This is a genomic window from Synechococcus sp. BMK-MC-1, from assembly GCF_014279955.1.
GTDB lineage: Bacteria > Cyanobacteriota > Cyanobacteriia > PCC-6307 > Cyanobiaceae > Synechococcus_C.
Genome location: NZ_CP047939.1, coordinates 2260059 through 2370245 on the forward strand (window position 1 = coordinate 2260059; position 110187 = coordinate 2370245).

The 110187-nt window shown below is 60.2% G+C and carries 115 protein-coding genes, 3 tRNA genes and 3 rRNA genes (2 of these 121 running past the window's edge); 59 read left to right on the forward strand and 62 right to left on the reverse strand.

Features of this window, described 5'->3' with window-relative positions:
- Positions 1 to 503, reverse strand: partial view of a trypsin-like peptidase domain-containing protein gene (locus tag SynBMKMC1_RS12750; protein WP_186472006.1) — the 5' end (the start) only. The gene continues 685 nt to the left of window position 1, outside the view; the window shows 503 of its 1188 coding nt (coding positions 1-503); its start codon is at positions 501 to 503; the stop codon falls past the left edge of the window.
- 181 nt (positions 504 to 684) lie between these two features.
- On the opposite strand from SynBMKMC1_RS12750, the gene SynBMKMC1_RS12755 reads away from it, so the two are divergent.
- The 8 genes from SynBMKMC1_RS12755 to SynBMKMC1_RS12790 all read left to right on the forward strand — a co-directional run bounded on the left by SynBMKMC1_RS12755 (position 685) and on the right by SynBMKMC1_RS12790 (position 6473).
- Complete coding sequence (locus SynBMKMC1_RS12755) at positions 685 to 945, forward strand: DUF2973 domain-containing protein (RefSeq protein ID WP_186472007.1); 261 nt, start codon at positions 685 to 687, stop codon at positions 943 to 945.
- Between the two features lie 56 nt (positions 946 to 1001).
- Complete coding sequence (locus SynBMKMC1_RS12760; protein ID WP_041428686.1) at positions 1002 to 1385, forward strand: hypothetical protein; 384 nt, start codon at positions 1002 to 1004, stop codon at positions 1383 to 1385.
- A gap of 230 nt (positions 1386 to 1615) precedes the next feature.
- The gene (gene hrpB / locus SynBMKMC1_RS12765; RefSeq protein ID WP_255486405.1) at positions 1616 to 4138 is read left to right on the forward strand and encodes an ATP-dependent helicase HrpB; all 2523 of its coding nucleotides are present in this window, start codon (positions 1616 to 1618) and stop codon (positions 4136 to 4138) included.
- A gap of 68 nt (positions 4139 to 4206) precedes the next feature.
- On the forward strand, positions 4207 to 4353 hold the full coding sequence (locus tag SynBMKMC1_RS12770) for a high light inducible protein (protein ID WP_011934079.1): 147 nt from the start codon (positions 4207 to 4209) through the stop codon (positions 4351 to 4353).
- Positions 4354 to 4449: 96 nt separating this feature from the next.
- On the forward strand, positions 4450 to 4635 hold the full coding sequence (locus tag SynBMKMC1_RS12775; protein WP_186473503.1) for a hypothetical protein: 186 nt from the start codon (positions 4450 to 4452) through the stop codon (positions 4633 to 4635).
- Entirely contained in the window at positions 4625 to 5776 is a 1152-nt protein-coding gene (gene xseA, locus SynBMKMC1_RS12780) for an exodeoxyribonuclease VII large subunit (protein ID WP_186472008.1), read from the forward strand. Before SynBMKMC1_RS12775 ends, xseA begins: the two co-directional genes overlap by 11 nt.
- A 45-nt stretch (positions 5777 to 5821) precedes the next feature.
- Positions 5822 to 6103: an exodeoxyribonuclease VII small subunit gene (gene xseB, locus SynBMKMC1_RS12785; protein WP_011934082.1), complete on the forward strand. Its 282-nt coding sequence runs from the start codon at positions 5822 to 5824 to the stop codon at positions 6101 to 6103.
- Entirely contained in the window at positions 6096 to 6473 is a 378-nt protein-coding gene (locus tag SynBMKMC1_RS12790; RefSeq protein ID WP_186472009.1) for a DUF2834 domain-containing protein, read from the forward strand. Before xseB ends, SynBMKMC1_RS12790 begins: the two co-directional genes overlap by 8 nt.
- Before the next feature lie 16 nt (positions 6474 to 6489).
- Here SynBMKMC1_RS12790 and SynBMKMC1_RS12795 read toward each other — a convergent pair whose 3' ends face one another.
- From SynBMKMC1_RS12795 to SynBMKMC1_RS12845, 11 genes are all read right to left on the reverse strand, one after another.
- Positions 6490 to 6837 (reverse strand): hypothetical protein, encoded by a 348-nt coding sequence (locus SynBMKMC1_RS12795; RefSeq protein WP_186472010.1) that lies wholly within the window; start codon positions 6835 to 6837, stop codon positions 6490 to 6492.
- Positions 6838 to 6887: 50 nt separating this feature from the next.
- The gene (locus SynBMKMC1_RS12800) at positions 6888 to 7820 is read right to left on the reverse strand and encodes a YihY/virulence factor BrkB family protein (protein ID WP_186472011.1); all 933 of its coding nucleotides are present in this window, start codon (positions 7818 to 7820) and stop codon (positions 6888 to 6890) included.
- Between the two features lie 112 nt (positions 7821 to 7932).
- Positions 7933 to 8049, reverse strand: a 5S ribosomal RNA gene (gene rrf / locus SynBMKMC1_RS12805).
- Positions 8050 to 8164: 115 nt separating this feature from the next.
- Positions 8165 to 11030: ribosomal RNA gene (locus SynBMKMC1_RS12810) — 23S ribosomal RNA — on the reverse strand.
- Between the two features lie 440 nt (positions 11031 to 11470).
- Positions 11471 to 11543: transfer RNA gene (locus SynBMKMC1_RS12815), tRNA-Ala, on the reverse strand.
- A gap of 9 nt (positions 11544 to 11552) precedes the next feature.
- Positions 11553 to 11626 (reverse strand) — tRNA-Ile (locus SynBMKMC1_RS12820).
- Between the two features lie 185 nt (positions 11627 to 11811).
- Positions 11812 to 13295 (reverse strand): 16S ribosomal RNA (locus tag SynBMKMC1_RS12825).
- Together the 16S, 23S and 5S rRNA genes with 2 tRNA genes alongside form the textbook arrangement of a ribosomal RNA operon.
- Positions 13296 to 13892: 597 nt before the next feature.
- Positions 13893 to 14696, reverse strand: a complete 804-nt coding sequence (locus SynBMKMC1_RS12830; RefSeq protein WP_186472012.1) for an inositol monophosphatase family protein — start codon at positions 14694 to 14696, stop codon at positions 13893 to 13895.
- Positions 14697 to 14710: 14 nt separating this feature from the next.
- A complete protein-coding gene (locus SynBMKMC1_RS12835; RefSeq protein ID WP_255486204.1) occupies positions 14711 to 16345 on the reverse strand; it encodes a TolC family protein in 1635 nt (544 codons plus the stop codon).
- Positions 16346 to 16450: 105 nt separating this feature from the next.
- Positions 16451 to 17848 carry a TIGR03279 family radical SAM protein gene (locus SynBMKMC1_RS12840; RefSeq protein WP_186472013.1) on the reverse strand — a complete coding sequence of 466 codons (1398 nt, stop codon included), beginning with the start codon at positions 17846 to 17848 and terminating at the stop codon, positions 16451 to 16453.
- 19 nt (positions 17849 to 17867) lie between these two features.
- Complete coding sequence (locus tag SynBMKMC1_RS12845) at positions 17868 to 18728, reverse strand: undecaprenyl-diphosphate phosphatase (RefSeq protein ID WP_186472014.1); 861 nt, start codon at positions 18726 to 18728, stop codon at positions 17868 to 17870.
- 147 nt (positions 18729 to 18875) lie between these two features.
- Between SynBMKMC1_RS12845 and SynBMKMC1_RS12850 the strand changes: the two genes are divergently transcribed.
- From SynBMKMC1_RS12850 to nadB, 3 genes are all read left to right on the forward strand, one after another.
- Positions 18876 to 19595, forward strand: a complete 720-nt coding sequence (locus SynBMKMC1_RS12850) for a DUF3120 domain-containing protein (protein WP_186472015.1) — start codon at positions 18876 to 18878, stop codon at positions 19593 to 19595.
- Between the two features lie 114 nt (positions 19596 to 19709).
- Entirely contained in the window at positions 19710 to 20087 is a 378-nt protein-coding gene (psbU, locus tag SynBMKMC1_RS12855) for a photosystem II complex extrinsic protein PsbU (RefSeq protein ID WP_011934091.1), read from the forward strand.
- A gap of 53 nt (positions 20088 to 20140) precedes the next feature.
- The gene (gene nadB, locus SynBMKMC1_RS12860) at positions 20141 to 21823 is read left to right on the forward strand and encodes an L-aspartate oxidase (protein ID WP_186472016.1); all 1683 of its coding nucleotides are present in this window, start codon (positions 20141 to 20143) and stop codon (positions 21821 to 21823) included.
- A gap of 21 nt (positions 21824 to 21844) precedes the next feature.
- Here the strand turns inward: nadB and SynBMKMC1_RS12865 are convergent, their stop codons facing one another.
- Positions 21845 to 22786, reverse strand: a complete 942-nt coding sequence (locus tag SynBMKMC1_RS12865) for a vitamin K epoxide reductase family protein (protein WP_186472017.1) — start codon at positions 22784 to 22786, stop codon at positions 21845 to 21847.
- 70 nt (positions 22787 to 22856) lie between these two features.
- Here SynBMKMC1_RS12865 and rimO point away from each other — a divergent pair, with 70 nt between their 5' ends.
- A complete protein-coding gene (rimO, locus tag SynBMKMC1_RS12870) occupies positions 22857 to 24263 on the forward strand; it encodes a 30S ribosomal protein S12 methylthiotransferase RimO (RefSeq protein ID WP_186472018.1) in 1407 nt (468 codons plus the stop codon).
- Entirely contained in the window at positions 24260 to 25486 is a 1227-nt protein-coding gene (locus tag SynBMKMC1_RS12875; protein ID WP_186472019.1) for an MFS transporter, read from the forward strand. Before rimO ends, SynBMKMC1_RS12875 begins: the two co-directional genes overlap by 4 nt.
- On the opposite strand, the gene SynBMKMC1_RS14765 is transcribed toward SynBMKMC1_RS12875, so the two are convergent.
- Complete coding sequence (locus SynBMKMC1_RS14765) at positions 25473 to 25673, reverse strand: hypothetical protein (RefSeq protein WP_255486205.1); 201 nt, start codon at positions 25671 to 25673, stop codon at positions 25473 to 25475. The two genes, SynBMKMC1_RS12875 and SynBMKMC1_RS14765, sit on opposite strands and share 14 nt — an antisense overlap.
- Before the next feature lie 48 nt (positions 25674 to 25721).
- Between SynBMKMC1_RS14765 and SynBMKMC1_RS12885 the strand changes: the two genes are divergently transcribed.
- On the forward strand, positions 25722 to 27296 hold the full coding sequence (locus tag SynBMKMC1_RS12885) for a B12-binding domain-containing radical SAM protein (RefSeq protein WP_186472020.1): 1575 nt from the start codon (positions 25722 to 25724) through the stop codon (positions 27294 to 27296).
- A gap of 25 nt (positions 27297 to 27321) precedes the next feature.
- On the opposite strand, the gene SynBMKMC1_RS12890 is transcribed toward SynBMKMC1_RS12885, so the two are convergent.
- Both SynBMKMC1_RS12890 and SynBMKMC1_RS12895 read right to left on the reverse strand, forming a co-directional pair.
- Positions 27322 to 27696: a DUF4346 domain-containing protein gene (locus tag SynBMKMC1_RS12890; protein WP_186472021.1), complete on the reverse strand. Its 375-nt coding sequence runs from the start codon at positions 27694 to 27696 to the stop codon at positions 27322 to 27324.
- 24 nt (positions 27697 to 27720) lie between these two features.
- Complete coding sequence (locus SynBMKMC1_RS12895) at positions 27721 to 28902, reverse strand: GNAT family N-acetyltransferase (RefSeq protein ID WP_186472022.1); 1182 nt, start codon at positions 28900 to 28902, stop codon at positions 27721 to 27723.
- A gap of 83 nt (positions 28903 to 28985) precedes the next feature.
- Here SynBMKMC1_RS12895 and SynBMKMC1_RS12900 point away from each other — a divergent pair, with 83 nt between their 5' ends.
- Positions 28986 to 29447 (forward strand): hypothetical protein, encoded by a 462-nt coding sequence (locus SynBMKMC1_RS12900; RefSeq protein ID WP_255486206.1) that lies wholly within the window; start codon positions 28986 to 28988, stop codon positions 29445 to 29447.
- Here the strand turns inward: SynBMKMC1_RS12900 and SynBMKMC1_RS12905 are convergent.
- A complete protein-coding gene (locus SynBMKMC1_RS12905) occupies positions 29402 to 30088 on the reverse strand; it encodes a dihydrofolate reductase family protein (RefSeq protein WP_186472023.1) in 687 nt (228 codons plus the stop codon). The genes SynBMKMC1_RS12900 and SynBMKMC1_RS12905 overlap by 46 nt on opposite strands.
- 12 nt (positions 30089 to 30100) lie before the next feature.
- Positions 30101 to 31021, reverse strand: coding sequence for a 6-carboxytetrahydropterin synthase (locus SynBMKMC1_RS12910; protein ID WP_186472024.1), 921 nt, complete (start codon positions 31019 to 31021; stop codon positions 30101 to 30103).
- A gap of 51 nt (positions 31022 to 31072) precedes the next feature.
- Here SynBMKMC1_RS12910 and SynBMKMC1_RS12915 point away from each other — a divergent pair, with 51 nt between their 5' ends.
- Positions 31073 to 31648 (forward strand): shikimate kinase, encoded by a 576-nt coding sequence (locus SynBMKMC1_RS12915; RefSeq protein WP_186472025.1) that lies wholly within the window; start codon positions 31073 to 31075, stop codon positions 31646 to 31648.
- 3 nt (positions 31649 to 31651) lie between these two features.
- On the opposite strand, the gene SynBMKMC1_RS12920 is transcribed toward SynBMKMC1_RS12915, so the two are convergent.
- Complete coding sequence (locus SynBMKMC1_RS12920; RefSeq protein ID WP_011934102.1) at positions 31652 to 31915, reverse strand: chlororespiratory reduction protein 7; 264 nt, start codon at positions 31913 to 31915, stop codon at positions 31652 to 31654.
- Here SynBMKMC1_RS12920 and SynBMKMC1_RS12925 point away from each other — a divergent pair.
- Entirely contained in the window at positions 31914 to 32636 is a 723-nt protein-coding gene (locus SynBMKMC1_RS12925; RefSeq protein ID WP_255486207.1) for a DUF6816 family protein, read from the forward strand. The two genes, SynBMKMC1_RS12920 and SynBMKMC1_RS12925, sit on opposite strands and share 2 nt — an antisense overlap.
- Here SynBMKMC1_RS12925 and SynBMKMC1_RS12930 read toward each other — a convergent pair.
- Positions 32605 to 33333 (reverse strand): glutathione S-transferase family protein, encoded by a 729-nt coding sequence (locus SynBMKMC1_RS12930; protein WP_186472026.1) that lies wholly within the window; start codon positions 33331 to 33333, stop codon positions 32605 to 32607. The genes SynBMKMC1_RS12925 and SynBMKMC1_RS12930 overlap by 32 nt on opposite strands.
- A gap of 59 nt (positions 33334 to 33392) precedes the next feature.
- Here SynBMKMC1_RS12930 and SynBMKMC1_RS12935 point away from each other — a divergent pair, with 59 nt between their 5' ends.
- The 5 genes from SynBMKMC1_RS12935 to SynBMKMC1_RS12955 are packed head-to-tail and all read left to right on the forward strand — an operon-like array spanning position 33393 to position 37683.
- On the forward strand, positions 33393 to 33599 hold the full coding sequence (locus SynBMKMC1_RS12935) for a DUF751 family protein (RefSeq protein WP_011934105.1): 207 nt from the start codon (positions 33393 to 33395) through the stop codon (positions 33597 to 33599).
- A 1-nt stretch (position 33600) separates the two neighbouring features.
- Positions 33601 to 34023, forward strand: a complete 423-nt coding sequence (gene rbfA, locus SynBMKMC1_RS12940) for a 30S ribosome-binding factor RbfA (RefSeq protein ID WP_011934106.1) — start codon at positions 33601 to 33603, stop codon at positions 34021 to 34023.
- Entirely contained in the window at positions 34010 to 35623 is a 1614-nt protein-coding gene (locus tag SynBMKMC1_RS12945) for a glycoside hydrolase family 3 N-terminal domain-containing protein (protein ID WP_186472027.1), read from the forward strand. Before rbfA ends, SynBMKMC1_RS12945 begins: the two co-directional genes overlap by 14 nt.
- A 36-nt stretch (positions 35624 to 35659) precedes the next feature.
- On the forward strand, positions 35660 to 36868 hold the full coding sequence (locus SynBMKMC1_RS12950; protein WP_186472028.1) for a glycosyltransferase: 1209 nt from the start codon (positions 35660 to 35662) through the stop codon (positions 36866 to 36868).
- Positions 36865 to 37683: a uroporphyrinogen-III synthase gene (locus tag SynBMKMC1_RS12955; protein WP_186472029.1), complete on the forward strand. Its 819-nt coding sequence runs from the start codon at positions 36865 to 36867 to the stop codon at positions 37681 to 37683. The genes SynBMKMC1_RS12950 and SynBMKMC1_RS12955 overlap by 4 nt, the downstream gene beginning before the upstream one ends.
- Here the strand turns inward: SynBMKMC1_RS12955 and SynBMKMC1_RS12960 are convergent.
- The 3 genes from SynBMKMC1_RS12960 to zds form a co-directional block, all read right to left on the reverse strand.
- The gene (locus SynBMKMC1_RS12960) at positions 37653 to 38015 is read right to left on the reverse strand and encodes a hypothetical protein (protein ID WP_186472030.1); all 363 of its coding nucleotides are present in this window, start codon (positions 38013 to 38015) and stop codon (positions 37653 to 37655) included. The genes SynBMKMC1_RS12955 and SynBMKMC1_RS12960 overlap by 31 nt on opposite strands.
- A 229-nt stretch (positions 38016 to 38244) precedes the next feature.
- A complete protein-coding gene (locus SynBMKMC1_RS12965; protein ID WP_011934111.1) occupies positions 38245 to 38694 on the reverse strand; it encodes an SRPBCC family protein in 450 nt (149 codons plus the stop codon).
- Positions 38695 to 38698: 4 nt separating this feature from the next.
- Positions 38699 to 40165 carry a 9,9'-di-cis-zeta-carotene desaturase gene (gene zds, locus SynBMKMC1_RS12970; RefSeq protein ID WP_186472031.1) on the reverse strand — a complete coding sequence of 489 codons (1467 nt, stop codon included), beginning with the start codon at positions 40163 to 40165 and terminating at the stop codon, positions 38699 to 38701.
- Between the two features lie 70 nt (positions 40166 to 40235).
- Between zds and SynBMKMC1_RS12975 the strand changes: the two genes are divergently transcribed.
- From SynBMKMC1_RS12975 to SynBMKMC1_RS12990, 4 genes are all read left to right on the forward strand, one after another.
- Entirely contained in the window at positions 40236 to 40628 is a 393-nt protein-coding gene (locus SynBMKMC1_RS12975; protein WP_011934113.1) for an iron-sulfur cluster assembly accessory protein, read from the forward strand.
- A gap of 63 nt (positions 40629 to 40691) precedes the next feature.
- Entirely contained in the window at positions 40692 to 41111 is a 420-nt protein-coding gene (locus SynBMKMC1_RS12980; protein WP_011934114.1) for a hypothetical protein, read from the forward strand.
- A 1-nt stretch (position 41112) separates the two neighbouring features.
- Positions 41113 to 42318, forward strand: coding sequence for a lipid-A-disaccharide synthase-related protein (locus SynBMKMC1_RS12985; protein ID WP_186472032.1), 1206 nt, complete (start codon positions 41113 to 41115; stop codon positions 42316 to 42318).
- A complete protein-coding gene (locus SynBMKMC1_RS12990; RefSeq protein WP_186472033.1) occupies positions 42315 to 42590 on the forward strand; it encodes a hypothetical protein in 276 nt (91 codons plus the stop codon). Before SynBMKMC1_RS12985 ends, SynBMKMC1_RS12990 begins: the two co-directional genes overlap by 4 nt.
- Here SynBMKMC1_RS12990 and SynBMKMC1_RS12995 read toward each other — a convergent pair.
- Together SynBMKMC1_RS12995 and SynBMKMC1_RS13000 are read right to left on the reverse strand one after the other, a co-directional pair.
- Positions 42526 to 43473, reverse strand: a complete 948-nt coding sequence (locus SynBMKMC1_RS12995) for a TIGR01777 family oxidoreductase (RefSeq protein ID WP_186472034.1) — start codon at positions 43471 to 43473, stop codon at positions 42526 to 42528. The genes SynBMKMC1_RS12990 and SynBMKMC1_RS12995 overlap by 65 nt on opposite strands.
- Positions 43474 to 43505: 32 nt before the next feature.
- Positions 43506 to 44783 (reverse strand): cation:proton antiporter, encoded by a 1278-nt coding sequence (locus tag SynBMKMC1_RS13000; protein WP_370593922.1) that lies wholly within the window; start codon positions 44781 to 44783, stop codon positions 43506 to 43508.
- Positions 44784 to 44817: 34 nt separating this feature from the next.
- Between SynBMKMC1_RS13000 and SynBMKMC1_RS13005 the strand changes: the two genes are divergently transcribed.
- Entirely contained in the window at positions 44818 to 45075 is a 258-nt protein-coding gene (locus SynBMKMC1_RS13005; RefSeq protein ID WP_186472035.1) for an NAD(P)H-quinone oxidoreductase subunit O, read from the forward strand.
- Here the strand turns inward: SynBMKMC1_RS13005 and SynBMKMC1_RS13010 are convergent.
- The 5 genes from SynBMKMC1_RS13010 to SynBMKMC1_RS13030 form a co-directional block, all read right to left on the reverse strand.
- A complete protein-coding gene (locus SynBMKMC1_RS13010) occupies positions 45054 to 47150 on the reverse strand; it encodes a phospholipid carrier-dependent glycosyltransferase (RefSeq protein ID WP_186472036.1) in 2097 nt (698 codons plus the stop codon). The genes SynBMKMC1_RS13005 and SynBMKMC1_RS13010 overlap by 22 nt on opposite strands.
- On the reverse strand, positions 47150 to 47851 hold the full coding sequence (locus SynBMKMC1_RS13015; RefSeq protein ID WP_186472037.1) for a J domain-containing protein: 702 nt from the start codon (positions 47849 to 47851) through the stop codon (positions 47150 to 47152). The genes SynBMKMC1_RS13010 and SynBMKMC1_RS13015 overlap by 1 nt, the downstream gene beginning before the upstream one ends.
- Before the next feature lie 5 nt (positions 47852 to 47856).
- Positions 47857 to 48825 (reverse strand): cysteine synthase A, encoded by a 969-nt coding sequence (cysK, locus tag SynBMKMC1_RS13020; protein ID WP_186472038.1) that lies wholly within the window; start codon positions 48823 to 48825, stop codon positions 47857 to 47859.
- Between the two features lie 200 nt (positions 48826 to 49025).
- Complete coding sequence (locus SynBMKMC1_RS13025; protein ID WP_186472039.1) at positions 49026 to 50894, reverse strand: iron uptake porin; 1869 nt, start codon at positions 50892 to 50894, stop codon at positions 49026 to 49028.
- Between the two features lie 190 nt (positions 50895 to 51084).
- Positions 51085 to 52902, reverse strand: a complete 1818-nt coding sequence (locus SynBMKMC1_RS13030; protein WP_186472040.1) for an iron uptake porin — start codon at positions 52900 to 52902, stop codon at positions 51085 to 51087.
- Between the two features lie 279 nt (positions 52903 to 53181).
- Between SynBMKMC1_RS13030 and SynBMKMC1_RS13035 the strand changes: the two genes are divergently transcribed.
- From SynBMKMC1_RS13035 to SynBMKMC1_RS13045, 3 genes are all read left to right on the forward strand, one after another.
- Entirely contained in the window at positions 53182 to 54786 is a 1605-nt protein-coding gene (locus SynBMKMC1_RS13035) for a DUF2079 domain-containing protein (RefSeq protein ID WP_186473470.1), read from the forward strand.
- Positions 54787 to 54866: 80 nt separating this feature from the next.
- A complete protein-coding gene (locus SynBMKMC1_RS13040; protein WP_186473504.1) occupies positions 54867 to 55028 on the forward strand; it encodes a hypothetical protein in 162 nt (53 codons plus the stop codon).
- 4 nt (positions 55029 to 55032) lie between these two features.
- Complete coding sequence (locus SynBMKMC1_RS13045; RefSeq protein WP_255486208.1) at positions 55033 to 56631, forward strand: glycosyltransferase family 39 protein; 1599 nt, start codon at positions 55033 to 55035, stop codon at positions 56629 to 56631.
- 113 nt (positions 56632 to 56744) lie between these two features.
- Here the strand turns inward: SynBMKMC1_RS13045 and psbD are convergent, their stop codons facing one another.
- The gene (gene psbD, locus SynBMKMC1_RS13050; RefSeq protein ID WP_006041823.1) at positions 56745 to 57800 is read right to left on the reverse strand and encodes a photosystem II D2 protein (photosystem q(a) protein); all 1056 of its coding nucleotides are present in this window, start codon (positions 57798 to 57800) and stop codon (positions 56745 to 56747) included.
- 155 nt (positions 57801 to 57955) lie between these two features.
- Here psbD and SynBMKMC1_RS13055 point away from each other — a divergent pair, with 155 nt between their 5' ends.
- The 4 genes from SynBMKMC1_RS13055 to SynBMKMC1_RS13070 all read left to right on the forward strand — a co-directional run bounded on the left by SynBMKMC1_RS13055 (position 57956) and on the right by SynBMKMC1_RS13070 (position 60136).
- On the forward strand, positions 57956 to 58219 hold the full coding sequence (locus SynBMKMC1_RS13055) for a hypothetical protein (RefSeq protein ID WP_011934127.1): 264 nt from the start codon (positions 57956 to 57958) through the stop codon (positions 58217 to 58219).
- A gap of 5 nt (positions 58220 to 58224) precedes the next feature.
- Positions 58225 to 58929 (forward strand): ABC transporter ATP-binding protein, encoded by a 705-nt coding sequence (locus SynBMKMC1_RS13060; protein ID WP_011934128.1) that lies wholly within the window; start codon positions 58225 to 58227, stop codon positions 58927 to 58929.
- 23 nt (positions 58930 to 58952) lie between these two features.
- Positions 58953 to 59024 (forward strand) — tRNA-Asn (locus SynBMKMC1_RS13065).
- Positions 59025 to 59338: 314 nt separating this feature from the next.
- On the forward strand, positions 59339 to 60136 hold the full coding sequence (locus SynBMKMC1_RS13070; protein ID WP_186472042.1) for a response regulator transcription factor: 798 nt from the start codon (positions 59339 to 59341) through the stop codon (positions 60134 to 60136).
- A 1-nt stretch (position 60137) separates the two neighbouring features.
- On the opposite strand, the gene SynBMKMC1_RS13075 is transcribed toward SynBMKMC1_RS13070, so the two are convergent.
- From SynBMKMC1_RS13075 to SynBMKMC1_RS13085, 3 genes are read right to left on the reverse strand one after another with little or no spacing between them, the layout of a single operon-like run.
- Positions 60138 to 61112 carry a DNA polymerase III subunit delta' gene (locus tag SynBMKMC1_RS13075; protein WP_186472043.1) on the reverse strand — a complete coding sequence of 325 codons (975 nt, stop codon included), beginning with the start codon at positions 61110 to 61112 and terminating at the stop codon, positions 60138 to 60140.
- A gap of 3 nt (positions 61113 to 61115) precedes the next feature.
- A complete protein-coding gene (gene tmk, locus SynBMKMC1_RS13080) occupies positions 61116 to 61757 on the reverse strand; it encodes a dTMP kinase (RefSeq protein ID WP_186472044.1) in 642 nt (213 codons plus the stop codon).
- Positions 61758 to 61759: 2 nt separating this feature from the next.
- Complete coding sequence (locus SynBMKMC1_RS13085) at positions 61760 to 64126, reverse strand: cation-translocating P-type ATPase (RefSeq protein WP_255486209.1); 2367 nt, start codon at positions 64124 to 64126, stop codon at positions 61760 to 61762.
- 58 nt (positions 64127 to 64184) lie between these two features.
- Here SynBMKMC1_RS13085 and SynBMKMC1_RS13090 point away from each other — a divergent pair, with 58 nt between their 5' ends.
- A complete protein-coding gene (locus tag SynBMKMC1_RS13090) occupies positions 64185 to 64706 on the forward strand; it encodes a photosystem I assembly protein Ycf3 (protein WP_011934133.1) in 522 nt (173 codons plus the stop codon).
- Positions 64707 to 64718: 12 nt separating this feature from the next.
- Here the strand turns inward: SynBMKMC1_RS13090 and radA are convergent, their stop codons facing one another.
- The gene (gene radA / locus SynBMKMC1_RS13095) at positions 64719 to 66113 is read right to left on the reverse strand and encodes a DNA repair protein RadA (RefSeq protein ID WP_186472045.1); all 1395 of its coding nucleotides are present in this window, start codon (positions 66111 to 66113) and stop codon (positions 64719 to 64721) included.
- Between the two features lie 90 nt (positions 66114 to 66203).
- On the opposite strand from radA, the gene rpaB reads away from it, so the two are divergent.
- Genes rpaB through SynBMKMC1_RS13120 form a run of 5 tightly spaced genes read left to right on the forward strand, consistent with a single transcriptional unit; the run spans position 66204 to position 70896 of the window.
- Positions 66204 to 66950 (forward strand): response regulator transcription factor RpaB, encoded by a 747-nt coding sequence (gene rpaB / locus SynBMKMC1_RS13100; protein WP_186472046.1) that lies wholly within the window; start codon positions 66204 to 66206, stop codon positions 66948 to 66950.
- Positions 66931 to 68238, forward strand: a complete 1308-nt coding sequence (gene plsX, locus SynBMKMC1_RS13105; RefSeq protein WP_186472047.1) for a phosphate acyltransferase PlsX — start codon at positions 66931 to 66933, stop codon at positions 68236 to 68238. Before rpaB ends, plsX begins: the two co-directional genes overlap by 20 nt.
- 52 nt (positions 68239 to 68290) lie before the next feature.
- Positions 68291 to 69304: a beta-ketoacyl-ACP synthase III gene (locus tag SynBMKMC1_RS13110; RefSeq protein ID WP_186472048.1), complete on the forward strand. Its 1014-nt coding sequence runs from the start codon at positions 68291 to 68293 to the stop codon at positions 69302 to 69304.
- Positions 69305 to 69331: 27 nt separating this feature from the next.
- A complete protein-coding gene (gene fabD, locus SynBMKMC1_RS13115) occupies positions 69332 to 70228 on the forward strand; it encodes an ACP S-malonyltransferase (RefSeq protein WP_186472049.1) in 897 nt (298 codons plus the stop codon).
- Positions 70229 to 70230: 2 nt separating this feature from the next.
- Positions 70231 to 70896, forward strand: coding sequence for a 1-acyl-sn-glycerol-3-phosphate acyltransferase (locus SynBMKMC1_RS13120; RefSeq protein ID WP_011934139.1), 666 nt, complete (start codon positions 70231 to 70233; stop codon positions 70894 to 70896).
- Here the strand turns inward: SynBMKMC1_RS13120 and SynBMKMC1_RS13125 are convergent.
- The 3 genes from SynBMKMC1_RS13125 to SynBMKMC1_RS13135 are packed head-to-tail and all read right to left on the reverse strand — an operon-like array spanning position 70887 to position 72372.
- A complete protein-coding gene (locus tag SynBMKMC1_RS13125) occupies positions 70887 to 71474 on the reverse strand; it encodes a YdcF family protein (protein WP_011934140.1) in 588 nt (195 codons plus the stop codon). The genes SynBMKMC1_RS13120 and SynBMKMC1_RS13125 overlap by 10 nt on opposite strands.
- A complete protein-coding gene (gene tsaB / locus SynBMKMC1_RS13130) occupies positions 71474 to 72124 on the reverse strand; it encodes a tRNA (adenosine(37)-N6)-threonylcarbamoyltransferase complex dimerization subunit type 1 TsaB (protein WP_186472050.1) in 651 nt (216 codons plus the stop codon). The genes SynBMKMC1_RS13125 and tsaB overlap by 1 nt, the downstream gene beginning before the upstream one ends.
- Positions 72121 to 72372: a Ycf34 family protein gene (locus tag SynBMKMC1_RS13135; RefSeq protein WP_011934142.1), complete on the reverse strand. Its 252-nt coding sequence runs from the start codon at positions 72370 to 72372 to the stop codon at positions 72121 to 72123. The genes tsaB and SynBMKMC1_RS13135 overlap by 4 nt, the downstream gene beginning before the upstream one ends.
- On the opposite strand from SynBMKMC1_RS13135, the gene SynBMKMC1_RS13140 reads away from it, so the two are divergent.
- Both SynBMKMC1_RS13140 and SynBMKMC1_RS13145 read left to right on the forward strand, forming a co-directional pair.
- Entirely contained in the window at positions 72371 to 73636 is a 1266-nt protein-coding gene (locus SynBMKMC1_RS13140; protein WP_186473473.1) for a CCA tRNA nucleotidyltransferase, read from the forward strand. The genes SynBMKMC1_RS13135 and SynBMKMC1_RS13140 overlap by 2 nt on opposite strands.
- 64 nt (positions 73637 to 73700) lie before the next feature.
- A complete protein-coding gene (locus SynBMKMC1_RS13145; protein ID WP_186472051.1) occupies positions 73701 to 74138 on the forward strand; it encodes an RNA-binding protein in 438 nt (145 codons plus the stop codon).
- 72 nt (positions 74139 to 74210) lie between these two features.
- Here the strand turns inward: SynBMKMC1_RS13145 and SynBMKMC1_RS13150 are convergent, their stop codons facing one another.
- Positions 74211 to 75119, reverse strand: coding sequence for a phytoene synthase (locus tag SynBMKMC1_RS13150; protein ID WP_186472052.1), 909 nt, complete (start codon positions 75117 to 75119; stop codon positions 74211 to 74213).
- 3 nt (positions 75120 to 75122) lie between these two features.
- Positions 75123 to 76541 (reverse strand): 15-cis-phytoene desaturase, encoded by a 1419-nt coding sequence (gene pds, locus SynBMKMC1_RS13155; RefSeq protein WP_186472053.1) that lies wholly within the window; start codon positions 76539 to 76541, stop codon positions 75123 to 75125.
- A gap of 108 nt (positions 76542 to 76649) precedes the next feature.
- On the opposite strand from pds, the gene SynBMKMC1_RS13160 reads away from it, so the two are divergent.
- Together SynBMKMC1_RS13160 and SynBMKMC1_RS13165 are read left to right on the forward strand one after the other, a co-directional pair.
- Positions 76650 to 76997, forward strand: a complete 348-nt coding sequence (locus SynBMKMC1_RS13160) for an NAD(P)H-quinone oxidoreductase subunit M (RefSeq protein ID WP_186472054.1) — start codon at positions 76650 to 76652, stop codon at positions 76995 to 76997.
- Positions 76994 to 77626, forward strand: a complete 633-nt coding sequence (locus tag SynBMKMC1_RS13165) for a DUF3172 domain-containing protein (protein WP_186472055.1) — start codon at positions 76994 to 76996, stop codon at positions 77624 to 77626. The genes SynBMKMC1_RS13160 and SynBMKMC1_RS13165 overlap by 4 nt, the downstream gene beginning before the upstream one ends.
- Here the strand turns inward: SynBMKMC1_RS13165 and SynBMKMC1_RS13170 are convergent.
- Positions 77617 to 78630: a LysR family transcriptional regulator gene (locus tag SynBMKMC1_RS13170; protein ID WP_186472056.1), complete on the reverse strand. Its 1014-nt coding sequence runs from the start codon at positions 78628 to 78630 to the stop codon at positions 77617 to 77619. The two genes, SynBMKMC1_RS13165 and SynBMKMC1_RS13170, sit on opposite strands and share 10 nt — an antisense overlap.
- A gap of 131 nt (positions 78631 to 78761) precedes the next feature.
- Between SynBMKMC1_RS13170 and SynBMKMC1_RS13175 the strand changes: the two genes are divergently transcribed.
- From SynBMKMC1_RS13175 to SynBMKMC1_RS13195, 5 genes are all read left to right on the forward strand, one after another.
- A complete protein-coding gene (locus SynBMKMC1_RS13175; protein WP_186473474.1) occupies positions 78762 to 79463 on the forward strand; it encodes an NnrU family protein in 702 nt (233 codons plus the stop codon).
- Between the two features lie 34 nt (positions 79464 to 79497).
- Positions 79498 to 81510 (forward strand): NAD(P)H-quinone oxidoreductase subunit 5, encoded by a 2013-nt coding sequence (locus SynBMKMC1_RS13180; protein ID WP_186472057.1) that lies wholly within the window; start codon positions 79498 to 79500, stop codon positions 81508 to 81510.
- Positions 81511 to 81614: 104 nt separating this feature from the next.
- Positions 81615 to 83270 carry an NAD(P)H-quinone oxidoreductase subunit 4 gene (locus tag SynBMKMC1_RS13185; RefSeq protein WP_186472058.1) on the forward strand — a complete coding sequence of 552 codons (1656 nt, stop codon included), beginning with the start codon at positions 81615 to 81617 and terminating at the stop codon, positions 83268 to 83270.
- A 53-nt stretch (positions 83271 to 83323) separates the two neighbouring features.
- Positions 83324 to 84226 carry a segregation/condensation protein A gene (locus tag SynBMKMC1_RS13190; protein ID WP_186472059.1) on the forward strand — a complete coding sequence of 301 codons (903 nt, stop codon included), beginning with the start codon at positions 83324 to 83326 and terminating at the stop codon, positions 84224 to 84226.
- A 46-nt stretch (positions 84227 to 84272) separates the two neighbouring features.
- Positions 84273 to 85451, forward strand: a complete 1179-nt coding sequence (locus tag SynBMKMC1_RS13195) for an NDP-sugar synthase (RefSeq protein ID WP_186472060.1) — start codon at positions 84273 to 84275, stop codon at positions 85449 to 85451.
- Here the strand turns inward: SynBMKMC1_RS13195 and SynBMKMC1_RS13200 are convergent.
- A complete protein-coding gene (locus tag SynBMKMC1_RS13200) occupies positions 85432 to 86325 on the reverse strand; it encodes a methylenetetrahydrofolate reductase (RefSeq protein ID WP_186472061.1) in 894 nt (297 codons plus the stop codon). The two genes, SynBMKMC1_RS13195 and SynBMKMC1_RS13200, sit on opposite strands and share 20 nt — an antisense overlap.
- Before the next feature lie 88 nt (positions 86326 to 86413).
- Here SynBMKMC1_RS13200 and SynBMKMC1_RS13205 point away from each other — a divergent pair, with 88 nt between their 5' ends.
- Positions 86414 to 86692, forward strand: a complete 279-nt coding sequence (locus tag SynBMKMC1_RS13205) for a helix-turn-helix transcriptional regulator (protein WP_186473475.1) — start codon at positions 86414 to 86416, stop codon at positions 86690 to 86692.
- Here SynBMKMC1_RS13205 and SynBMKMC1_RS13210 read toward each other — a convergent pair.
- The 10 genes from SynBMKMC1_RS13210 to SynBMKMC1_RS13255 all read right to left on the reverse strand — a co-directional run bounded on the left by SynBMKMC1_RS13210 (position 86649) and on the right by SynBMKMC1_RS13255 (position 94645).
- Positions 86649 to 86834: a hypothetical protein gene (locus SynBMKMC1_RS13210; RefSeq protein WP_186472062.1), complete on the reverse strand. Its 186-nt coding sequence runs from the start codon at positions 86832 to 86834 to the stop codon at positions 86649 to 86651. The two genes, SynBMKMC1_RS13205 and SynBMKMC1_RS13210, sit on opposite strands and share 44 nt — an antisense overlap.
- 66 nt (positions 86835 to 86900) lie before the next feature.
- Complete coding sequence (locus tag SynBMKMC1_RS13215) at positions 86901 to 87410, reverse strand: CYTH domain-containing protein (RefSeq protein WP_186472063.1); 510 nt, start codon at positions 87408 to 87410, stop codon at positions 86901 to 86903.
- 7 nt (positions 87411 to 87417) lie between these two features.
- Positions 87418 to 88359 carry an NAD(+) kinase gene (locus tag SynBMKMC1_RS13220; RefSeq protein ID WP_186472064.1) on the reverse strand — a complete coding sequence of 314 codons (942 nt, stop codon included), beginning with the start codon at positions 88357 to 88359 and terminating at the stop codon, positions 87418 to 87420.
- 15 nt (positions 88360 to 88374) lie between these two features.
- Positions 88375 to 88707, reverse strand: a complete 333-nt coding sequence (gene nuoK, locus SynBMKMC1_RS13225; RefSeq protein ID WP_011934175.1) for an NADH-quinone oxidoreductase subunit NuoK — start codon at positions 88705 to 88707, stop codon at positions 88375 to 88377.
- Between the two features lie 21 nt (positions 88708 to 88728).
- Positions 88729 to 89328: an NADH-quinone oxidoreductase subunit J gene (locus SynBMKMC1_RS13230; protein ID WP_011934176.1), complete on the reverse strand. Its 600-nt coding sequence runs from the start codon at positions 89326 to 89328 to the stop codon at positions 88729 to 88731.
- The gene (gene ndhI, locus SynBMKMC1_RS13235) at positions 89325 to 89981 is read right to left on the reverse strand and encodes an NAD(P)H-quinone oxidoreductase subunit I (RefSeq protein ID WP_011934177.1); all 657 of its coding nucleotides are present in this window, start codon (positions 89979 to 89981) and stop codon (positions 89325 to 89327) included. The genes SynBMKMC1_RS13230 and ndhI overlap by 4 nt, the downstream gene beginning before the upstream one ends.
- Positions 89982 to 90062: 81 nt before the next feature.
- Positions 90063 to 91181: an NADH-quinone oxidoreductase subunit NuoH gene (gene nuoH, locus SynBMKMC1_RS13240; protein ID WP_186473476.1), complete on the reverse strand. Its 1119-nt coding sequence runs from the start codon at positions 91179 to 91181 to the stop codon at positions 90063 to 90065.
- A 60-nt stretch (positions 91182 to 91241) separates the two neighbouring features.
- Entirely contained in the window at positions 91242 to 92432 is a 1191-nt protein-coding gene (locus SynBMKMC1_RS13245) for a citrate synthase (RefSeq protein WP_011934179.1), read from the reverse strand.
- Positions 92433 to 92457: 25 nt separating this feature from the next.
- Positions 92458 to 92958, reverse strand: coding sequence for a phosphohistidine phosphatase SixA (sixA, locus tag SynBMKMC1_RS13250; RefSeq protein WP_186472065.1), 501 nt, complete (start codon positions 92956 to 92958; stop codon positions 92458 to 92460).
- Positions 92936 to 94645: a DUF3352 domain-containing protein gene (locus SynBMKMC1_RS13255; RefSeq protein ID WP_255486210.1), complete on the reverse strand. Its 1710-nt coding sequence runs from the start codon at positions 94643 to 94645 to the stop codon at positions 92936 to 92938. The genes sixA and SynBMKMC1_RS13255 overlap by 23 nt, the downstream gene beginning before the upstream one ends.
- Between SynBMKMC1_RS13255 and SynBMKMC1_RS13260 the strand changes: the two genes are divergently transcribed.
- Together SynBMKMC1_RS13260 and hrcA are read left to right on the forward strand one after the other, a co-directional pair.
- Positions 94644 to 94994 carry a rhodanese-like domain-containing protein gene (locus SynBMKMC1_RS13260; RefSeq protein WP_011934182.1) on the forward strand — a complete coding sequence of 117 codons (351 nt, stop codon included), beginning with the start codon at positions 94644 to 94646 and terminating at the stop codon, positions 94992 to 94994. The two genes, SynBMKMC1_RS13255 and SynBMKMC1_RS13260, sit on opposite strands and share 2 nt — an antisense overlap.
- Before the next feature lie 94 nt (positions 94995 to 95088).
- A complete protein-coding gene (gene hrcA / locus SynBMKMC1_RS13265) occupies positions 95089 to 96084 on the forward strand; it encodes a heat-inducible transcriptional repressor HrcA (RefSeq protein ID WP_011934183.1) in 996 nt (331 codons plus the stop codon).
- Here the strand turns inward: hrcA and SynBMKMC1_RS13270 are convergent.
- The 3 genes from SynBMKMC1_RS13270 to SynBMKMC1_RS13280 are packed head-to-tail and all read right to left on the reverse strand — an operon-like array spanning position 96065 to position 99148.
- Entirely contained in the window at positions 96065 to 96892 is an 828-nt protein-coding gene (locus tag SynBMKMC1_RS13270) for a YeeE/YedE thiosulfate transporter family protein (protein WP_186472066.1), read from the reverse strand. The two genes, hrcA and SynBMKMC1_RS13270, sit on opposite strands and share 20 nt — an antisense overlap.
- A gap of 7 nt (positions 96893 to 96899) precedes the next feature.
- The gene (trpB, locus tag SynBMKMC1_RS13275) at positions 96900 to 98150 is read right to left on the reverse strand and encodes a tryptophan synthase subunit beta (protein ID WP_186472067.1); all 1251 of its coding nucleotides are present in this window, start codon (positions 98148 to 98150) and stop codon (positions 96900 to 96902) included.
- Positions 98151 to 98188: 38 nt separating this feature from the next.
- The gene (locus tag SynBMKMC1_RS13280; RefSeq protein ID WP_186472068.1) at positions 98189 to 99148 is read right to left on the reverse strand and encodes a class I SAM-dependent methyltransferase; all 960 of its coding nucleotides are present in this window, start codon (positions 99146 to 99148) and stop codon (positions 98189 to 98191) included.
- A gap of 38 nt (positions 99149 to 99186) precedes the next feature.
- Here SynBMKMC1_RS13280 and SynBMKMC1_RS13285 point away from each other — a divergent pair, with 38 nt between their 5' ends.
- Together SynBMKMC1_RS13285 and cysC are read left to right on the forward strand one after the other, a co-directional pair.
- A complete protein-coding gene (locus SynBMKMC1_RS13285; RefSeq protein ID WP_011934188.1) occupies positions 99187 to 99513 on the forward strand; it encodes a translation initiation factor in 327 nt (108 codons plus the stop codon).
- Between the two features lie 37 nt (positions 99514 to 99550).
- Entirely contained in the window at positions 99551 to 100174 is a 624-nt protein-coding gene (cysC, locus tag SynBMKMC1_RS13290; protein WP_186472069.1) for an adenylyl-sulfate kinase, read from the forward strand.
- Here the strand turns inward: cysC and SynBMKMC1_RS13295 are convergent.
- Together SynBMKMC1_RS13295 and purE are read right to left on the reverse strand one after the other, a co-directional pair.
- On the reverse strand, positions 100155 to 101234 hold the full coding sequence (locus SynBMKMC1_RS13295) for an AI-2E family transporter (RefSeq protein ID WP_186472070.1): 1080 nt from the start codon (positions 101232 to 101234) through the stop codon (positions 100155 to 100157). The genes cysC and SynBMKMC1_RS13295 overlap by 20 nt on opposite strands.
- Positions 101231 to 101752 carry a 5-(carboxyamino)imidazole ribonucleotide mutase gene (gene purE / locus SynBMKMC1_RS13300; protein WP_186472071.1) on the reverse strand — a complete coding sequence of 174 codons (522 nt, stop codon included), beginning with the start codon at positions 101750 to 101752 and terminating at the stop codon, positions 101231 to 101233. Before purE ends, SynBMKMC1_RS13295 begins: the two co-directional genes overlap by 4 nt.
- 115 nt (positions 101753 to 101867) lie before the next feature.
- Here purE and SynBMKMC1_RS13305 point away from each other — a divergent pair, with 115 nt between their 5' ends.
- A complete protein-coding gene (locus SynBMKMC1_RS13305) occupies positions 101868 to 103022 on the forward strand; it encodes an N-acetylglucosamine-6-phosphate deacetylase (protein WP_186473478.1) in 1155 nt (384 codons plus the stop codon).
- A 26-nt stretch (positions 103023 to 103048) separates the two neighbouring features.
- Positions 103049 to 103765, forward strand: a complete 717-nt coding sequence (gene bchM, locus SynBMKMC1_RS13310; RefSeq protein ID WP_186472072.1) for a magnesium protoporphyrin IX methyltransferase — start codon at positions 103049 to 103051, stop codon at positions 103763 to 103765.
- Here bchM and SynBMKMC1_RS13315 read toward each other — a convergent pair whose 3' ends face one another.
- Genes SynBMKMC1_RS13315 through SynBMKMC1_RS13330 form a run of 4 tightly spaced genes read right to left on the reverse strand, consistent with a single transcriptional unit; the run spans position 103766 to position 106583 of the window.
- Positions 103766 to 104338, reverse strand: coding sequence for a hypothetical protein (locus SynBMKMC1_RS13315; protein ID WP_186472073.1), 573 nt, complete (start codon positions 104336 to 104338; stop codon positions 103766 to 103768).
- A 41-nt stretch (positions 104339 to 104379) separates the two neighbouring features.
- On the reverse strand, positions 104380 to 105324 hold the full coding sequence (locus tag SynBMKMC1_RS13320; RefSeq protein WP_011934195.1) for a pseudouridine synthase: 945 nt from the start codon (positions 105322 to 105324) through the stop codon (positions 104380 to 104382).
- Entirely contained in the window at positions 105321 to 106034 is a 714-nt protein-coding gene (locus SynBMKMC1_RS13325) for a response regulator transcription factor (protein WP_011934196.1), read from the reverse strand. Before SynBMKMC1_RS13325 ends, SynBMKMC1_RS13320 begins: the two co-directional genes overlap by 4 nt.
- Positions 106035 to 106067: 33 nt before the next feature.
- A complete protein-coding gene (locus SynBMKMC1_RS13330; RefSeq protein ID WP_011934197.1) occupies positions 106068 to 106583 on the reverse strand; it encodes a hypothetical protein in 516 nt (171 codons plus the stop codon).
- Positions 106584 to 106606: 23 nt separating this feature from the next.
- Between SynBMKMC1_RS13330 and SynBMKMC1_RS13335 the strand changes: the two genes are divergently transcribed.
- Both SynBMKMC1_RS13335 and SynBMKMC1_RS13340 read left to right on the forward strand, forming a co-directional pair.
- Entirely contained in the window at positions 106607 to 107785 is a 1179-nt protein-coding gene (locus SynBMKMC1_RS13335) for a cysteine desulfurase family protein (RefSeq protein WP_186472075.1), read from the forward strand.
- An 88-nt stretch (positions 107786 to 107873) separates the two neighbouring features.
- A complete protein-coding gene (locus SynBMKMC1_RS13340) occupies positions 107874 to 108632 on the forward strand; it encodes a hypothetical protein (RefSeq protein ID WP_186472076.1) in 759 nt (252 codons plus the stop codon).
- Here the strand turns inward: SynBMKMC1_RS13340 and rsmH are convergent.
- Positions 108618 to 109556: a 16S rRNA (cytosine(1402)-N(4))-methyltransferase RsmH gene (gene rsmH, locus SynBMKMC1_RS13345; protein ID WP_186472077.1), complete on the reverse strand. Its 939-nt coding sequence runs from the start codon at positions 109554 to 109556 to the stop codon at positions 108618 to 108620. The genes SynBMKMC1_RS13340 and rsmH overlap by 15 nt on opposite strands.
- A gap of 44 nt (positions 109557 to 109600) precedes the next feature.
- Here rsmH and SynBMKMC1_RS13350 point away from each other — a divergent pair, with 44 nt between their 5' ends.
- Positions 109601 to 110187: the 5' end (the start) of an NAD(P)H-quinone oxidoreductase subunit H gene (locus SynBMKMC1_RS13350; RefSeq protein WP_186472078.1), read on the forward strand. It continues 598 nt past the right edge of the window; the window shows 587 of its 1185 coding nt (coding positions 1-587); it begins with the start codon at positions 109601 to 109603; the stop codon falls past the right edge of the window.

Below are 110187 nucleotides of genomic sequence, written 5' to 3' on the forward strand. Positions count from 1 at the left end.
GTCACGGAATCCTGTCCCACCACCTGCCCAGACACACGACGACCATCTGGAAGACCCACCGTTACTTGGTCGGTGTTTTCCACGACGTGAGCATTGGTGAGGACGAGGCCCTGAGCATCAAAAATCACACCACTGCCCTGGCCGCGCTCCACCCGAGAGCGAGGAGAAGGTTGACCCTGCAACCCGAAAAAGCGTTGAAAGAAGGGGTCCATCAGAAGCCCCTGGGGCAGGCCATTGCCTGCTGATGCCCGCACCGTGCGTTGCGTCTCGAGTGTGACGACAGCAGGACCGCTTCGCGCCACTGCACCGGCAACAAAAGACTGCGAAGACAGCTGCGAAGACAACACGGATGCTGGCGCTGGGGCAGCCTTCACAGGCCTGATCTCCCACGGGGCCACCAAAGGGCCGAACAGGGACGCGGTCAGCATCAGAGACATCAGACCACGGCTGTCGCTGAGGCGTCGTGCCGAAATCCGAAGAGCGGAGGGAACAGCCACAGCCATGGCAAGAAGGGCATTGAATCTTGCACCCGACCGTAGGGAGCAATCCTGATATGAGGCAGAGGGACAACCGCCCGTTTCATGACCGGATGCGACCGGTGCGGTGGAAATGATGCCGGTATCTACCCCCTGAAGCGATGATGGAGACGGAGGAATGCGCCCGAATGCCGTTCAGATTTCCGCCATGCTGAGTACCGTTTTTCCACTGATTTACGGCCTGATCTTCATGGCCCTGCTCTGGCAGGCGTTCAAGGTGATGGGCCGGGGCTTCAGCGCAGCAGGCAAACCCTTTAATGCGTCAGATAGTCGCAGGGATCGAACCGGAAAGGTGACCATCCACCCCGAGCTTCTGGATGGCGAAGGCCGCCTCACCGAAGAGGACCTGCTGACAGTTCGCTTCAGCGACGACGACGAAGACAAACCTGCCGATCGCTCCAGTGAATAAGTTGGAGGAATGAGCTGCAAGACGGCTCGTTTCGGACTCGTAGGGGGAACTTCCTGGTGGACCAAAGAACGCGGATCGTTGCTGCAGTGATCAAATCCGTGAAGTTGCCGCCCCGTTTCCGGCTTCGTCTTCTCAAAGAAGATCCCGTTCGCCTGGAGCTGAGCCTGACTCCGGCCTACGGCAAAGACCCCGTGCAGGTTGGCCTGGTTGAGTCGCTCGACCTCGTGGCCCGCAGGGATCGTGAAGGACGCATTCCCAGAGACCTTCAGGGGACATGGGACTGGACGGTGCGGCACGGCAAGGTGAGCACCGGTGGTTGGAACCCATACCTCAAGGAAGCACTGCAGACCATGTTCGAAACCGGGCTTCCAGCCATCGTGTACGAGGAGCTCACCGGCGAGGAGTACCACCCGGTTGATGGCGCCAGACACGTGCGCTGATCTGGCACGGATCTGTGAAGCCCTGCAAACCGGGACTAGCCCTCAAGGACGCGCCGGACTAGAACAGAATCACTTCGGCCTTTAAGGTTTTCTTCATGGCCACACTCCGCTTCCGATTCGCGCCTCTTGTGCGCCTGCTCGCTGCCATGGGGGCCCTCAGCAGTCTTCTTCTGCTCGGAGTGCTCGAACTCCTCAGCTAACGGGAGCTGCCCCTGACGGGTTCCTTTCCCATCGATCCCCTGCTGCCGGAGCTGCAGTCCCTGCTCTGTCCAGGGGCCACCGTGATCCTGCAGGCTCCTCCAGGAGCTGGAAAAACCACCCGGGTTCCGCTGGCGCTGATCGGCGAGCTTGCTGGTGGTGCATCCATCGAAGGCAAGATCCTCCTGATCGAACCCAGGCGACTGGCAGCACGAGCAGCAGCAGCGCGTCTTGCTGACTCTCTCGGCGAACCCATCGGCGAACGGGTGGGTTACTCAGTACGCAACGAACAGAGGCGATCCTCAAGAACCTGCATTGAAGCCATCACCGATGGCCTATTCCTGCGCAGGCTGCAGGCCCATCCCGATCTCACCGGGGTGTCCTGCGTGATCTTCGATGAGTTTCATGAACGCCGTCGCGACAGCGACGTCGCCCTTGCACTGCTGAGGGAAGCCAGAGAGCTGCTCAGGCCCGATCTCCGACTGCTTTTGATGTCGGCCACACTCCAGCTGGGCGACCTCAGCCGACAGTTGGACGGCGCGAGGACACTGTGCAGCGAGGGACGGGCCTTCCCCGTCGAGACCCTTCACTGTGCACCGCGCAACCAGGAGTCCCTTGATCAGCATGTGCTCCGCGCGCTTGAGGCGGAACTGCCCTATCTGGACAGCGAAGGGCTGTCCAACGCCCATCCTCCAGTTGTCCTGGTCTTTCTCCCAGGTCTCAAGGAAATTGAACGCTGCCTGCGGCGAATCAAAAGCTCAAACCAGCTCAAGGCCTGGGAGAGCGTGCCCCTTCACGGACAGCTGTCGCTGAAGCAACAGGCCTACGCCCTTCAACCCTGCAATCGCGAATGGGACGGCCGCGTGGTGCTCGCCACATCCATCGCTGAAAGCTCACTCACCCTGAACGGCGTCCGACTCGTGATCGACGCCGGCCTGAGCCGTCACACGCGGTTTGACCCGGGCACGGGCATGGAGGGGCTGGAGACAGTGCCCGCCAGTCAAGCCAGCGCTGATCAACGACGGGGCCGTGCCGGACGCCAGGCGCCTGGGCGCTGCGTTCGCCTTTGGTCTCCAGCCGAACAACAGCGTCGTCCTCTGCAAGATCTGCCAGAACTCCAACGAGCTGACCCGCAACCCACCCTGCTCGATCTCGCCCGCTGGGGAGCAGGGCTAGGACAGGAGCTTGCCTGGCTGGAGCCACCTCCTCAAGCTCTCTTTCTTGAAGGGCGTCAGCAGCTGCAGCAGCTCGGCCTCATTGATCGCGAAGGGCAAATCACCCAGGAAGGGCGCCATGTGGCGACCTTCGGCGTTCATCCAAGGTTGGGACTGATGATGGTGCAAGCCCGTCGCTGGGGAGTCGAGCCGCTTGGCTGCGATCTCGCGGCGCTGCTGAGCGAAAGAAACTCTCCGGCCCTGCGTGCCGAAGGGAGCGACCTCCTTCGCGGCCTTCAGACGCTGCAGCAATCGAAAGGGCGCCATGCAACCACAGGTGCTGGGGCCATCCTTCAACAAAGCAGGCAATGGCAACGAGAGCTGGACAGGCTCAAGGACATTCCCCGCGGCACTCCCCCGCATGAGACCTGGGACTTAATGGCTGGAGTGCTGGTGGCGAAGGCCTTTCCCGAATGGCTGGCTCGCGCACGCGACCAACGCCCTGGGCAGTTCCTGCTGAGGCAAGGACGAGGAGCAACCCTCCCAGACCACGATCCCTTGCACCATGCCGAAGCGCTCGCTGTGGCCCAACTCGATCTCAGTGGTCGTGACGCCCGGATCCGCCTGGCCGTGCCCATGTCAAGAAGCTGGCTTGAAAACCTTGCTGAATCCGAGGGACGGTGGCGGGAAGACGTCGATTGGGACGACCGGCAACAGAAAATCCGCGCAGAACGGATCCTGTCGCTCGGCGCTCTCGAGCTGAAACGTCAGCAGTGGCCCAAACCCTCAGCCGAGGCCATCAGCGCAGTCTTACTCGAACGACTCCGGCGCGAAGGCTTAGCGCTGTTGCCCTGGAGTAAGCGCAATGAACAACTACGCCGACGGCTGCAGCTGGCCCATCTGCGCATTGGCACACCATGGCCATGCCGTGAAACGTCCTTTCTCCAAGACCATCCTGAGCGCTGGCTGATGGATGCAAGCCTGGAGTGCCGCAGCTGGGGGGAGCTGGATGAAGCGATCCTGACGCAGTCGCTCTGGGGAGATGTTGCCTGGGGCGATCGGCGTGAACTTGACGCATTGCTACCCACGACCATTCGCATTCCCAGCGGGCGCGACGCGGCACTCACCTACGAAGAGGAGGGGGTCGTTCTCGCCGTGAAGCTTCAAGAGATGTTTGGCTGCACAACCAGTCCTCACCTCCTGAACGGAGCCCTCCCGATCACGCTGGAACTGCTCTCTCCAGCAGGCCGCCCCCTGCAACGCACACGGGATTTACAAGGTTTCTGGAACGGCAGCTATCACGACGTTCGTAAGGAAATGCGCGGCCGATACCCCAAGCATCCATGGCCCGAGCGCCCAGCCGAGGCGGTGGCAACGCGCAAAACCAAAAAGGCCTCCTGATGTCGCCGTTGCGACAGTCAATAAAAGTCAATCCTTTGTTACATTGGATCTGTTACAGGCCTTCCACCATGTCTGATTCCGCACAACCCCGCTTCGGCTTCGTCAACTTCGCTGAAACCTGGAACGGCCGTCTGGCCATGCTCGGTTTCGTGATCGGTCTTGGCACCGAGCTGCTCACCGGCCAGGGCATCCTGACCCAAATCGGCCTCGGCTGATTCAGCCTCAAGCTCCAATTGCTTTTGAAAGCCCACTGGTCTCCAGTGGGCTTTTTCATTGTGAGAACAGCTCTACGAGAGAGTGAAGGTCGCGTTGTGAGTCGATTGCTTCCATTTTTTGCCAAGAACCGCCGCGATGGTGCGCGGTTGCTCAGCAGTGCGCTGGTGATTCTTGCGGTTGCCCTGACGCAACTGACCCAACCTTGGGGGCAGGTCGTCAGTGTGATCGCCAGTGCCCTCTGCCTCTATTGGTGGTTCGCGTACCGCCGCCTTGAACGCTGACTCCATTCCCAGCTACTCCGTCCAGGAGTTGAACGCTTCCGTCGGGGCCCTGCTCGAACGAGGCTTTGCCCCCAGATTTCTGGTGCACGGCAGTGCTTTGCGTCCACAAATCAAAAAGGGGCATCTCTGGCTCACGCTCAGCGATGGAGACGCCAGTATCACCGTTGTGTGCTGGGCTTCAAGACTGCAGCAACTGAACTTTGTCCCCGCTGAGGGCGAAGGCGTCACGGTGGTGGGCAAGCTGAATTTCTGGTCTGCTCGGGCCAGCCTTGCCGTTCAGGCGGTCGACCTGCGTCCCAGCAGAAGCACGATCGAGCGCCGCTTCGAAGCGGTGAAAGGGCTCCTAAGCAAAGAGGGATTGATCGATCCTTCGCGCAGGAGGTTCCTTCCTCCAATACCCAAACGGATTGCCCTGCTCACAAGCGTTCCGAGCTCAGCTCTCGCCGACATGTTGCGCACAGCCCAGGAACGCTGGCCCTTGACCGAGCTGCTCGTGATCCCCATCCCCGTGCAGGGTGATGTGGCACCAAAGATCTGCTCTGTGCTGGAGCGCTTGGCAGAGCATGTGGAGTCCTTGCATGTGAATGCAGTCGTTTTGGCGCGTGGGGGTGGAAGCCGAGAGGACCTGATGGTTTTCGACGATGAATCGCTCTGTCGAAGGTTGGCGCACTTCCCAGTACCGGTGGTGACAGGCCTAGGCCATGAAGACGATCGAACCGTTGCTGATCTCGTCGCCGATTTCAGAGCCGCCACACCAACGGCTGCAATTGTGAGCCTCCTGCCCACCCGAACCTCAGCACTGCAGTTCCTCAGTCAATGCCGACAACAACTCCAACAGTCGCAACGTTGGAGGCTACGCCGAGAGAAGGAGCGATTGCTCCAAAGACGAGACACCCTGCGTCGCTCCAATCCAGCTGCGGGTGTCGCACGACGACGTGATCGCCTGGAACAACGGCGGCAGCTGCTGCAGGCCCTGTCTCCCCAACGATGGTTAGCCCGTGGTTTCGCCACTGTGAGCAACGGCGACGGAGGCCTGCTTCAATCCGTCGCTGATGCCCGTCCATCTCAGCCACTGATCATCCACCTCAGCGACGGAGAGATCGATGTGAACACAGTGGCCATCAGGAGCTGCAGATCCTGACATCCATCCATCAGACGCCAACAAGCCCACACGGTCACGAGTGCAATGCCCCGCCAATCGAAGTCCAAAAAAGACAATGCCCAGGCCCAGTGGAAAGAGGATGCCGCCACGCTGAGCTACGAGGAGTCTCTCCAGGCCTTGGATTTGCTTCTGACCAAACTTCAGGATGATTCGATCCCATTGTCTGAATTGCAAGGAGGACATCAGCGGGCCGAGATCTATCTGAACCGCTGCGAAGATCTCCTTCAAGAGGTTGAACAGAGCGTTGCCGTACTCAACCCCGATACGCTGGAACCCGAAACAACGGATCATCCACCTGGTGTCTAAAGCATTGCCCTGGATCTATCTCGTTCTTGCGGCGCTCGGCGCCTTTTTGCCATGGCAAGCCAATCTTGAATTCATGCAAGCAAGTGCCACAGGTGGGTTTGACCTCGCTGGTTTTATTGCAGATGCCAACATCACAGCGGCTTCGCGCTCTCTCAGCCGTGACCTTCTGATCGCCGCAAGCGCTTTCTCCATTTGGATCGTCTTCGAAGGACGTCGGCTTCAAGTCAAAGGCTGGCGATTAACACTTCTTGCATGTGTCACCGTTTCTTTTGCCTGCGGAGGTCCCTTGTTCCTCTATCTACGCGAGCGACGTTTGAACGAATTGAATACAAACGCATCTGAAATGTCTCCTGAAAACTCCTCGGCATAATTCGCCTGTATCGAGTTCAACGATCGACATCCTCTGCCGTGATATCAATCGTGGCCGAACTGGCTGGTGTTGCATCGGCATCAAATGAACTGGCCCCTGGTGGCTGGGGATCACTTTCCAAAACAGAGCCACAGGCAGCGCAAACCGTCGCTGAACCGATGTTGGTCGTCCCACAACGTCCGCAGACCTTGAACTGACTTTGCATTCGCTTCCAGCCCAACCAGCCAAGCCCCCCCAACACAAGCGACAGGCTCAGCAGAACAAGAGCTGCTCCGCCGAAAATACCAACCAGAGCACGTCCAGCCGTCGTTGGCAGCAACAACAGCAGTGCGATCAACCAAACGAGGGGTGGAACACGACCCATTCACGACCTCAGATGAAACGAACAGAATCCATAATGACCTGAATCCCTGATCAATGGATCCGAGAAGTAAGCGGATCTCCACACTGCTTCTTCCTCAACAACGCAAGCTCAACGCTCCAACACTGACCAAAATAAATCACAACGCCCACCATATACACCCACAATGTGAGCACCAAAACGCCCCCAATCACGCCATAGGCTTGAAAGCGTGCTCCCAAAGAGAGGATGCTTCGACTCACCGCAAGATTTAAGACTGTGAGCAAAAATCCAATCAGCAATGACCCGGGAATCAGAGGAAGGAAAGGCACTTTGCGGCTTGGCAAGAGAGCCTGCAACAACAATGCCATGGCAGAAAATCCTGCAAAAGAAAACAACACACGCCCAACCTGGATCAGCGGGAACACATCCATAAAATCTGCAAGCCAAGGAAGAGTTTGCTGTAAATCTTGCATGACGCCAGAAGGAATCATTCGCAAATTGGCACTGATCTGATCTGCAACAATCAAAAGCCCAATGAGAATAACGATAAAGAACGCTTCAATCCGCACCCGTACAAACTGAAAGGCCTGCGCTCCAAATGGGATGCTTTCCGGCAATGGTCGAAGGGCATCTTTCCAAAGGCGATCTGCCCCTCGCTGCAACGTCAAATAAACATTGGCTGCTGTGACAAGCAACACTGCCGCACCAAGAAGTCCTGCACCAAAGCCCTGCCGCACCAGCTGAATCAACGTCTGTCGCACAATTGCAACAGCAGGAGGCGGCAACATAGCACTCGCGTAACTAATAATTTCCTGATCAAAATTGTCCTGCCTACCCAACAAAAACGAAGCAAGAGACAGAGAAATCAGAAGGATCGGGAAAATCGACTGCAATGTGTAATACGCAAATGCAGCACTGAGATCCACACAGTCTGTTCCCGCCCAACGTTGATAGGCCAACCACAGGGAACGCACGATTCGGCGCAGAAGTAGCCGTTTGGCCATCAGATCAAGATTGCACCGTACGTCTAAACTAGCGCGCAAAGAAGAAGCCACAAAAAAAGCCACCCCTATCGGGATGGCTTTCTTTGGATCACGTCCGTGATCTGAATGTTTTACCTGGCATCGAGCTATTTTCTCAGGGGGCTACCCCCCAAATATCGTCGCCGCTGCTGCGTTTCACAACCGAGTTCGAGATGGATCGGAGTGGTTCCACAGCGCCATGGACACCAGGATAGAAACATTCCCAAGGGTTGAACCCTGAGAACTGCATAGGTCATCATCTTCAACAATCGCTGATGATGATGGTCTAGATCGAATAAAACTTGCCTCAGACAAGAGCCAAATCAATGGTCAAGCCCTCGGTCTATTAGTACTCCTCCGCTGCATCCATTACTGGACTTCGACGTAGAGCCTATCAACGGGTGTTCTTCCCGTGACCTTACTGGGTTACCCCATGGGAATACTCATCTTGAGGTGGGCTTCCCACTTAGATGCTTTCAGCGGTTATCCACTCCGCACATGGCTACCCAGCGTTTACCGTTGGCACGATAACTGGTACACCAGAGGTGCGTTCCTCCCGGTCCTCTCGTACTAGGGAGAAATCCTCTCAATATTCCTACGCATACACCGGATATGGACCGAACTGTCTCACGACGTTCTGAACCCAGCTCGCGTACCGCTTTAATGGGCGAACAGCCCAACCCTTGGGACCGACTTCAGCCCCAGGTTGCGATGAGCCGACATCGAGGTGCCAAACCTCCCCGTCGATGTGAACTCTTGGGGGAGATCAGCCTGTTATCCCTAGAGTAACTTTTATCCGTTGAGCGACGGCCCTTCCACTCAGAACCGTCGGATCACTAAAGCCGACTTTCGTCCCTGTTCGACTTGTAGGTCTCACAGTCAAGCTTCCTTCTGCTTTTGCACTCGTCGGCTGATTTCCAACCAGCCTGAGGAAACCTTTGCGCGCCTCCGTTACCTTTTAGGAGGCGACCGCCCCAGTCAAACTGCCCACCTGATACTGTCCGCTCCCCGGATAACGGGTGAACGTTAGAACCCTAGCTCTGAAAGAGTGGTATCTCACCATTGACTCACCAGCACCCGCAAGCACTGCTTCAACGTCTCCCACCTATCCTGCGCATTCAGAGCCCGGGCACAATACCAAGCTACAGTAAAGCTTCATAGGGTCTTTCTGTCCGGGTGTATGTAGTCCGCATCTTCACAGACAATTCTATTTCGCCGAGCCTCTCTCCGAGACAGCGCCCTGATCGTTACGCCTTTCGTGCGGGTCGGAACTTACCCGACAAGGAATTTCGCTACCTTAGGACCGTTATAGTTACGGCCGCCGTTCACCGGGGCTTCAGTCGCCAGCTTCGCTTACGCTGACCGGCTTCCTTAACCTTCCGGCACTGGGCAGGCGTCAGCCCCCATACATCGTCTTGCGACTTAGCGGAGACCTGTGTTTTTGGTAAACAGTCGCCAGGGCCTCTTCACTGCGACCACCTTGCGGTGGCACCCCTTCTCCCGAAGTTACGGGGCCATTTTGCCGAGTTCCTTAGAGAGAGTTACCTCGCGCACCTCGGTATTCTCTACCACCCCACCTGTGTCGGTTTCGGGTACTGGCAGTTATGCCTTAACGGGTATAGAGCTTTTCTTGGAAGCATGACATCACCAACTTCGCTGCCGTAGCAGCTCGTACTCACGCCTCAGCTCGGAACGTTTTCGCCGCTCCTCAACGCCTCGAACGCTTGAACCAGTAACCAACATCTGGCTTGGCTAGCCTTCTCCGTCCCTCTTCCCAAAACATAACCGGTACAGGAATGTTGACCTGTTATCCATCGACTACGCCTTTCGGCCTCGCCTTAGGTCCAGACTAACCCTCCGCGGACGAGCCTGCCGGAGGAACCCTTAGGGTTTCGGTGCATGGGATTCTCACCCATGTTTTCGCTACTCAAGCCGACATTCTCACTTCTATGCAGTCCACGCCCGCTCACGCTAACGCTTCGCCCCACATAGAACGCTCCCCTACCATAAATCCGCAGCTTCGGTACAACACTTAGCCCCGTTCATTTTCGGCGCAGGATCGCTCGACCAGTGAGCTATTACGCACTCCTTTGAGGATGGCTGCTTCTAGGCAAACCTCCTGGTTGTCTGGGCAATCCCACCTCCTTTATCACTTAGTGTTGATTTGGGGACCTTAACTGGCGGTCTGGGCTGTTTCCCTCTCGACCATGGAGCTTATCCCCCACAGTCTGACTGCCTCGCTACACACAGGGTATTCAGAGTTCATCTCGATTTGGTACCGCTCTCGCAGCCCGCACCGAAATGGTGGCTTTACCCCCCTGCTGGAGCACGAGACGCTACGCCTCAACGTATTTCGGGGAGAACCAGCTAGCTCCGGGTTCGATTGGCATTTCACCCCTAACCACAGCTCATCCGCTGATTTTTCAACATCAGTCGGTTCGGACCTCCACTTGGTATCACCCAAGCTTCATCCTGGCCATGGTTAGATCACCCGGGTTCGGGTCTATAAACACTGACAAACGCCCTATTCAGACTCGCTTTCGCTATGGCTCCACCATTTCCGGTTTAACCCGCCAGTGCCTATAAGTCGCCGGCTCATTCTTCAACAGGCACACGGTCACCCTATGAGTAGGGCTCCCATTGCTTGTAAGCTCACGGTTTCATGTTCTATTTCACTCCCCTCCCGGGGTTCTTTTCACCTTTCCCTCGCGGTACTGTTTCGCTATCGGTCACACAGGAGTACTTAGCCTTACGAGGTGGTCCTCGCGGATTCACACGGAATTTCACGTGCTCCGTGCTACTCGGGATACAGCTAGGTCAGTTCAGTTTTCGTGTACGGGGCTTTCACCCTCTGTGGCGTGTCTTTCAAACACTTCCACTAACATTCCTGATCCACGTTGCTGTCCCACAACCCCGACAGTCGAAACTATCGGTTTAGGCTCTTCCCCGTTCGCTCGCCGCTACTTAGGGAGTCGTTTTTACTTTCCTTTCCTCCAGCTACTAAGATGTTTCAGTTCGCTGGGTTGGCTCGCGCCAGCCTATGGATTCAGCTGGCCGTACTAGGGGTTGCCCCATTCGGAAATTCCCGGATCAAAGCGTGTTTCCAGCTCCCCGAGACTTATCGCAGGTAACCACGTCCTTCATCGCCTCTGTGTGCCAAGGTATCCGCCGTGAGCTCTTTGTAGCTTGACCATATAATCTCCAACACGCTTGCTGTCGTTGAAACAGATTCTCCCTGATTCATTGCTGAATCAAGAATCAAACTCGCAATTGCTCGACACAATTGAAAGAACGTGATGGAGTCTCGGCTCTTGCTCGATAGAATTTGCAACTCTCCTTCTCCATCATCCTTTCGGATCACAGAAAAGAATCATCGCATCATCCATGAGATGCTTTATTCTTTCCAGACTTACCTATGCAGTTGTCAAGGTTCTGCTAGAACTTCAAATCAATTGATCAATTGCTTGATCAACTCATTTGAGCCCAGCATCTTATCAACCAAAGTCAACAAGTAAACTTTTTACTTGTCTTTGGAATGACAGGAAGCTGGGGTCTTCCAGCGGACACATCTAAATCACACTCCAATCGAGCTCAACTCCAACATCTTGGAGATGGGGATACAGTTCGGTCAGTGGAGGTTAGGAGACTCGAACTCCTGACATCCTGCTTGCAAAGCAGGCGCTCTACCAACTGAGCTAAACCCCCAACACCGAATGGGCCATCCTGGACTTGAACCAGGGACCTCACCCTTATCAGGGGTGCGCTCTAACCACCTGAGCTAATGGCCCAGGAGTCTCATCCCTTGTGGGGTGTGACCTAGACAAAGTTTAGGAACTAAGAATTTCCACCATCCTCACCTGCATCGCTGCAAATTTGATGGCTTCAAAGCTGAGGTACCGATCGACCTAAGGTGACAGGATTTCGGCCTAAGAATAAAAGTACTCAGGCATCAAAATCGTTGTTTGTCTCCCTGTTAGGAGGTGATCCAGCCGCACCTTCCGGTACGGCTACCTTGTTACGACTTCACCCCAGTCATCAGCCCCACCTTCGACGTCCTCCTCCCGAGGGTTGGAGTAACGGCTTCGGGCGTGGCCAACTTCCATGGTGTGACGGGCGGTGTGTACAAGGCCCGGGAACGTATTCACCGCAGTATGCTGACCTGCGATTACTAGCGATTCCTCCTTCACGTAGGCGAGTTGCAGCCTACGATCTGAACTGAGCCACGGTTTATGAGATTTGCTTGTCCTCGCGAACTTGCTGCTCTTTGTCCGTAGCATTGTAGTACGTGTGTAGCCCAGGATGTAAGGGGCATGATGACTTGACGTCATCCACACCTTCCTCCGGTTTATCACCGGCGGTCTCTCTAGAGTGCCCAACTAAATGCTGGCAACTAAAGACGTGGGTTGCGCTCGTTGCGGGACTTAACCCAACATCTCACGACACGAGCTGACGACAGCCATGCACCACCTGTCACTGCGTTCCCGAAGGCACCCTCTCGTTTCCAAGAGGTTCGCAGGATGTCAAACCCTGGTAAGGTTCTTCGCGTTGCATCGAATTAAACCACATACTCCACCGCTTGTGCGGGCCCCCGTCAATTCCTTTGAGTTTCACACTTGCGTGCGTACTCCCCAGGCGGAACACTTAACGCGTTGGCTACGACACCGAGGGGGTCGATTCCCCCGACACCTAGTGTTCATCGTTTACGGCCAGGACTACAGGGGTATCTAATCCCTTTCGCTCCCCTGGCTTTCGTCCATGAGCGTCAGTTATGGCCCAGCAGAGCGCCTTCGCCACTGGTGTTCTTCCCGATATCTACGCATTTCACCGCTACACCGGGAATTCCCTCTGCCCCTACCACACTCAAGCCCAACAGTTTCCACTGCCATGATGGAGTTAAGCTCCACTTTTTAACAGCAGACTTGAAGGGCCGCCTGCGGACGCTTTACGCCCAATAATTCCGGATAACGCTTGCCACTCCCGTATTACCGCGGCTGCTGGCACGGAATTAGCCGTGGCTTATTCCTCAAGTACCGTCAGATCTTCTTCCTTGAGAAAAGAGGTTTACAGCCCAGAGGCCTTCATCCCTCACGCGGCGTTGCTCCGTCAGGCTTTCGCCCATTGCGGAAAATTCCCCACTGCTGCCTCCCGTAGGAGTCTGGGCCGTGTCTCAGTCCCAGTGTGGCTGATCATCCTCTCAGACCAGCTACTGATCGATGCCTTGGTGAGCTCTTACCTCACCAACTAGCTAATCAGACGCGGGCTCATCCTCAGGCGAAATTCATTTCACCTCTCGGCATATGGGGTATTAGCGGCCGTTTCCAGCCGTTATCCCCCTCCTGAGGGCAGATTCCCACGCGTTACTCACCCGTCCGCCACTAACCCGAAGGTTCGTTCGACTTGCATGTGTTAAGCACGCCGCCAGCGTTCATCCTGAGCCAGGATCAAACTCTCCGTTGTAGATCATTTCCTCTTAGACGCTCTCACGTCCTCAAAATGATTTGCGTCACCCATTGCTCAGATAACCTCGCAATAGTTGAGGCCTCCTTCCGCTGACACAGAAAGGGTTCTTAAGAGTGCACTTCTAGATTTCTCTATCAATGACTTTCCAGGATCTCAGATCCGGTTGTTGCTCCACACTGCGCACACCGACAACTCAAAAGCTCGTGAAAACTCTCAAGTTGCAAGCGCAATGCTTCTCTGCAACGAATAATTGTTGACGGGACCTCACACCTTCATCGCTCTTTCATTCATCACTAACAACTCAACTTCTCAGTTGATTCATCAGCAACAAACGCGATGAAAGCGTCAGTTCCTAAACTTTTCAGTTGTCCAGGTTCTGCCGTCGCGCCCCCTTCAGGAGCGGTTGGCGGTGCGGCCTCGCGACCGCTTGAGAAACTTACAACACCGTGGGATCGCTCCCTCTTGGCTTGTAAGCACTCCTGAACACATCAAGCTCTCGCTTTCCTTGTTCAGAAGCTGCGCTTCGGGCCTCAGCCCCCCGCGCAGTCCATAACCATAACACCACACACCCCCCTTCACGCAACTACCAAACTCTCAGGGCAACAACAGCGACTCACCCCAAGGTCTGAGCCGCGTCAGCTGCTCCTCGGAACTGGCCGCAAGCACTGGAAAGCCCACATCAGAGAGGTCCCGTCCTGGAACCAGCGCCGTTGGATCTTCCCGCAACCAGAGCACAGGGCAACCAAGCTCAGACAGCACCAACCAGGCAGCAGCGAGATCCCAGATCTTTGGGGTGGCCTCCAGAGCCGCCACGGTCTGCCCCATCGCCACACTCACAAGATTGAGGCTTGCAACCCCGAGCAAACGGATCTTTCCTGGAAACGGCTCTTGATGACGGCGCTGCAACACCCGAATCGCACGGCTGCAGAGCGAAACGCAGGCACTTCCTGCCGCCAGACGGGTTTCAGCGGTCAGTCGTTTGCCATTGCGCCAGGCACCACGTCCCCGGATCGCAACGATGCGTTGTCTCAAGGACGGGATGTCGAGAAACGCTTCCATCGGCCGACCATCCACAAAGCGCGCCACAGAAATTGCCCAATAGGGAATGCCGGCGGCAAAGTTCGTTGTGCCATCCAGTGGATCCACCACCCAGAACGCAGATGTGGCCGGACAATGCTTTTCCCCCTCCTCACTGAGCGTGCTCTCTCCTGAGCAAATCTGAGCAAACCCCTTCACCAGGGTCTCATCACTCCAACGGTCACATGCGGTGATCAGACTCCCGTCGGGCTTCACATCGGAAACGATGTGGCCAAAATCGTGCCGTTGTCTCTCAGCGACACCATCAAGAAGCTGATGGACGGCAAGCAGCTGGGCCGGAGAGAGAGGAGCTGAAGTCACCGTCCGAAAAGGGCTCAAGCACCGAGCTGTGAGGCCTCACAGGCTGGCGTATTGGGATCCGGCTCAATGGGAACAGACTCCATGCGGTCGACTTCAGGCTTCTTGCCGGGAAGATTGAGCGGCGGGCAAGCTTTGACTTGATCCAAGCCAGTGCGACGCCTCAGCTCAGCCAGGCTGGCGTTGTAGCTCAGAACTGCATCGGCGTAACGCACTTCAGCACTGGTGAGATCGCGTTGGTTATCGACCACCTCGCGCTGAGTTGTCACCCCCGCTTGGAAACGCAACCTGGCCAAACGCAACGACTCAGTGGCTGACAGCACCTCCCGCGTTGTGGTGCGGATGTTTTGCTGCGCATCTCTCAGGTTGTAAAAACTTTCTTCCACTTCCCTGCGGATGCTGTCGCGCTCGGATGCAAAGTTGAACTGGCTCTCCTCTGCAGCTTGCTTGTTGCGGCGGTACTCCGCGCGGGCTCGACCCCCATCAAAAATGTTCCAGGTGGCCGACAAGCCCACCGAGTTATCGAAGCTCCATCCATACACCTCGGTGCTCACTGGAGGCTCGCTGGTTCCCCCCTGGAAACGCTGGGACGTGAAATTGTTGAAAATGCTCAGCACAGGCTGAACAGACGCCAGTGCTGCGTTGGCGTTGCTGTTGTTAATCGAGATATCGAGAAGCACTCGATCGAGCTCTTCCCGGAAGGTGTAAGCCGCAATGATGCTTTCCTGAAGCGATGGTTCCCACAGTCCAAGCACACGAGCAGGGGCAGCGGATGTGGGAGTGATGTCTTGAGGAAGATCCATGAGCGATGCCAGCGATCGACGTGCATTCACCTGGTCGCCGAGAGCATTGGTGAGCAGCTGTTGATCACGGGCGAGCTGAGTTTCAGCTTCTAAAACCTCGAGTTTGGTAGCCACACCCGCTTGGTAGCGAGCTCGCGCATCGCGAAGACTCACCAATGAAGCTCGTACGGATTGTTGACCGATCCGAACCTGTTCATCTTGACGTTGAAGCTGGAAATAAGACGTCGCTGCCTGGAGACGCAGCTCACGCAAGGAGATCAAGTAGGTGTCTCGGGCGCTCTCATAGGCATCTCTTGCAGCCGCGATCTGAGGAACCCTGGCTGGGTCAATCAAATTCCAGTTCAACTGGGCCCCAAAATTGGCAGACCAAATCTCTGTATTCGTAACTCGACCTTCAGATTGCTCAAGCCCCGTCAAAGGGTTCACAGTCTGGGTTCTGTTGGGATCGAAGGTTTGCTGCTCACCCGCGAGGTACTGAGGCAGACCGTTGGCATTGAGATTGAGCGTGGGATACCAGGCCGAAAGCGCTGCACGCAGGCTTGATTTGGCTTGTTGAACCTGGCTGGCCACTGCTTTGAGGCTGGGGTTGTTGACCTCAACTAAACGCTCCACCTCAGCAAGCGTGAGGGGCCGCAGCTCTCGAATTCTCACTTGGCCCGGTTGATTGGGCAGCGCAAGACTCGGCGGAGCCTTGAGATCGTCTTGATTCTCAGGAAGCGTGGTGGCCGCGGGTGGAAGTACCGAGGGATCAGCTTTCGGCCTTGAACCCTTGATCTCAGTTGCAGTGGGAAGCGTCGATTGATCGATCAGAGCCGCACCATCAGCGGCCGCAGCATCAACGCTCGACACGTCCTGTGCCCGCAGGGGTGCATGGATCACAGAAGGCAAAACTCCTGCGAGTAACAGAAGACGTGCAGCAGTCCGACGCACAACGATTCCGGGGCTGGGCGGAGCTTAGGGGTTTTTGTTCTGCTGACCGAGAACAGCAGCCACGATGTCAGCTGCTCCATGCACGATCCGGATCGGTACCGGCAGTTGCTCCTGCACCTCATCGAGGGTCATGTCATCCAGGAACACAGGCTGACCCTGCCGGAGCATCACGGACGGAAGAAGCAACTGATCCCCCAGAACCTGATCTCTGAGTCCATGGAGAAGATCTTCTCCTGTGAGCAAGCCCGTCACCACTTGATCCTGACCCCAGTAAGGGCTCGGAAGTCCATGCAACGTGAGCGTTACACCATCAACTTGGTTAAGCCGCTCCTGCACCGGTGCCAGAGCCTGATCCACCAAACGGCCCACCACCCAGCTGCTGTGAACAGACGAATCGATTCGTTCAGGCAGCTGCTCCGTGGCCTGATCCAGTGCCTCAAGAAAGGCCCGGATCGTGCCGACACCGTTTTCTTGTTGAGGCAGATCTTCGTAGGTGCCCCTCGAAGGCAAGGGCTGACCTGCGATCAGATACCACTCATCAGACAGCCAGGCGAAACGTGTACCAAGCCGTTGCTGGAAGCTGGACTGAAGCGATTCCACCGCCTCAATCACTTGGCGTGCGTCCGACGGCGTGACAGCCCGCAGTCCATCCTCAGCAGGCCGAAAGCGCGTCAGACCCACAGGCACCACAGCAGCGGAAAGAACAGCAGGCCATTCCCCTGCCCCGAACCGCGCCAGGTCAGTGAGTGTGCGAACCAAAGCCTCGCCATCATTCAGTCCTGGGCAGACCACCACCTGGGCATGGATCTGCAACCCACGGCACGCGAACCAGTCGAGCTGATGCAGCAGTTCACCCGCCCTGGGATTGTCGAGCAGTCGTGAACGCAACCCTGGGTCTGTGGCATGCACCGACACGAACAGGGGGCTGAGACGTTGCTCTTCGATGCGCGTCCAGTCGCTCTCGCTGAGATTGGTCAGCGTTAGGTAGGAGCCGTAGAGAAAACTGAGCCTGTAGTCATCGTCTTTGAGATAAAGACTGTCGCGATGCCCGGGCGGCTGCTGGTCGATAAAACAGAAGGGGCAGCGGTTGGTGCATTGCCGCAGGCCATCAAACAACGCCTCGGTGAACGCAAGACCGAGGCCGTCATCGGCATCCTTTTCGAGTTGCACGCGATGGAGCTTTCCGGCGCTGTCTTGGACCTCGAGGGTGAGATCTTCCTCAACGGTGAGATAGCGGTAATCAATCAGGTCGCGCGGGCGTACACCGTTAATGCTGAGCAACTGATCGCCGGGTTCGAAGCCGAGCTCCTCTCCGATCGAACCAGGCTCCACCGATGCAACAACCGCAGGCTGGGGCTGACGCCCAGCACTGGATGGATCGAGAGCGGCAACAGCTACGCCTGCGGAGGGTTCATTCCACACGAAATGGATTCAACTGATTTCAGTTTGAGCCAGAACCAGCCCACCAGGCCAACAGAAGAATTCCGAACAGCAACCGGTAGATCACAAACACCCAGGTGCTGTGTCGCTGCAGGAATTTGAGCAACCAGTCGATAGCCAGCCACGAGACCACCGCTGCAGAGACGATGCCAACCATCAAAGGCAGAACACCCCCTGCACTGGGCTCAGTGAATGCATCTTTGAGCTCCACCAGCCCCGCAATGGTGATGGCAGGGATGCCCAGAAGGAAAGAAAACCGAGCGGCATCGGGCCGTTTCCAACTGTCAAAGAGCGAAGCAGTGAGGGTGCTGCCGGAGCGGGAGACACCAGGAATGAGAGCCAGAACCTGGGCCAATCCCACAAGGAGTCCATCGCGGCCCTGAACCTGATCGAGCTGCTTGGAGCGCGGTCCGAAACGCTCAGCAAGAGCAAGCAGGAGGGCCATCAGGATGGACACCCCAGCAATGGCGGGAACACTGCGCAGCGGCGAGGTTTCGTAACCAGGCCAATACAACTTGATCGCCAGTCCGGCAAACAGGATGGGCAGGGTGCCAATCGCCATGGCGATTCCCAGTCGCGCTTCCGGCTCGCGCCATTGCCCCCTGCGCACAGCACCACTGATCCCGCGCAGAACAGCAGCCAGATCTGCCCTGAAGTAGGCAATCACCGCCACGATGCTGCCCAGTTGAATCACTGCAGTCACCGAAACGCCGGGATCACCCCAACCGGCGAGCACCGGCACAATTTTGAGGTGGGCTGTGCTGCTGATGGGCAGAAACTCCGTGAGTCCCTGCACAACGCCGAGAACGAAATCTCTCCAGATGGCTTCAAGAAGACCAGGCTCCGACACCGCAGATTCCAATGGTTGGGTGGTTGGACGCTATGCCCAACAGGCTGAGGGCGCCAGTCCTGCTGAAGATTGAGTGCTGAGCCCTCAGACAGGCTCGAATCTTCTAAGGTTTCGATTCTTTCTTCACATTGCGGAGGTGCGGCCTTGTCCAGCGGGCTGATGCAAAACCCAGCCGCGGACAAGCAGAGGCTCTCTGCCACTGCAGTTCTGGCATCCCTCCCGTTTTGGGCGTCGGTGCTCGTGGTGATGCCTGTGTTCGTCCAGGCCCCATGGGTCCGTCAGCATCCATTGAGTGCTTGCCTCTTTGGACTCGTGCTGACGCTCGCGGGAATCCTGTGGAGCCTTAAGGCTGATCGAAGCGAACAGGGCGATTTTGGCGCCCTCGTTCTGGGATTCAGCGGCAGCTGGATGGCTGGAAGTTTGTTCTGGGGATGGCTGCCGGCCCACCCGGTCCTGCATGTGCCGGTCGAGGCTTTCGCCCTGCCTCTTGCCTTAGCTGGGCTCACAACCCGCTGGCGCTGCGCCTGCGCCTTCTACTTGGCGTCCCTGATCGGAACAGCCTTCACCGATCTTTCGATGGCCTTATCCGGGGTGATGCCCCTGTGGCCCGAGGTGGTAACAGCCACGGCCGACCAAGCTCCCAATCTGTTGCGAGCAGCTGCCGCTCAGGTCCTCACACCGAAGTCTCTTCTGGTGGTGATCGTGGCAGCAGCGTTGATTACAAGACTGGTTGCTGTATGCCGCTCACGCGCTGATCGGCTTGGAGACGACTCGAGCGCATGGTCCATTGCGTCCTCGGTGCTGTTCACCACCTTGGTGATTGACGCCGTTTTCCTGGGAGTGTCCCTGCTGGCTCCAAGCCTGAGCGGACTCATCTGAAACGAACTGCAAAAACCCCGGGGCTTTCTGCGATGGCCAGGGAAGAGCACTTGTAATGTTTGCAGGTCGGTTCTTCCGGCATCATCCCGATCCGATTCTCAGACGGAGAATTTCATGAAGCGTCTGCTGTCCTGGCTGACAGGTCTCGTCGTCATGGCTGGCTTGCTGTTTTCTTTGGCCACCCCCTCAGGCGTTCAGGCCGCTGACATCCGCAATGTGGCTGACGACAAGATCGCCGAACGCGGCGACAAAGTTGATTTGAACAACTCATCGGTGCGGCGCTTCCAGCAATTTCCCGGGATGTATCCCACCCTGGCCGGAAAGATCGTCCTGGGCGGTCCCTACGAGTCTGTGGATGATGTGCTGGCTCTTGATCTCACCGACCGCCAGAAGGAGCTGTTCGAGAAGTACCGCGATAATTTCACGGTGACGGCACCCTCGATTGCTCTGAATGAGGGCTTCGACAGGATTAACGACGGTCAGTACCGCTAAAAATGCGTCATGGTTGAGCCGCCGGATCCTTCGGTGGTTTACGACAAGCTCCGATGAGCAGCGTGCGATCAACATCCCAGGATCCGATCCACAACGGCCCCTGGGATGTTGTGGTTGTTGGAGCAGGAGCGGCGGGTCTGATGACCTGCCTGGAGCTTCCCCCTGACCTGAACGTTCTGCTTTTGAACAGAAACGCTGGTCGGCGCTCATCGAGCCGTTGGGCGCAAGGTGGAATCGCAGCGGTCACCGGCCCTGATGATTCTGCGTTGTTCCATGGGGAGGACACCCTGAAGGCAGGGGCAGGTCTCTGTGATGGCGATGCCGTCCGTCTCCTGGTCGATCAGGCACCCCACTGCGTGGAAAGGCTGCTCTCCCTCGGCATGGCGTTCGACCGCAATCCCGATGGATCACTAGCGACCACCCTCGAGGCAGCTCACAGCCAGCACCGGGTGCTGCATGTGCAGGACCGCACCGGCAGAGCCTTGGTGGATGTCTTGCGCGAGCGCGTCGAAGCCAGACCAGGCCTGGTGCATCGCCGCGGCGTGCGCGTCACCCAACTCTGGGTCGAAGACCAACGCTGCTGCGGTGTTCAGATTCTTGATGGTCCCTGGCTGCACTGGGTTCCAGCCCGAGCAGTCGTTCTCGCGACAGGAGGAGGCGGACACCTCTACACCAACACCACGAATCCACCCCAGGCTTGTGGAGAAGGGGTTGTGCTCTCCTGGCAAGCCGGAGCTGCAGTCGACGATCTGGAATTTGTTCAGTTCCATCCCACGGCGCTGAAACTTGCTCATGCACCTTGCTTCTTGATCTCAGAAGCCGTCCGTGGCGAAGGCGCCGTGTTGGTTGACCCCTCAGGACGAAGTCCTGTGGCCATGCTGACCCAGCGCGACCTTGCTCCACGCGATCAAGTGAGCAGAGCCCTGCTGCAAGGCATGCGAACCCAGGGATTGAGCCATCTGGGGCTGGATCTCTCACCAATACCAGCAGAACAAGCCGAACGACGCTTCCCGACGATTCTTGAGCGCTGCCGGGAGTATGGCCTTCGCCCTCTACAGGAGCCAATCCCGGTGGCACCGGCCGCGCACTACTGGATGGGCGGTGTCGCCACGGATCTGCAGGCGGCAACCACGATTCCGGGCCTTTTCGCCGTTGGAGAGGTGGCCTGCACCGGGGTGCATGGTGCCAACAGGCTGGCCAGCAACTCATTGATGGAATGTCTTGTGTTCGCCCGACGACTCAAGGACATCGCTCTCAATGAAAGGAGCGCCCCCACCGTCTCCAACCAAGGGCTGGAGCCGTTCAAGCTGAGCACAGCGGAGCTAATGCCTGGGCAAGACCCTGAATCCCTGCACCGATCGATCAACGCGCTTCGAGCAGCCTGCTGGGATATGGCCGGAGTTGATCGACGCGTGAACGGGATGCGGCAGACCTTGCGGGAGCTCCTCCAAGCCAGCAGCGCGTTGCAATGCAGCCCACTGCTGGAGGTGATGCGCAACCAGGAGAAAGACCGATGCTTCCAGCTCGAGGAAACCTGCCGGAGCAACCTCAACCTTCTCCTTGATCTTCACCACCGCCAGCAAGCAAGCCGCCTACTGCTGGATGCTTGCCTCTTTCGCACCGAGAGCAGGGGCGGGCACTACCGAAGTGATGCACCGTCACCGCTTCCGCAATGGCGTTGCCATAGCCGCCAGGTGAAGGGCAAGAGCATCCACACCCGGCCAGTCAGCGATTGAGATGCACTGGCCGCTCAACCATTAAAAATTTGTCTCTCCCTTAAAACCCGACAAACGGGCGAGAACCTTCAAAGGCTTGACACCGGAATCAAGTTTGCCGTTGATCTCCCAGGTGGGGAAACCCTCGATTTTTTTGCTTTCACAGAGAGCCCGCTGATTGTTCTGGCCATCTGAAGCGCACTCGATCACCGTGAGCTTCTTCGCCGCTTCTTTTCCAAACGCTTCCTTCTGCTCATGACAGTGGGGGCACCAGTAAGCGCTGTACATCACGGCGCCAGACGCAGTGAGATGCTCCGCCAGAGCCACCTTGGCTGGCGTGCTTTCGGTGGTCACCAAAGGGGGTGCTCCAGCTCCGGTCACCGGGGCATCAGGACGCTCCGGATCGAGAACGGAAGCCCAGATCAAGCTTCCCAGCAGCACGGCGAGAGCAAGCAGGAAACCTCGGAAGAACAACTTGGATGGGTCGTCCCAGCCACCACCGGCTACGGCAAGAATTAAAAGGAGAACGGCCAGGGTTGCGGATAAGGCACAAAAGAAACAGAACGCCTGGATCTTGAACACCATCAGTCCAACCAGCACAAGGCTGAAGACCGCCATTCCCAGGGACACGGCAAACAGCCCCCACCAGGTGCGCCGCGCCAGATCACCACGATTTTCGGCAAGCCCTGGGAGCAGAGGAACCAAGGCCATGATCAACACAGCGATGTAAGCCAGCAAACCAGCAAACGAGAGCGGAACGCTGAAACCATCTCCTTGAAACAGTGTTCCCCAAGGGCTGTTGAGCACCTTGTCGCAACCGTCCGCGCCCATGGGACACGTGAGGTTTCCCAGCAGACCCCAACGCTTCAGGGTGATCGAACCGGTGTCGATCACGCCCACGGTCGCGAGCACGGCCATGGCAATCCGTACCCATTTCGAGCCCTGATCCTGGCGACGGCGGCTGGTGAGTCTGCTGGCGGCCATGCGAACTGTAGAGAATGGGTGAATTCTGGCAGGAGTGGGAGCGGGATTTATGGTGATTGATTGATTCACCATGCCCATGTCCCCGGACCCACGTCCTGGCCGAGACGGGGCCAGCACCAAACCAACCGTGGCGTTTGCCCATCTGGGCTGCGAGAAGAACCGAGTCGATACCGAACACATGCTCGGTCTCTTGAGTGAAGCGGGCTACGGGGTGAGCAGCGATGAATCCGTCGCCAATGTGGTGGTTGTGAACACCTGCAGCTTCATCCAAGACGCCAGGGAAGAATCCGTCAGAACACTGGTCGGACTTGCAGAACAAGGAAAGGAACTGATCATCGCCGGATGCCTGGCCCAGCACTTTCAGGAGGAGCTTCTGGAGTCCCTCCCTGAAGCGAAAGCGATTGTGGGAACGGGCGACTACCAGCACATCGTGGAGGTGCTGGAACGGGTGGAAGCCGGCGAACGGGTGAACCGGGTCAGCAGCACACCAACGTTCGTGGCCGACGAACGACTCCCGCGCCATCGCACCACCGGCGAAGCTGTGGCTTACCTGAAAGTTGCCGAGGGTTGCGATTACCGCTGCGCCTTCTGCATCATTCCCCACCTCCGTGGCAATCAGCGCTCGAGGCCGATCGAATCGATCGTGGCAGAAGCCCATCAGCTGGCCGCAGAAGGTGTCAAGGAACTGATCTTGATCAGCCAGATCACCACCAATTACGGCTTGGATCTCTATGGACGTCCCCGCTTGGCCGACCTGTTGCAGGCCCTCGGAGACGTGGAGATTCCCTGGATTCGCGTGCATTACGCCTACCCGACAGGCCTGACCAACGAGGTCATCAGCGCGTACCGGGATGTGCCCAACGTGCTGCCCTATCTGGACTTGCCTCTGCAACACAGCCACCCCGATGTGCTGCGCGCCATGAATCGCCCCTGGCAGGCCGATGTGAACGAGCGGCTGCTCGATCAGATCCGAAACCAGCTACCCGACGCGGTGCTGCGCACCACGTTGATCGTGGGCTTCCCAGGAGAAACGCAGGAGCAGTTCGAGCATTTGGCAGGTTTTCTGGAGCGGCAACAGTTCGATCACGTCGGCGTGTTCACCTTTTCACCGGAGCAAGGGACGGCCGCAGCCAAATTGCCCAATCCCGTCGATGCCGACATCGCCTTAGCCAGAAAAGATCGCCTCATGACGCTGCAACAACCGATCTCTGCGGCGGCCAATGCCCGCTGGGTGGGCCGCACGGTGGATGCCCTGATCGAGCAACACAACCCTGAGACCGGCGCGATGATCGGTCGCTGTGCGCGTTTTGCACCAGAGGTGGATGGGGAGGTTCACATCGCACCCAAAGCCGACGGACTGCAGGCGGCTCCGGGAACCATGATCCCAGTTCAAATCACTGGATACGACATCTACGACCTCCGCGCCGAGATCGTGGGAGCTGCATCGATGGTGGCCTCGGCGCGGTCTGCCCTGTGAGCGCACGGGGGCTGCACGAACGCCAACGCATTATTTTCCTGATCGCCTCTGGCGTCAGCACTGCCGGATCCTTCGCCGGATTGACTGCGAAGGGATGGATCCTCATGGATGAAACGGCAGCCCCCATGGTGCTGGCCCTTCATTTCGCAGCACTCTCGCTGCCAACACTTTTGGTGAGCGGTCCGGCAGGTGTTCGCACCGATCGCATTGGCTGTGAAACGGTGTTGATCCAGGCGCAATGGGCACTTCTAGGAGCAGGACTGATCGGTGCCGTGGCCATTCCTTGGCTGGATGGACTGCCCCAAGTGCTGATGCTGCTCGCCAGCACGCTCCTGGTGGGAATCGCAGGGGCCTATGAACTCACAGCACGCAACAAATACTGCGCCCTTCTCGTTGACGACAATGCCCAGCTGGCTCCTTTTCTGACCAGTTTCTCCGTGGTGTTCAACGTGGGCAAATTGGTCGGTCCACCGATTGGCGGCTGGCTGGTCACACTCACGGGTCCGGCGACGGCATTGACCCTCGATGCAGCCACCTATCTTCTGCCGATCGCCAGCGTGATCTGGCTTTTGCATCCGAGGCTTGAGAAGGAGCAGCGCAGCACATCGGCTGAGGGATCTTCGCTTGCAGTGGCGTGGAGAGACTGCGGAACAACCTTGCGCCACGTGGTGTTGTTCACGGGCTTGATGTGTGTTGTGGGCTTTTTCCACCCTGGGCTGGCCCCATTGATTGCCGCTCAAGAATTAGGAACAGACCCGATGGACCTCGGGCTGTTCACCAGTGTTTTGGCCTTGGGCAGCATTGTCGGTGGGCTCATCCTTCAGCGCAACAGTCACCGGTTCTGCAGGCGCCCATCGCTCACGTTGGCGGGATTCGGCCTGGTCACAGCTGTGGCTCAATTGGGCATGGCCCGAGGGGGGCCTGTCCCTTTCATCCTCTTGATGACGCTCTTCATCGGTGCTGGCACGGCTGGACTTCTCAGCAGCAGCAATCTCATCACCCAAGTGGGATCCAGTCAGATCCTGCGGGGACGGATGGCCGGTCTCAGCCAGATCGCCTTTCTTGGCGGGGGAGGACTCAGCGGCCTGATTGCCGCGCAGCTGAGCATCAGTGTTGGGCTGCCCACCACATTCGCCATTTCCGGTGGGGTCGGGGTGGTGCTGGCCTTGATGGAGATTCGCCGCCGAGGCAACACCGTCCTGACGGAGATCAGATCAATTTGATCCCACGCAACACCAGGCTGATACCCGCAGCGGTCACGAGACCGGCACCGACCAGACCCAGATAGATGACAACGCCCATTGCAATCACAGAATGCTGACCTATTAGATCAGAAACCGGGGCTCCAGACGACAGATCCCGCCTAAGCTTGCGTGCATCGAAATCAAAAGGAATCGGACGGGTCTGCAAGCAGGGTCGACCGTCAGCACTAGAGCTCAACAAACGCGACCTCGGATTATGCGCACTCTGTTCATCTATCCCCTGTTCCCGAAGACGTTCTGGAGCTACGAAAAAATCCTGGAGCTTGTGAATCGCAAGGTTCTGCTCCCGCCCCTCGGCCTCGTCACCGTGGCAGCGCTGCTCCCCCAGGAATGGGAGATGAAGCTGGTCGACCGCAATGTTCGGGAGATCACCGAAGCGGAGTGGAACTGGGCTGAATTGGTGGTGATCTCTGGAATGATCGTCCAGAAGGATGACATGCAGGTTCAGATCGAGGAAGCGAAGCGCCGGGGTCTTCCCGTGGCCGTTGGAGGCCCTTACGCGAGCTCAACACCCGACGCCCCTGAAATCGCGAATGCTGATTTCAAAGTGCTGGATGAAGGAGAGATCACGCTCCCGATGTTCATTGAAGCGATCCAGCGAGGAGACAGTGGCGGCCGGTTCAGCTCCGAGGGGGAAAAACCCGATGTGACCTCAACCCCCATCCCCCGTTTCGATCTGCTCGAACTCGACGCTTACGACTCGATGAGCGTGCAGTTCTCCAGAGGTTGCCCCTTCAATTGCGAGTTCTGCGACATCATCGTTCTCTACGGCCGTAAGCCCCGCACCAAAACGCCTGACCAGCTGGTTGCCGAGCTTCAAAGCCTGTACGACCTCGGATGGAGACGGTCGATCTTCCTTGTGGACGACAACTTCATCGGTAACAAGCGCAATGCCAAGTTGCTGCTTCCGGAGATCAAACGCTGGCAGGAAGAGCGGGGTTACCCCTTCAGCTTCGCCACAGAGGCATCAGTCGATCTGGCCGACGACGAAGAAATGATGCAGATGATGCATGAGGCTCGTTTCGAAAGCGTGTTTCTTGGCATTGAAACGCCCGATGAAGCCAGTCTCGAAACGTCTCGAAAAATCCAGAACACTCGCAACCCTCTGGACGCGGCTGTGGATCGCATCACCGCCAACGGCATCCGTGTCATGGCTGGCTTCATCATCGGCTTCGATGGTGAGAAAGACGGGGCCGGACGTCGCATCGTGGACTTCGTGACCCGCACAGGAATCCCCGCGGCGATGATGGGCATGCTGCAGGCTCTGCCCAACACAGCGCTCTGGTATCGCCTTGAGAAAGAAGGTCGCCTGATTCAAGACAAGGACGCCGCGAAGGGCGTGAATCAAACCAATCTCCTCAATTTCAAACCCACGAGACCGATCCGAGACATCGCCAATGAGTACGTGGAGGCGTTCTGTGCTCTGTACGAGCCCAATGCCTACATGGATCGGGTGTACTCCTATTACCTGAAGATGGGCGCTCCTCGCTGGAAGGGGTCCACCCAGCTGCCGACCTTGACCGATCTCAAGGCGCTCTCGATCGTGATCTGGAGACAGGGGCTCAAGCGCAGCACGCGCGGACGCTTCTGGCGTTACATGTTCGGCATGGCCACCCAGAATCCAGCACTGCTCGAGCAGTTCCTCGTGGTGCTGGCACACAACGAACACTTCCTCGAGTACCGCTCCATCGTTCAAAGCGAAATCAGGGAGCAGCTGGAATCACTGCCCCCAGAGGAACCAAGCGAATCCAAAGAACTTCAACCCGTTTGAGTACGAAGGCTCCCTTGAAAACCGCTCAATCCTGAACGTAAGGCTTGCCTTGCAGTAGGCAGGCCTCAGCTTTCTGGAGTTCCCGTCCGAGATAAAGCGCGTGATCCAGGCGGCTCACCGGGTGCGGTCCCTCCCCTTCCGTGAGAGCGATCCCTAACTCTTTCGCTGTTCGACCTCGGTAACAAACGGTCGGAGCGCGTTGACTCCCCCCTCGGCAACTGAGCACCTCACCGGTTTCAGGATCCGTGGCGCGCCCCTTGGCATCCACATCGTTGCGAAAGTGCTCCGCCACGAGCTCGCCCGCACTGGAATCGACCCGGATCAGAAAATATCCGCTGGGGTCCAGTGCAATGAAACGCTGGGAGAGCTGGTCATCGAGGGAAGGGGTGCGATCTGCCATCAGGTCACCCTACGAATCAGCTGGTCAACGTCCAAGATCTGGGGGTTGAGCGCGGAACGGCAGATCCGCATTGATGGCCTCGATCTCTTCCTGCATCAGGGCATTGGCCCGCGGAAGCCACGCGCGGATCAGGGTATCCATCTGAGGGTCATACCAGCGATGAAGACTGGTTCGCGCCGTAACCACGAAACCCCGGCGGCGCTTGTGACTGCCACCGGCTCCTGGATCAAAACTCACCAACCCCTGCTGAAGGGCCCACTCGATTGGGGCGTAGTAGCAAACCTCGAAATGGAGGCAATCAATCTCCTCATCACTCCCCCAATAGCGCCCCCAGAGGTGCTGGGCGTCTCTGACGCACAGCGACATGGCCACCGGTTCGTTCAAGTCACCACGGTGGGCATTGAACAGAACAACATGCTCCGCCAGTGAGGGATCGCAAAGCCGATCAAAAAAGCTGGCATCCAGGTATTTGCTGCCCCAGGGCCCCCAGCGGGCGCAGTGTTGCGCATAGAAGTCGTGCATCCTCGACACCAATACGGGAGTGAGTGCGTCCCCGGTGATCGCTGTCACCGTGAGGCCGGCAGCACGCACGGCCTTGCGTTCCCGTTTGATGTTGCGACGCTGATTGGCGTTGAAACCAGCGAGATAATCATTGAAGGTTTGTTGGCCGTCTGAAGACCACAAACTCTGTTGATTCAGCCAGCTGGCACAACCGGCTGCTTGCGCGAGTGGCTGCCAGGCGGGATCCACGTAAAGGAAATTGCAGCTGAGAATGCCGTGTCGTGCGGCGAAATCATCGATCAAGCCGAGCATCACTGTGGTGAGCTCCTGGGGGTCTTCGCTGGAGGCCACATGGAAGCGATAACCCTGCACCGGGCTCACCGGGCTCATCCCGATCAACTTCGGGTAGTACCGCAACCCGAGATCACCGGCCAAGCGCGCGAACGACTGATCAAACACGAATTCGCCATAGCTGTGGCCCTTGAGGTACAGAGGAGCGACGGCAACGAGCTGGTCGTCGTCCCGCCACAACGACAGATGCAGAGGCTGCCAACCCTGGTCGGGAGCCACGCTGCCGGAGCGTTCCAACGCCAGCAGCCAGGTCCAGCGATAAAAGGGGCAGATCTGATCACCAAGCAGCTGGTCCCACTGCTCTTCAGGAATCTCGCTGATGCTGCGATGCCAGCGGGCCGAAAGCGACGCCATCCCAGGCCAATGCACAAGCAGAGAAGAAACCCTAACCAGGTGGGATCAAAGAGGCGAAACTGAAGGATCGATCGTGTCGACCCTTGATCTGGACAAGAGCCTGGCAGCCTCTCTTGATGGCCTCCCTGGCCGTCGGCATCAACACGCTGGCCGTTGAAGCCAAGGCAGGACTACTGACCCCCCTGCTGCAGTGGATCCGCCCCACGCTGGAGCAGCGGCTTGCCGGGGAATGCCAGCGGCTTGCCAAGGAGGCCGTCGACAGGATCGACACCAGCACTCTGCCTCTGGGTGAGCTGGTGGCTGAACTCGACGAGGCGGTTGGACCACCGTGCCGAGAACTGGCGCGTCCAGCCAGCGAGTGCTTGATTCGCGAAGCCTCTCGCAGTGGAAGGGAACTCGGGATCTTCAGTGAACTCATCAGCGGTCGGGTAGGAGACGACACCCAGGTGGTGGTCCAACGCTGCTTGGCCTCTCTTCTGGGCTTGCCGGCCGCAGGCCTTCAAGACCTTCCGTTCGACGACTTGATGCTGCGGTTACGCCGGTAACGCACGAGCAGCTCGTTACCACCCAGGGGCCGGCTGTGCTCCAGCAACCAGGCATCCGCCGCGGCCAGGGTCTCAGGGAGAGCTTGGGCGTTGGCCGGAACCCAGCCAAAAGGGCCACCGAGAACGCGAGGGCAGAGGGTGAGCTGCAGCTCGTCGACGGCATCGTCCGCCAACAGTGATTCACAAAGTCGAGCTCCCCCCAAGAGCACCACTCTCGACCAGCCACGGGCCGCCAGGCTGGCCAGGGACTGGGCCCATGATGCAGCGAGGGGAAAGCCTTCGAGGAATCCTTCGGCACCGCCCCCTCCTGGACTGAGGAGGTAACGCGCCAAGGGCTGCTGAAACAACGGCCAATGCTGAGGGAACTCCACGTCGCGGGCCACAACGAACAGTGCAGGCTGTTGAGGGCGTCCTGTGGATTGGCGCTGCTCGAGGAGATCCCGGGCATGAATCAGACAGCTGGAACGATGGGCCCGCACGGTCCCGGCCCCGATCAACACCGCGTCCGACCAGGCCAGAGCTTCCTCTAAAGCCCTGCGATCACCGGAACCACCCAGATGGGAAGCGCCACCTTGGGGGAAGGCCAGACGTCCGTCGAGGCTGACGGCCAGCACCAGCCTGACTGTTGTCTGATGGGTCATCCAGGGATGGGATCAGACCGGTGCCGCTGCTTCCAACGTGGCTGGTGTCATGTCGAGTTGGGGCATTTCGGCATAAACCTCAGCCGCATTGTTGGGACTTTCCTGAAGACGAACCTTATGGAGGTGCGCACCAATGGCCCCCACAGGACCCGAAAGACGGTCGGCAATGTGCAGGGCGATGTTTTCAGCGGTGGGGACGCACTCCGCGAAGAAAGGCACGTCCTTATTGAGGAAGGTGTGATCGAAAGGCTCCACCACCAGATCATCCACAAGGCGCTGGAGCGCAGAGAGATCGCAAACCATGCCGGTGCGGGGATCGATGGCACCGCGCACGGTCACGTCCACCAGATAGTTGTGACCATGACCGTGGGGGCGGGCACATTTGCCGTAGATGCGATCGTTCTCTTCCTGGCTCAGCTCAGGCCTTGCCAGACGGTGGGCAGCAGCGAAATGGGTGCGGATCGTGAGGAAGGCGTCCATGGGATGTCCGAGGTAGTCGGCCCAGAGGCCCGGTTGTTCGTAGAGGCGAAGTGCCGTGATCGGCAGGTGAGGTGAAAGCCGTTGCCAGATGCGATGCACGAGCGCTTCGGTGGTTGGCAGGCAACCGTCCGGTTTCGACACATCAAAGTCCGACCAGGCGTCGTTCAGGAATCGGAAGTTGAGCTGATCGGTGACTTCTTTACGGATGGCGTGCTTCACCTCGGAGAGGTTGAGCACCATGCCATCGGCATCGAGGCCACCAGCCATCGACACGATGAGCTCGTAGTTGTGTCCATGACCGGGAGCCAGCGCACAGGCACCAAAGCGCGCTGCGTTGTCATCAGCAGACAGTTCCGGCAACCAGTAGCGGTGACTGGCGCTGAAACAGGCTCGGCGGGTGATCACGCAACCGCGACCCTTGCCATGCCGGGCGATCGACTTCGTTTCAGTCATGTGAAGGTCCGGCCGGCAGGCATCCTAATGAGCTAACAGCCATTCGGAGCCATGCTGGATCCTGTTCCATCCCTCAGACAGCGGCTTGGCGGCCGAAATCTGTATCTCGTCGGGATGATGGGGAGCGGAAAAACCAGCACCGGTCGGCCTCTCGCCCAACGCCTGGAGTACGGCTTTGTGGATTCCGATGCTGTGATCGAGCAGGCCGCTGGCTGCACCATCCCCGACATCTTCAAGCGCGAGGGTGAAAGCGGTTTCCGCAACCTCGAGACCCAGGTGCTCAGCGCCATTAGTCAGCGCCACTCCCTCGTTGTGGCGACAGGGGGCGGCGCCGTGACGCGCCCTGAAAACTGGGGCGCGATGCACCAGGGGATCGTGATCTGGCTGGACGTGGAGCAGCAAAGGCTGTTGAAACGGCTGGAGTCAGACGACACACCGCGACCCCTTCTGCAGGAACAGGACCCTGCCCTGACCTTGAACACACTGTTGACGGCCCGTCGGCCGATGTATGCCGAAGCCGATCTCACGGTGGTGATCGATGGTGAGCCGCCGGATGAGGTGGCCGACGGAATTCTGAAACTGCTGCCAACGCTGATCCAGGACCCACCGAAGCAGCGACCCGATTGACCATCAGCTCTGAGGCGGCTCCAGGCGGACGGCATACCACTGCACGCAGACTCCTGGCGAGGTCTCCAGTTCACAGGCGGTATCGAGCAGGCGCTCTGCGGCTTCGCTCGCCCCATCGCATCCGCGAAGATCTTCAGGCCACGGATTGAGCGCCGTCAGTCGTTCCGTCAGCCATGTCAAGGTGGCGGCGGCCGTTAAAAGCTGCTCAGATTCACCGGGAACAAGCACCACGTAGTGATCAAGCGATCGAATCAGAGGGTCTGACATGAAGCGGAGGCTGTTGCTTGTGCTGTTCACCATGCTGCTGCAGCTGCTGATTGTGACGGGTGCGAACGCTGCAGAACCAGCCAAAGCATCATTGCTCGAGCAACGCGCGCTGGAATGGCCCGAGTGGTCGCTGCCTGCACCTCTGCCCCGGCCGAAGGCCCGTCAGGATCTGATTTACCCCGACTGGTTCGCGGGTGACTGGGAGGTGCAAAGCGACACGGTGAACCGAGATGGTTCGATCATCGAGAGCGAACCTCCTCTGCTGCACAGGGCACGCTTCCAACGCAATCGGGCAGGGCAACTGGTGGGCGACCGCCCGTTCAACGCCACCGCCATCGGCAAAGCGCTTCTGGGGGACAAACTTCTGTCTGTCGAGCAGGACCCCGAGCGTGTGAACCGTCAACTGGCAAGGCTCAGCGGCGATGTTCTGCTGGAAACCAGCGTGATTGGCCGCCGTGAGGCCGTGGTGCCAACTGACAACGGCAGAGAGGCATTTCTAAGTGATGAGCTCGTGCTTCAGATCGTGCATGGCCCAGGAGCGCCGCGACTGAGCAGGATCGAAACCCTGACGCGCTACGAGCAGTGCGACGCCAAGATCTGCGCGGATCAGCGGCAGGTGAGTTACGGGGCCCCAGGACTGCAAACGGATCAGACCCTCGCAGGGCGCAGCAGCCGGTTTCGGCTGGTTCTCACTCGGTTGCCGCAGGGTCGCGCTGATTGAGCTGGGCTTCCAGCTGATCACGCCAGTGGAACAACGACTGCAGGCGTGGATGGTCGCTGAGGCCGGGAACGCCGCGGCCAGCCAAAGCGTCTCCGGATGAGGCAGGAAAGCGCAGCAGGGAGAGCTGAGCAGCGACAGCAAAATCCGCCAGGGTGAGCTTGTTTCCAACCAGATATCCGTTCTGGTCGAGGCCTTCGGCGAGAGCCGTGAGACTGCTGAGCATGGACGCCCTCTGCTCTTGCCCGAGCAGATCGCCCAAGGTGCTCAACCAACCGCCAGGCACCCCAGACATGACCTGACGCAATGGCGCCGGCAAATCATCCGGCAGAAGCGCCAGCCTGAGCTGACCATCGTCGGCTGCAGCCTGCAGGAGAGCAGCCCGGGTGGACGCGGCCAGGGTTGTGTCAGCCCAATCCTCGATCAGCTCCACTTGAGCCCTCTGGAGTGGATCAGAGGGAAGCAGAGCAGGCTCGGGCCGCAACGTTTCGAGATAGCGGCAGATCGCGCTGGAGTCCGCGAACACCTGATCACCATCCACCAAAACGGGAACCTGGCGCTGACCCGACATCCGGAACACAGACAGCTGCCCGAGTCCGGGCGTGACCTCCACCTCACGAAAACTCAGATCTTTGGCGTGGAGCGTCATCCGCACCTTCAAGCAGAAGGCGGAGTGGCGGAATTGGTGGAGCTCCAGCATGTCCAGACCGGGGCAGGGACCGGCAGAGTAGCCATGAGAAACGGATCAACGCCATCGCCATGCGCGAGTTCTTCGTCAATGTGACCCGCTACCCGCGCTATCTGATCGCGTTCAGCCTCGGCGTGCTCAATTCCGTTGCGGAACCGCTGGCGCGTCGACGCAGCAATCCCGTGACCGCCGTGGCACTGATCGGAGCCTTGATCAGTGGCTTCATCAGCCTCGCTCTGGTGTTGCGTGCCATGGTGTCTTCAGCACCAATGAGCTGAGATGGCTCCTGGACGACGGGTTGAACGTGTTGCAGCTCTGATCCGCAAGGAGACGAGTGAACTCCTGATGCACGGCATCCGCGATGACCGCGTGCATCAGGGACTGATCAGCATCACTCAAGTGGACGTGAGCGGCGATCTGCAGCACTGCAAAATCTTCGTGAGTGTGCTGGCCGATCCTGAGGGCAGAGCCCAGGTGATGGAGGGTCTGCAAGCAGCCAGCAGCTTCCTGCGCGGAGAGCTCGGTCGTCGCTTGCAGATGCGGCGGGCACCGGAAGTGGTGTTCCATCTCGACCGTGGCCTGGAGAAGGGAGCCTCCGTTCTGGGACTGCTCGGGGACCTCGAGCGCGAACGCCAGGAGCGGGGGGAGATCCCCCCAGGCAGTGACGATGCTCAAAACTGCCACGACGATGAACCCAGTTGAGTTGCGGCGGGCGGTGTCTCAGCTGCTGGTGGTGAGAGCCAGCGGTCATGCCGGCGATCAGCAACGGCGATACCCACGCTGGGAACTCAGCAACAGTGAGCTGCAACGCCAACTGCAGAACGGCGTCGGCGGGGTGATTCTTCTGGGAGGCACAGCCACCGAACTGCAGCAGCGCTGCCGAACCCTGCGCGCTTGGGCCGCTGATGACGATCTGCTTCTCTGCGCCGACGTGGAAGAAGGGGTCGGTCAGCGCTTTGAGGGCGCCACTTGGCTTGTGCCACCGCTGGCCTTGGGTCGCTTGCATGGGCACAACCAGGCGGCGGCGATTCGTTTCGCGGAACGCTATGGGCGTTGCACCGCTGACCAGGCTCGCCGATGCGGACTCAACTGGGTGCTGGCGCCGGTCTGCGATGTCAACAGCAACCCGGCCAATCCAGTGATCAATGTGAGGGCTTGGGGCCAGGCTCCAGAAGCCGCCGGTGCACTGGCTGAGGCATTCCAGCGCGGTTTGCAGGCTGGAGGCGTTCTTGGTTGCGCCAAACATTTCCCCGGACACGGCGATACCGCTCAGGATTCCCATCTGGAGCTCCCCGTGCTGGCGCATGCGCGGGAGCGGCTCGAGCAACTCGAACTCAAACCATTCCGGCGGCTGATCGCTGCAGGCGTCGAGAGCGTCATGACTGCCCATTTGCTGATCCCAGCCCTGGATGCCGAGCGGCCCGCGACCCTGTCTCCCAAGGTGCTGACCGACCTTCTCAGAGTGTCCCTTGATTTCCAGGGACTGATCGTCACCGATGCGCTGGTGATGGAGGCGATCACGAGCCTGGTGGGTCCCGGTGAGGCTGCCGTGCAGGCCTTCGAAGCCGGTGCGGACCTGATTTTGATGCCCGCTGATGCTGACGAAGCCATCAACGCTGTCTGCGCAGCCCTCGCGAGCGGACGCCTTCCCGCCTCGCGCCTCGAGCAGTCTTTACAGAGACGGCGGGAGGCGCTGCAACGCTGCCACGGGCGCCAGAGTCAGAACAAAACGGCAGGAGAAACGACAGAAGAGCACCAACTCGCCCTCGAACTCGTGGGCGCCACTCTCGAAGTCCAGGGAGCCACTCCGGTCGATGCCCCTGCCGGTGGCGGTGTGACCCTGATCCGCGTGGACGGTGTGCTGGCCTGCCCATTCCTGCGCCCTGAGGCGCCAGCCATCAGCTGGCCCGCACGCCGCGGATTCAGGCCGATCCTCTGCCACGAGCTTGGAATCAGCCCCTGGCATGACCCTCCACAGGCCGACCATCCTCTGGCCCTGGATCGACTCGGGGAAGGACCGGTTTTGCTGCAGTTGTTTCTACGCGGCAATCCATTTCGCGCAGGCCGTGATCGTGAAGACCCTTGGCCGGCAGCCATCCGCCAGCTCTTGACACTGAACCGCCTGGCGGGGTTGGCGGTGTATGGCTGCCCTTACCGGTGGGAGAGCCTGCGAGCGCTTCTCCCCAGCAGCATTCCCGCCGCCTACAGCCCTGGGCAGATGGCCGAGGCCCAGCAGATGCTGATGGGCCGGTTGCTGGGGGAGGAGCACACGCTCGAGTTGGGAGGCGAATTCACCGACTGAACGGCACTAATCTCAGCGCCAGTACGGGACGCCGTCATGCTCAGCCTCTCGATGATCGTTCGCAACGAAGCCGAACGCATCGAGGCCTGCCTGAACTCAGTGAAAGGCTTCGTCGACGAGATGGTTCTGCTCGACACCGGCTCAACGGACAACACCGTGGCCCTGGCTGAAGCTGCCGGTGCCCAGGTGGAACGGCTGGACTGGCCCGGGGACTTCGCGCCAGCGAGAAACGCGGCACTCGAACACGTGAGGGGGGACTGGGTGCTGGTGCTGGATGCCGATGAACGCCTGCGCGCCGAGGCGATTCCAGCGATCCGAGCCTTGATGGCGCAACCGGATGTGCTGGTCATCAATCTGCTTCGCCACGAACTCGGTGCTGCCATGGCCCCGTATTCCAATGTGAGCCGGCTGTTCCGACGCGACGCACGCATCTGCTGGAGCCGGCCTTATCACTCGATGATTGACGACAGCGTGGCCGAGATCCTTCAGCAGGAACCGCACTGGCGGGTGGCGAACTGCGCGGAACCGGCGCTGCTGCACGATGGCTACAGACCCGACCTCCTCAATCGGAGTGACAAGGCCGAGCGACTGCGCCAGTCGATGGAGCAGTGGCTGGAGGATCAGCCGGGTGACCCCTACGCCTGCACCAAGCTTGGGGCACTGGAGGTGAGCAGCGGCAACCATGAGCGAGGCGTCAATCTCCTGCGCCAAGGGCTTGAACAGCTGCCGGATGGAGCCGGGAGAACGGCTGAGCGTTACGAGTTGCTCCTCAACCTGGGGATTGCTTTGGCGCCTGAAGATGCAGTGGCTGCCGAAGGCTTGTACCGGCAGGCGCTTGATCTGCCCTTGGATGTGCGTTTGAGCCTCGGTGCCCGGCTGAACCTGGCCGCCTTGCTGATGCAGGCCAATCAGCTGGATGAGGCGATTCAGCTCACCACCACGGCCTGCCAGCATGCCCCTGAAGTCGCGCTGGCCTGGTACAACCTCGGCCTGATGGAACGACGCCGGGGCGACCTCGCCGCATCCCTGCGCGCCTATGAGCGTTCCCTCGAGCTCAATCCCGATCACGCGGAAAGCCACCAGAACTTCGCCGTCGCGCGATTGATGGGTGGCGATATCGACGGAGCACGCGCCAGCTTCCGCGCAGCGATCGACACGCTCCACGCCCAAAATCGCGCAGAAGAGGCCGGGGCGCTTCAAGCCCAGGTGAGCGGGATCGTGAAGCTCGATGGGAGTGCGTCATGACAGATGGCCAGGCCCTTGCGCTGCAGGGACGCACGGTGGTGATGACCCGGGCCATGGAACAGCAGAGTGAAGGCCGCCGACTGCTGGAAGCGCTCGGTGCCGATGTTCTCGATCTACCGGCTCTGGAGATCGGCCCCCCGGATCACTGGGGTGCCCTCGACGATGCCTTGGCTGAATGGGACACCTTCCACTGGCTGATCGTCTCCAGCGCCAACGGCGCGAATGCCGTTGAAGAGCGTCTGCAAAGGCAAGGGAAGGCATTGGCCCATCGACCGGCCAGCCTCAAAATCGCAGCGGTGGGACGCAAGACCGCCAAGCGCCTGGAGGAGCTGGGTTCGGAGGCGGATTTCGTGCCCCCCGAGTTTGTCGCCGACAGCCTGATCGAACACTTCCCGGTCTCAGGCTGGGGGCTGCGCATCCTGCTTCCAAGGGTCCAGAGTGGCGGGCGCACCGTTCTGGCCGAAGCCTTCGGCGAAGCCGGCGCACGGGTTGTGGAGGTGCCGGCTTATGAATCGCGTTGTCCGCAAGCGATTCCCGCCGCAACGCTGGATGCCTTGCGAGCCGGGTCGGTGGATGCGATCTGTTTCACCAGCGGCAAAACGGTGCTGCACACCACACACCTGCTGGCAGAGAGCCTGGGGGAGGAGGAGGCGACGGCCAGGCTCAAACGGACTGCCCTGGTGTCGATCGGTCCGCAGACGAGTGATCGTTGCCGCAAGCTGCTGGGCCGTGTGGACCAGGAAGCCCATCCCCATGACCTCGAAGGTCTGGTGATGGCTTGTGTTCAGGCAATGCAGAAGGGAGATTCGGTTTGACCGACCACCGAAACGGTGAGGCAACCTCGGCGCAAATCGATGGTCTGCACCACCCATCCCACCGGTAATAAGCCGCTCGACTCCCCAGGGCAACGTCCCCTGGCGCCAATACAGACCGGTCCTGAGCCTTCTGATGTGGTCACCAGGGCGCGACGCTGACCACCAACCGCCAGCACCCCTTGAACCTGAAGCCCCAGGCCCTGCGGTTGATCAGCATCGGAAGCACTGGACTCTTGGGCCGATGCCGAGACAGCAGCAGTGACAGGAGCAAAAGGATCAGAGCGGCCATCGGGAACCGCGCTGAGCACCTGCTCAAGACTGGGCAGGGGCACGAACGAGGAGGGGGGAGCGATCCGATCTGGGGAACGGCTGGGGAGCTCAGAGACAGCATCCTCAATCCGAGGCGGCTTCAAGTTTGGAGTGACGGTGTTTGGGGCGACGGTGTTTGGGGCGACGGTGTTTGGGACGTCACTGCCGCAAGCACTGATCAGAATCGAAAGAAGCCCCGCCAGGCTCGCTCCACGCACCGATGCCCAAGACCCATGGCCTCGGGCACGCGCTTCAGCCCCCGGATGCCTGTTCCCGTTCAACCAGATCCCGGAATCGATCAAGGTTTGCCTGAAGCTCCTTGGTAACAATCCCACCCAGGATGGTGGGTTCCATCAGCGGTGCCAAGACCCCGGGAAGCTCGTAGGTGACTGAAAGCTTCACCGCAGTCCGTCCCGGCTGCTCTGCGTAAAAACGAACAGCGCCTTTGGTCGGCAGACCACCAACGGATTCCCAGTGCAGCTGCTGCGCTTCAACGCGCTGGGTGATGCGAGCCTTCCAGTGAAACCGAAATCCCTGGGCGGCGAGGGTCCAGTCGGTGAGTTCGGGATCATCCAGGGTTTTCACCGATTCGATCCAACGCATCCACTTGGGCATGGCCTCGAGATCGCTCCAGACTGCCCACACCCGATCCACGGGAGCGTTGACCTCGGTGGTCACGGAATGTTCAAGCCAGCGTCCCATGGGTTCAGGCGACTGCGGTGTTCGTGGCCAGCTGGGCCGGCTTCTTCAGGATGGCGGCGGCAGCGAGATGTCCGCTCATCGTCGCCCCCTCCATGGAATCGATGTAATCCTGACGGGTATAGCTGCCGGCCAAGAAGAAATTGCGCACTGGAGTGCTCTGCTCAGGTCGGTAGGGCTCCATGCCAGGGGCTTCGCGGTAGAGCGACTGAGCCAGCTTCACCACATTGCTCCAGGTGAGCTTGAGACTGCGGGCCGAGGGGAACAACTCGCGCACCTGACGGTCCGTGTGAGCAACGATGTCGTCGACGGACTTGGGAATCCAGGGATCACCCGGTGTGAGCACGCACTGGAGCAGCGAGCCTTCACCCTCCTTGCGGTAATCCTCGGGGCTGGCCAGGGCGAGGTCGGCAAAGCAGCTGAAATCGGCGTCAGCCGTGTAGAGCAGATTGTTCAAACCTGCTGGATGCGCCACATCGCAGCGTTGCGCCTCCTGGGCATCGCCCAGTTCGGTCACCCAGCCGTCGTAGCGGAGCTGAACGGTGGCCACAGGCACAGCCTCCAGCTGATGGATCGCTTCGAACTGGGGATAACGATTCCACTCCTTGGGCAGCAGCTTCTGAATTCCTGGCACATCACAGGCAGCCAGATAAGCGTCGGCCTCAACACGGATCTCTCCTTCGGGCGTTCCCAGCTGCAGGCCTGTGATTTCAGGGGATTCACCCTCGCTGTACTCCACCTGCTTCACCCTGTGACGCAGGTGGAGCTTGCCGCCGCGCTGCTGGATGTAGTCGAGGATCGGCCCCGTGAGCCAGCGGTGGGGCGATCCCTTCAGCAAGTTGAGTTTCGAAGCCTCGGTTTTGGCCGCAAACATCATGAAGATGGTGAGCATGCAGCGCGCTGAGATGGCCTCGCAATCGATAAAGCCCAGGGCATAGGCAATGGGATTCCACATGCGCCGGATGCTTTCGGGGCTGCCGCCATGGCCCACAAACCAATCTTGAAAGCTCACCGAGTCGAGCGCTCGGATGGTGCGCATCGCCCCTTCGTAATCCACCAAACCGCGCACGATCGGGCTGGTCCCCAGGGCCAGGGCATTGCGCAGCTTGTCGATCCAGCTCAGCTGCGGCGTGGTGAAAAACGCCTTGAGGCCGTTGAAAGGTGCACCGATCGGAAAACGAAAATCCAGCTCCCGCAGATCCCCGCCCTTGTTCACAAACAGATGAGTGTGCTGCTTCGGCAGCAGATTCTCGAAGGCGCCCACCTTGTGCATTAGTGCAAAGAGATTGGCGTAATTGAAAAAGAACACGTGCAACCCCATCTCGATGTGGTTGCCGCCGTCATCCACCCAGCTGCCCACCTTGCCGCCCATGAAAGGCCGAGCTTCGTAGAGGTTCACCTCATGACCGGCATCGACCAGATCCACAGCAGCGGAGAGGCCGGCGAGACCGGAACCGACGATCGCGACCCGCACATGATCTGCACAACTGGAACGACTCTATGTATGAGCCTCCATAGAGTGAGGGAACCAGCCTGTGTTTCCCATGACTTCCACCCCAAGCACTGCGCCGGCGCACACCGCGAAAGACGGCAAGGGGATCCTGATCACTGAACCGGCCATGCAGCAATTGGCCAAGCTCTGCAGCGAACAGGGTGACAACCAGGTGTTGCGGGTGGGTGTGCGTTCTGGCGGATGCAGTGGCATGAGCTACACGATGGATTTCGTGCCGGCTTCAGACACCCAAAGCGACGACGAAAGCTACGAGTACGTGGCCTCTGACGGCCAGAGCTTCCGCGTGATCTGCGATCCGAAAAGCCTGCTGTACATCTACGGAATGCAGCTTGACTTCAGCACAGCGCTGATCGGTGGCGGCTTCAATTTCACCAACCCCAATGCCACCCAAACCTGTGGCTGCGGCAGCTCCTTCGCGGTTTAAAACCGGCGGCTCCCTCGGCCTGCTGTGGGAATCTGAACGGATTGCTGTATCGGTCGATCATCGATGGACGACACCCAGGATTCCCTTTTCCAACAGGCGATGGCCCGCTATCAGGACGGTGTGCCTGCAGCAGACCTTCTTGGGGATTTCGAGACGATCACCGCCGCAGCACCCAGACAATCGGCTGGTTGGACCTGCCTGACCTGGCTTCAACTGCTCTGCGAACAGCCGGACGACGCCCTGCGATCAGGACGCATGGCGGTCAAGCTGAACCCTCAAGACCCGCAGGCGCGGATCAACCTCTGCCTGGCCATGCTGGAGACCAAAGCCAAGGGGGTGCGCGATCACATTGAGGTGGTCCAGCAGGTTCTCGCCGTGGCACCCGACGTGGCTGGCGATCTGCGCGAGTCGATCGCTGATGGTCTCAAGCGTCGTCCGGAGTGGCCTGCTCTGCTGAAGGTGAAGGCCTGGCTGGAGCTCTGAGGTGGGGCGCCTGCTCCTGCTCAGCAACGGTCACGGCGAAGATCTCTCAGGTTCATTGCTGGCCAGGGCACTGGCACGCCTGGGGCACACCGTGGAAGCCCTGCCCTTGGTGGGGAAGGGTCAGCCCTACCGGGATGCGGGCATTGATTTAATCGGCAGCACGCAGGAATTCAGCACCGGTGGGCTGGGCTACACCAGCCTGCGCGGGCGGATGACTGAACTGATCCAAGGGCAGGTGGTTTATCTGCTCCGGCGGTTGCTGCGGCTGCTGCGCATCGGCCATCGCTACGACGTGGTGGTGGTGGTGGGCGATGTGATTCCGGTGATGGCGGCCTGGCTGTGCCGGCGCCCTGTGGCCACCTATCTCGTGGCCTACTCCAGCCATTACGAGGGCCGACTGCGCTTGCCATGGCCCTGCGCCACCTGCCTCCAGAGCCGCCGCTTTCATGCCGTCTTCAGCCGGGATCAATGCACGGCTGATGACCTCAGCGGTCAACTGTCCCGAGAGGTGCGCTTTCTCGGCAATCCCTTCATGGATCCGGTGCTGGCCGATGCCGGGAGACTGCCTGCCGCTCGGCAACGGCTCGGCCTCCTCCCAGGGAGCCGCCGGCCGGAGCTTGAGCAAAATCTTGGTCTGCTTCTGCAGATGATCGAGCACCTGCCCAGCGAGCTCTTCAGGCAAGGCGTGCTCGCGGTCGATCTGGCGCTCGTGTCCTCCCTCAGCGACCGATCGCTACGCGCCCTGGTGCAACCGTGGGGTTGGACGCTGACCGCAGAACCCGGAGGCTCAGGGTTGCAACTCCAGCGGGGGCCGCGCCGCATTCATGTGCGCCGAGGTGCATTCGCAGCCGTGTTGCACAGCTCGAATCTGTTGGTGTGCATGGCTGGGACTGCAGCGGAACAGGCGGTGGGACTGGCACGCCCCGTGCTGCAGCTCGCTGGCCGAGGACCCCAGTTCACCGCGGGCTTTGCCGAAGCCCAGCGACGCCTGCTTGGGCCCACGGTGTTCTGTGCCCAGGGCGAACCAGGCGAAACCGCCACTCTGGAAGCCTCGGCAAGGCTGGCCATCGATCTCCTCGAGAGGAGCCACTCCGACGCGGATCTGCAACGGCAATGTCACCAACAAGCGTTGCAACGGCTTGGCCCTTCAGGAGGAGGCGCCAGGATGGCCCAAGCCATTTCCGATTTGGTGCAGCAGCCGTTATGACACCACCGTTGCAGGAACCGCTCTGGAAGCGCTGGCTCGACCGCGTGTTGGTGCTTGACGTTTTTCTGGTGCTGGGCGGTGCCGGCTGGTTCGCCGTGGCGATTCTGGGGAGCAGCCAGGGGATCGAGGCTCCCATGCGTGAGTTTCAGCGCCTCTGGGAGCCCCTGTTCACCCCGGCGATCGGTTTGTTGATCGCCTCAGCCTTGATCAACGGCTGCTGGAGCTGGTGGCAGCGGCGAGTGCAGCGTCAAGCGACGGATAACGGAAACTGAACGCGAGCTCCTGCAAACGGGTGGAGCCCACCCGCTGGCCTTCCAACACCACCTGAGCGCCATCGCCGAGCAGCAGCTGGAGGACGGGACCGGGAACCGGCAGAAGACTGGGACGACCCAAGCAGCGTCCGAGCCCCGAAGCGAAGTCGGCCATGGAAACGGGCTCAGGGGCAACGGCATTGATCGCTCCCGACCAGGAGGGCTGTTCCAGAGCGCTCTGGATCATGCGGCAGAGATCGCTGCGCTCGATCCAGCTCATCCATTGCTGCCCCGAGCCGATTGGTCCACCGAATCCAGTCCGGAAGACCGGAAGCATCTTCGCGAGGGCCCCGCCGTCTGCTGACAGCACAATGCCGATGCGCAACACAACCAGTCGGGTGGCCTCGGGCTTCGCCGCGGCCGCCTGCTCCCAGCGCTGGCAAAGACCCGCCAGAAAATCGGAACCGGGAGCACTGGTCTCCTCGAACTGGGCGTTGGCACTGGTGCCGAAATAGCCAACCGCCGATGCATTCACAAGCACGGAAGGCGGCGTCTCGAGCGCAGCCATCGCCTCCGCAAGACAACGGGTGGTCTCAAGCCGACTGGATTCGAGCAGGCGCAGATGCTGGGGCGTCCAGCGTTGTTCGGCAATCGGCTCACCGGCCAAATTCACAACCCCATCACAGGCTGCGAGAGCCTGGGTCATTGCAGCTGAGGAGGCCCAGCTGGAGGGTGCGGCAGGATCGGCCTTGATCCACTGAAGCTCGGAAGCGAGACGGTCGGGCAGGCCAACCGCGGAGGCAGGCCTGCGACTCACCACGATGAGTTCATGGCCAGCCTCGTGCAGGAGAGGAATCAGCCCACGCCCAACCAGGCCTGTGCATCCGATCAGCAGGAGACGCATGGGAGGTGAGCGCAGAGAAACGGTGCTCGAGGTTAGGCAGTCGAAGAAGAATCAGTGCCGGGATCCGGAAGGGTGAGTTGCATGCGCCGAGCAAGAGGAACCAGGGCAAAGCCCTGAACGAACAGGCCGTAAAGCACCACCGCCAGGGCCAGAGGAGGCATCAAGACGCCCCAGCTCACCCCCGAAGACCAGGCATTGATGGCCAAGGCGATCGGCACGGCCCCTCGCAGTCCAGCCCAGCAAACAAAGATCCGTTCAGCTGAGCTGAAGGATGTTCGCCAAAGCAAGAGGTGCACCATCACCAGGCGGACAAGCTGCATCACCAAAAACAGCAGGAAGGCCATCCCGGCCGCATAAACCACATCCTGAGGCGCGACGACCAGTCCCATGCACAGGAATAGGAGCAGCTCAGCCATCTTGGCGTAGCTCGAATGCGCTTCCTCCAGAACCGCTTGATCCAGGCTGTCGCTGTTGCCCAGCACCAGCCCTGCCACATAGGCCGCCAGCAGCGGGCTGCCTCCCAGCAGAGAGGTGCCCCCGCTAAGCACCATCAGGAGCGCCAGGCTCACCACAGGCAGCATCGAGGCCTGGTTCAGGCCCATGCGGGTGCCGAGAAGCTGCACGGTGAGGCTTCCGCCCAGGAAGCCGATCAGGATTCCAAGCAGAAACTGGCGCACCAGATCGGTCACCAGTACGCCAGCACCGACCCCTTCTCCACCGACAAGCGCAAGAGCAAGACCGGCCAGCACCACAGCCATCGGATCATTGAACCCCGATTCGCATTCGATCAGATCCATCAGCGGCTGGGGCAGACGGCCCTGCAGGGGCCTCAGCAGTGCCAGCACCGCCGACGCGTCCGTGCTGGCCACCATGGCGCCGATAAAGAGATTGCGCGGCACCATCTGCGCAAGGGCTTCGCCTCCTCGGGCCAAATCAAAACCGATCCCCACGGCGGTGATCAACGCGGCTGTGATCAACACCCCGATGGTGGCGAGGCGCGCAGCTGGCTTGATCACCCCCCGCACCTCACTCCAATTGGTGGTCAGCCCGCCAAAAAACAACACCAGCACGAGCGCCGCCTGGGTGATCTGCTGGGCATGGTCCAGGCTCAGCAGCGTGAGCTCGCGCGTGTTGGACACCTCCACCTGGTTGTCGATCAGGAGGCCGAGCAGGAGCACCATGAGGATTCCTGGCACCCGCACCCGCGCCGCCAGGTCATCGAGGAGCACCGACACGAGCAGGAGACCGCCAAAAGCCACCAGATAAAGCGAAAGGCCGTTGTCCAACAGGAGGGCTGGCGATGCGTGCAAGGGTTCTAGCCTGGCGAACAACGACCGACCCGTGATGGCCGAGACACCGTCGAGCCCCGCTCCTGCCGCGAAAGCCACCCCCGCATTAAAAAAAGGTGCTCTAGTGCGCGTGAACAGAGCGGCTTATGAGGGCAGCACGGAAGCGGGTGCCAGTGACCCGCATCCACCGGCCTACATCTTCGAAGGCCCCGGAGAACTGCTGATGGTGAAAGGGAGCTACGGACAGGTGCGCTGGCGCAGACCCGTCCCCGACGTGTGGCTGCGGATGGATCAGCTCGAGGCGTTCTCCTGAGTGCCGAGCGATTGCTCGATCACACGAATGGCCTTGGGAACGAGGTCGATCGCCTCCGGAATCCGCCAGATCGCTCCCGAGAGCACCGAAGCTGAAGCATCGAGGCCCATCAGCACGGGCTGATCACCGAGTCGTGTGTTGGCCGCAGCTGCCACAGCAGCAGCTTGGGCTGGGTCCCAACCAGCCAGCAGCACCACAGCACGAAACGCACTGGGCCAAGGGTTATCCGGAAGAACCTGCTCCAAGGCAGCGAACTGCTTGGAGGCCTCGATCGGGCGGTTGGCTAAAACAGCCAGCAATGCCAGCGTCCACCTGGCCTGACGATCGCCGGAGTCGATGTTGAGCCGGGCGAGAGCAGCCTTGCGTGCAGGCCCCCTATAGAGAAAGTGGCCGTCGAGCATGTGTTCGATCGCCACGCTTCTGAAGATCGGATCCAGCCCAGATGGTCCCCTCTCCAAGGCGGATGCCAACGCGGGGAAGCGTTGATCAAACCCGGGCGATGCGGGAACGTCAGCACGCCGGCGCCACAGGGAATAGCTGCCCCCATCAGGACGGGGAAACGTGTCCACACGCGTGAAGACCCCGGAATCCCGCACGGCGCGATCCAGGCGCCGGGCCGCCTTGCGCACCGATCCCTGGTCACCCTCCGCCAGCAGCACCAGCTCGGCGTAATCCAGCACCGGCTGCACGTGAGCGCGGCTGCCACCGAGCTGACGCCCTACCAACTGGCCTCCATTGCGGCGTCCGTAGTAGCTGACGTTGTGCTGATTCAGATCAGGGGTGCTCGGCACCACGATCAGGGTGCTCGGCTCAGCGCCTGGCACGCCACCTCCCGCACGCCGCACAATCGCTGCCAAGGGGCCTTGATGACGGTTCTGCAACCGTGCCGACTGCTGCATCCAGGCTGGTGTGGCTGCGGCCAGCCCCCCTGCCGCCAGGGCCAAACCCGGCAACCAGCGCGCCTGCACAGGCCAGCGACGCCGGAGCCAGAGCCCCCACTGCAACCAGCCCCGACTCAGCAGCAACAGCAGGGGTGGCAGCAATGGTGCGATGTATCGCGAATCTTTGTTCGGGCTGAGGTTGGTGAACAACCAGCCCAGCAGCAACATCCCCAACAGCCAGCTCCAGGCCTGAGCGCGGTCGGAACCATCCCGAGGCGGCGCCACAAGCCCTGAGCGTCGTTGCTGCAGCAAGAGCAGCAAACCCGATCCACCGATCACCAGCAACACCCAGCCGATCTGATCAGGAATCAGACGGGGGTACCAGAACCAGCCGGCCAAGGTCAGCACACCGGGGTCACCCTCCCGAGCCGCCGACTCGATCACCGCACGGTTGGTGCCCCCGAGGGTGGTGATCCAGTTGTGGCGCAGCCAAGGCAGGAGACTTAGGGTCACCACAGCCAGCCCCAACGCCAGTTGCGCTTGGCGACGCACGCCTGAGCGCAGGGCAACAACCAAAACCCAGGCGCAGGCAGGGATTAACACGAGCAAAGCACTCTGCTTCACCAGCAACGCCGCCGAAACCGCCAGGGCGGCAACGAAAGCCTGCCACCAGGATGACGGCCGCGTTGGACCCAACCAGCAGCCCAAGCGCCACAGCGCCAGGGTCACGCAAGCAGTGAGAGGCAGCTCCAGCAGATAGTCCGTGCGCAATTCCAGCAGCATTGGCGTCAGCGAGACAGCTGCTGCGGCCAGCAAGGCAAACTCCCTGGCCAAACGCTGCGGGGAGCGAAGCGAGAGAGCCCAACCCGCAGTGGCCAACAGCAACAAACCGTTCCAAAGGCTGAGGCTCCAGGCAGCTTGAGCCGGGGCATCACCGCTCACGGCGATGACAGCACCATTCACCAGAGAACCGAGAGGCGGAATTTTTGGAGACAGGTCGAGAAGGGCCTGCCAGCCCTGCCAGCCACCTCCCGGGAGCAGACCAAGGACCCGACCGTGATCCAGGGCACTGTTGAGATAGTCGGCCTGATCCCAGGCGGGCAAGCCGCCGTGGCGCGACCACCACAGCCGATCCGCGGCCGTGGACAGTACCCAGAGCAGCAGCAGCAGCGCCCGAAACGCTCCCGCTCCCATCAGATCTCCAAGCGTCGACGTTCGTCTTGGAGACGCTTGCGACGCTGCCTGGCTTCTCGAATCATCTCGCGCCCGTCGTGGAGGTAACTGTCCACGTAGCCCATCGTGTAGCGCTCGAACTCCGTCACCGCATCCTCCACCTGCGAGAAACAGTGGTAGACGCTCAGACCAAATCCACGCGCCGAAGCCGGGGTTGGGATGGATTGAAACAAGGTCTTCACCTTATTAAGCCGGCTCCGGCTCTGTTCGAGATAAGTACAGAACGCCTCCATCAGGGCATCGTCATAGGGATCAGCCGACAAGGCCCGGAGTTCAGCGGCGAAGGGATTGATCACCTGGCCAAGCAGGCGATCGATCGGGGAGTAGACCTTCCTCAACCAGGTGGCCAGATCTTCGTCAGCGTGACTCGCTCGCCCGCTGGCCTGCCGTGCCACCTGACTGGCGCGAGCATTGCGTGCCCCACGAGCCCTTGCCTCGTCTCTGGCCACCTCCGCAGGTCTCCTGCTCGTGTCGAAGGCGCGGCGACTCTCGGGATCGCCCAGTTGTTCCCAGGCGGCATTCAGCGCCAGGATTCGTTCCTCTGACCCACCGGCATCGGGGTGGTGCTGCTTCACCAAGCGCCTGTAAGAGGCCTTGAGTTCAGCTTGCGTCGCCGTGGATCCCACCTCGAGCACGGCATAGGGATCGAGACCATCCGGCATCAGAGTCACAGCTGAGCGTCCCGGCGTGCTGGAAGAGGCGCCGCAGTGCTGAACATCGGTGTAGAGAGATAGCGCTCTCCAAAACTGGCCAAGATCACCACGATCCGGCATCCCTCCATGACCGGGCGTTGCCCCAGTCGCAGCGCAGCGGCCACCGCGGCACCACTACTCACCCCGCAAAGCAAACCCTCTTCCCGAGCAAGACGCCGACCGACATCCATGGCCTCATCGTCGCTGACCGCAATGATCTCATCGATCAGATCCATCTCCAGAACGGGCGGAATAAAGCCAGCGCCGATTCCCTGCAACCGATGGGGGCCAGCAACGCCACCAGCCAACACCGGACTGGCAGCTGGCTCCACGGCGACCACCGAAAGCTTGGGCTGAAGCTCTTTCAGCACTCGGGCGCAACCGGTGATGGTTCCCCCGGTCCCCACCCCGGCCACCAGAGAATCCAGGACACCCTCCGTATCAGCCCAGATCTCTTCGGCTGTGGATGCTGCGTGCACCGCAGGGTTCGCGGGGTTATCGAACTGCTGGAGGAGATAGGCACCAGGGATCTCCTTCACCAACTCCCGCGCCCGCTCAATGGCCCCCTGCATGCCCTCCATACCTGGTGTGAGCTGCAGCTCAGCCCCATAGGCCCTGAGCATCGCCCGGCGTTCCGTGCTCATCGTGTCGGGCATCGTGAGAATCAGCCGATAACCACGGGCCGCTGCCACCATTGCCAAGGCGATTCCGGTGTTTCCACTGGTGGGTTCCACCAAAACAGTTCGCTCAGGTGCAATGGTGCCAGCGCTTTCAGCGGCCTCCACCATCGCGCCGGCAATGCGGTCCTTCACCGACGCCGTGGGGTTAAAGCTCTCCAACTTGGCCACGATTTCAGCAGAGCATCCCCAGGCCTTGGGCAAGCGATTAAGCCGCACCATGGGCGTGCATCCCACCAAGGCTGTGATGTCTGGGGCAATCGCCATAGCAACCCGGGGCTCGCGCTCTGTTCAACCCAACCCATCATCAGCACGTTTTGAGCAGTGCGTTGATGGTCAGGTCAACGGTCAATAAAAAACCCCCTCGAATTGAGGGGGAGTTCAGAGTGTGTAAAGAGTGAACTGTGTGAGGACAAGAATCTCGAGGGCCCGTACAAACGGACCCAAGAGATCGTGCTGATGTCAGATCAGAACTTGAAGGTGGTCTGGATCAGACCGCCGAACACGTTGAACTGACCGTCGTAGCCCTGACCATTCTCCACCAGGTTGTTGGTGTACTGACCCATGGGGCGGGACAGGTAGAAGATCGCAGGGGTGACCTTGATGTTGTCGGTGACCTGGAAGTTGTAGAACAGTTCGAAGACGTAGTTGCCGTCGAAGGGGGTGGAACCACAAATTTCACGCTTGTCGCTGCGCTTGCCGTCGCAGGACTCGAGGCCGGTGGCGAAGGTGGGCTGACCCACAGCGAAGCCGAGGTCGTTGCCCTTCAGGAACACGTCGTCCCACTTCAGGCCCACCATCCAGCTCTGGCTGTTGACGGGGGTGCCGCCACGCTTGTTGCTGGTGGTGTTCTGGTTGATGCCCCAGCCCAGGGAGATGGAGGGGATGAAACCAGGGTTCTCGGGCTGCCAGTAGGCGTTCAGCGCGTAGCTGTTGGTGGAAGCACCGGAGCGCTTCTTGGGATCACCATTGGGAACGGTGTACTTGGTGCCGTCAACGGTGACAGTCTTGGTGGGGACGTAGAAGCAGTTGTTGTTCCACTTGTCCTGCTTGGCGAACTCGGTGCCACGGCGGAAGCCGTTGCCGCTGTCGCACTGGCCATAGCGGTAACCGAAGGCCACACCCCACTGAGGACCGGCGTAACCGACCTGAGCCAGGAAGCTGGCTTCGGAGTTATCGGTGAGGAAACCACCATTGGTGGGATCGGTGGAGTTGCCGTTGCCGTCGTCAGCCACGTAGTTCAAAGACACGCTGAAAGCGTTCTGACCCTTGTCGACGCTCTGCTTCCAGTAAGCACCGATCAGCTGTCCGGTCTCCTTGTTGTAAACACCGCTGGTGCCCATCAGAGCGGTCCAGTCGAGGATCTTGGTGGCACCCTTGTTGTAAACAGAGGGCCAGAGAGCGATGGACTCGGTGTTACGAGCCAGAGCACCGGCAACCACGGTGAACTCTTTGCCAACCGGGAACTTGTAGAACAGACGGTCGAGGGTGACGATGTTCTGCTTGCTGTTTGCCACACCGGAATCGGTGGCGATGTCGAGAGCGGTGAGGTTCACGCCGTTACCACCGAAGGCGTTGCCGGTGCCGCTCTTGCTGAAGTTACCGGTACGCAGACGGGCAACCAGCAGGTCCTTGCCGGTGAAGCTGGTGTTCAGCTTCAGGCGCTGGTCATAGTTGAAAGTGAAGGCGCCGTAGTTGCGGTTATAGGCGTTGGCTCCACCGTTGGTGCCGTTCTTGTTGAACTTGGTGTTGCGGTTCTTGCGCTGCACCTTGCCGATCTGCTTGACCTCGTCAGCAGAGTCGTCGAAGTAGGTGGCGTTGGTGTCGTAGATGTACTTGGAACCGTCGTCACCGCCGGCGGTCACAGCACCAGTCACGAAGGTGGTTTGACCCTTCAGCTTGGTGGTGGTGGTGAACTGGGTCGCTTCCAGCTCGCCCACGCGGGCTTCCAGACCGTCCACACGGCCCTTGAGGATCGCGAGTTCCTTCTCGAACTCCTTCATCAGGCGCTTGAGCTCGTCGGTCACTTCGGTGACGCGGTCGAGACAGGCGTTCAGCAGGGCAGCCGCTTCAAAGCGGGTCATCGCCCGGTTGCCGCGGTAAGTGCCGTTGGGGTAGCCAGCGACGCAGCCGTAGCGCTCGATCAGGTTGCTCAGTGCCTGGTATGCCCAGTCGGTGGGATACACATCGGAGAACTGAGTGATGCTGGTGACCTGCTCGCCGGACTCGGCGTAGTCGGACACACCGTTGATGTTCAGCTCAGTGGCGTTGGCGGCCATGGGAGCCAGAAGGCCCAGGGCTGCAGGTGCCACCAGCAGTTGCTGGAAAAGTTTCATTGGATTCCTCACACCAAAAATTGAGGGATAGGACATTTCTGTCCAGCCAGAACTTAATGGTGAGGACACCGCTTGCACAGGAGGCCGCTGTACAAGCTGTCCACAAAACCCTCTCCACTCAAGAAGTGGAGAGGGATGAGACACGCAAGGCTGGATCAGACGGATCCAAATCCAGTCTTCGCTGCTGAAATCAGAACTGGAAAGTGGTCTTCACAAGACCGCCGAACTGATTGAAGGTTTCACCCTGGGTTGTCGTTCCGAAAGGACGGCTGAGATAGAAGATCGCAGGGGTGACCGTGATGTTGTCGGTGACCTGGAACATGTACCACCATTCCCAGGCGTACTGACCGTCACGAACCAGAGTCTCTTCGACATCCGAAGCACTTCTGAACCGTTCGCCGTCGTTCGAGAGATCCAGGGCTGTTACAAAGCCCTGCTGACCGACAGCCATACCAGCCATGTTGCCCTTCAGGAACACATCGGCCCACTGAAGACCCACAGACCAGGACTGAGTGGTGGCTGAGTCGAAGTCATAACCAAACAGGGTGGAGTCGTTAGTACCGCTGGTTGAGTTCAGACCCCAACCGACGGAAATTGAAGGAATCCAACCTGGGTCTTCAGGAGACCAGTAAGCACTGACACCCACGGAGTTGGTGTTACCGAGACCGCCGACTTCAGTCGCAAGCGGTGTCGCAGTGCCCTGATACATGTTTCCGAAGTTCTCGGAGCTGTAGTTGTAGGCAGCTGCAAGGCCCCAGTTATCCTTGGCGTAAGCGATTTGAACGGTTCCAGTTCCCGAGGCTCCATCAGTGGCGATACCAGCGATCCTTGGGTCTGACTCGTTGCCGTTGCTCGACACGTAGTTGGCACTCACGCTGAAGCCATCGTTCTCCCACCAGATACCAGCACCGGAACCGAGGTTCAGGTTGTAAGTACCCGGAGCACCGGCATAGGTGAAGAAGTCGAGGACGGTGTCAGCGGGATAAGCACTCGGCCACACCGCCAGCATGTCGTCCTGACGGACCTGACCACCGGCAGTGACAGTGAAATTACTGCCGAGGGGGAATTGATAAAAGAGTCGGTCAACAATGATGGCGTTACCGGCAACTCCTTCCTCAAAGGCAGCTTCCATGCCTGAGGGAGTTTTGAATTGACCACCAAAGGGGCTTCCGATTCCAGTCGGCGCATTAAAGCCGAAAGCGCTGTTCTGGAAGTTACCGGTGCGCAGACGGGTCTTGAGGAGATCCTTACCGGTGAAACTGGTCAGGAGTTCCAGCTGAAGGTCGTAGTTGAAAACGGCTGCACCAAGATTGGCAGCAGCTTTATCAGCCAAATCAGCCTTGGTTACTTCAATTTCATTGCCATTAGCCAACTTAATCTTGCCGCCCTTTTTCAAGGCTTTCTTAGCTTCTTTTCGATCATCAACGTTTTCAAAGCGCTGATCAACAAGCCGACCCAGAAGACCAGCAGGGACTCCTCCAACCAGCTCATCACCCTGAGAAATGTTGAGTTGCTTGGCATCACCGCCGAAGGAGTTGGCACCAATCACGAAGGTGCTTTTGCCCTTCAGCTTGGTGGTGGTGGAGAACTGGGTGGACTCCAGCTCACCCACGCGGGCTTCCAGACCGTCCACACGGCCCTTGAGGATGGCGAGTTCCTTCTCGAACTCCTTCATCAGACGCTTGAGCTCGTCGGTCACTTCGGTGACGCGGTCGAGACAGGCATTCAGCAGGGCAGCCGCTTCAAAGCGGGTCATCGCCCGGTTGCCGCGGTAAGTGCCGTTGGGATAACCAGCGACGCAGCCGTAGCGCTCGATCAGGTTGCTCAGTGCCTGGTATGCCCAGTCGGTGGGATACACATCGGAGAACTGAGTGATGCTGGTGACCTGCTCGCCGGACTCGGCGTAGTCGGACACACCGTTGATGTTCAGCTCAGTGGCGTTGGCGGCCATGGGAGCCAGAAGGCCCAGGGCTGCAGGTGCCACCAGCAGTTGCTGGAAAAGTTTCATGAGATTCCTCACACCAAAAATTGAGGGAACACGCCGAAGCGATAAGCGAAATTTGTTGCATTACCAACCCTTAACCAGCAGCCGTGTGCCGGACATTCGTCCGACCTGTATCAAACGATTCTTTTTGAAGCGCAAATGGCACTCCTTGATACAAAAAACCTGGGCGGGGGTGGGAATGCACACCGTGCAGAATGAACTGATTGGTTGAGCTGGACCTCTCGTTCGTCGCGTGTGACAAACCATCAGCGATGCGAAGGCCGCAGCCGTTCCAATGCCCTCGTGCTGGCGGCCAGCCTGTTTGCCGTTGTGACGCTCGGATTGCAGCTGTGGAAATCCTGGGTCCTGCTCGCCGGATACGACCAAGGAATTTTCCAACAGGTGGCATGGAACAGCCTGCATGGCCATTGGTTTGAGAGTTCCCTCTCCTCGCAACTCTCCACCAACGTTGTTCATGCCGGTCAGCTCCCATTCGTGGGTTACGAACGGCTCGGCCAACACTTCACACCCACCCTGCTGCTCTGGGCGCCACTGCTTGTCGTCTTCGGCGCCACTGCCCTTCCTGTTGTGCAGGTGGGCCTGATCACGGCTGCTGGCTTGGTGCTGCACCGACTAGCGACCCCACGCCTCCCAGCAAGAACGGCGAACTGGCTTGTGGTTGCCTACTTCGCAGGCAATGCGCTGATCGGACCCACCCTTGGCAATTTCTCCGATCTCTGCCAGCTGCCCCTGGCCGTGTTCGTGTTGATGCTCGGCTTGCTGGAGAACCGATGGGCCCTGACGGTTGCCGGAGCCCTGCTCATGCCGCTGATCCGCGAGGACACAGGGGTGATTCTCGTGGCCATTGGCCTATGGCTTCTGGTGCGATCCCGGGAGCGCTGGCGCTTGGCGTTGGTGCTGATCGCCTGGGGGGGTGGCTGGGTTGTTGTGTGCACGAACGTCTTGATGCCGTTGTTCTCCGACGACAACAGCAAGCGCTTCATGGTGGAGAACTTTGGCCAGTACCTCGGCGCTGATCCGAACAAGGGGAGCAGCAGCCTCGGGGTGCTCAGGCGTGTCCTGAGCCAACCGGCCTTGGTTTTTCAGCAACTGATCGATCCACCGGGGAAGACCCTGCGATACCTGCTGGGCCACAGCCTGCCCTTTCTTTTTGTCCCCCTGATCAGTCTCGATACCTGGCTGCTCGCAGGTCCCAGCCTGTTGGGGCTGTTTTTAGCCCAGGGAACCAATGACCCATTGGCGATCACCATTCGCTACACCTGGTTGGTGGTGCCAGGTTTTGCCTTGGGAGCCTTGTTCTGGTGGGAGCGCCGTGCTGATCCATCACCAGGACCACGCATGCGACTGGCTTGGGGAACAGCCCTGGCCCTCTCGCTGCTGCTCACCGTGACCAGCAATCCCCACCGCAGCCTGTCGATGGTGATGCCCGACAGCATTGACCCTTGGCTTTACTCCTCTCCTGCGCAGCAGTGGGTTCATGGCCTGCGCGCGCGCGAGGCCCTGAAGGTGATCCCAGCAACAGCCTCTGTGGCAGCGAACACGCCCCTGGTACCCCTGCTGGCCCAACGTCGGGCCATCGTGCGCTTTCCCTACGACACCGAGTATCTGGATCAGAACCGCCAGGAGCAGAGCGTGGAGTGGATTGCCGTGGATCTCTCACTCCTGGAGCGCTACGGGATGGCGTTCCGAAGGGACTGGCGCCAACTGAAGAAAAGCCTGGCCTGGATTGAAGCAAACCATCAGACCTACACACCGCAGGCCATCCGGGATGGCGTTGTCGTCTTGCAGCGGCAGGGACCGCGCCATCCCATCCTTGACAGCGAACTCGGCACACTGCTGGAACGCCCTCTTCCACCATCCCCCTCGCGGCGCACCAAACGCTCTTAAAAACGATGCCCCCGTTCGGAATCCGAACGGGGGCTCTCGCCGGGTCCGCTCTGGCGCGGAACCGAATGATCAGTCAGAAGATGAAGCCGTCAGCCGGCGTTCTCCGCGATCAGCAGACCCTGGGTGAAAGAACTGGAACTCATGGACACCTCCTCCTGGATGGATTGATGATCGCCGGTGATGCATCCGAAGGGGTTCTGGATCCGAAGATCAACGAACACCCCCACACCACTGCGGTCTGAACACTTGAACCTTAACGGAAGCGGACGGACTCGGGGTCTACTAGCGCCCCTAACTCTCTGGATCACAACACTCGCGGTCTGGCTTCCCTGGCTCGGCAATGTTCCGTTAAGGGACTGGGATGAGGGAATCGTGGCCACTGTGGCTCGCGCCACATCCCAGCAAACCGGACTGCGCTGGCTGCTGGCCGTGAAGGATGCTGGCGAGCCCTATCTCAACAAGCCGCCTGCACTGCACTGGCTGATCGGCACAAGCATCCAGAGCTGGGGGGAAGGAGAATGGGCTGTGCGCGCAGTGCCGGCCCTGGTATCCACCCTGGCCGTGCCCTTGCTGGTGTTGCTGCGCAGAGAACTCAGCCGTGATCAATCAGGAGAACGCTCCGCCTTGGCTGCTGGGTTGGTGCTGATGACCCTGTTGCCGATGGCACGCCACGGTCGTCTGGCGATGCTTGATGGAAGCCTCGTGAGCTGCAGCCTGATGCTCTGGCTCGGATGGCTCGGCAGCCGGCGGCAAAGCCGCTGGGCCGTGCTGGCGGGGCTGGGGTGCACCGGCGTGCTGCTGCTCAAGCCTCCAGCCCTGATTGGGTTCGCTGCAATCATCGTCGCAATCGGAGTGCTGGAAAGGGTGAGCCAGCAACACCTGAGCCGAGACCCGCAACCTCGAGCACCCAGCATCCCAATCAGCCGACGCTTCGGATTGCTGCTGCTTGGGGCTTCGCCTGGCCTCGCCTGGCATCTCTGGCATGGCTGGTGGCGTGGACTGGATGCCCTTCTGATGTGGGGTGGTCAGGGCCTGAGCCGGGTGACCACTGTGGTGGAAGGCAATCAGGGGAGCTGGCTCGTTCCCATCACGGAGGTGCTGGAGGGCGGATGGCCGTGGTTGTTGCTGCTGCCAGCTGGATTCCGCTGGGCGTGGCATCACCGCCATGAACGCGCCGGACTCTGGGAGCTGGGACTGCTCCTGGGTAGCGCTGCGCTTGTGCTTCCGCTGCGCACCCAGCTGCCCTGGTACAGCCATCTGCTCTGGCCGGCCATCGCCCTGCTCTGCGGTGAGGGACTGAGTCAACTGTTGGCGAGTGGCAAGCCCCGTTGGGTGCCACTCATCTGGACAGGGCTTGGCGCGGGTTTACTGCTAGCCGGCTCCATGGCGTTGCTCGGCATCACCGACGCTGTCCCTGCCGCATCGGTCCTGTCGGCTGGCGCCGGGTTGCTGATGGGCGGCCTCTGGCTGCGCGCACCCATCAAGACCAGGCGATGTCGAGGGCTGCTGCTGTTGGTTGTTGGCTGGAGTGTGGCCCTGCTCAGCCTCTGGCATAGCCGACTCTGGCTCTGGGAATTGAACGAAACTTGGGATCCAAGGCCGATCGCAGCCGTCATTCGCAAGCTTCCAGCTGAGGACCCGGTGGTTTTGCAGGGACCAACCCGTCCCTCTTTGGGCTGGTACGCCGGTCGACCTCTGCGTCGACTGCAATCGGAACGCCCCAGCGAACGCCACTGGCTGATCACCCGCAAAACGCCCGCATCCTGCAAACAACAGACGATGTCACTCGACGGTGATTGGCAATTGTGGCTTTGCCCTGCAACATCGGCATCCACACAGAACTGAAACCGATACGTAACTGAATAGATACGTCAACGTGTGATTTCGCTAGGTAGCTCTCCATCAAAAAGCGCCTGCCGAAGCAGGCGCTACTCAATAGCTTCCGATCGGAACGTTGATCAGAGAGCGTTGCCGCGGGGCAGAACCTCTTCAGGGAAGACGAAGTTTTCGTGCGGCTGGTCAGCCGGTGCCATCCAGGCACGCAGGCCTTCATTGAGAAGGATGTTCTTGGTGTAGAAGGTCTCGAATTCGGGATCTTCTGCAGCGCGGATCTCCTGCGACACGAAGTCATAGGCGCGCAGGTTGAGGGCCAGGCCGATGATGCCGATGGAACTGGTCCACAGGCCCATCACAGGCACGAACAGCATGAAGAAGTGCAGCCAGCGCTTGTTAGAGAACGCAATTCCGAAGATTTGGCTCCAGAAGCGGTTGGCGGTGACCATCGAATAGGTCTCTTCTTCCTGAGTGGGCTCGAACGCCTTGAAGGTGTTGGCCTGCTCGCCGTCCTCAAACAGGGTGTTTTCCACGGTGGCGCCGTGAATGGCACACAGCAGTGCGCCGCCGAGGATGCCGGCCACGCCCATCATGTGGAAGGGGTTCAAGGTCCAGTTATGGAAGCCCTGGAGGAAGAGGAGGAAGCGGAAGATCGCAGCCACACCGAAGGAGGGCGCGAAGAACCAGCTGCTCTGGCCGAGGGGGTACATCAGGAAGACGCTGACGAACACCGCAATCGGACCGGAGAAGGCGATGGCGTTGTAAGGACGGATGCCCACCAGACGAGCAATCTCGAACTGACGGAGCATGAAGCCGATCAGAGCGAAAGCGCCGTGGAGTGCCACGAAGGCCCAGAGGCCGCCGAGCTGACACCATCGAACGAAGTCGCCCTGGGCCTCAGGGCCCCAGAGAAGAAGCAGGCTGTGACCCATCGCATCAGCGGGGGTGGACACAGCAGCGGTGAGGAAGTTGCAACCTTCCAGGTACGACGAGGCGATGCCGTGGGTGTACCAGGAGGTGACAAAGGTGGTGCCAGTGAGCCAACCACCGATGGCCAGATAGGCCGTTGGAAAGAGAAGAATGCCGGACCAGCCGACAAATACGAAGCGGTCGCGCTTGAGCCAGTCATCGAGGACGTCAAACCATCCCCGCTGTGGCGCGCGTCCTACAGCGATCGTCATGAGGGAGCTTCATGAAGCTTTACGTGCCGAGCCTAGTGGGCGCCGCCGGTTTGTGGGCCAGAAACCTGAGCAACACACCCGACATGAGTAGAAATGCCCAACGCTTCGCTGAACGCGCTGATTGGCGAAGATGGGTTGGTTTACGGGACTGATCTGTGTACGTGATTGAGCTGGCTCTGCGCATGAGCCCGATGCCCGTATCCGTGCAGAGGAAAGAGCACGATTCGGCCGAAGCCCTTTACCAACAAGTGCGCTCGGCCCTTGAGCAGGGCCAGCCACGCCTGCTCGAACTCTGCTGCGAAAAGGTGGAAGGCAAGCGCCTCAGCGTTCTCACCAGCGATCTACTGGCTGTCCAGATTTATGAGAAAACAGCTGCAAGCGGCGGCACGAAACGCCCTGGCTTTTCGTTTGAAGCTTGATCCTGATGCAGCCGGTTAATCAGGCCGACTCTGAACCAGCAGCACTTTGCTTTGACAGGGTCAGCTTCTGCTGGCCTTGCGGAACCAAGGCGCTCGATCGCTGCAGCATCGAGATCCAATCCCCCGGGCTCTGGATGCTGGTTGGCAGCAACGGAAGCGGCAAGAGCACCCTGTTTCGAATGATCTGCGGCTTGATCAAGCCGCAGCGCGGCCACATGCACTGCACTCTGCGACCCGCATTGGTATTTCAGAACCCCGACCATCAACTGCTGCTACCGAGCTGCGGCAGCGAACTTCTCCTCAGCCTGCCGCCCCACCTCTCACGATCCGAGACAACCAAGAGGATTGAGGGACTGCTCGAGCAGGTCGGGCTGGCTGGGATGGCCGGCCGGCCGATCCACACCCTGAGCGGCGGGCAGAAGCAGCGCCTCGCGATTGCAGGAGCTCTGGCCAGCGAGGCCAATCTGCTCCTCCTCGACGAGCCGACCGCCCTACTCGACGCGGCCAGCCAGGACGCCATCCTGGCGACGGTGCAACAACTTTGCCACCGCTCCAAAAATCCCTTAACTGCGCTCTGGGTCACCCATCGCCTTGGCGAACTCGATCACGCCGATGGCGCAGCGCGCATGGAAAAAGGACGCATTGGCGCTTGGGGCAGCGGGACAAGCCTGAGAAGAACACTCGAGCCTCTTGCGAGACGGAGGGGCTGAAGGGTAAGTTCTCTGGGTCACATTCCTCGGTAGCTCAGCGGTAGAGCGGTCGACTGTTAATCGATTGGTCGCAGGTTCGAATCCCGCCCGGGGAGTTTTTTCACCACACACCACAGCGTTTCGCTTGTGGTGTTTTTTATTGCCAGGAGAATCCGTCGGGAACAATTTTGTTTGACCGATTGAATTTCGTTACTTCAGCCGTACCGAAACCGAAGACTTCCTGAAGAGCTGAATGACTTGATTGGCACCGGCATTGCGCCCAACACGTTCTGCCGCAATGGGTTCAGGCTGATCCACACCTCAGACACCCTTTCCAGGAATCACTGCAAGGCCGAGAGAACCTTGAGAGAATCTGTCAAGCCACGACGCGGCATCACCACGTCTTCCCTATTCACCCGCCTGCGAGTCGATGAAGCCCTGCATCCTGCTGATCGAAGACGACCGGGATATGCGTGAGCTGGTCAGCGGCCATCTCGAGCACAGCGGCTTTGATGTGCAGAGCGCTGACGACGGCATCAAAGGCCAGGCCCTCGCCCTTCAGTACAACCCTGACCTGATCCTTCTCGACCTGATGCTCCCGAAAGTCGATGGTCTGACCCTGTGCCAAAGGCTCCGGCGCGATGAGCGCACATCAGCAATCCCGATCCTGATGCTCACGGCGCTTGGAGGGACCAAGGACAAAGTGAGCGGCTTCAATTCCGGAGCCGATGATTACCTCACCAAACCCTTCGACCTCGAAGAGCTTCAGGTGCGCATCAAGGCCCTCCTGCGCCGAAGCGACCGCGCGCCTGTGGGGACCTCCGGCAATCACCACGAGATTCTCAACTATGGGCCTCTCACCCTGGTTCCTGAGCGTTTCGAAGCCATCTGGTTCGACAAGCCGGTCCGGCTCACGCACCTGGAATTTGAGCTGTTGCATTGTCTGCTCCAGCGCCATGGCCAAACCGTGGCTCCCTCGTTGATCCTCAAGGAAGTGTGGGGATATGAGCCGGACGATGACATCGAGACCATCCGTGTTCACGTGCGTCACCTGCGCACCAAACTCGAACCCGATCCTCGGAAACCTCGTTTCATCAAAACGGTGTACGGCGCCGGTTACTGCCTGGAACTTCCCACCGGCGCTCAGTTGGAGGGGCTCGAGGATGTCCTTGCCCAGGCGCGGCAGGATCGCGAACAAAACGACCACAACAGCCGCGCAAGCGCCTGAGTCAAGAGCTCCGAACGCTGATCAAATTGAGCAGAGTCACCTCCCAGGCCAGGCGAGGCTGCACAAACGACAACAACTGCTGACGCAGGCGATTCAGGCGTTCAACGGGCACTCTGTCGAGCTGCTGTCGCCAGAGAACGGTTTGCCACCAGCTGATCAACCACAACTGCTGCTCACCCTCCAGTTGCTCGCACACATCCCGCGCCAGAGCAAGCGCATCGAGGGGCGTTTGCGGGGGATGCTTCAGGCGCTCCCGCAGGTCCGCCGGAATCGTGCCCCAAACACGCACGTGTTCGATCAGTGCACCAGGAGAGCCTGACGCCAGAGCGACAAGCTCAGGCTCAGCGGCAGCAACCTCCAGAGCTTGGTGGCCAGCAGCCTCGGGTAACTGGGCCAGCACGGTTTGCATCGCAGCATCGGGCAAGCGGGTGAAACGGATCTGCTGGCATCGGGAGCGGATGGTGGTGAGCAAACGATCAGGAGCAGCCGAAAGCAAGATCAACAATCCGTGACCAGGCTCTTCGAGGGTCTTGAGCAAGGCATTGGCCGCTCCCTCAGCCATCGCCTCCGGCTGCTCAAGAACCACCAGCCCTCGCGGCGACTCCAAGGGCTGTCGAGCCAAAAAACGGCCGAGGTCGCGAATTTGTTCCAAGCGAACCTGGGGTGGTGTGCGCCTGTTCACACCGGCGGCTTCGGCTTCAGACCGGGAGATGAGACGCCCCTGATGGCTGTAGGTGGGCTCCACCCAAAGCAGGTCAGGGTGATTGCGCTCTTCAAGACGCCGGCGCTCTCTGGGGTCTGGGCCGCCCCCCGTGAGCACCCCTTCCATGAAGCGCAGAGCGCCAAGCCGGCGACCCACCCCGTCAGGACCACTGAAGAGATAAGCCGGTGCCAAACGCTGGTGCGTTAACGCGGACTGCAACACCTGGGTGGCAAGGGGCTGACCCTGAAGATCAGCAAACAGCTCGCTGACCATCGGTTATCGCCTCCTGAGGGCAGCATGTCCTTCCAGAGCAAGACGAATGGCCTGATGCACCTCCTTAGGGCTCAAAGCCGCAGGGATGCCAACCCAGCCCCGTTCTGCAGCCAGTTGCCTGAATCCATCGGCCACCCTGGCGAGGAAAGCCTGTCCCTCCGCCTCAATTCGGTCTTCAGCCCGCTCCTCCCGTCGGGCCATGCTCGCTTCAAGGGACAGATCGAGCCAAAGCGTGACATCTGGCACGAGTCCAGCCGTGGCAATCCGCTCCAAGGCGAGGATCAGGGCCCGATCCAAACCCCGCCCATCGCCTTGATAAGCCAGGGTTGAACCACTGAAGCGGTCGCTGAGCACCCAGTCGCCGCACGCAAGGGCGGGAAGGATTCGCCGTTGCACGTGCTGGGCCCGGTCGGCGGCATACATCAGCAGCTCGGCTTCCGGGCAAGGCGCCGCTTCATCAGGGGGGTGAAGCAGCAGTTCACGCAGCGCGCGCCCCAGAGGGGTCCCGCCCGGTTCACGGGTGAGGTGCAACGTTGCCCCCTCAGGCATCAGGCCGCTATCCGGAAGCCATTCGGCGAGCTGGCGCAGCTGCGTGGTCTTGCCGCAACCATCGATCCCCTCCAGCACCAGAAAACGCCCTTTCATCGTTAAGGAAGCCGCAGGCTGAGAGCATTCACCACAACCGAGACCGAACTCAAGGCCATCAACAATGCAGCCAGGGGAGGTGAGAGAAGAATGCCGAAACCGGGCAGGAGAACCCCTGCGGCAACGGGCAGAGCGATGAGGTTGTATCCAAACGCCCAGACGAGGTTCTGACGGATCTTGCGCATCGTGCGTCGTGCCAGGCCGAGGGCTTCTGGCAAAGCCTCCAAGCGATCACCCATCAACACCAGATCGGCCGTGTCTTGAGCGATCTGGGTGCCTGTCCCCACAGCGATCCCCAAATCAGCGGCCGCCAGTGCCGGCGCATCATTGATCCCGTCGCCCACCATCGCCACGGGCTGCGACTGACGCCAACACTCCAGCCGTTCCAGCTTCTGATCGGGAAGCAGCTGCCAGGCCATCTCATCCGCCTGGATCCCTAGCGTCTGCCCCACCCGTTCCACGGCCTGGCGACGGTCACCGCTGAGCATGCCGAGGGATAACCCCTGGGAGCGCAGGCGCTGCAAAGCCGTCACGGCATCGGGACGCAGACGATCATCGATGGCCACCAGGCCGATCGGCTGATGGCCCAGGCTCACAGCCACCAGGGACTGTCCACCGGTCTGGGCGGCTTCAACCGCGTCCCGCTGGTGAGCGGACCATTCGACGCCTTGGCTCCGCAACCACTCCAGGGATCCGACCCGCAGCGGATCCGGAGCGTCCGCGAGTGTTCCCTCCATCCCTGCTCCCGGAACCATTCGACTGTCTTGAACCGGAAGCAGAGGAAGGTTGAGACGCTGTGCCTCCTGGAGGAGAGCATGGGCCAGGGGATGGCGACTGGTTTGCTCGAGGCTGGCCGCCAGCTGAATCGTGCGCGATGGATCATCACTCAAGAGCACCGCTTCCACCAACGGCCTCCCCAGCGTGAGGGTGCCCGTTTTGTCGAACACCACCCGCTCGATCTCAGCAGAACGCTCGATCACATCACCACCACGGAAGAGCCAGCCCTGGCGGGCTGCCAACCCCGACGACACGGTGATCACCGTGGGGGTCGCCAAACCAAGCGCACAGGGGCAAGCCACCACGAGCACCGCGATCGCCAACTGCAGACCCAGCCCGAATGGCGTCTGGGCAGCGGCACCAAGGGACTGATGAACGCCATGCCCATGGCCATGGTCCATCAGCACCACAGGAACATCCAGAACCTGCGGCCACAGGCTGCTGCCGATCAGCCACCAGAACAAAAAGGTGAACAGCGCCAGTGACACCACGCCGTAGCAGAAGCGTCCGGCCACCCGATCGGCGAGCCCTTGGATCGGCGCTCGCCGCGCCTGAGCCTGTTCCACCAAGGAAATGATGCGGGCCAGGGCCGTTTCACGACCCACCCGGCGCACCTCCATCACCAGGGTGGCCTCGAGATTGAGACAACCGGAACTGAGCTCCGTTCCTGGGCCGGCATCCACGGGCAACGGCTCTCCCGTGAGGCTGGAGAGATCCACCGCCGAATACCCCTCTTCGATCACACCATCCACCGGGATGCGATCGCCGGCGAGCAGCTCAATGCGTTCACCAGGCCGCAGCATCTCCACCGGTACGTCGCGCACGCTGCCATCGGCCATCACAAGCCGTGCCGATGACGGTTGCAGTGCTGCCAGTTCCTTGAGGGCACGACCGGTGCGCCGACGGGCCCGTTCCTCAAGAAAACGCCCGAGGAGCACAAAGCCCAGAAGCATCACAGGCTCATTGAAAAAACAGGGCCAGCCCACCGCAGGCCACACCAGGGCCACCACGCTGGCGAGGTAAGCGCTGCCCACACCCAGGCTCACCAACGTGTCCATGCTGGGAACGCCACTGATGGCCGCGGCCCATCCACTGCGCAGGATGGATCGTCCCGGTCCGAACAGAGCGACGGTGGCCAGTCCCGCATGGAACGGCAGCGTGCCGATCAAAGGCAACGAGAGCGTTCCCGCCTCAGCCAGATGGCCGAGCACAGAGAGAAGCAGGAGCACCAGGGCCACCATCAGCTGACGCCACTGGTTCCACCAACCCCAGGCCCGGTCGGGCTCCGCGTTGGCGTTCAACACACCACTCTGGCGCGGCTGGGCTGAAAACCCCCTGCTGCGCAAGGCCTCGAGAGCCCCCTCCAGCGCCTGCTGGGGATCCAGAGCCGCGGGATCCAGGCGCAGCCAAGCACTGCGCGTCACCAGGTTGACGCTGGCTTCCTGCACTCCAGGCTGATCCTGAAGGGTGCGTTCAACGGCGCGCACACACCCGCCGCACTTCATTCCCTCCACATCCAGCAGCACCACCTCGGCGCTTGATGAGGGGGGGCTCTCAGTTGATGACGATGGGGACACGGCGACGGATTCCATCAACTCACGCTAGGCATCACCCGTTGGGTTCAGGATGGATTGATCCGTTCTGCTCTTCGTGCCCCGCAGCAACCGCAACGACAACTTCATCGACAAGAGCTTCACGGTGATGGCTGACCTGATCGTGAAACTGTTGCCGATCAACGCCAGAGCAAAGGAGGCCTACGTGTATTACCGCGATGGGCTCTCCGCTCAGAACGACGGCGACTATGCGGAGGCTCTGGAGAATTACGAGGAAAGCCTGAAGCTCGAGGAGAACCCCATCGACCGGGGCGAAACCCTCAAGAACATGGCCATCATCTACATGAGCAATGGTGAAGAAGACCGTGCTCTGGCGACGTATCAAAAGGCCCTGGATGAAAACCCGAAACAGCCGTCGTGTTTGAAGAACATGGGGTTGATCTTCGAGAAACGCGGACGCACCGCTGAAGAAGAGGGTCGCCGTGACGATGCCGACGGATGGTTTGATCAAGCCGCCGAAGTGTGGACGCAAGCCGTGCGCCTGAACCCCGGCGGCTATCTCGACATCGAAAACTGGCTGAAGTCCACTGGCCGCAGCAATGTGGACGTTTACTTCTGATCGCCACCCTGCTCAATCGTCATCGCCGGGATTCACTCCCAAACCAAGAACGAGAGCTTCAGTGATCGATCCCGCTTCGAGCAGAGCGAGATCGAGACGTGCTGCCAAAGGGCCCAGACCGCTGCCCCTCGGGACCACAGCGCGGGTGAAGCCGAGACGCACCGCTTCCTGGAGGCGCAGTTCCAGCTGTCCCACCGGCCGCAGCTGACCACCCAGGCCCAATTCCCCAAGCAACACCGTTCCTGCAGGGAGGGTGAGATCGCGATAGCTGGCCACCACAGCCGCGGCCACGCCGAGATCAGCCGCGGGCTCCTCCACATCCAGTCCACCCGCCACGGCCAGATAGCAGTCGAAGCGCGACAAGGGCAGGCCCATGTGTTTTTCGAGCACAGCGAGGATCTGATGCAGACGGTTCACAGCGATGCCTGTGGCCGTGCGGCGAGGACTGGCGTAACTGGTGGTGCTCACAAGAGCCTGCAAATCCACCACCAGCGGACGGGTCCCCTCGCAAGCCACGATCGTGGCCACACCGCTGGCTCGTTCGCCGCTGAGAAACAGTTCGCTGGGATTGCCCACCTCGGCCAGACCCTGCCCCCGCATCTCAAACACACCCAGTTCATGGGTGGCGCCGAAGCGGTTCTTCACCGCCCGAAGCAAACGATGGCTGGCAAAACGATCACCTTCGAAGGTGAGCACAGCATCCACGAGATGTTCCAGAACCTTCGGGCCAGCCAGGACCCCTTCCTTGGTCACGTGGCCCACCAGCAGCAGGGCGGTGTTCTGACGCTTGGCCACACGCTGAAGCGCGGCCGCACACTCCCGCACTTGGGCCACGGAGCCAGGAGCACTGGAGAGATCGCCGTCATGGAGTGCCTGAATGCTGTCGATGATTGCCACATCCGGCTGCAAGGCTTCAAGCTCCTCCAGGACCAAATCCAGATCGGTTTCCGCCAAAAGCTGCAGATCACTGGGATCTGCGGTGAGCCGCTGCCAGCGCAACTTCACCTGCTGGGCCGACTCCTCTGCAGACACATAGAGCACGGACCGATCGCTGGCGATGGCCGACGCGCTTTGCAGCAGCAGGGTGCTCTTGCCAATCCCAGGATCACCACCCACCAGAACCAGCGAACCGGGAACCAGCCCACCACCGAGGACGCGATCCAGTTCCCCATACCCACTGGACAGCCGCTGCAGCGGCTGATCGCCAAGGGCGGCCATTGACGTGGACCGGCGTGCCTGAGGTCCGGCACCTGGATCAGCGCCAGCGCGGCGGCGCCGGGAATCCTGCTTCGGGGCGGATTGCTCCACGAGAGAATTCCAGCTACCGCAGCTGTTGCAGCGACCAAAAAACTGCCGCGTCTGCGCTCCGCAGCTCTGGCAGACGTAAGAAGTGGACGGACGGGGCACGTCGAATAGTGAAGAAAGTTGGCGTTGCGTGAACAGAACCGCGTTCTGTTCGCCTATTTGTGTCCCATAACTTGAAGCATTGCCGGCGACATGACGGCCTCAGCCCCTACCAAGGAAACTATTCTCGTAGTGGACGACGAGGCCAGTATCCGCAGGATCCTGGAAACCCGCCTCTCGATGATCGGCTACAACGTCGTCACCGCTTGCGATGGCACGGAGGCCCTGGAGTGTTTCCAGGAGTGCGAGCCGGATTTGGTCGTGCTCGACGTGATGATGCCGAAGCTTGATGGCTACGGGGTCTGTCAGGAGCTGCGCAAGGAATCGGATGTGCCGATCGTGATGCTCACTGCGTTGGGTGACGTGGCTGACCGCATCACCGGGCTGGAGCTGGGAGCCGACGATTACGTGATCAAGCCCTTCAGCCCCAAAGAATTGGAGGCCCGAATCCGCTGCGTGTTGCGCAGGGTGGAGAAAGAACACGCTGCCGGTATTCCCAACACCGGCTTGATCAAGGTGTCGGATCTCAAGATCGACACCAACAAACGCCAAGTGTTCCGGGCCGATGAACGCATCCGCCTCACAGGAATGGAATTCAGCTTGCTGGAACTGTTGGTGAGCCGCTCAGGCGAACCCTTCAGCCGTGGTGAGATTCTGAAGGAGGTCTGGGGGTACACCCCAGAACGACACGTGGATACCCGCGTGGTGGATGTTCATATTTCCCGTCTTCGTTCCAAACTGGAAGACGACCCGGCCAATCCCGAGCTGATCCTCACAGCCCGAGGAACCGGTTACCTGTTCCAGCGCATCGTCGATTCCGTTGCCTCCGAAGGATCCTGAGCTGAACCCGGCCTCCACACCGCGGACGAAGCCGCGCCGCTCCAAGGCGGTGCGCCGTCTGGTGGTTTGGTACAGGCGCAATGCTGCCGTGACCAGCCTTGTGGGCACGGCGACGACCTCGGCCAACGCCGCAGGCTCCATGGCCGGTTCCGTGACCTCCATGGCCGGATCCATGCTGCAACCGGTGATGGATCCCCTCCGCCGCCTTCAAGGAGGTGTGCCCGGAGACGACATCGAGATCAACGACCAAGACCGGATTTGGGTTGCAGTGGATGGCATGGGCGGCGACCACGCCCCCGGGCCAATCCTGGAGGGATGCCTGCAGGCGATCGAACGCCTGGCCGTGCGCATTCGCTTCGTCGGCGAAACCGATCGCGTTCTGGAAGCCGCCGCAGCCTCAGGCCTGAGCGAAGCCTTGAACGCTGCGATGGATGCCGGCCACCTCGAACTGATCCTGAGTGGTCCGTCCGTGGAAATGCACGAAGAAGCCACGGTTGTGCGCCGGAAACGCAACGCCAGCATCAATGTGGCGATGGATCTCGTGAAACGTGGCGAAGCCCAGGCGGTGTACTCGGCTGGAAACTCTGGAGCCGTGATGGCCTCCGCCATCTTCCGGCTGGGGCGCCTCACAGGAATTGACCGGCCAGCCATCGGCGCCCTCTTCCCCACCAAAGACCCAGGACAACCGGTTCTGGTTCTCGATGTGGGCGCCAACATGGATTGCAAGCCCTCCTACCTGCATCAGTTCGCGCTGCTCGGCAACATCTACAGCCGCGACGTGCTGCAAGTGGCGCAGCCCAGAATCGGGCTACTCAACATCGGCGAGGAAGAGTGCAAAGGCAATGACCTGGCACTCAGCACCTTCGCGCTTCTGAAAGAGGAATCCCGCTTGCACTTCGCTGGCAATTGCGAAGGCCGGGACGTGCTCTCTGGAGACTTCGACGTGGTGGTGTGCGACGGCTTCACCGGCAATGTGCTGCTCAAGTTCCTTGAATCCGTGGGCAGCGTGCTTCTTGGTGTTCTGAAAGCCGAACTACCGAGGGGCCGCCGCGGCAAGGTTGGCTCAGCGTTTCTGCGCAGCAACCTCAAACGCATCAAGAAGCGCCTGGATCACGCCGAACACGGCGGTGCGCTGCTTCTCGGTGTGAACGGCATCTGTGTGATCGGCCATGGCAGCAGCAAAGCGCTGTCCGTGGTCAGCGCCCTGCGCCTGGCCCATTCAGCCGCAAGCCATGGCGTGATGGAGGATCTCGCTGCGCTGAGCCAGCAAACCGCGGTGCAGGCCTGAACGGCCTCCTGCCGGACTGTGGTTGACTGACGCCACCTGCTTGGATCTTCTCTTGGCTGGACAATCACCGCCGGTCCTGGGCGTGGGCCTGATCGGCAGCGGCAGCGCCCAGGCAGCACAGGTGATCAGCAACGATCAGCTCAGCCAACGGGTGGACACCAACGATGAATGGATCCGAACCCGCACAGGCATTGGGCGTCGCCGGGTTAGCCCTGCCGATCAGACCTTGGTCGACCTCGCGGCAGAGGCAGGCCGAAGCGCCCTGACCATGGCCGGTCGCTCCCCCCAGGATCTCGACCTCATCCTCCTGGCCACGTCCACCCCCGATGATCTGTTCGGTTCGGCCCCGAGGGTGCAGGCCGAACTCGGCGCGACCCATGCCGTCGCCTTCGATCTCACCGCCGCTTGCAGCGGTTTTCTGTTTGCACTGGTCACCGCAGCGCAGTACCTGCGAACAGGTGCGATGCGCCGTGCGCTGGTGATCGGTGCAGACCAGCTCAGCCGCTTCGTTGACTGGGACGATCGCCGCAGCTGCGTGCTGTTTGGAGATGGCGCTGGAGCCGTCGTCCTCGAAGCCAGTGATGAGGACGGACTTCTTGGTTTTCTGCTGCACAGCGACGGGGCGCGTGGTGCGGTCCTCAATCTTCCGGCCAATGACACGTCCGCTCCCCTCATCGCTGGGGCCGAGCACCGTGCCGGGGGGTATCGCCCGATCGTGATGAACGGCCAGGAGGTGTACAAGTTCGCAGTCCGCGAGGTCCCTGCAGTCCTCCAGTCACTCCTGAAGCGCTGTGAAGTCTCAGCTGATCAACTCGATTGGCTCCTGCTCCATCAAGCCAACCAACGCATCCTCGATGCCGTTGCTGATCGACTGTCGGTGCCCAGCGCCAAGGTTCTGAGCAACCTGGCGGCGTACGGGAACACCTCGGCAGCCACCATCCCGTTGATGCTCGACGAAGCGGTGCGCGATGGCCGGGTCAGCTCCGGCGATCTGCTGGCCAGCAGCGGCTTTGGCGCGGGGCTGAGTTGGGGAGCAGCCCTGCTTCGCTGGCAGGGGCCCACGTAGGCTCCAGCAACGCTTGCGCCGTTGAGAATGTCGATCGCCTGGGTGTTTCCTGGTCAGGGGTCTCAGAAAGTCGGAATGGCTGATGCGGTGCTCAGCCTCCCTGGCGCCGAAGAGCGCTTCGCCTTGGCGTCGAGGCTGCTGGGTCGTGATCTGCTGGCGATTTGTCGCGGCGAGGCTGGAGACGGGCGTGATCCCGTTGATTTGAACGACACGCGCAACACCCAGCCCGCGCTGTTCGTGGTCGAATCGCTGATCGTGGATGAGTTGCGGCGGCAGGGGCGCGAGCCTGCGCTCGTCGCCGGCCATAGCCTCGGTGAACTGGTCGCCCTTTATGCCGCGGGGGTCTTCGATGCCGACACCGGTCTTGAACTGATGCAACGCCGGTCTGAGTTGATGGCCGGCGCTGGCGGCGGAGCCATGGCCGCCGTGATCGGATTCGAACGCAGTCAGCTCGACGAACTGGTCAGTGCAACGGAAGGGGTGGTGATCGCCAACGACAACAGTGCAGCCCAGGTGGTGTTGTCAGGCACTGCTGACGCTGTGGCGGCGGTTGGCGAAGCCCTCACCTGCAAACGGGTGATCCCCCTGGCTGTGTCGGGTGCCTTTCATTCGCCCTTCATGCAAGACGCGGCGGATGCCTTCTCGCAGCACTTGAACGATCTGGCCTTTGAGGATGCGCGCGTCCCTGTGCTGAGCAACACGGATCCCACCCCTTGCGTGGATGCGGCTGAACTCAAGCGCCGCCTGCACCGCCAGATGATCACAGGCGTCCGCTGGCGTGAAACCATGCTGGCGATGGGCGAAGCCGGGGTGGAGACCCTGGTGGAAGTCGGTCCAGGGGCTGTTCTCAGCGGATTGGCCAAACGCGCCATGCCTGGGATCACGCTGTCTCAGCTCGCTGGAGCCGACGATCTCGGTCTCTGAACGTGAGCAATCTTGAGTTGCAGGATCAAGCGCCAGGGCCGCTGGTTCTGACGCCACGCCCGAGTCTCGCCTACCGGCTTGTGAGCGCAGCGTTGGTGTTTCCGCTCTACCGGCTGCTGTTCCGGGGGAAGACCCATGGGAACGAACGGGTCCCCTTGCAGGGGCCTTTGGTGGTGGTGGCCAATCATGGCTCCCATCTCGATCCACCCTTGTTGGGGCACGCCCTGGGGCGCCCGGTGGCGTTCATGGCGAAGGCGGAACTCTTCCGGATTCCCCTTCTGGGCCCCCTGATCCGGGCCTGCGGGGCCTACCCCGTGAACCGTGGAGCCAGTGACCGTGAGGCCATTCGCACCGCCACAGCCCGCCTGCAGGAAGGATGGGCCATTGGCGTATTCCTGGATGGAACGCGCCAGCCCGATGGCCGCGTCAACCAACCCATGCCCGGAGCGGCCCTGCTCTCCGCTCGCTCAGGAGCACCGCTACTGCCCGTGGCCATCGTGAACAGTCATCGGGCCCTGGGCACGGGGCGAAGCTGGCCCCGGCTGGTGCCCCTGCAAATGCGCATCGGCGAACCGATCCCTGCCCCTGCCAGTCGCCGCAAACCCGACCTGGAGGCCGCCACCCTCGAACTGCAACGCAGGATCAACGCCCTGCTCGATCAGGGCTGAGCAAACAGTCCGGGCCATTGCCTGCGCACCCAGGGCTTCAGATCACGGCCCGTGAGCACCCATGCCAAGGCTCTGAAACCATCACCCCATCGCTTTCCCATACTTTCCATGCGGCACTGCTCAGCACAACTCACCGGCACGCCCGTCAGGCGAATGCCGCGGCTACCGGCAACCACCCCTCCCACCAGCAAAGCGCGGGGCAAGTGATCCTCACTGGTCACCAACAGCACATGCTCAACCCCCTCAGCCTGCAGCTCATCCACCAATGAGGTGAAATTGCCAAGCGTGTCCTGGGCCCGGTAATCGAGGCGCACCTCGTTGGTTCCAAGTCCCTCATGCTCCATCAACCACCTGGCGTACTCAGGATTGGTTCCACCGCTGACCACCAACGGCAACGCCAGTCGACGAGCCAGGCGTAATCCGATGCGCTCTCGTTCGGCATCACCACCCAAGACAAGAATGCGTTGCGGGTCCTGTCGGGTGAGCGCTGCCTTAGCAAAAGGCCGCAGGGGCGTCGCCATCGCGGCCCCACCAATCAACGCTGACACCAGCAGAAAGGAGCGGATGCCGTGGCCCATCAAACGGATCCCAAAGGAGAGGTGGGGTAGATCGGCAGCACGGAGTCCCAGGGCCCCAAAGCGTCACTGGCATGGCGATCCACGCAACAGCGCAGCAGCTGAAGCACATCGCACGCCACATCGACAGCCATGGTCAGCGCTGGAGCCAGCTGATCTGCCGCTTGAAGCAGCGCAGGATGCTGCAACTCCCTGAAATCCAGGTCTGCGCAGGTTGCGTTGTCTTGATTCCAGCCGTCTCGCACCTGATAGCGACCTGCAACCCGGCCGCGCCGAGGTAGATCCTGAATGATGGAGAACGGTGCACCACGCTGTGGGGCGGGAAGCGTCAGCTGAAGGCGCGGAGCCATCAGCGCAAAGCTGCTCACCCCATCGAGGGGACATTGGAGCTGCTGAGCCAACGTGCGAGCCAGAACGACCGTGAGCCGGGTTCCTGTGAACCCCCCGGGCCCAGTCGCCACAGCGAGGCGACGGATCCCAGGCCACTCGGACGCGGGCAAGATCTCGTCCAACACGGAGGGCAGGGCATTCGTCAGCGCACGCCCCATGGGACGGCAGACAACCTGAGCCGCGCTCAGGGGTGCTTGGGCAGACACCACCGCGATGCCCAGGGTGTCCGTTGAGCTGTGCAGGGCCAGCAGCCAGTCGCTCATTGAGGCACCTCCTCACCAGGGCGCAGGCGCGCCCATCGTCCTTGATCGAGGCTGAAGCTTCCGCAGGCGCGCACATCCCACTCAACGCCGACCTGCCCGTGGGGGAGATCCTGCACACTGATGTGAATCCTGGGCTCAACAGGCTTCATCGGCGGGGCCTCACAGAGATGGGCAGCACCATGCTGACGCTCGACCGCGTGATAGGCCTGACAACGATCGACCCAGCGGCAGTCCACACAGATGCACATGCCCAATGGTTCCAGTGCGGACTCCATTTTGACGGTGAGTCCAGAGCAACTGACTGATCTGCTCTGGCGCCGACTCGAACCGGAGCGATGGCCCCTCAAGCCCTCTCAGCTCCCTGAAGGGGCAGTTCTGGTGGGCGGAGCGGTTCGTGACGGATTGCTGAATCGATTGCCCCCATGTCCGGATCTTGACCTGGTGGTTCCGGGTGCAGTGCTGGGCACCGTCCAACGCCTGGCGAGGGAGCACGGTGGCGCGTGCGTGGTGCTGGACGAGCAACGGCAGATGGCTCGGCTGGTGCTGAAAGGCTGGACGATCGACTTCGCCCGGCTTGAGGGGGACGACCTCACCGAGGATCTGTTCCGTAGGGATTTCAGACTCAACGCCATTGCGCTGAGCCTGTCGCCCCCCCAGCAACTGATCGATCCCACAGGAGGACTTCAAGATCTTCAAGACGGGCTGATCTGTGCCATCCGGGAAAGCAATCTTCGCGACGACCCCTTGCGCCTGCTGCGCGCACTTCGCTTGATGGCCGAACTGGAGATGCGCATTGATACCGACACCTTGGCCATGGTGAAAGCCAACGGTGCATTGCTGACGCGTTCGGCCCCGGAACGCATTCAAGCCGAAGTACTGAGACTCGTGGCCGCTCCTGCTGCCGATGCGGCGATCACGCTCCTGCAGTCCCTGGACCTTCTCAAGCCATGGAGTGCGCCCGATTGGAAGCACTCGCACGTCAACGCAAGCCAACCACTGCGCGCAGGCTCCTCCATGACCTTGGAAGAGCAGAGCCTGGCCCTGCCTCTGGCTCGGCTCACCGCCCTACTCAGCGATTCAGGACTGAGGTCCCTGCGCTTCAGCCGACGACAGATTCAACGTTGCGCCAAGCTGCGCCGATGGCAGGAGCGCTGCGGCAGTGAAGACGCCAGCAGCTTGGATGAAACGCAGAGGCTGCGTTTGCATCAGGACCTTGAGGCTGATCTTCCAGCCCTCGTTCTGCGCTGGTCAGAGCAACGCAGAAACCGATGGATGCAGCGATGGAGAAACCCGGAGGACCCGTTGTTCCATCCCCGTACCCCCTTGGATGGGGACACCCTCCAGAGCGAGCTCTCTCTCAATCCAGGCCCAACACTCGGTGCCTTGATCCTGCACCTCACCACCGCACGCGCCTATGGTCGTGTTTCATCCCGTGAGCAGGCCCTCGACGAGGCCCGCCGATGGCTCCACCGGCCTCCTTCGACAAGCGAGTCGAACAGGCGCTGTGATTAACTGCCATGGCAGCGACGACAACGATCGGCCTGACACGCAGTTTTCCGTTTCTCTTCCCCGTTTCATGAGCGTGCGTCTTTACATCGGCAATTTGCCGCAGAATTTTGAAAGCAAGGAGCTTGAAGCTCAGCTCACCAGCGTGGGGGAAGGCGTTCGCTTCAAAGCGGTTTTTGACAGGGAGACCGGTGCATGCCGCGGTTTCGGCTTCGCCAACATCGACGATGAAAAGGTCGCCGATGCCGTGATCGAGCAGTTCAACGGCAAGGAGTTCAACGGCAACAGCCTGCGCGTCGAGCGCTCTGAACGTCGTGACAGCAATGGTGGCGGCGGTGGTCGCCGCGCCGGACAAAATGGAGGAGGCCACGCTCCCGGTTCAGCCCGCAAAGCTGTCAATAAAGTGGTTCACAGCGATGCCAAAGCTGAGGATGGCCCCGATCCCCGCTGGGCAGGAGAGCTGGCAAAGCTGAAAGATTTACTTGGCAACCAGAAAACCGCCGTTTAGTTTCACAATGCATGTTGAAATCAGTTCAACATGCAAGAAAGCCGACCTCTCGAAGGGGTCGGCTTTTTGTTGCTAACGCGACTGGGCCAAGACGAACGATCGAGGCAGATCGAGAAATTTATTGAATTTACCCACATACGCACGCGCATTAAAAACGTCGTAGTCCTGACGCTCAATTGCATCAAGAATGCCTCGGTACAGGCGGAGAGAGGTCCAGACAGGCCAGCGAGCATCTCTGGACAGCCAGCGAACTCCCGATTCCGAACGATCAAACCAATCACGAGCCCTGTGAAGCTGAAAAGCCATAAGGCTCTTCCAGGACTCGTTAACCTTTCCAGCGAAAAGCTCATCTTCGCTGTAGCCAAAATAATCAAGATCTTCTTGGGGCAGATAGATACGACCTCGACCTCGATCTTCACCGATATCCCGAAGAATATTGGTCAATTGATTGGCAATACCGAGCGCAATTGCCGCATCGGATGTATCCGGCCGATCACTCCAAGGAGCCGACGTATAAGCATCATCAACACCCATCACACCCTGAGTCATCAAGCCGACCGTACCGGCCACCCTGTAGCAATAAGTCTTGAGATCATCAAATGATGCATAACGAGTCCACGTTAAATCCATCCTTTGCCCCTCGATCATGTCGAGATAAGGCTGAATCCCCTGAGGGAAGCGCTCGATAGTGTCTGCCATAACAGCATCGAGCTCGTCGCAAACGTGTCCTTGAAACAGGGCACGCGTCTTCTCCTCCCAATGATCAAGTCGATCGGAGAGTTCTTGAACGGAACGAGACTGTGCCTCGTCACTATCCATCAACTCATCAGTTCTACGACACCAAACGTAAATTGCCCAAATGGCACGACGCTTCTCTCTTGGAAGCAGAAGTGTTCCGAGATAAAAGGTCTTGGCCCACTCAGCGGTTTCCCGACGACAGGCCTCGAAGGCTGCGTCAAGATCCGGGGTGGAGAGGCGCATGACTCAAGCCGACACCGGCTCGCTAATCGACGTTGATGATGACAGCTGATCGCCCTTTCGATCAACAGCACCTGCGCAAAGCTTGCCACTCAGCACAGCACCTTCCATTGAGGCCAAATAGCGCTGCATTGTGTAGTCGCCAGCAAGGAAGAAATTCTTGATCGGTGTGGTTTGATCAGGTCGCAGCTTCTGACAACCCGGAGTGGTCTTGTAGACCGAAAGAGGAGTCTTCACAACCTTGTACTTGCGCAGGTTGGCGGGATTATCGCCACTGAAGTGCATGGGGAACAGTTTCTTGAGCTCACCCATGGTGGCTTCGATGATCTCCTCATCGGGACGACCGATCCAATCCTTGGCTGGAGCAAAGACAAGCTCCAGCATGGAACGGTCTGGGTCTTCGTACTCCTTGCAGGTGATGCTCATGTCGGCATACACACTCAAGAGTGGAGAACGGCTGAAAAGAAGGTGGTCGATGTCGGTGAGTTTGCGGTCAAACCAGAGATGCAGGTTGATCACGGGCACCCCTCGCAATCCGTCCAGCTTTTGAAAGACGTCCATCTGCTTCCAGGGCTCTGGAAGCAGCAACTTGAAGGGATCCACGGGCAAGGCGCTCACATAGGCATCAGCCGTGAGGTCGAAACTCTCCTTGCCTTTCACACCGCCGATATGAAACGCCGCCACAGAGCCGTCGGGGTTCAGTTTGATTTCGCGAAGTGGGCTATCAAGATGAACCTCGCCACCCAGGGAGCGAATGTGTTCGACCATTGGTTCGCAGAGACGCTCCGGTGGAGCACCATCCAGGAACGCCATCTGAGAACCGTTTTTCTCCTGCAAAAAGCGATTCAGGGCTGTGAGAACCACAGTGGATGAAATTTCATCGGGATCGATGAAGTTCAGAGCCTTACTCATGGCAATGAACACTTCATCATTGACTCGCTCAGGGATGTTATGAAGTTTCAGCCACTCAGTCCATGAATACTGATCACACTCCTCGACGTAGCCCTGCCCCCTGAGCATGGCCGGCACCAGGCCCAGACCGAAACTGATCTTCTCCGGCCAAGTGAGCATGTCGTTGTTACCGAGAATGGCGGCAACGCCATTCACCGGAGCCGGAAGATCAGGAAAGTCGAAACGGCTATAGGTACCAGGCTCTTCCGGCTGGTTAAAAATCATCGAGTGGCTTTTCCACTGCAGCCTATCTTCGATACCAAGCTCCTTGAACAGCTGGAGCATGTTGGGGTAAGCCCCAAAGAAGATATGAAGGCCAGTTTCGTACCAATCCCCGTCCTCGTCTTTCCAGGCCGCCACCTTGCCGCCAAGCACGTCACGGGCTTCCACCACAACAGGCGTGTGACCTGCATCAGCGAGGTATTTGGCACAGGACAGTCCTGCCAGGCCGGCTCCCGCGATAGCGACGCGCATGCTTGAGATCAGAAGTTGAAACCAACCTTAAAAGGAGAGCCTCCCGCTCCGCTTCCTAAAGTCGGATCCAATTCGCTCATGCGGTGCTGAAGCCGCAACGTCCTCCCCATGGCCGAGACCCTGCTCAAGAGCACCACGCGCCACATCCGCCTCTTCACGGCTCGGGTTGAAAACGGTGATCTCGTCCCCGATCCAAACCAGCTCACGTTGGACCTTGACCCGGACAACGAATTCCTCTGGACCGAGGGCACGGTGACCACAATCCAGACGCGCTTCCGCGACCTGGTTGAAAGCTATGCAGGCCAACCCCTCAACGACTACAACCTCCGGCGCATCGGCACCGAACTCGAGGGAAGCATCCGCGAGCTTCTTCAAGCTGGAAGCCTCACCTACAACCCTGACTGCAGGGTGATGAATTACTCCATGGGCCTGCCAAGGACCCCTGAACTGCTGTGAGCCGCTCCCCTTACGACCGTCCCCGCGGCGGCAACGACCGTCGCTCCGATGACCGCCGTCGGCCAATGGATCCCCGCATGGACGAACGGCGAGGAGGCCGTGGCTATGGCGGTCCCCCGACCGATCCAGCGGGGGGAGGGGGGTTGCGCATGAACAGTGCCACGATCGCTGTTCTCGCGGGTGTTCTCGTGGTTGGGATCGGCATCGGCAGCGCTGTGACCAGCACCACCCAAGGCGATCAGGGAAACATCGCCAGTGCTCAGCAGCTCGATATGGCCGTGCCTGATCCTGAGTTCTGCCAGCAGTGGGGCGCCAGTGCCTTCGTGATGGACATCGAGATGTACACCACGCTCAACCCCTCCAGCAGCTTCGTCACCCAACCCACTCTTCAGCCCGGTTGCGTCATCCGTCGCGAGAACTGGGCTGTGCTCAGAAAGGAAGGGGCCATCACCTCCGCCCAAGAGCGCGACTGCAAACAGCGGATGAACACCTTCGCGTACATCGGATCCGTTCGAGACAAACCGGTGGTGCGCTGCGTGTATCAAACCGACATCAGCCAGAACAAGTTTCTGACCCGCGGCGTTGCCGACGACACCGTGGGCATCACCCCGGAAGCTGATCAGTTCTGATCTTGGCTCGGCAGGGGGTCGGCTCCTCCATCTCCTGCTTCCCCAGTCAACCCGCTCCCTCTGGCTTGGCGCAAAGGGCTGTCAGCACTGGCGAACACCGGTAAGACATCGCGGCGAAACGCCTCTGCGGCCCGAGAGCAGTACCGGGAGGGATTGGTGATCAGCTTCAGCTGTCGCCGAACCTGAAGATCCACCACCGCCGGACGGTGCAACGTGTTCGCGGTGAGCTCCCGCTCAATCGACACCACAGGAAGGAACGCTGCTCCAAGACCGGCCTGAACAGCATTCTTGATGGCCTCAAAAGAATTCAACTCCATCTCAATGCGCAGACGGGGCACATCGAGACCGGAGCGCGCCAACAGCTGATCCACCATTTTGCGGGTCGTGGACTGCGCATCCAGGCTGACGAAGCCAAGGCGGTAGAGGTCGTCCTTGCTGAGCTCCACCAGACGCGAGAGGGGATGCTTGATGGGCAGAACAAGAGCCAACTCATCGCTGGCGTAGGGCACGACCTGCAGAAGTTCATTGAGTTCAGCAGGAAGCTCCCCGCCAATGATCGCCAAATCGATCTGACCGTTGGCAACGCTCCATCCCGTCCGCCGGGTGCTGTGCACGTGCAGCTGCACTGACACATCAGGGAATTTTTGGCGGAACAGTCCGATCATCCGCGGCATCAAGTAAGTGCCGGTCGTCTGACTCGCCCCCACCAGCAGCGAACCACCTTTGAGGTCATGAAGATCATCCAGCGCGCGGCAAGCCTCATGGCATTGGCTCAGGATTCGATCGCAATAACTAAGGAGAAGGTGCCCTGCTTCGGTGAGCTGAGCCTTGCGTCCACCACGGTCAAACAGCGACACCTCAAGCTGTTTTTCGAGATTCTGAATCTGGAGGCTGACAGCCGGTTGGGTGACGTAAAGACTGTCAGCAGCCTTCTTGAAGCTTCCTTCGCTGACGATGGCCCGCAGGATGCGCAGCTGATCCAGAGTGAAGGGCAGATCGGCCATGGAGAGCTGCCTTGAGGCAGCAGGGACTTGAAAACTGTAAGTGCGCCCTTCCCCCCAGACTCCAGAATCAACACTCTTGCAGCATCTCGTTGGCTGAAGTCACCGGCGATCTCCACCACAGCAGCCTGGTCATGATTCTGCTGCTCTTGGTGTTCGCCATCATTCACAGCGGCGGTGCGGCCTTGCGCAGTCGTGCGGAGGAGCGGATCGGTGCTCGGGCCTGGCGGTTGGTCTTTGCCGCCCTGAGCATTCCATCAGCTGTCGTGGTGATCGGCTACTTCCTGGCCCACCGCTACGACGGCATCCGTCTGTGGAATCTCCAGGGCGTTCCCGGCATGGTTCCCGCCGTGTGGATCGTGACGGCGATCAGTTTTCTCTTCTTGTACCCCGCCACCTACAACCTGCTGGAAATTCCCGCCGTTCTGAAACCGCAGGTGCGTCTCTACGCCACCGGAATCATCCGCATCAGTCGACACCCCCAGGCTGTTGGACAAATTCTCTGGTGCCTCAGCCACGCCCTCTGGATCGGAAGCAGCTTCATGCTCGTGACCTGCGTAGGCCTAATCGGACATCATCTCTTTGCCGTCTGGCACGGCGACCGTCGCCAGAGGGCTCGGTTCGGAGAGGCGTTCGAAACCCTGCGATCGGAAACCTCGGTCGTTCCATTCGTGGCGATTGTTGACGGCCGGCAGCAGCTGATACTGAAAGAACTCGTCAGGCCAGCTCAGTTGGGAATCGCCATTGCCGTGGGTGTGTTTTGGTGGGCGCATCGCTACATCCCGGCCGGTGGGATGGCTTTTCTGCATTCCCGTCTTGGAGAAGTGCTGAGCTGAGCTGCTTACACTCTTAACAACACGTTTTCTCCGGATGCCCTCGGCTGCCGATTCCGCCTGGTTGATTCCGGTGCTGCCCCTGATCGGGGCGTTGATCACTGGTCTCGGCCTCATCAGCTTTAACCGCACCATCAACCGCCTGCGCAAGCCGGTTGCACTGCTGCTGATCAGCTGCGTCGGAGCTGCTGCTGTGATCAGCTACGCCGTTCTCTTCGAGCAACTCGGTGGAGCGCCGCCCGTTGAGCACTTGTTCGTTTGGGCCAGTGCCGGTGATTTCAGCCTGCCGATGGGCTACGTGGTTGATCCTCTTGCCGCTGTGATGCTGGCTCTCGTCACCACCGTGGCGTTGCTGGTGATGATTTACTCCCACGGCTACATGGCGCACGACAAGAGCTACGTGCGCTTTTTCACGTACCTGGCGATCTTCAGCAGCTCGATGCTTGGCCTGGTGGTCAGTCCCAACCTGCTGGAGATCTACGTGTTCTGGGAACTGGTGGGGATGTCCTCCTACCTGCTGGTTGGTTTCTGGTACGACCGTGATGGCGCGGCCCACGCGGCACAAAAGGCCTTTGTGGTGAACCGCGTGGGCGACTTTGGCCTCCTGCTTGGCATCCTCGGATTGTTTTGGGCAACGGGAAGCTTCGGCTTCCAAGGCATTGCCGATGGGCTCTCAACCGCTGTCAGCAGCGGCGTCGTTCCTGGCTGGGCCGCTCTGGCCCTCTGCCTGTTCGTGTTCATGGGCCCGATGGCGAAATCGGCCCAGTTCCCTCTGCATGTGTGGTTGCCAGACGCCATGGAGGGCCCCACGCCAATCTCAGCCTTGATTCATGCCGCAACGATGGTGGCTGCGGGCGTGTTTTTGGTTGCCCGGCTGGAGCCGCTTTACAGCCAGTTCCCCGCGGTTGGGGTGTTCATCGCCGTGATCGGAACGCTGACCTGTTTCTTGGGTGCCACGATCGCCCTCACCCAGATGGATCTGAAAAAAGGGCTGGCCTACAGCACCGTGTCCCAGCTGGGTTACATGATGCTGGCCATGGGTTGCGGTGCTCCGGTTGCCGGGATGTTCCACCTGGTCACCCACGCGTTCTTCAAAGCGATGCTCTTCCTGGGGTCAGGGTCCGTGATCCACGCCATGGAGGATGTGGTGGGTCATGAACCCGTACTGGCGCAGGACATGCGCCTGATGGGAGGCCTACGCAAGAAAATGCCCATCACGGCCATCACCTTCCTGATCGGCTGTGTCGCCATCAGCGGAATTCCTCCTCTGGCCGGTTTCTGGAGTAAGGACGAAATCCTTGGTCAGGCTTTTCAGACCTTCCCCCTGCTTTGGGTCGTGGGCTTTCTCACCGCAGGCATGACGGCCTTCTACATGTTCCGGCTGTACTTCCTGACCTTCGAAGGAAGCTTCCGCGGCCATGACGAAGCCCTGCAGGCTCGCCTGATGGAAGCGGCAGGCAAATCCGTGGATGCTGAGCACGCCCACCACGCCGGCACACTGCATGAGTCACCCTGGTCGATGACCACACCACTGCTGGTGTTGGCGGTTCCCTCCATCCTGATTGGCTTGCTGGGCACGCCCTGGAACAGTCGGTTTGCTGCCTTGCTCAACCCGGAGGAAGCTGTTGAGATGGCCGAGCATTTCAGCTGGGGTGAGTTCCTGCCGCTGGCCGGTGCTTCGGTTGCGATCTCGGCAGCAGGAATCACAGTGGCTGTGCTGGCCTATGCCCTGAAACGAATTGATCTTGGACAGCTCGTTGCAGCGCGCTTCCCGAGCGTGAATGCCTTCCTCGCCAACAAGTGGTACCTCGATGCCATCAATGAGAAGCTGTTTGTGCGCGGCAGCCGGAAAATTGCCCGGGAGGTGCTGGAGGTGGATGCCAAGGTCGTGGATGGTGTCGTGAACTTGACCGGCCTCTTAACGCTTGGCAGTGGCGAAGGCCTCAAATATTTCGAAACAGGCCGCGCGCAGTTCTATGCCCTGATCGTGTTCGGAGGGGTGATTGCCCTGGTGGTTTTGTTTGGGGTTCTTGGTGGTCCGATCGCCTGATGGCCAGCCTGGGGACTCAGGCGTTGTGTGTGTCAACGCCTATCGAGAGGATGCCAGTTCACTCAGCATTTCTACACTCCGAGCAGTGGTGAATGTGCTGACCCTTGCTCGAGTTTGCCGTCAGTGCTCCGTTTGACCCGGCAGCTGATATCTCCGCGGGAATCATTCCCGCCCAGTTCCCCTGGCTGAGCCTTTCGATCCTCTTCCCGATCGTTGGTTCGCTGATGGTTCCCTTCATCCCTGATCAGGGTGACGGACGTCAGGTGCGTTGGTTCGCCCTTGGGATCGCCTTAACAACGTTTCTGATCACAGTCGCTGCCTACCTCAATGGCTACGACCCCAGCTTCAGTGGGCTTCAGCTTTCAGAGCGGGTGAGCTGGCTTCCGAATCTCGGCCTGACCTGGGCCGTTGGCGCCGATGGCTTGTCCATGCCCCTGATTCTTCTCACCAGCTTCATCACAACACTGGCCGTTCTGGCCGCGTGGCCTGTGACCTTCAAGCCGAAGCTGTTCTTTTTCCTGATGCTGGCCATGGACGGGGGGCAGATTGCTGTCTTCGCTGTTCAGGACATGCTCCTCTTCTTTCTGGCCTGGGAACTCGAACTGTTGCCTGTGTATTTGCTGCTGGCCATTTGGGGAGGAAAAAAGCGGCAATATGCAGCGACCAAATTCATCCTTTACACCGCAGGAAGCTCTCTATTCATCCTTCTGGCGGCGCTGGCCATGGGCTTCATGGGCGGAGGAACGCCCAATTTCGAATACGCCGTACTGGCCCAGAAAGGGTTCAGCACCAGTTTTCAACTTCTTTGTTACGCAGGCCTACTGATCGCTTTTGGGGTCAAGCTACCGATCGTGCCGCTGCACACCTGGCTTCCTGATGCCCATGGTGAGGCCACAGCTCCTGTGCACATGCTGCTGGCAGGGATCCTTCTGAAAATGGGGGGGTATGCACTGATGCGTTTCAACGCCGAGATGTTGCCAGACGCGCATGCGCAGTTCGCACCGCTGCTTGTGGTTCTGGGTGTGGTCAACATCATTTACGCAGCACTCACCTCCTTCGCCCAACGCAATCTCAAACGCAAGATCGCCTACAGCTCAATCAGTCATATGGGATTTGTGTTGATCGGCATCGGCAGCTTCAGTGCGCTGGGCACGAGCGGAGCCATGCTCCAGATGATCAGCCACGGACTAATCGGAGCCAGCCTCTTCTTTCTTGTGGGCGCCACCTATGACCGCACCCACACGCTTCAGCTCGACGAGATGGGCGGAGTGGGACAGAAGATGCGCATCATGTTTGCTCTCTGGACCGTGTGCTCTCTGGCGTCCCTGGCTTTGCCTGGAATGAGTGGCTTTGTCAGTGAACTGATGGTCTTCACCGGATTTGCCACCGACGAGGCTTATACCCTCACGTTCCGGATTGTGATTGACGGTTTAGCGGCGGTTGGTGTGATCCTGACGCCGATCTATCTGCTGTCGATGCTGCGAGAAATCTTCTTCGGCAAGGAAAATGTTCAGCTGGCCTCGAACACCAATTTGGTGGATGCCGAGCCCCGCGAGGTTTACATCATCGGCTGTTTGCTGGTGCCGATTATCGGCATCGGCCTCTACCCACGCCTGATGACCGACAGCTACCGCACGGCAATCGAGGCGCTGGTGGATCGCGATATTGCTGCGATGGAAACCATCAGCCGTCCCACCGCACCGCTGATCCGAAACCCAAGCCTCGCTCCTGCTCTGCTTCAGGCACCCAAACTTCCCTAGGACTGGCCCATCCCTTCCAGGATCGGTACTTTTCCAGGAGTTGGTGATCACGGGTGGCAGAAGCCGGGCTGAATCCAAGTGCAGATTCCGGCGCCAGGCTTGCCATCCGTCTGCTCCAGGATGCAGCGCAACGCGGCGATTTAGACCCCTGGGATGTGGATGTGATCGCCGTGGTCGATGGATTCCTCGACCAGCTCAAGCAAAGGATCGAGGTTCCGAAACGCGTAGCAGCGGAGATCAACAACAGGGGAGGGAGCTACGAACGCGATCTGGCCGACAGCAGCGAAGCCTTTCTGGCAGCATCGGTGCTGGTCAGCCTCAAGGCTGAAGTGCTTGAGGCCCAAACGTTCCCACCGGAACCAGTGCTGGAGGAGGCCTTCGACGCTGACTTCGCCGATCAGGGATGGCTGGATCCAAGCTTCGACCTCCCCAGGCGCCCTGAAAAACATCTTCTGCGCCGTCCGGTGGCGCCGCCCCCCCTGCGCCGACCGGTCACCCTCGGAGAGCTGATTGAACAGCTGGAGTCGATTGCTGAACAGCTGGAGTCGGATGAGCTGGACATGCGTCGACGCCAACGACAGAAACGACTCTCCAATCGCGAAGCGATCGCCCAGGTCGCAGCCCTGGCCCATCGCGAAAAGCTTCCGGAAACCACCGCCGCACTTGGCCTATTTCTGAACAAGTGGGAACAGGCTCTGCAGTGGGTCAACTTCGAGACCCTCGTTGAACGCTGGGGCGACGCCGCTGCGCCGGATCTCGACACCGATCGTGTCGGTGTGTTCTGGGCCCTCCTGTTCCTCTCATCACAGGGTCAAGTGGAGTTGGAGCAGGCTGGGACCCTGCATGGACCGATTCAGCTCAGACGGCTTCTGGAGCCTGGCGCCATGGCACAACTCCCCCTGACCAGCCTTGACGTGCCAGATGTCGTGCCGGCCAAAGCAGCGATAGCCGCCTAAGCCCCCACTTATTGTGGTTTTTGGAATCAAAAGCTGTGTAACGCCAATGAAGGCGATGATCCTGGCCGCGGGCAGAGGAACGAGGGTCCAGCCGATCACCCACGTGATCCCCAAACCCATGATTCCGATCCTGCAAAAGCCGGTGATGGAGTTCCTGCTCGAACTTCTCAAGGAACATGGGTTCAAGGAGGTGATGGTGAATGTGTCTCACCTCGCTGAAGAAATCGAGAATTACTTCCGCGATGGTCAGCGCTTCGGCGTGGAAATCGCTTACAGCTTCGAGGGAAGAATCGAAGATGGCGAGTTGATTGGTGATGCCCTCGGCTCAGCAGGTGGGCTGAAAAAAATCCAGGATTTTCAGAGATTTTTCGACGACACCTTTGTGGTGCTTTGCGGTGATGCGCTCATCGACCTTGATCTCACCGAGGCCGTACGCCGCCATCGTGAAAAGGGTGCCATGGCCAGCCTGATCACCAAAAGGGTCCCGAAAGACCAGGTGAGCAGCTACGGCGTTGTTGTCAGCGATCACGAAGGCCAGATCAAAGCCTTCCAAGAGAAGCCTTCGATTGAAGAGGCCCTCAGCGACACAATCAATACCGGCATCTACCTCTTCGAACCAGAGATCTTCGATCACATTCCATCAGGTCAATCATTTGATATCGGCTCCGACCTCTTCCCGAAGCTGGTGGAACTCGGAGCTCCCTTCTACGCCCTGCCCATGGATTTTGAATGGGTCGATATTGGCAAGGTTCCCGACTACTGGCAGGCCATCCGCAGCGTGCTGCAGGGCGAAGTCCGGCAGGTGGGCATCCCTGGCAAGCAAGTGCGTCCCGGTGTGTATGCCGGCCTGAACGTGGCGGCCAACTGGGATCGCATCAATGTGCAGGGGCCGGTTTATGTGGGCGGAATGACCCGGATCGAAGACGGAGCCACCTTGATCGGTCCCTCGATGATTGGCCCCAGCTGCCACATCTGCGAAGGAGCCACGATCGACAACTCCATCATTTTTGACTACTCGAGAATCGGTGCCGGCGTGCAGCTGGTGGAGAAACTGGTGTTCGGTCGCTACTGCGTTGGCCGCAATGGCGACCATTTCGACCTTCAGGAAGCAGCGCTCGACTGGCTGATCACCGATGCCCGTCGCCAAGATCTTGTGGAGCCCTCCCCCCAGCAAAAGGCCATGGCCGAGCTGCTCGGCACCGACCTCACTGCACCGGCAAGCTGACACCGGCACGGTCCAACACCTCAGGAATGCGCTGTTCCGCTTTCACAGCCATCAGATGCACCCCCTGGGCGATTCCAGTGAACTGACGCACCTGCTCAGCAGCAATCGCGATGCCTTCAGCCATTGGGTCCTTGGCCTGATCCAAACGGTCAATCAGATGGTCGGGGATGCATGCACCCGGCACCATGCGATTGATGAACCGGGCATTGCGGGCTGACTTGAGCAAAAACACCCCTGCGAGCACTGGCAGTTCGAGGGGATCGGCAAGGTCTCTGCAGAACCTTTCCAGCGCATGCGGATCCATCACCATCTGCGTTTGCACGAATCGAGCACCGGCCTCACGCTTGCGCGCGAGGCGACGTGACAGACCGGACCAACTCGCGCAGTGGGGATCAGCGGCAGTTCCGGCGAACAGATTGGTTGGACCGTCAACCAGCCTGTCTTTGACAGGATCCTCCCCTCGATTGAACGCGCTCACCTGCTGCAGAAGCCGAACCGACTCCAGCTCGTGGACCGAGCGAACAGACGCTTGATCACCGGCGCGTACTGGATCTCCGGTGAGGCAAAGCACATTGCGGATCCCCAGGGCATGGGCGCCAAGCAGGTCGGCTTGAAGTGCGATGCGGTTGCGATCGCGTCCGGCCATCTGCAGAACGGGCTCCAAGCCGTGATCGAGCAGCAAACGGCACACCGCGAGACTGCACATGCGCATCACCGCCCGGCTGCCATCGGTGACATTGATGGCGTGAACACGGCCGCGCAGGCATTCCGCCATTGCGATGGTGTGGGCGGGATCGCCTCCTCTCGGTGGCATGACCTCAGCTGTGATCGTGATGGACCCAGCCTCAAGGCTCTGCTGCAGCGCGGAACTCAAACGACGGAACGCTTCTAAGGGCCACTATGGAAGATCACATTCTGCAGCGATGCCTAGGATGGGGACTAGGTTGATCCAGTCGGTCAGTATGACCAATGGCGAGGGAGCAGACGCTATGAATGTTTCTCTCTCCGCTAGGGAGCTTGAAATCATCGAACTGGTCTCAGAGGGATTGACCAATCAAGAGATTGCCGAGCGACTCACCATCAGCAAGCGCACCGTTGATAATCACGTGAGCAACGTGTTCACAAAAACCGGATCCAAGAACCGCGTTGCCCTTCTCAACTGGGCGATGGATCACGGCAAGATTTGCCGGGATGGCTTCAACTGCTGCTCGCTTCCGGACGCATCCGACGACGCGTCCTAACCGCCAACGGCAACGGAACAGGCAGGTCAAGCATCGAGCAGTGCGTCAGAGACAGGTCGAAGAGGTCGGCATAGGCGATGCAGGCCTCGCGATCGAGACCGATGAATCGCAGAATCCCCTCATGGTCATAGAGGCCGTGCACGGCACCTTCACGTTTGCTGAGAGAAATCTAAAGGAAAACCAAAGAAGCCTTCAAGGGTGTTTGGACTCATTCACTGGTGCTCAAGCCGTAGCGGGATCTCACCTCCTCAGGCCATGCCGCAAGGGGAGCGGCAGCGAGGGCCGCATTGCTCCAGCGACCATCACCCGTTATTTCCTGACCACACCACGAAGGCAGATCAAGAGAGGCCCCTTCACTTGCCAACTCCACCTCAGCGAGCACAAGAGGGGCGTTGTCCCCCTCGAAGCAATCCACAACCCAGTCACCACCGGGCAGCGCGAGGGAATAGCGGGTCTTGATCAGGCGATGGGGTGCCAGATCCCAGAGCGCCTCAGCATCGGAGGTGGGCAGGGGATATTCGAATTCATGGCGTGCAAGTCCCGACGTGGGCGCCTTGAGGGTGAGCCAAGCCTGACCATCGGCGCGCAAGCGCATCCGCACGGTGACACCCTCCTTGGACATCGCCAGATAGCCCTGCCTGAGCGGCTGAGGAGCACCTGCCAAGGCACGCCAGCACGAACCGGTCACCAAGAAACGTCGTTCAATCTCGAGAGGCATCGGGGTTTCAGTTTGGCGATGGCATGCTGTCGACCAAACTGCCCGCCCAATGCAGTTTGCGCGACAAGGTGCGGTAGTACGAAGGGTTCTGCTCCAGCTGCACCATGAGGGCGTGATGGGGAGCCCGTTGAATCACACAGCATTCCCCAGGTGCCATCACTTCCCCGGCGGCACCATCCTTCCAGAGCTTCACCTGGCGATGGGAATCCCCGAGAGGCCAGATCACCAGACGCGAGCGAGGGGGAAGCACAATCGGCCGGCTCGACAGGCTCATCGGACAGATGGCACTGACAATGATGGCGTCAATCCCGGGGTGAAGAATGGGTCCTCCAGCCGCCATGGCGTAGCCGGTGGACCCCGTGGGTGTGGACAGGATCAACCCATCACCCCTCACCTGATCCACCACCTCTCCATCAATCTCCAGTTCCAACGTGCAGGTTGGGGCAAGATCCTCGCGATAAGGGCGGAGATAGATGTCGTTGAGAGCCCAGTGCCGTTCCTCCACAGACGTCGCCCCAGAGGGAAGGCCTGAAACGGGACAGGCCAGATCATCGCCTCTGTTGACCACGGCCTGAAGCATCATGCGTCGCTCCATGGCGAAATGATCCTCAAGAATCCGCGTCCAGAGCGTGTCACTGCGCAGCAGGCCAGGCTCATGGGTCAGAAATCCCAGATGGCCACCCACGTTGAAGCAGAGGATGGGGACATCCAGAACGGCCAGGTGCCGAGCGGCTCCAAGCACGGTGCCATCGCCACCGAGAACAACCGCCAAATCAGGCAGCTCAGGCTCGGACGCCAGGAGACCGGGAAAGGGATCCGCCGTGAGCCCACTCATGGCGATCGAAACAGACACACCCAGCAACTCCAACTGGGAAGCACACGCTTTTGCCTCCTTCAGAGCGAGCGGACTGTCAGCCCTGTAGATCAGCCAAACCCGTTGCAGCTGCATGGTGGGGGCGCTGCCCTACCAGCGCAGAAGGTTGAAGCGTTCCATGTCCACTGTGACGCGATTGCGATAAAGCGACAAAAGAATCGCCAAACCAACAGCAGCCTCCGCCGCAGCCACGGTGATCACAAAAACCGAGAACACCTGCCCTCGAATCAACTGTCCATCCACGTAGGACGAGAACGCCATGAGATTGATGTTCACGGCGTTGAGCATCAACTCGATGCTCATGAGCACCCGAACAGCGTTACGACTGTTGATCAGCCCCCAAACTCCTGTGCAGAACAAAACTGCCGCAACAAGAAGGTAAGCCTCGAGGGGAACGGAACCGGAAAGCAGCTCAGAAGCCATGGGTGAGAGGGGAAGAGAAGATCAGGCGGGTGGCTGGTCCACCAGCAGAGGAGTGCGTGCTTTTTCGATCAGGCCTTGATCCACAGCTTCACCAGTGCCTGGGTCCACTGCCTGCACATCCCGCCGCGCCAGCACGATGGCCCCGATCATGGCCATCAGAAGCAGCACGGATGCCAGCTCGAAGGGAAGCAGGTAGTCGGTGAAAAGGTGCTCACCGATGCGAATCGTCGCCCCTTCGCCGATGGGCTCTGGCCCCTGAGCCCAAGGCGTGGTGAGCACCACGCGGGTCAGGAGAACGAACAAGCCCGCACAAACCCCACCGGAGAGCAGACGACGGACCGCAATCCCAGGAATCGGAGCCAGATCCTCACGCTTGTTGACCAGCATGATCGCGAACAGGATCAGAACATTGACAGCACCGACGTAGACCAGGACCTGGGCGGCTGCCACGAAGCTGGCATTCAGCAGCAAATAAAGGCCAGCGACCGCGAGAAAAACGCCACCCAGGAGGAAGGCCGAGTACACGATGTTGCTGAGGAGCACAACACCAAGGGCTCCCAGAACGATGACGGCGCTGAGAACAAGAAAGCTGATCAGCTGCGTTGACGCTGCGATCGTCATTCAGCGCTCCCCTTGCTGGTGTTGGTTGATGTCGCCGATTCTCCCTCATTGCCTGCTGAGCCACCAGCGTTCTGCTTCAGAGAGGACAGAACCTGGTCGGGACGTTGACCTGCCCGCGGACGCGATGGATCCACGCCATGGGGCTGCACTTCACCGGCCGGAAGATACGCCAATTCCCTGAGGGGTTGGACGGCGGGGTCGGTGGTCACACTGGTGGGGAGCCGCCCGAGGGCCACGTTGTCGAAGTTGAGGCTGTGGCGGTCGAAAGCAGCCAGCTCATACTCCTCCGTCATCGACAGGCAATTGGTGGGGCAGTACTCCACACAGTTGCCACAGAAAATGCAGACCCCGAAGTCGATGGAGTAGTTCCGCAACTCCTTCTTCTTGGTCTCCTTGTTCATCACCCAGTCCACCACTGGGAGGTTGATGGGACAAACCCGCACGCAGACTTCACAAGCGATGCACTTGTCGAACTCGTAGTGAATCCTTCCGCGGTAGCGCTCTGACGGAATCAGCTTCTCGTAGGGATACTGCACCGTCACGGGACGGCGCTTCATGTGATCGAAGGTGACAGCCAGGCCTTGGGTGAGATTGCGCGCTGCGTCAACAGCGTCGCGGGTGTAGTCACCAACCTGTTTGAGGAAACCGAACATTGGCGGAGGTCAGGTAAGAAGCGGTCTGACGAGAGAAAACCAGAGCGTCATGATGACGTCACCCGGATGAAAGTGTCGTGTTCACCCACCGAACGCTACGGGGAATGCGAGCTTGAGAGCCGCCGTGACCAGCAGATTGACCAAGGCCAGCGGAAGCAGAAATTTCCAACCGAGGTCCAAGAGCTGGTCAATGCGCACCCGGGGCGTGGTCCAGCGCAGCAGGATGGCGATGAACACCAGCAGGTAAGCCTTCAGCACGGTCATCACGATGCCTGTCGCGCCTGTGATCACCTGAACGAGCGGCGCGTCAACAGACTGGCCAAGCCAACCAGCGAGCCATTCCACGGGCACTGGGAAGCCCCAGCCACCGAGATACAGAACGGAGACCAGAAGGGCGGATAACACCAGGTTGATGTAACTGCCCAGATAGAAGAGGGCGAATTTCATGCCCGCGTATTCGGTCTGGTAACCGGCGACCAGTTCCTCTTCCGCTTCGGGGAGGTCGAAAGGAAGACGTTCGCATTCAGCCAGGGCACAGATCCAGAAGATCAGGAAACCCACCGGTTGGCGCCAGATGTTCCAGCTCAGGATTCCAGCGCCTGTCTGCTGGCTGACAATGTCGACGGTGCTGAGTGAATTGCTCATCATCACCACCGCGAGAACAGCGAGAGCAAGCGGAATCTCGTAGCTGATCGACTGGGCGGCAGCCCTGAGTCCACCGAGCAGGGAGTACTTGTTGTTGGAGGCATACCCACTCATCAGCAGCCCGATGGGCTGAACGCTGCTGAGGGAGATCCAGAGGAAGATCCCAACCCCCACATTGCTGATCAGAAGATTCTGTCCAAAGGGAACGATCAGCCAGGACAGGATCACCGGCACCACGACGAGCACAGGGCCAAGCGTGAACAGCAACCCATCAGCCCTTGCCGGAATGATGTCCTCTTTGACCAGAAGCTTGAGGCCATCGGCAAGGGGCTGAAGAACACCGAGAGCTCCGGCATATTCCGGTCCAATGCGCTGCTGAACAGCAGCGGAGATCTTGCGTTCCAACCAGACCGTCACCAGCACACCAACCACTGCTGCCACAAGCACCAGAAGCATGGGCAGCGGCAGCCAGATCAACCGGGCCGCCTGATCAGAGAGACCGAAGCCCTCCAGGGTCTGACTGAAGCTCTGTTCGAGATCCAGACCGGGACTCACCAGAGCCGGTGCATTGGTGGCAAAGAAAGTCACCATGAACTGAGAATTGATGTGTGCAACTTAGGTGCTTGCGGAGGGAAGCCGGTCTTCCAGCGGGCTCCACTGACGCATCGAACAGCCCGTGTAGATCTGAGAGGGCCGGAAAATGCGGTTGGCGCCCAGTTGCTCCCGCCAGTGGGCAAGCCATCCCGCCACCCTGGCGATGGCAAACACGGGCGTGAACAGATCCCTTGGAATGCCGAGCTTGCGGTACACCAGGCCCGAGTAGAAGTCCACATTGGGGAAAATCCCTTTCGGCCCGAGGCGACGCTCGGCAGCGGCCTCTAGAGCACGGGCCACGTCGTACATCTCGTCGTGGCCGAAGCGGGCAAACAGCTCTTCGGCCAGTGCCTGAAGAATCACAGCACGGGGGTCTTTCACCCGATACTCCCGATGGCCGAAACCCATCACTTTGCGTTTGCTTGCGATGGCCGCATCGAGGTAATCGGCGGCACGATCGGCTGTCCCGATCTCATCCAACATGGCGAGCACATCTTCATTGGCTCCTCCATGCAGGGGACCGGCCAGGGTTCCCACAGCGGAAGCGACCACGGCGTAAGGGTCGGTCAACGTGCTGGCTGTCACCCTCGCGCTGAACGTGCTGGCATTCAGGCTGTGTTCCGCATGCAGGATCAGACAGCGATCAAAGATTCTGGACGCCAGAGGGTCAGGCTCACGCTCCATGAGCATGTAAAGGAAATTGGCCGAATAGGCCAGGTCATCACGGGGTTGAATCGGATCCTGTCCTTTGCGGATCAACTGAAACGCCGCAACCATGGTGGGGATCTTGGCGATCAACCGCACGACGGCGTCGTAGATGTACTGGGGATCATCGATGGCGCGCCGGGAGTAAAACAACCCGAGCGAGGCCGCACTCGACTGCAGAGCATCCATCGGATGACCATCCGATGGAAAACACTTCATCATGTCGCGAACGCGGAAGCTCACCCGTCGGTGCATCTGCACCTCCTGCTCGAAATCTCTCAGCTGCTGTGGATTGGGGAGTTCACCCCAGATCAGTAGGTAGGTGGTTTCCAGGAAACTGCAGTGGGACGCGAGCACATCAACGGGATAGCCGCGATAGGACAGCAATCCCTTCTGCCCGTCGATGTCGCAGATTGACGACTGGGTTGCAGGAACCCCTTCCAACCCAGGGCGGAACACCAAACCGGTGCGCTCATGACGGATTTCTCCCCCCTCGGTTGGACTCACCAATCGCCTTCAACTCAGAGGCAACCTAATCGGAGCTCGGGATCAGGAGTCGAGGCTTGAGCAGCGCCTGCAGCTCAGCACGTCCGAAAGGCTCGTCAAGAAGCGCATCCCAACGGAGATGGCAAAAGCCTGCTTTGCGCAATCGCAGGCTGCCAGGTGCCGCCCCGATCAGTGCAGCGGCGAGCGCGCTGAGATCGGGTTCATGGCCGACCAGAAGGCATCGGCCGTGGAGTGATCGCAGCAAAGGCCTGGGATCGCGTCCAGGGGCGAGGGTCGACTCGATCCTTGCCTGCGAAGCCAAACCCGCCTGTACGGCCAGATCGGCGGTTTCTGCGGCACGCCTGTAAGGACTGCAGAGAATTTGGTCGGCTCGATAACCCAAAGCCCGAAGGCGGTTGGCGACAGCCAAGGTGCGCTGCACTCCGCGCAGCGTCAGGGGGCGATCCGGATGGTCCTGCCCATGGTCCCGTTCAGCAGCAATGCCATGACGGAACAGAAAGAGATCAACCGAATCGGAGGCGGGCATGCAGACGCAGGCTGCTCGACTCACCACTCTGACTTGATGCTGAGTCTGGTGCTGCAGCCAGCGTGAGGCTCTGCACCGCAGGACTCAGCGCTCGTCCACCCAGGCCCTGAAGCAGAATCCAGGGACGCCACTGAGCAAGGCCATCCCGACTTGGATCGGCGGACAGGGCGAGCTGCTGCGTGATCGGTGCCTTGACAAGGCTGCGCAACTCCTGCAGATGCTGCTTCAGAGCGCTTGGATCGCTGCCACTGCGACGTTGACGCAGTCCCTCCAGGGTTTGCCCCCACCAGTTGAAGCCAGAAACATGCTCTAACGCCACAGCAAGATCAGCCGTCAGCGACTCCTCACCATGGCGTCGTTGACGCACCAGCCGTGTCCAAACCTGAAGCGATTGGCCATCGGCATCCAGGGTGGATCCCACGAGGCCGCCTTGCTCGAGCTGGCGGCTCACCGCATCCGGCGATGGTGCATCCGCACGGCTGCCCAGAAGCCAACCCGCCTCACCCTCTTGGAAGAGCAGCGGGCCGGAATCGAGAGCAGCCACAGCCGCTGCCCCTTCTGCCGTGCTGGACTCCAGCGCTCGCCGCAACGCTGGAGCAATCCACTGCGCCAAAGGATTCTGGCTGTCGGGATTGATCAATGCCTGGGGCGCCGACAACAGGGCAAGCGCGTGAGCGTCCCCCCCGGCACCGGCAAGGAGAGCCTCAGCATCAGAACGTTCATCGGCCGCAGGTATCACCTCGTCTCGAAAACGAACCAGCGCCTTCAGGTCGAGATCCGTGCCCTGGGTTGCGAGGCCAGCGACCAAACCGGTGAGGTCACCACGGTTGGCGATCACGGCGGGGACGCCAAGCCAACGCTGCATGGCAGCTGGACTGGCTGTGAGAAACGCCACCCCAGAACCGAGAGATCTCAAATCATTGGCAAGACCTTCATCGCCTTGGAGCTGCAAACTCTCCAACTGCGACACATCGAGGGCCTGCTCCAGTACCCCACGGCCTGAAGCCAGGAGCAGAAGGTCATCATCGATCAGTGCCGTGGCGATCGGCTGGGGGTCGCGCCCCAACAAGGCACCTCGACCACTAATCACACCCATGCCCCGATAGCGGGTGATCTGCAAATCAGTCCCGGCCAGGCTGCGGGTCTGCCAGAACCGCTGCAGGAAACGTCTCGCCCCGTCGTCGTCCTGACTGGACAGAGCCAGAACCCACCCCAAAGCGCCCGGATCACCGGCGTTGGCGGTGCTGTCATCCAACACGGCCAAACTCACCTGCGGGCCGATCCAGTCCCGCAGTTCGTCGTTGAAATTCAGGCCTGCCAGAGCGAACGCGCCATCACGGAGCTGGCGGGTGCTTTCACTCACGGCCTCTCGCTGACGCACCGGGGCAACAGCTCGGGCATAGGCCGGGATGCGCGACGGATCCACCAGCCAATTGAAGGTGAGCTCAGCATCGCGGGGCATGAATCGCGCCGCTCGGGTGAGCTCCAACGGGCGATCCACAATCCGTAGCGGGCTCTGTCTGGCCATTGCCCACCACACCCCGAGGGCCAGGGTGAGGAGCACCATGGCCGATGCGACCAGAGCTAGCAGGAACGAACGCCCCTTCATGAACAAGCGGTGAAGGACATCATGGTCATCTTCATGCATCCAGGATGCATGGCCAGCCCAGAGCCAGACTGATGCCATGAACCAACGCACGCCTCAACCCCTGACCGCCGCGGAGCTGGCGGCCTGGCTGAAGAAGGAGCCTGCGTTGACCCTGGTCGATGTTCGTGAACACAGAGAACTGACAATCGCTGCCTTTCCCTACCCAGTGGAGCATCTGCCGTTAAGTGAGGCGGCGCAATGGATGGATGCCATCGACCAGCGGCTGCCCGCATCCCAAGCCGTGGTTGTGCTTTGCCATGCAGGGGTGCGCAGCTGGAACTTCGGATGCTGGCTGCTGGAACGCAATCCCGCGCAGGAGGTTTGGAATCTCGAGGGTGGCATTGATGCCTGGAGCCTGGCCGTGGATTCCTCCGTGCCGCGCTACTGAGCGCCATCCCTGCCTGAACCAACCGTCGGCTTCGTGACGGTCACGCTCGAATCCAAGGAATCATTCGTACGATCGCTGCATCTCATTAGCTGCTGTGGAGCTCCTGCCCCGACGCCAACAGGAAGTGCTGCAGGCCACGGTCCATCACTACGTGGACACGATTGAACCGGTAGGCAGCAAAACCCTCGTTCAGCGTTTCGGGCTTCAGGCGAGCTCAGCCACGGTGCGTTCGGCGATGGGAGCTCTGGAGCAAAAAGGCCTGCTGGTGCAGCCCCATCCATCCGCCGGTCGAATTCCCAGTCCAAGGGGGTACCGCCACTACGTGGACTGCTTGCTGCCCAAGCCTGGAGCCGCAGTTCACCACCTTGAGCAGGAACTCACCCAACTGAGCTTGCGCTGGGCTGCACTCGATGATCTCCTGCAGCAGCTGACACGGCGCTTAACCGATTTCACAGGGTTGATGAGCTTGATCACCCTGCCGCAACCGTCAGAGCAACGGCTGCACGCGATTCGCCTGGTCCCCACGGATGAAAGGCTTTTGGTGATGCTGGTGGCTGATTCCAGCCAAACCCATCACCTCAATCTGCGTTTGCCTCATGGCAGTGTCCATCAGGTGGCGGCCCTTGAGCGCTGGACTGATGATCAACTGCATCAGTCCGGACAGATCAGCTGGGAGTCGTTACCGCAGCAGCTGCAAACCTGTGGACAGGCACTGAGGGAAGCCCTTCACAACGAAGAAGGTCGATTCATCAGCCCAAGTGATCAGAGCGCTCACGTTCATGGCGTGTCCAGACTGGTGGCACAACCGGAGTTCAGCGACAGCACCAAGGTGGCCCCGCTCCTCGATCTGATGGATTGCAACCCCGCCGCCTTCATCCCCAGCGGTCCCGGTCATGATGACTGGGTTTGGATCGGCGGAGAGCATCCCCATACGGCTCTGAGCGACTGTTCTGTGATCCAATCGAGTTATCGGGATGGACAAGGAGGTGTGGGGCAAGTGGCTCTTGTGGGCCCAATGCGCATGGCTTACGCCACGGCACGTGCTGCCGTTCAATGTGTTGCGAAACACCTCAACCATCTCTTGAGCTGATCAGCGACAGCCAGATCCCCAGCATCATCGCTGGAAGTGCCAACCAGGCGTGGGGTGATCCGCCCGGTAAATAGCGAAACAACTGGCTGTCATTTCCCCCGAGCGCAAGCACGGATCCCATCGCCATCAGGATCCCCCAGCCCAGGCGCGGCAGGTCACACCATGAGGCAGGCCTCCAGTGGAAGCGGTCCCGGATCCAGGCCTCTAAAGCCATCCCCAACAGCAACACAATGCCAAACAGTTCAGAGGTCGCGACTGTCCGCGGGCTGGCAACCCAAATGGACCGTGTCATCTGATCAGGAGCGATCGGCCCGCGTCGAAGACGCTGCGGAGGAGGAGACAGGGGCATCCGCAGAGACCAGAGCGCCAGCACAATCAGCAACGCGGTCACCGTGGCAATCCGCAGCGGCGAAGCCTGCAAAGCCTCCACAGGCTGGACAAACCCACTCAAGCAGAATCCCAAAATCCAACCCAGGGCCGTCAGCCAGGCCCTGCAGTCGCCACGCGTGAGTTGAAGACTGGACCCTAAAAAACAACCCTGATTGCGCGCTGACGCAAAGCCAAAGAGCAGTCCACCTGCTGGAACCCACCAGTACAGAGGAAGTTGTGGGGGCTGTAGTTCGCCCAATGCAGTGAAAACCAGCAGAACCACAGCGATGGCTGTGGTGATGACCAGCACGATCTGGGCCTTGCGCCACTCCCCTCGCAAGCATCCCACCACTGAGGACACCATGCAGACATCCACTCGGCTGAGCAGCATCCCGGCCAGCAGAAGCAACACCGGAATGAGCGCCAGAGGCAGATGCATCCGTCAATCAGAGGGCATCTCCGAGACGCTCTGCCACGGTGTTGACATCCTTGTCGCCTCGACCTGAACAATTGAGAACCACTTCCGTTCCTGCGGGGAGTGTGGGGCAAAGCGTTTCCAGCCAGGCGAAGGCATGGGCCGTTTCCAGAGCAGGAATAATCCCTTCCAGCCGACTCACCAGCTGCAGGGCTTCCAGCGCCTCGGCATCGGTGACAGCACCATATTCAGCTCGCCCGATCTCACGCAGGTAGCTGTGCTCAGGGCCGACACCTGGATAATCCAGACCGGCACTGATGGAATGCGCTTCCTGGACCTGACCGTCCTGGTCTTGCAGGAGGAGACTCATCGCTCCGTGCAGCACGCCCACCCGTCCTTCGGTGATGGTGGCGGCATGACGTCCGGTTGCGACGCCGTCACCAGCGGCTTCCACACCAATCAGACGCACATCGGTGCACTCAACAAAGGGGTGGAACAGACCCATCGCATTCGATCCCCCACCGACGCAGGCCATCAACACGTCGGGCAGACGCCCAAACGCCTCCCGGCACTGCTGCCGGGTTTCCTGACCGATCACCGCGTGAAAATCACGCACCAGCATGGGATAAGGATGGGGACCCGCCACAGATCCAAGGATGTAGTGCGTGGTCTCCACATTGGTGACCCAGTCACGGATCGCCTCACTGGTGGCGTCTTTGAGGGTTGCGGTCCCTGCCGTCACCGGGTGAACGGTGGCACCGAGGAGGCGCATCCGGAACACGTTCAAAGCCTGTCGGCGCATGTCTTCAGCGCCCATGTACACCACACACTCCAGGCCGAAGCGGGCACAAACCGTGGCGGTGGCCACACCATGCTGGCCAGCACCGGTTTCGGCGATCACCCGCTTCTTTCCCATCCGCAGAGCCAGAAGGGCCTGCCCAAGAGCGTTATTGATCTTGTGGGCACCGGTGTGATTCAAGTCTTCCCGCTTCAGCCAGATGCGGGGACCACCGTCGGCACGGCGGTAGTGCTCCGTGAGCCGTTCCGCTTCGTAAAGCGGTGTAGCCCGGCCGACGTAGCTCTTCAGCAGCCGATTGAGTTCCGCGGTGAACGCAGGATCTTTCCAGGCCTGAGCAGCCGCTTGCTCCAGCTCGGCCAATGCCGGCATCAGTGTTTCTGGGACGTACTGACCGCCGTAACGACCAAAACGGCCAGCAGCCGCTGGACGCGAACTGACGGCGAGATCGGAGGCAGAGGGTTGCGAGGGCAAGGTGCTAGTCACGAAGCAATGGACCGCACGCGCGACCCTTGAGCGTTGACTCAGCGTAAGCAGGCGATCACGCGATGCCGTGGATCACAGGACTGGATCCGCAGATCCCTGAAACCAGCGGATTGCAGCGCTTCAGCCATATCGAGGCGGAAGTACTGCTCGATGTAGGGCTCCGTGCTCTTCAGCAACGTGGCCACGGCGGCAGGCAAACGCTGCAGCACCGACGACGCCGGATCTTGATCCACCATCAGCAAGGCTCCCCCAGGCCGAAGCAACCGGAACGCCTCCGCGAGCACGGCATGGGTGGCGCTCTGAGGCAGCTCATGACACACAAACTGAAGGCTGATCAGGTCGTACGACGCCGCTGCCAGCCCTGTGTTTTCCGCTGCGGCATGCACCCAACCATCCACCAATCCCTCGTGATCGCGCACGCTGGCGACAGCGAGCATCTCGGGGGAAAGATCCAAACCGTGAATGCGCAGAGGTGACTCCTGTCGCCTCTCGGCACGCAAGCGCAGCCAGCGACTTAGATGCTGGGTGCTGACGCCCACGGAACACCCCAGATCCAGTGCCTGCTGCACCGAGGTGGTCAGCAGGGGCTCCACCACCTGATGAATGGCATCGCGCAGACGGGTCTGGGCGATCAGAGGGGTGAGGGTCTCCTCAGGCCAGATGCGTAATGCCATGGCATCGGTGGCTTGCTCAGCCTCCGCGGCGGCCTGCCAGCAGAGATTGCCCTGCTCATAGGCATGGAAGCGAGCGCGGTAGTAATCGGGCGGGACCAAACCAGGGGTCGTCAGCTCCGACTGCCGGGAACTCGCTTGATCCCACAGCGTCTTGCGGCGCGCCCTCCAGGGGATGCCGTTGCGTTCAGCCGTGCGGATGATCAGCTGCCGAGCCTGAAAGAACAGGGGTCGACGCAGCCAGCCGATGCTGATCAACCGCTCAATCCAGCGACCGAGACCCTGGCTCGAATCAGCCCATTGCGGTGTGGATGCAGAAGCGTTCATCGCAGAGACGGCAGGATGGGGGGGGTTCAAGGGGAACGATGCCGAAGGGAGGCTGGCAGGAATTCAGCAGCACCGACAGTCTGCAGCGACCGGTGGCCCCGTCGTCAGACCCGACACCCAAGGCAGAACAAAGGGTTCGGGTCCAGCCCACCCGGGGAGGGAAGGGTGGCAAAACCGTCACCGTGATCCGCGGGCTGGATCTCGACCCCGCCGGATTCAAAACACTGCTGAAAAAGCTGAAAACCAGGATCGGCAGTGGCGGCACGCTGAAAGGTGATTGCATCGAACTGCAGGGTGACCAGGTGGATCTGGCCTTGGAACTCTTGACGAAGGAGGGGTACCGACCGAAGCGGGCGGGCGGTTGAGCGACAATGCGCCTCGATTGTTCACCTCACGTCTCCCATGAGCTCAGCGTCTCCGAAGGCCACCAACATCGTGTGGCATCAGGCCTCGGTGGACCGCGATGCCAGGGCTGAGCAGCGTGGCCATCGCAGCGCCATTCTCTGGTTCACAGGCCTGAGTGGAGCAGGCAAGAGCACTCTGGCCAATGCCGTGAACCAGGCTCTGTTTGAACGCGGCCTGGCCACCTATGTGCTGGATGGCGACAACGTTCGCCATGGTCTCTGCCGCGACCTTGGCTTCTCGGACGCAGACAGGGAGGAGAACATCCGTCGCATCGGTGAAGTTGCCAAGCTCTTTCTGGACTCTGGCGTGATCGTTCTCACAGCTTTTGTGTCCCCGTTCCGCGCTGATCGCGATAAAGCCCGTGCCCTGGTGGGTGAGGGTGACTTTCTCGAAATCTTCTGCTCAGCAGACCTGAGCGTCTGCGAAGAACGCGACACCAAGGGCCTTTACGCCAAGGCCAGAGCGGGCGACATCAAGGAATTCACAGGAATTTCCAGCCCCTATGAGGCTCCGGAGCATCCGGAACTCTCTGTCGATACAGGCGCTGGAGAGCTTGAAACCTGTGTCAACGAGGTTGTGAGCGCACTCGAGAGTCGGGGGATCATCCCCGCTCAGGCTTGATCAACTCACTGCTGGCAGGGATGCCTTGATGCTCTGCCCAGGCATCCACCAGCGTTTTGAAACAACTGGCCACCGGAACGGCCAGAAGCAAACCCAGCAACTCACCAAAGCCATACAGCTCTCCCGCTTTGGCGCCGAGAGGAAGGGCGATCAGCAGCCAGGCCGGCTGCAGTCCCACGATGCTGCCCATCAAGCGCGGTTGGATCACCTGATCCACCAGCTGACCGACCAGGATCGCCGCCACCAGGATCTCCAAACCTGTCTTGGGGTCCTGAAAAGCCAGAAGTCCACTCACCGCGATGATCGTGAGGGCGCTCGCATAGGGGATCAAGGTGGTGAAACCGATCAAAACGGCAAACAAAACGCCGTAGGGAATCTTGAGCACCGTGAAGACCACGATCTGACCCATGGCCAGGATCAGAGCCAGCAGAACCTGGCCGGCGAAGTAGCCCCGGAATGTGCTTGAAAGCGTGCTGATCACGAGCTCACGCCAAGCCGTGGGAAGCCAACGGGCCAGGCCCGCTGCAATCGAGCGGCCACCCAGAAGAAAGAACACCGCCAAGACCAACACAATCACTGTGTTGATGGTGGTTCCCAGGGTTGCCCCGAGGATGCCGAGCAACCTCTGGCTGATCTGGCTGGCCACCCGACCGGCTCGGGTGACCAGGTCACTGCTCAAGTCCCCGAATTCGCTTGGCAATCCCCTTGCTTCAGCCAAGGATTGCAAGCTTGTGATCCAGCCCTCAGCCTGATTGAGCAAACTCGGCAGGGCATTGATGAGCTGCCCGAGTTGGTCGATCAGCAGAGGCACCAGGGTGACGCCCGCGAACACGAGCAGGCTGATGGTGAACAGGGTCACCATCACGATTGCTAACCACCGGGGAAGGCCACGGCCTGTAAGCCAGACGCAAGGAATATCGAGCAGAAACGCGATCAGTGCCGCCGTGAGAAACAGTCCTGGAAACGGAGCCAGCGGAACTGTGAGCTGGCGAAGCACAAAAAGATTGAGGGTGAGCAGAGGCAACGCCAGGCTCCAGCGCATCCAGGCAGGACCATTCATGGGGCGTTGGTTCTTGCGCCCATTGTGGCCATGATGTCCAGATAGGCCGCCGATCCGAGCTCGACCAGCCGTTGATCCTTCGCGGTCACGGCATCGTGCAGCTGACGTCGATAAGCCCCGAGACGCTCCATCAAGGCGTGGTCTTGGAGCGCAAGGATCTGCGCCGCCAGCAGTCCTGCATTCAATCCGCCCCCGATGGCGACCGTCGCCACGGGAATACCACCCGGCATCTGCACAATCGAATGCAGAGAATCCACACCGGAGAGCATGGTGCTGCGCACCGGCACGCCGATCACCGGCAGGGTCGTCAGAGACGCCACCATCCCCGGCAAGTGAGCCGCGCCGCCGGCACCGGCCACGATCACTTGCAACCCGCGGTTGTGGGCCTCACGGGCAAAGTTCACCATCTCCATCGGTGTGCGATGGGCCGACAACACGCGCACCTCCACGGCAACCTGGAGCCTCTCCAGGACCTCAACGGCGGGGTGCAGGGTCGGGAGGTCGGAATCACTGCCCATGATCACGGCCACCCGCGGTGTGATCGATGACTGGACTGGATCGGAAGGCGTCATGGCAACAGGCAAAACGCGCGGAGAGGGCGAGACTTCCATCGTCCCGCACCAGACCGCCCGCATGCGCCGGATCACCCACGTGCGACTGCCTCAATGCCCTGGAACAACACCAAGCCAGGGTCTGCACTGGCTGATCTTGAGTGATCAAGGTGTGATCACCGAGATCGGCCCCATGCCGGCGATGGCTGCGATGGCAGGAGAAAGCTGGAACGGAGACTGGCTCAGTCCCCGGGGAATTGACCTGCAGATCAACGGGGGGCTCGGTCTTGCCTTCCCTGAGCTTTGCGACGACGATCTCCCCCGATTGCTGCAGCTTCTCGACCAGTTATGGCGTGATGGTGTCGAGGCCATCGCCCCGACCCTGGTCACCTGTGGCGTCGCTCCCCTGCGCCGCGCGCTCTCCGTGCTGAGCCAGGCCAGAAGCATGCACCACGAGGGCCGCTGCCGCTTGTTGGGGGCGCACCTGGAAGGTCCGTTTTTGGCGACAGAACGCCGAGGCGCTCACCCGATCGCCCACATTGCCCCACCGAGCCTTGCTGAGCTGAACCAGCGGATCGCGGGATTTGAGACCGAGATCGGCCTGGTCACGCTCGCCCCGGAACAACCCGGCGCAGAGCATCTGATCACCCATCTGAATGCCCTCGGAATCACCGTGGCCCTGGGCCACAGCACAGCCACCGCCGAGCAAGCCGCGACAGCCTTTGATCAAGGGGTGAGCATGCTCACCCACGCGTTCAACGCCATGCCGGGCCTCCATCACCGCGCTCCTGGCCCCGTGGGGGAGGCCTGCCGTCGCGGCGGCATCGCTCTTGGACTGATTGCCGATGGCGTTCACGTGCACCCCACCATGGCGGTGTTGCTGCAACGCATGGCCGGCGATCAGACCGTGCTGGTGAGTGATGCGCTGGCACCGTATGGGTTGGCCGATGGTGAACACCGTTGGGACGAACGCGTCCTGCACGTGCAAGACGGAACCTGCCGGCTGGAGGACGGAACCCTCGCGGGCGTGACCCTGCCCCTGCTCGAAGGTTGTTGCCGGCTCGCCCGCTGGAGCGGCGATGCGGATGGGGCGATCTGGGCCGCAACAATGGCACCGAGACGGGTGATCGGCATGGATCACAGCGTTGAAGGACTGGAGGGGCAACCCATCGACCATCTGTTGCGCTGGAACCTCAGCGAGGAAGGTGCATCCCTGGCCTGGCGTGAGGCTGTTTAAGATCCCGCCGACGCATCACCAAGCCGATGACCCCTGAACAGCAGCTGAAGGACAAGCTGGCCGAGAAGCAGGAGGTGAAGGGGTATTTCGAGACCACAGGCTTCGATCGCTGGAATCGCATCTACAGCGAATCCGACGATGTGAACAAGGTGCAGCGCAACATCCGCATCGGCCATCAGAAAACCGTGGATGAAGTGCTGGCCTGGATCAAAGACAGCGGCGAACTCAGCGAGGTGAGTTTCTGTGATGCCGGTTGCGGTGTGGGCAGTCTCAGCCTGCCTCTGGCAGCGATGGGTGCGGGCTCGATCAGTGCCAGCGACATCTCCGAAGCGATGGCCAAGGAAGCGGAACGCCGTGCAGGGGAGGCCGGCCTCGACATGAGCAAGCTCCACTTCTTCGCCAGTGACCTGGAGAGCCTGAGCGGCTCCTTCCACACGGTGTGCTGCCTGGATGTTTTCATCCATTACCCCCAGGCAGCCGCTGAAGAGATGGTGAAACACCTCTGCAGCCTCAGCGAGCAACGGCTGATCGTGAGCTTCGCTCCCTACACCCCACTGCTGGCGATCCTGAAGAGCATCGGCCAGTTGTTTCCAGGCCCCAGCAAAACCACCCGCGCTTACACCTTGAAGGAGGAAGGCATCGTCAAGGCTGCGATGGCCTGCGGCTTTGAACCCGTTCGACGGAGCCTGAACAAGGCCCCGTTCTATTTCTCAAGGCTGATCGAGTTTCGCAAGAAAGACTGATCAGGAGCCAAAGCGATTAAAGAGCTTGAACTCCGCGACAGGGGGGGTACCGGGGACGAACATTGCCGTTCCGACAAAACCGCTGTAGATGCCTCCCTGTCCAACAACAGTCGCTTCGTGTTTCACAGGGATGATGTCGCTGATCGACAAATCCATGGCCCCGGTTTTTGTCATGACCTGCATCTCTGCAGCATCAGCCTGAAGATGTCCCATCGAGCGAACCTGCAGGTTGCCGTCTTTAAAAATAAACGTTCCCTGTGCGCTGGTCAGGAAAACATCTTCACCATCAACCTGTCGCCGCTCGACAACCTGCTCAATGCCATAAAACGATCCATCAGCCTTATCGCAGCCCTCTTTACCTGAATCCTTAGCAACAATGAGCTTATAAGTAACAGTATCCCCAACGTCAAATCGACCGTCATTATTTGAATCGATGACGGTTCCCTTTTCGACCCCGCAAAAGGCCACTTCCAGGATTTTAGCCTCAGGTTGCAAAGTCTCGTTTTCACTCCTGGCGCACCCTGCCGCCAGCAAGAGTGAACTCAAAGCAACAACAGTCAGCGAACGTTGCACAACCAACAACCTAAAAGCAATCCAATCTTGGCAAGCAGCGGTTAACCCGGGGTAAACCGAGACCCGGCCTCACAGCTGAGATGCAGGCCGTTCTCAAACACCAGCGTGTGGGCATGCAACCGATAGCCGCCATCCCCAGGCACTGCAGCAGTGTTGATGCGCTGCTGCGGCAGATACAGCGGATCGCCGAGCAAGGGTGACCCCAATTGCGCCAGGTGGATGCGGATCTGATGCGGGCGACCGGTGCTGATGGCCACCTCGACAAGATCGCCTTGGCTGCAGCGCCTGAGAAGGCGAAGCTCACTGCGGGCCTGCAAACGCCTGCGCAGAGGCTCTCCATCAGAAGGATCAGGCCCCCAGACCCATCCGAGAAGGGGATGGGAACGCTCGACCACATCGGTGGTCACCACCAACGGCTGATCCGCTCGCAATCCCGCCATAGGCTGCGCCCAGGCCAGATAGGTCTTCCGGCAACCGCCCTCTGGCCGGAACTGCCGTGAAAGCCTGGCCCGTGTTTGCGGTCGGCGCGCACACACCTGAAGCCCTGACGTAAAGCGCCCCAAACGATGCACCGGCTTGGGAGCCTGGCTGGAGCCGGCCAAGCGACTGGTCTCCATCAACAAGGCCGAGAGGGTGTGCTGGAGAAATCCGCCGCCCGGCATCACCGGTAGACCCGACGGCTTGTTGATCACCAACACATCACCATCGTCGTAAACGACGGACCACCGATCCGGAATCGCAGGCTCAAGCCATGGAGGTCGCCGCCATTGCACGACATCCTTTGAGCCCACAGGCACATCGTTCTGAAGACACGTTCCATTCAGAAGCAATTCGCCGGTACGGATGCGGCTCTGCCAAACATCCCTCGACGAATGGCCGTACCGGCTGGCCATCACGGCAGTCAACATCTGGCCCGACTCGGACCTTTCGATTCGATCCGAATACGTCCAGCCCTGATTCAACGCAGCGGGCCGCCAGCCCTTCACTCCACCAAGCGATGCTGCAGGGCGTAGCGCACCAGCTCGGTGCGACTGGAGGTTCCGGTCTTGATGAAGAGGCGACTCACGTATTTCTCCACGTTGCGGATCGACGTTTCCAGCTGCCTTGCGATTTCCTTGTTCATCAACCCCTCGGCAACCAACTGGAGCACACTGCTTTCGCGGGGAGTGAAGGTGTGCTGAACGGGCTCCTGCGCGGGGAGAGCCTCTGCCTGGGCCAGCAATGAACGGATTTCAGTGATCTGCTTTGCGATCTGCCCCATGTCCGCGTCTGCAAAGCGAGCTGCTTCTTGAAGCAGGCGCTGCTGGCGCTGGGCCACGTTGCGAACCCGGGCGACCAATTCATCGGGGTCAAAGGGCTTGGGAATGTAATCATCAACACCCGCGAGATACCCCTGGGTGCGGTCAGCGGTCATTCCCTTGGCCGTCAGGAAAATCACCGGTGTGCCTCCCAGCCGTTCATCAGCCCGCAAGCGCGTGAGCAGCCCGTAACCATCCAGGCGCGGCATCATCACATCGGTGATCACCACATCCGGCAGCAACTGCTGGGCTTTGCCGAAACCCTCTTCACCGTCTACAGCCGTGGTCACCTCGAAACCTTCGTCCTCGAGGTAGGCCTGAACGGCGGAACGCAGCCCCGGTTCGTCGTCCACCAGCAACAGACGAACGGGTGGCTGCTCGGGCACTGAGGCAGTCATGGCCTGATCAAGTCTGGGCGGAATCTAGGTGGGTCAGCCCCCAGGCAACCGCAACACTTCCTGGGATTCGATTAGCAGGGTGGAATAACCGAGTTCTCTGGCTTTATCCGTCAACGAACCAGGATCCTGACCCGCCAGTTCGGGATGGCAGGCGGCCCACCACACCAAATGGTCTTCCCTCGCTGTGGCACGCACCGGGCCACCCGGGTTGAGTTTGCGGATGTAAATCGCTTCTTGATCGCGGGTGACCCGCACTGGCTCTTCGGCACTGCAATCCACCGACTCACTGGGGATCAAGAGATTGTCGGGATACTCCTGCCACAACTTGAATTTGCGCAGCGCCGGGTTGGCCGGATCGCGCTTGATCGCAAAAATGCCCAGGGTGTACTCACCGCCCACATTCCGCGTTTCAAGAACAACCAGATCCGGGGGACGCATGGATTTCATCTGCTCGAGGATCTGTTCGCGGCTGAACCCTTCGGCCATCACGGGTTGCACAGCAGACGCTGCCATCAGGCCCAGACTGGAGATCAAGCACAAGGCACGCATCGCATCGATCACAACGTCACACCATGCTGCCAACAACCAGCGCCGATCTGATCCCAGGCGACCTCATCCAGCTTGACCATCAAGCCACAACCCCGTGCCATCCCCTGGTTGTGAAGGCGATGGAGCCTTGGTGGGAGCAGGACTGGGGCAACGCCTCAAGCCGGCAACACCGACTGGGACTCACCGCAGCGGCAGCCGTGGCTTCAGCACGGAGCAGGCTGGCCTCCCACCTGGGGGTTGAAGCCAACGACCTGATCTTCACCAGCGGGGCCACGGAAGCCAACAACCTCGCCCTTCTGGGCCATGCCCGTGCCCGCGCCCAGGCTGAAGGGCGCTGCGGTCACGTGGTCACCCTGGCCACGGAACACCATGCGGTGCTGGATCCCATGCACCAGCTGCAGCGGGAAGGCTTCGCGCTAACCGTGCTGCACCCGAAGGACACAGGCCTGATCGATGCGAACGCCCTGAAGGGCGTGCTTCGGGACGACACACAGCTGGTGAGCGTGATGGTGGCCAACAACGAGATCGGCGTGGTTCAGCCAATGCGCGAACTGGCGGAGCTCTGCCAGAGCAGGGGCATCACCTTGCACACGGATGCAGCCCAGGCGTTCGGTCACCTCCGCCTGAATCGGGACGAGCTGGGCTGCGATCTCATCAGCCTCAGCGCCCACAAACTGAATGGCCCCAAAGGAATCGGCGCGCTGGTGAAACGCCGCAACGTTTCCATCCAGCCGCTGTTCTGGGGAGGAGGCCAGGAACAGGAGCTGCGGCCGGGGACCTTGCCCGTGCCCTTGATCGTTGGCTTCGCTGCGGCGGCAGACCTCGCACACGCCGACCTGGAGACCAGACAAGACCAGCTCGCCACTCTCAGAGACCAGCTTTGGCAGGGGCTGAAGTCCCGTCATCCCCAGTTGAGGATGAATGGTGCCCCTGAGCCGCGGCTGGCGCACAACCTCAATATCACCGTCCCGGATGTTTCGGGTGTGCGCCTGCATCGCTGCTTGAAGCGCTCACTGGCTTGCAGCAGCGGTTCCGCTTGCAGTCGGGGTCAGCCATCCCATGCTCTTCAGGCCATCGGCCTCAGCCGACGGGAAGCGGAAGCGTCCTTACGCCTAAGCCTGGGGCGAACCACAACCGTTGCCGACATCCATCGCGCTGTGGACGCGATCTCGGCATGCATCACCCAGTTGCAAGACGACTGAGACACCAAGTCGAGCGTTTGCCGCTAATCACAAAACCTGGAAAAGTCCGTCAAAACGGTTACCTTCCGAGCAATTAATTGGTTAAGCCGTGACAACAGCACCAGACAGTGGTCGCCTCCACGTTCTCCAAGCTGTTGAAGACGGCTGGACAGCGTTCACCAAAGCTCCCTGGCAGTTTGTTCTCTTCACCCTGCTCATTGGTGTTCTTTCGTTCATCTTTCAGCTGATCACCAATCTTCCAACGCTTTGGGTCGAGGGTTCACTCCAGACCCTGATGACCATTGTGGGAGTGATTGGATCGGTGATCATCAACCTCTGGGGGGTGATCGGAATGGTTCGCGGCTCCTGGGCCGCACTTGACGGCAAGAGACCAGAGTTCTCGCAGTTCTCTCGTTGGAACAGCTCGGCTGCAGGTCGGGTTTTCGTGCGTTCGATCGCTCTCAACCTTCTGTTCCTGCTGATTTTGGTGATCTGCTTCGGCGTGGCCTACGGACTTGGCCAGGTCAACGAGGCATTGATTTGGATCCCTGCTCTGATCACCCTGATTCTGTTCATCTACCTCTCGGTGAACCAGATGTTCTTGCCCTATGTGGCTCTGCTGGAAAAGCCAGGCCCCTTCGAAGCCATCCAACGGGGGCGGGAAGCTGTGGACCCCTCCTGGTGGTGGGTGGTGCTGCTGCTGATCGTTGATGCCGTGATCCTCGTGATCGGCACCCTGCTCTGCGGCGTTGGCCTTCTCGTGGCTGCTCCAGTGGTCGCCTGCATCACAACGGCGGCTTACCGCCAGCTCTTCGGATCGACCGACCACACCGGTTTGATCGCTGTCGACGATTCAGCCACGCGCTGAGCAGGCGGCTTCAGTGGATCGTCGCCGCGCGATGCGCAGCTTGGCGCTGCGGCTGCGTGGATTGCGCTCCTGCTCTTCAGCAGAAGCCACCAACGGGCGCCGGGTGATCCTGTCCAGCCGCTCATCCTTGAGAAATTCCGTTTTCACACGCCGGTCTTCCAGTGAGTGAAAACTGATGATCGCCAGCACCCCCCCAGGCTGGAGCCAGCCGGGAGCAGAGCTCAGCAGCTGGTCCAGCACCCCCAGTTCGTCATTCACGGCGATGCGCAGAGCCTGAAAGGTGCGCGTCGCTGGATGGATCCGCCCGCGCCGGGCTTTGGGTGGATAGCAGCCGGCAACCGCGTATGCGAGGGAGGCGGTGCCTGCGTAGGGCCCCTGCGCGGCCAGATCCGCCTTGATCCGGCGAGCAATCCGGCGGGACAGGCGCTCCTCGCCATAGGCATAAATCAGATCAGCCAGATCGGACTCCTCCATCCGTTCGATCAACTCCCCTGCCGTCTCCCCATCGCTCTCCGGATTCATGCGCATGTCGAGGGGACCATCGAGGCGAAAGCTGAACCCCCGCGCTGCGACATCAAGCTGGGGACTGCTGACGCCGAGATCCGCCAGCACCAAGGATGCCGACTGAGGAGGGCTGTAATCGGCGAAATTCGTGGCCACGATGCTGACCCGTTCCTTCCAGGGGCTCAGACGCGTCGCGGCCGCCGCTCTCGCTGTGGGGTCTTGGTCAAGCCCGATCAAGCGCAAGTCGGGATAACGGTCCAGCAACAGACTGCTGTGCCCCCCACCGCCGAGCGTGGCATCCACAACCAGGCCAGACTGCCAGTGATCACTGGGCTCCTCGTCGAGTGCGTTCAGCAGGACATCGGCCAGGACCGGCACGTGCCGAAACGTCGAATCGGTCGCAGGGAGCTGATCGGGCATGGGTCCTTCCTAAGATCCCAGCACGAATGTTTTGTACCGGCCCCATGACGCAGCTGGAAACGCGCACGGAGCCGATGGTGGTCAACTTCGGCCCCCATCACCCCTCCATGCACGGGGTATTGCGGCTGGTGGTGACCCTCGACGGCGAGGACGTGGTGGATTGCGAACCGGTGATCGGTTACCTCCACCGCGGCATGGAGAAGATTGCCGAGAACCGCACGAACGTGATGTTCGTGCCATACGTGAGCCGCATGGACTACGCGGCAGGGATGTTCTACGAGGCCGTTGTGGTCAACGCCCCGGAGAAACTGGCGGACATCCCCGTACCCAAGCGCGCCAGCTACATCCGGGTGCTGATGCTCGAACTGAACCGGATCGCCAATCACCTGCTCTGGCTTGGTCCCTTCCTCGCTGATGTGGGCGCTCAGACCCCGTTCTTCTACATCTTCCGGGAAAGGGAGATGATCTACGACCTCTGGGAAGCCGCCACCGGCCAGCGGCTGATCAACAACAACTATTTCCGCATCGGCGGAGTCGCCGCCGATCTTCCCTGGGGCTGGCTGGAGAAATGCAGTGATTTCTGCGACTGGTTCGGCCCCAAGATCGATGAATACGAAAAGCTGATCACCAA

Coding starts and splice junctions, on each gene's coding strand:
- SynBMKMC1_RS12890 (WP_186472021.1), bottom strand. CDS start 27,696: ATGGCAGATCGCACCCCTTCCCTCGATGACCAGCTCTCCCAGCGTTTC.
- SynBMKMC1_RS13270 (WP_186472066.1), bottom strand. CDS start 96,892: ATGCATCTGCCTCTGGCGCTCATTCCGGTGTTGCTTCTGCTGGCCGGG.
- SynBMKMC1_RS12995 (WP_186472034.1), bottom strand. CDS start 43,473: ATGCGTCTCCTGCTGATCGGATGCACAGGCCTGGTTGGGCGTGGGCTG.
- SynBMKMC1_RS12975 (WP_011934113.1), top strand. CDS start 40,236: ATGACTTCCACCCCAAGCACTGCGCCGGCGCACACCGCGAAAGACGGC.
- SynBMKMC1_RS12955 (WP_186472029.1), top strand. CDS start 36,865: ATGACAGATGGCCAGGCCCTTGCGCTGCAGGGACGCACGGTGGTGATG.
- SynBMKMC1_RS13005 (WP_186472035.1), top strand. CDS start 44,818: ATGGCCGAGACACCGTCGAGCCCCGCTCCTGCCGCGAAAGCCACCCCC.
- SynBMKMC1_RS12905 (WP_186472023.1), bottom strand. CDS start 30,088: ATGACCCATCAGACAACAGTCAGGCTGGTGCTGGCCGTCAGCCTCGAC.
- fabD (WP_186472049.1), top strand. CDS start 69,332: ATGTCGATCGCCTGGGTGTTTCCTGGTCAGGGGTCTCAGAAAGTCGGA.
- rbfA (WP_011934106.1), top strand. CDS start 33,601: ATGGCTCCTGGACGACGGGTTGAACGTGTTGCAGCTCTGATCCGCAAG.
- nuoK (WP_011934175.1), bottom strand. CDS start 88,707: ATGGCTTCTGAGCTGCTTTCCGGTTCCGTTCCCCTCGAGGCTTACCTT.
- rimO (WP_186472018.1), top strand. CDS start 22,857: ATGCCCATGTCCCCGGACCCACGTCCTGGCCGAGACGGGGCCAGCACC.
- cysC (WP_186472069.1), top strand. CDS start 99,551: ATGAGCTCAGCGTCTCCGAAGGCCACCAACATCGTGTGGCATCAGGCC.
- SynBMKMC1_RS13255 (WP_255486210.1), bottom strand. CDS start 94,645: ATGGCATCAGTCTGGCTCTGGGCTGGCCATGCATCCTGGATGCATGAA.
- SynBMKMC1_RS12990 (WP_186472033.1), top strand. CDS start 42,315: ATGACACCACCGTTGCAGGAACCGCTCTGGAAGCGCTGGCTCGACCGC.
- SynBMKMC1_RS13015 (WP_186472037.1), bottom strand. CDS start 47,851: ATGCCGGATGGTCTCGATCCCTATGCCGTGCTCGAGGTGGGATCCACG.
- SynBMKMC1_RS13150 (WP_186472052.1), bottom strand. CDS start 75,119: ATGCGCCTCTCCACCCCGGATCTTGACGCAGCCTTCGAGGCCTGTCGT.
- SynBMKMC1_RS13180 (WP_186472057.1), top strand. CDS start 79,498: ATGCCCTCGGCTGCCGATTCCGCCTGGTTGATTCCGGTGCTGCCCCTG.
- SynBMKMC1_RS13325 (WP_011934196.1), bottom strand. CDS start 106,034: ATGACTGCCTCAGTGCCCGAGCAGCCACCCGTTCGTCTGTTGCTGGTG.
- SynBMKMC1_RS12795 (WP_186472010.1), bottom strand. CDS start 6,837: ATGGGTCGTGTTCCACCCCTCGTTTGGTTGATCGCACTGCTGTTGTTG.
- SynBMKMC1_RS13025 (WP_186472039.1), bottom strand. CDS start 50,894: ATGAAACTTTTCCAGCAACTGCTGGTGGCACCTGCAGCCCTGGGCCTT.
- nadB (WP_186472016.1), top strand. CDS start 20,141: ATGAGCAGCGTGCGATCAACATCCCAGGATCCGATCCACAACGGCCCC.
- SynBMKMC1_RS13175 (WP_186473474.1), top strand. CDS start 78,762: ATGATTCTGCTGCTCTTGGTGTTCGCCATCATTCACAGCGGCGGTGCG.
- SynBMKMC1_RS12885 (WP_186472020.1), top strand. CDS start 25,722: ATGCGCACTCTGTTCATCTATCCCCTGTTCCCGAAGACGTTCTGGAGC.
- SynBMKMC1_RS13295 (WP_186472070.1), bottom strand. CDS start 101,234: ATGAATGGTCCTGCCTGGATGCGCTGGAGCCTGGCGTTGCCTCTGCTC.
- SynBMKMC1_RS13010 (WP_186472036.1), bottom strand. CDS start 47,150: ATGGGAGCGGGAGCGTTTCGGGCGCTGCTGCTGCTGCTCTGGGTACTG.
- SynBMKMC1_RS12950 (WP_186472028.1), top strand. CDS start 35,660: ATGCTCAGCCTCTCGATGATCGTTCGCAACGAAGCCGAACGCATCGAG.
- SynBMKMC1_RS13230 (WP_011934176.1), bottom strand. CDS start 89,328: ATGACGATCGCAGCGTCAACGCAGCTGATCAGCTTTCTTGTTCTCAGC.
- SynBMKMC1_RS12935 (WP_011934105.1), top strand. CDS start 33,393: ATGCGCGAGTTCTTCGTCAATGTGACCCGCTACCCGCGCTATCTGATC.
- SynBMKMC1_RS13085 (WP_255486209.1), bottom strand. CDS start 64,126: ATGGAATCCGTCGCCGTGTCCCCATCGTCATCAACTGAGAGCCCCCCC.
- SynBMKMC1_RS13075 (WP_186472043.1), bottom strand. CDS start 61,112: ATGGTCAGCGAGCTGTTTGCTGATCTTCAGGGTCAGCCCCTTGCCACC.
- SynBMKMC1_RS13260 (WP_011934182.1), top strand. CDS start 94,644: ATGAACCAACGCACGCCTCAACCCCTGACCGCCGCGGAGCTGGCGGCC.
- SynBMKMC1_RS12755 (WP_186472007.1), top strand. CDS start 685: ATGCTGAGTACCGTTTTTCCACTGATTTACGGCCTGATCTTCATGGCC.
- sixA (WP_186472065.1), bottom strand. CDS start 92,958: ATGCCCGCCTCCGATTCGGTTGATCTCTTTCTGTTCCGTCATGGCATT.
- SynBMKMC1_RS13330 (WP_011934197.1), bottom strand. CDS start 106,583: ATGCGTGCCTTGTGCTTGATCTCCAGTCTGGGCCTGATGGCAGCGTCT.
- purE (WP_186472071.1), bottom strand. CDS start 101,752: ATGGGCAGTGATTCCGACCTCCCGACCCTGCACCCCGCCGTTGAGGTC.
- SynBMKMC1_RS13205 (WP_186473475.1), top strand. CDS start 86,414: ATGACCAATGGCGAGGGAGCAGACGCTATGAATGTTTCTCTCTCCGCT.
- SynBMKMC1_RS13060 (WP_011934128.1), top strand. CDS start 58,225: ATGCAGCCGGTTAATCAGGCCGACTCTGAACCAGCAGCACTTTGCTTT.
- SynBMKMC1_RS12925 (WP_255486207.1), top strand. CDS start 31,914: ATGAAGCGGAGGCTGTTGCTTGTGCTGTTCACCATGCTGCTGCAGCTG.
- SynBMKMC1_RS12965 (WP_011934111.1), bottom strand. CDS start 38,694: ATGGGACGCTGGCTTGAACATTCCGTGACCACCGAGGTCAACGCTCCC.
- SynBMKMC1_RS12910 (WP_186472024.1), bottom strand. CDS start 31,021: ATGACTGAAACGAAGTCGATCGCCCGGCATGGCAAGGGTCGCGGTTGC.
- SynBMKMC1_RS12865 (WP_186472017.1), bottom strand. CDS start 22,786: ATGGCCGCCAGCAGACTCACCAGCCGCCGTCGCCAGGATCAGGGCTCG.
- tsaB (WP_186472050.1), bottom strand. CDS start 72,124: ATGAGCGACTGGCTGCTGGCCCTGCACAGCTCAACGGACACCCTGGGC.
- SynBMKMC1_RS13195 (WP_186472060.1), top strand. CDS start 84,273: ATGAAGGCGATGATCCTGGCCGCGGGCAGAGGAACGAGGGTCCAGCCG.
- ndhI (WP_011934177.1), bottom strand. CDS start 89,981: ATGTTCGGTTTCCTCAAACAGGTTGGTGACTACACCCGCGACGCTGTT.
- SynBMKMC1_RS12920 (WP_011934102.1), bottom strand. CDS start 31,915: ATGTCAGACCCTCTGATTCGATCGCTTGATCACTACGTGGTGCTTGTT.
- SynBMKMC1_RS13125 (WP_011934140.1), bottom strand. CDS start 71,474: ATGGGCCACGGCATCCGCTCCTTTCTGCTGGTGTCAGCGTTGATTGGT.
- SynBMKMC1_RS13070 (WP_186472042.1), top strand. CDS start 59,339: ATGAAGCCCTGCATCCTGCTGATCGAAGACGACCGGGATATGCGTGAG.
- SynBMKMC1_RS13140 (WP_186473473.1), top strand. CDS start 72,371: ATGCCCAATGGTTCCAGTGCGGACTCCATTTTGACGGTGAGTCCAGAG.
- tmk (WP_186472044.1), bottom strand. CDS start 61,757: ATGAAAGGGCGTTTTCTGGTGCTGGAGGGGATCGATGGTTGCGGCAAG.
- SynBMKMC1_RS13145 (WP_186472051.1), top strand. CDS start 73,701: ATGAGCGTGCGTCTTTACATCGGCAATTTGCCGCAGAATTTTGAAAGC.
- rpaB (WP_186472046.1), top strand. CDS start 66,204: ATGACGGCCTCAGCCCCTACCAAGGAAACTATTCTCGTAGTGGACGAC.
- SynBMKMC1_RS12980 (WP_011934114.1), top strand. CDS start 40,692: ATGGACGACACCCAGGATTCCCTTTTCCAACAGGCGATGGCCCGCTAT.
- psbU (WP_011934091.1), top strand. CDS start 19,710: ATGAAGCGTCTGCTGTCCTGGCTGACAGGTCTCGTCGTCATGGCTGGC.
- SynBMKMC1_RS13160 (WP_186472054.1), top strand. CDS start 76,650: ATGGCCGAGACCCTGCTCAAGAGCACCACGCGCCACATCCGCCTCTTC.
- SynBMKMC1_RS12770 (WP_011934079.1), top strand. CDS start 4,207: ATGTCTGATTCCGCACAACCCCGCTTCGGCTTCGTCAACTTCGCTGAA.
- xseB (WP_011934082.1), top strand. CDS start 5,822: ATGCCCCGCCAATCGAAGTCCAAAAAAGACAATGCCCAGGCCCAGTGG.
- bchM (WP_186472072.1), top strand. CDS start 103,049: ATGACCCCTGAACAGCAGCTGAAGGACAAGCTGGCCGAGAAGCAGGAG.
- SynBMKMC1_RS12850 (WP_186472015.1), top strand. CDS start 18,876: ATGCAAAACCCAGCCGCGGACAAGCAGAGGCTCTCTGCCACTGCAGTT.
- SynBMKMC1_RS12930 (WP_186472026.1), bottom strand. CDS start 33,333: ATGCTGGAGCTCCACCAATTCCGCCACTCCGCCTTCTGCTTGAAGGTG.
- SynBMKMC1_RS12915 (WP_186472025.1), top strand. CDS start 31,073: ATGCTGGATCCTGTTCCATCCCTCAGACAGCGGCTTGGCGGCCGAAAT.
- SynBMKMC1_RS13280 (WP_186472068.1), bottom strand. CDS start 99,148: ATGAACGCTTCTGCATCCACACCGCAATGGGCTGATTCGAGCCAGGGT.
- SynBMKMC1_RS13170 (WP_186472056.1), bottom strand. CDS start 78,630: ATGGCCGATCTGCCCTTCACTCTGGATCAGCTGCGCATCCTGCGGGCC.
- SynBMKMC1_RS13285 (WP_011934188.1), top strand. CDS start 99,187: ATGCCGAAGGGAGGCTGGCAGGAATTCAGCAGCACCGACAGTCTGCAG.
- SynBMKMC1_RS12945 (WP_186472027.1), top strand. CDS start 34,010: ATGAACCCAGTTGAGTTGCGGCGGGCGGTGTCTCAGCTGCTGGTGGTG.
- SynBMKMC1_RS13030 (WP_186472040.1), bottom strand. CDS start 52,902: ATGAAACTTTTCCAGCAACTGCTGGTGGCACCTGCAGCCCTGGGCCTT.
- SynBMKMC1_RS13335 (WP_186472075.1), top strand. CDS start 106,607: ATGCTGCCAACAACCAGCGCCGATCTGATCCCAGGCGACCTCATCCAG.
- SynBMKMC1_RS12895 (WP_186472022.1), bottom strand. CDS start 28,902: ATGGCGTCGCTTTCGGCCCGCTGGCATCGCAGCATCAGCGAGATTCCT.
- SynBMKMC1_RS13135 (WP_011934142.1), bottom strand. CDS start 72,372: ATGTGCATCTGTGTGGACTGCCGCTGGGTCGATCGTTGTCAGGCCTAT.
- rsmH (WP_186472077.1), bottom strand. CDS start 109,556: ATGCCCGATCAGCTCCCTGCGACCGATTCGACGTTTCGGCACGTGCCG.
- psbD (WP_006041823.1), bottom strand. CDS start 57,800: ATGACGATCGCTGTAGGACGCGCGCCACAGCGGGGATGGTTTGACGTC.
- SynBMKMC1_RS13220 (WP_186472064.1), bottom strand. CDS start 88,359: ATGCAGCTGCAACGGGTTTGGCTGATCTACAGGGCTGACAGTCCGCTC.
- SynBMKMC1_RS12800 (WP_186472011.1), bottom strand. CDS start 7,820: ATGGCCAAACGGCTACTTCTGCGCCGAATCGTGCGTTCCCTGTGGTTG.
- SynBMKMC1_RS13305 (WP_186473478.1), top strand. CDS start 101,868: ATGCGCCGGATCACCCACGTGCGACTGCCTCAATGCCCTGGAACAACA.
- SynBMKMC1_RS13040 (WP_186473504.1), top strand. CDS start 54,867: ATGAAGCCGTCAGCCGGCGTTCTCCGCGATCAGCAGACCCTGGGTGAA.
- cysK (WP_186472038.1), bottom strand. CDS start 48,825: ATGGCGATTGCCCCAGACATCACAGCCTTGGTGGGATGCACGCCCATG.
- pds (WP_186472053.1), bottom strand. CDS start 76,541: ATGCGCGTCGCTATCGCGGGAGCCGGCCTGGCAGGACTGTCCTGTGCC.
- SynBMKMC1_RS13215 (WP_186472063.1), bottom strand. CDS start 87,410: ATGCCTCTCGAGATTGAACGACGTTTCTTGGTGACCGGTTCGTGCTGG.